Annotated in this window: 85 protein-coding genes, 4 tRNA genes and 1 riboswitch; of the genes, 11 read left to right on the forward strand and 78 right to left on the reverse strand. The window is 32.2% G+C overall.

Translation table 11 applies throughout. The features are described from left to right. Window positions 1–6: 6 nt before the first annotated feature. The 18 genes from HMPREF2663_RS00005 to HMPREF2663_RS00090 all read right to left on the reverse strand — a co-directional run bounded on the left by HMPREF2663_RS00005 (window position 7) and on the right by HMPREF2663_RS00090 (window position 16,059). A tRNA-Gly gene (locus HMPREF2663_RS00005) sits at window positions 7–80 on the reverse strand. Window positions 81–101: 21 nt separating this feature from the next. Further along, window positions 102–188: transfer RNA gene (locus tag HMPREF2663_RS00010), tRNA-Leu, on the reverse strand. Window positions 189–944: 756 nt separating this feature from the next. Then, window positions 945–1,400 carry a SprT family protein gene (locus HMPREF2663_RS00015; protein ID WP_070845522.1) on the reverse strand — a complete coding sequence of 152 codons (456 nt, stop codon included), beginning with the start codon at window positions 1,398–1,400 and terminating at the stop codon, window positions 945–947. Beyond that, complete coding sequence (locus HMPREF2663_RS00020; RefSeq protein WP_070845524.1) at window positions 1,393–3,543, reverse strand: Tex family protein; 2,151 nt, start codon at window positions 3,541–3,543, stop codon at window positions 1,393–1,395. Before HMPREF2663_RS00020 ends, HMPREF2663_RS00015 begins: the two co-directional genes overlap by 8 nt. 291 nt (window positions 3,544–3,834) lie before the next feature. Continuing rightward, complete coding sequence (sigB, locus tag HMPREF2663_RS00025) at window positions 3,835–4,605, reverse strand: RNA polymerase sigma factor SigB (protein WP_002447754.1); 771 nt, start codon at window positions 4,603–4,605, stop codon at window positions 3,835–3,837. Next, the gene (gene rsbW, locus HMPREF2663_RS00030; protein ID WP_002447755.1) at window positions 4,580–5,059 is read right to left on the reverse strand and encodes an anti-sigma B factor RsbW; all 480 of its coding nucleotides are present in this window, start codon (window positions 5,057–5,059) and stop codon (window positions 4,580–4,582) included. The genes sigB and rsbW overlap by 26 nt, the downstream gene beginning before the upstream one ends. Window position 5,060: 1 nt before the next feature. Continuing rightward, complete coding sequence (locus HMPREF2663_RS00035; protein ID WP_001829952.1) at window positions 5,061–5,387, reverse strand: anti-sigma factor antagonist; 327 nt, start codon at window positions 5,385–5,387, stop codon at window positions 5,061–5,063. A 99-nt stretch (window positions 5,388–5,486) separates the two neighbouring features. Next, the gene (locus tag HMPREF2663_RS00040) at window positions 5,487–6,488 is read right to left on the reverse strand and encodes a PP2C family protein-serine/threonine phosphatase (RefSeq protein WP_002447756.1); all 1,002 of its coding nucleotides are present in this window, start codon (window positions 6,486–6,488) and stop codon (window positions 5,487–5,489) included. Window positions 6,489–6,832: 344 nt separating this feature from the next. Then, window positions 6,833–7,195 carry a type II toxin-antitoxin system PemK/MazF family toxin gene (locus HMPREF2663_RS00045; protein ID WP_002447757.1) on the reverse strand — a complete coding sequence of 121 codons (363 nt, stop codon included), beginning with the start codon at window positions 7,193–7,195 and terminating at the stop codon, window positions 6,833–6,835. Continuing rightward, window positions 7,192–7,362 (reverse strand): type II toxin-antitoxin system antitoxin MazE, encoded by a 171-nt coding sequence (gene mazE / locus HMPREF2663_RS00050; RefSeq protein ID WP_001829931.1) that lies wholly within the window; start codon window positions 7,360–7,362, stop codon window positions 7,192–7,194. The genes HMPREF2663_RS00045 and mazE overlap by 4 nt, the downstream gene beginning before the upstream one ends. A gap of 86 nt (window positions 7,363–7,448) precedes the next feature. After that, window positions 7,449–8,597 carry an alanine racemase gene (gene alr / locus HMPREF2663_RS00055; protein ID WP_002475027.1) on the reverse strand — a complete coding sequence of 383 codons (1,149 nt, stop codon included), beginning with the start codon at window positions 8,595–8,597 and terminating at the stop codon, window positions 7,449–7,451. Between the two features lie 66 nt (window positions 8,598–8,663). After that, window positions 8,664–9,017 (reverse strand): holo-ACP synthase, encoded by a 354-nt coding sequence (gene acpS, locus HMPREF2663_RS00060; protein WP_070845526.1) that lies wholly within the window; start codon window positions 9,015–9,017, stop codon window positions 8,664–8,666. 38 nt (window positions 9,018–9,055) lie between these two features. Continuing rightward, entirely contained in the window at window positions 9,056–9,574 is a 519-nt protein-coding gene (locus tag HMPREF2663_RS00065; protein ID WP_002447760.1) for a PH domain-containing protein, read from the reverse strand. After that, complete coding sequence (locus HMPREF2663_RS00070) at window positions 9,561–11,066, reverse strand: PH domain-containing protein (protein ID WP_070845527.1); 1,506 nt, start codon at window positions 11,064–11,066, stop codon at window positions 9,561–9,563. The genes HMPREF2663_RS00065 and HMPREF2663_RS00070 overlap by 14 nt, the downstream gene beginning before the upstream one ends. Next, complete coding sequence (locus HMPREF2663_RS00075) at window positions 11,059–11,538, reverse strand: PH domain-containing protein (protein ID WP_002447762.1); 480 nt, start codon at window positions 11,536–11,538, stop codon at window positions 11,059–11,061. The genes HMPREF2663_RS00070 and HMPREF2663_RS00075 overlap by 8 nt, the downstream gene beginning before the upstream one ends. A 253-nt stretch (window positions 11,539–11,791) precedes the next feature. Next, complete coding sequence (locus tag HMPREF2663_RS00080; protein WP_020363515.1) at window positions 11,792–13,321, reverse strand: degradosome RNA helicase CshA; 1,530 nt, start codon at window positions 13,319–13,321, stop codon at window positions 11,792–11,794. Between the two features lie 297 nt (window positions 13,322–13,618). Further along, a complete protein-coding gene (murF, locus tag HMPREF2663_RS00085) occupies window positions 13,619–14,974 on the reverse strand; it encodes a UDP-N-acetylmuramoyl-tripeptide--D-alanyl-D-alanine ligase (protein ID WP_070845529.1) in 1,356 nt (451 codons plus the stop codon). Window positions 14,975–14,985: 11 nt separating this feature from the next. After that, window positions 14,986–16,059: a D-alanine--D-alanine ligase gene (locus tag HMPREF2663_RS00090; RefSeq protein ID WP_002458698.1), complete on the reverse strand. Its 1,074-nt coding sequence runs from the start codon at window positions 16,057–16,059 to the stop codon at window positions 14,986–14,988. A gap of 389 nt (window positions 16,060–16,448) precedes the next feature. Here HMPREF2663_RS00090 and HMPREF2663_RS00095 point away from each other — a divergent pair, with 389 nt between their 5' ends. Further along, window positions 16,449–17,660: an FtsW/RodA/SpoVE family cell cycle protein gene (locus tag HMPREF2663_RS00095; RefSeq protein ID WP_002447766.1), complete on the forward strand. Its 1,212-nt coding sequence runs from the start codon at window positions 16,449–16,451 to the stop codon at window positions 17,658–17,660. A gap of 98 nt (window positions 17,661–17,758) precedes the next feature. Here the strand turns inward: HMPREF2663_RS00095 and HMPREF2663_RS00100 are convergent, their stop codons facing one another. The 3 genes from HMPREF2663_RS00100 to csoR all read right to left on the reverse strand — a co-directional run bounded on the left by HMPREF2663_RS00100 (window position 17,759) and on the right by csoR (window position 18,549). Next, entirely contained in the window at window positions 17,759–17,896 is a 138-nt protein-coding gene (locus tag HMPREF2663_RS00100) for an Lmo0850 family protein (RefSeq protein WP_001829949.1), read from the reverse strand. A gap of 143 nt (window positions 17,897–18,039) precedes the next feature. Then, complete coding sequence (locus HMPREF2663_RS00105) at window positions 18,040–18,249, reverse strand: putative copper chaperone CsoZ (protein WP_002447767.1); 210 nt, start codon at window positions 18,247–18,249, stop codon at window positions 18,040–18,042. A 6-nt stretch (window positions 18,250–18,255) separates the two neighbouring features. Beyond that, entirely contained in the window at window positions 18,256–18,549 is a 294-nt protein-coding gene (gene csoR, locus HMPREF2663_RS00110) for a copper-sensing transcriptional repressor CsoR (protein WP_002458700.1), read from the reverse strand. Between the two features lie 173 nt (window positions 18,550–18,722). On the opposite strand from csoR, the gene cls reads away from it, so the two are divergent. Both cls and HMPREF2663_RS00120 read left to right on the forward strand, forming a co-directional pair. Continuing rightward, window positions 18,723–20,207 (forward strand): cardiolipin synthase, encoded by a 1,485-nt coding sequence (gene cls / locus HMPREF2663_RS00115; RefSeq protein ID WP_002447769.1) that lies wholly within the window; start codon window positions 18,723–18,725, stop codon window positions 20,205–20,207. A gap of 181 nt (window positions 20,208–20,388) precedes the next feature. After that, window positions 20,389–21,042 (forward strand): HD domain-containing protein, encoded by a 654-nt coding sequence (locus HMPREF2663_RS00120; RefSeq protein ID WP_002491196.1) that lies wholly within the window; start codon window positions 20,389–20,391, stop codon window positions 21,040–21,042. Window positions 21,043–21,148: 106 nt separating this feature from the next. Here the strand turns inward: HMPREF2663_RS00120 and yidC are convergent, their stop codons facing one another. From yidC to HMPREF2663_RS00155, 7 genes are all read right to left on the reverse strand, one after another. Continuing rightward, complete coding sequence (gene yidC, locus HMPREF2663_RS00125; RefSeq protein WP_002458703.1) at window positions 21,149–22,021, reverse strand: membrane protein insertase YidC; 873 nt, start codon at window positions 22,019–22,021, stop codon at window positions 21,149–21,151. 88 nt (window positions 22,022–22,109) lie between these two features. Continuing rightward, window positions 22,110–22,748: a thiamine phosphate synthase gene (gene thiE, locus HMPREF2663_RS00130; RefSeq protein ID WP_070845557.1), complete on the reverse strand. Its 639-nt coding sequence runs from the start codon at window positions 22,746–22,748 to the stop codon at window positions 22,110–22,112. A gap of 5 nt (window positions 22,749–22,753) precedes the next feature. Beyond that, window positions 22,754–23,542, reverse strand: a complete 789-nt coding sequence (thiM, locus tag HMPREF2663_RS00135; RefSeq protein ID WP_002486939.1) for a hydroxyethylthiazole kinase — start codon at window positions 23,540–23,542, stop codon at window positions 22,754–22,756. Then, entirely contained in the window at window positions 23,535–24,356 is an 822-nt protein-coding gene (thiD, locus tag HMPREF2663_RS00140) for a bifunctional hydroxymethylpyrimidine kinase/phosphomethylpyrimidine kinase (protein WP_070845531.1), read from the reverse strand. The genes thiM and thiD overlap by 8 nt, the downstream gene beginning before the upstream one ends. Beyond that, window positions 24,349–25,038: a thiaminase II gene (gene tenA, locus HMPREF2663_RS00145; RefSeq protein ID WP_002447775.1), complete on the reverse strand. Its 690-nt coding sequence runs from the start codon at window positions 25,036–25,038 to the stop codon at window positions 24,349–24,351. Before tenA ends, thiD begins: the two co-directional genes overlap by 8 nt. A 71-nt stretch (window positions 25,039–25,109) precedes the next feature. Beyond that, a riboswitch (TPP riboswitch) is annotated at window positions 25,110–25,208 on the reverse strand. 113 nt (window positions 25,209–25,321) lie between these two features. Next, on the reverse strand, window positions 25,322–25,981 hold the full coding sequence (locus HMPREF2663_RS00150) for a transglycosylase family protein (protein WP_002447776.1): 660 nt from the start codon (window positions 25,979–25,981) through the stop codon (window positions 25,322–25,324). 387 nt (window positions 25,982–26,368) lie between these two features. Next, complete coding sequence (locus tag HMPREF2663_RS00155) at window positions 26,369–26,764, reverse strand: single-stranded DNA-binding protein (protein WP_070845533.1); 396 nt, start codon at window positions 26,762–26,764, stop codon at window positions 26,369–26,371. Window positions 26,765–26,954: 190 nt separating this feature from the next. Between HMPREF2663_RS00155 and HMPREF2663_RS00160 the strand changes: the two genes are divergently transcribed. After that, a complete protein-coding gene (locus tag HMPREF2663_RS00160) occupies window positions 26,955–27,395 on the forward strand; it encodes a YwpF-like family protein (RefSeq protein ID WP_002458706.1) in 441 nt (146 codons plus the stop codon). Between the two features lie 317 nt (window positions 27,396–27,712). Here HMPREF2663_RS00160 and fabZ read toward each other — a convergent pair whose 3' ends face one another. The 26 genes from fabZ to fdaB form a co-directional block, all read right to left on the reverse strand. Next, window positions 27,713–28,150: a 3-hydroxyacyl-ACP dehydratase FabZ gene (gene fabZ / locus HMPREF2663_RS00165; protein ID WP_002447779.1), complete on the reverse strand. Its 438-nt coding sequence runs from the start codon at window positions 28,148–28,150 to the stop codon at window positions 27,713–27,715. 33 nt (window positions 28,151–28,183) lie between these two features. After that, on the reverse strand, window positions 28,184–29,449 hold the full coding sequence (gene murA / locus HMPREF2663_RS00170) for a UDP-N-acetylglucosamine 1-carboxyvinyltransferase (RefSeq protein ID WP_002490700.1): 1,266 nt from the start codon (window positions 29,447–29,449) through the stop codon (window positions 28,184–28,186). 109 nt (window positions 29,450–29,558) lie between these two features. Next, on the reverse strand, window positions 29,559–29,792 hold the full coding sequence (locus HMPREF2663_RS00175; RefSeq protein WP_002495678.1) for a DUF1146 family protein: 234 nt from the start codon (window positions 29,790–29,792) through the stop codon (window positions 29,559–29,561). Between the two features lie 148 nt (window positions 29,793–29,940). Continuing rightward, the gene (locus HMPREF2663_RS00180) at window positions 29,941–30,345 is read right to left on the reverse strand and encodes a F0F1 ATP synthase subunit epsilon (protein ID WP_070845535.1); all 405 of its coding nucleotides are present in this window, start codon (window positions 30,343–30,345) and stop codon (window positions 29,941–29,943) included. Window positions 30,346–30,364: 19 nt separating this feature from the next. Then, the gene (gene atpD, locus HMPREF2663_RS00185; protein ID WP_002447783.1) at window positions 30,365–31,777 is read right to left on the reverse strand and encodes a F0F1 ATP synthase subunit beta; all 1,413 of its coding nucleotides are present in this window, start codon (window positions 31,775–31,777) and stop codon (window positions 30,365–30,367) included. Between the two features lie 21 nt (window positions 31,778–31,798). Continuing rightward, the gene (atpG, locus tag HMPREF2663_RS00190; protein WP_002458709.1) at window positions 31,799–32,665 is read right to left on the reverse strand and encodes an ATP synthase F1 subunit gamma; all 867 of its coding nucleotides are present in this window, start codon (window positions 32,663–32,665) and stop codon (window positions 31,799–31,801) included. A gap of 86 nt (window positions 32,666–32,751) precedes the next feature. Next, window positions 32,752–34,263, reverse strand: a complete 1,512-nt coding sequence (gene atpA, locus HMPREF2663_RS00195; RefSeq protein ID WP_002475463.1) for a F0F1 ATP synthase subunit alpha — start codon at window positions 34,261–34,263, stop codon at window positions 32,752–32,754. A 22-nt stretch (window positions 34,264–34,285) separates the two neighbouring features. Then, window positions 34,286–34,825 (reverse strand): F0F1 ATP synthase subunit delta, encoded by a 540-nt coding sequence (locus HMPREF2663_RS00200; protein ID WP_070845537.1) that lies wholly within the window; start codon window positions 34,823–34,825, stop codon window positions 34,286–34,288. Next, window positions 34,825–35,340: a F0F1 ATP synthase subunit B gene (locus HMPREF2663_RS00205; RefSeq protein WP_002447787.1), complete on the reverse strand. Its 516-nt coding sequence runs from the start codon at window positions 35,338–35,340 to the stop codon at window positions 34,825–34,827. Before HMPREF2663_RS00205 ends, HMPREF2663_RS00200 begins: the two co-directional genes overlap by 1 nt. 97 nt (window positions 35,341–35,437) lie before the next feature. After that, on the reverse strand, window positions 35,438–35,650 hold the full coding sequence (gene atpE / locus HMPREF2663_RS00210; RefSeq protein WP_001048816.1) for a F0F1 ATP synthase subunit C: 213 nt from the start codon (window positions 35,648–35,650) through the stop codon (window positions 35,438–35,440). A gap of 42 nt (window positions 35,651–35,692) precedes the next feature. Further along, window positions 35,693–36,421, reverse strand: a complete 729-nt coding sequence (atpB, locus tag HMPREF2663_RS00215; RefSeq protein ID WP_001829936.1) for a F0F1 ATP synthase subunit A — start codon at window positions 36,419–36,421, stop codon at window positions 35,693–35,695. Window positions 36,422–36,446: 25 nt separating this feature from the next. Next, entirely contained in the window at window positions 36,447–36,797 is a 351-nt protein-coding gene (locus HMPREF2663_RS00220; protein WP_002491197.1) for an ATP synthase subunit I, read from the reverse strand. 152 nt (window positions 36,798–36,949) lie between these two features. Further along, a complete protein-coding gene (wecB, locus tag HMPREF2663_RS00225) occupies window positions 36,950–38,083 on the reverse strand; it encodes a non-hydrolyzing UDP-N-acetylglucosamine 2-epimerase (protein WP_032602800.1) in 1,134 nt (377 codons plus the stop codon). Window positions 38,084–38,119: 36 nt separating this feature from the next. After that, window positions 38,120–38,749 (reverse strand): uracil phosphoribosyltransferase, encoded by a 630-nt coding sequence (gene upp / locus HMPREF2663_RS00230; RefSeq protein WP_002458713.1) that lies wholly within the window; start codon window positions 38,747–38,749, stop codon window positions 38,120–38,122. Between the two features lie 28 nt (window positions 38,750–38,777). Then, the gene (gene glyA / locus HMPREF2663_RS00235) at window positions 38,778–40,016 is read right to left on the reverse strand and encodes a serine hydroxymethyltransferase (RefSeq protein WP_002447791.1); all 1,239 of its coding nucleotides are present in this window, start codon (window positions 40,014–40,016) and stop codon (window positions 38,778–38,780) included. 24 nt (window positions 40,017–40,040) lie between these two features. Next, on the reverse strand, window positions 40,041–40,565 hold the full coding sequence (locus HMPREF2663_RS00240) for a TIGR01440 family protein (RefSeq protein WP_002458715.1): 525 nt from the start codon (window positions 40,563–40,565) through the stop codon (window positions 40,041–40,043). A gap of 108 nt (window positions 40,566–40,673) precedes the next feature. Next, window positions 40,674–41,093, reverse strand: a complete 420-nt coding sequence (locus tag HMPREF2663_RS00245; RefSeq protein ID WP_070845539.1) for a low molecular weight protein arginine phosphatase — start codon at window positions 41,091–41,093, stop codon at window positions 40,674–40,676. Then, complete coding sequence (locus tag HMPREF2663_RS00250; RefSeq protein ID WP_070845541.1) at window positions 41,090–42,133, reverse strand: L-threonylcarbamoyladenylate synthase; 1,044 nt, start codon at window positions 42,131–42,133, stop codon at window positions 41,090–41,092. Before HMPREF2663_RS00250 ends, HMPREF2663_RS00245 begins: the two co-directional genes overlap by 4 nt. Window positions 42,134–42,297: 164 nt before the next feature. Then, on the reverse strand, window positions 42,298–43,134 hold the full coding sequence (gene prmC, locus HMPREF2663_RS00255) for a peptide chain release factor N(5)-glutamine methyltransferase (protein ID WP_070845542.1): 837 nt from the start codon (window positions 43,132–43,134) through the stop codon (window positions 42,298–42,300). Next, window positions 43,121–44,197 (reverse strand): peptide chain release factor 1, encoded by a 1,077-nt coding sequence (gene prfA, locus HMPREF2663_RS00260; RefSeq protein ID WP_070845544.1) that lies wholly within the window; start codon window positions 44,195–44,197, stop codon window positions 43,121–43,123. Before prfA ends, prmC begins: the two co-directional genes overlap by 14 nt. Further along, window positions 44,197–44,796, reverse strand: coding sequence for a thymidine kinase (locus HMPREF2663_RS00265; protein WP_070845546.1), 600 nt, complete (start codon window positions 44,794–44,796; stop codon window positions 44,197–44,199). The genes prfA and HMPREF2663_RS00265 overlap by 1 nt, the downstream gene beginning before the upstream one ends. Before the next feature lie 287 nt (window positions 44,797–45,083). Continuing rightward, entirely contained in the window at window positions 45,084–45,341 is a 258-nt protein-coding gene (locus HMPREF2663_RS00270; RefSeq protein WP_001829959.1) for a type B 50S ribosomal protein L31, read from the reverse strand. 116 nt (window positions 45,342–45,457) lie between these two features. Beyond that, window positions 45,458–46,774: a transcription termination factor Rho gene (gene rho, locus HMPREF2663_RS00275; protein ID WP_001829985.1), complete on the reverse strand. Its 1,317-nt coding sequence runs from the start codon at window positions 46,772–46,774 to the stop codon at window positions 45,458–45,460. A 303-nt stretch (window positions 46,775–47,077) separates the two neighbouring features. Then, complete coding sequence (locus tag HMPREF2663_RS00280; RefSeq protein WP_002475465.1) at window positions 47,078–48,505, reverse strand: aldehyde dehydrogenase family protein; 1,428 nt, start codon at window positions 48,503–48,505, stop codon at window positions 47,078–47,080. Window positions 48,506–48,932: 427 nt separating this feature from the next. Next, window positions 48,933–50,192 (reverse strand): UDP-N-acetylglucosamine 1-carboxyvinyltransferase, encoded by a 1,260-nt coding sequence (locus tag HMPREF2663_RS00285; RefSeq protein WP_002490695.1) that lies wholly within the window; start codon window positions 50,190–50,192, stop codon window positions 48,933–48,935. Between the two features lie 356 nt (window positions 50,193–50,548). Then, window positions 50,549–51,409: a class IIb fructose-bisphosphate aldolase FdaB gene (fdaB, locus tag HMPREF2663_RS00290; protein ID WP_001829938.1), complete on the reverse strand. Its 861-nt coding sequence runs from the start codon at window positions 51,407–51,409 to the stop codon at window positions 50,549–50,551. Between the two features lie 219 nt (window positions 51,410–51,628). Between fdaB and HMPREF2663_RS00295 the strand changes: the two genes are divergently transcribed. Continuing rightward, complete coding sequence (locus HMPREF2663_RS00295; RefSeq protein ID WP_001829945.1) at window positions 51,629–52,150, forward strand: DUF2529 domain-containing protein; 522 nt, start codon at window positions 51,629–51,631, stop codon at window positions 52,148–52,150. Between the two features lie 225 nt (window positions 52,151–52,375). Here HMPREF2663_RS00295 and HMPREF2663_RS00300 read toward each other — a convergent pair whose 3' ends face one another. From HMPREF2663_RS00300 to HMPREF2663_RS00310, 3 genes are all read right to left on the reverse strand, one after another. Continuing rightward, window positions 52,376–53,983 (reverse strand): CTP synthase, encoded by a 1,608-nt coding sequence (locus tag HMPREF2663_RS00300; RefSeq protein WP_070845548.1) that lies wholly within the window; start codon window positions 53,981–53,983, stop codon window positions 52,376–52,378. A 336-nt stretch (window positions 53,984–54,319) separates the two neighbouring features. Continuing rightward, window positions 54,320–54,856, reverse strand: a complete 537-nt coding sequence (gene rpoE / locus HMPREF2663_RS00305; protein ID WP_002447803.1) for a DNA-directed RNA polymerase subunit delta — start codon at window positions 54,854–54,856, stop codon at window positions 54,320–54,322. A 110-nt stretch (window positions 54,857–54,966) separates the two neighbouring features. Then, on the reverse strand, window positions 54,967–55,827 hold the full coding sequence (locus HMPREF2663_RS00310) for a GNAT family N-acetyltransferase (RefSeq protein ID WP_002447804.1): 861 nt from the start codon (window positions 55,825–55,827) through the stop codon (window positions 54,967–54,969). Between the two features lie 302 nt (window positions 55,828–56,129). Between HMPREF2663_RS00310 and coaW the strand changes: the two genes are divergently transcribed. Further along, window positions 56,130–56,927: a type II pantothenate kinase gene (coaW, locus tag HMPREF2663_RS00315; protein WP_002447805.1), complete on the forward strand. Its 798-nt coding sequence runs from the start codon at window positions 56,130–56,132 to the stop codon at window positions 56,925–56,927. 221 nt (window positions 56,928–57,148) lie between these two features. On the opposite strand, the gene HMPREF2663_RS00320 is transcribed toward coaW, so the two are convergent. The 3 genes from HMPREF2663_RS00320 to HMPREF2663_RS00330 form a co-directional block, all read right to left on the reverse strand. Further along, window positions 57,149–57,814 (reverse strand): DUF2750 domain-containing protein, encoded by a 666-nt coding sequence (locus HMPREF2663_RS00320; RefSeq protein ID WP_002447806.1) that lies wholly within the window; start codon window positions 57,812–57,814, stop codon window positions 57,149–57,151. Between the two features lie 173 nt (window positions 57,815–57,987). Then, window positions 57,988–59,178, reverse strand: coding sequence for an L-aspartate--L-methionine ligase LdmS (locus HMPREF2663_RS00325; protein ID WP_002447807.1), 1,191 nt, complete (start codon window positions 59,176–59,178; stop codon window positions 57,988–57,990). Next, window positions 59,178–60,362 (reverse strand): M20 family metallopeptidase, encoded by a 1,185-nt coding sequence (locus HMPREF2663_RS00330; RefSeq protein ID WP_070845549.1) that lies wholly within the window; start codon window positions 60,360–60,362, stop codon window positions 59,178–59,180. Before HMPREF2663_RS00330 ends, HMPREF2663_RS00325 begins: the two co-directional genes overlap by 1 nt. Before the next feature lie 226 nt (window positions 60,363–60,588). Between HMPREF2663_RS00330 and HMPREF2663_RS00335 the strand changes: the two genes are divergently transcribed. Continuing rightward, window positions 60,589–61,059, forward strand: coding sequence for an S-ribosylhomocysteine lyase (locus HMPREF2663_RS00335; RefSeq protein ID WP_001829929.1), 471 nt, complete (start codon window positions 60,589–60,591; stop codon window positions 61,057–61,059). A gap of 161 nt (window positions 61,060–61,220) precedes the next feature. Here the strand turns inward: HMPREF2663_RS00335 and HMPREF2663_RS00340 are convergent, their stop codons facing one another. The 4 genes from HMPREF2663_RS00340 to deoC are packed head-to-tail and all read right to left on the reverse strand — an operon-like array spanning window position 61,221 to window position 64,768. Continuing rightward, complete coding sequence (locus HMPREF2663_RS00340) at window positions 61,221–61,571, reverse strand: DoxX family protein (protein ID WP_001829969.1); 351 nt, start codon at window positions 61,569–61,571, stop codon at window positions 61,221–61,223. Continuing rightward, the gene (deoB, locus tag HMPREF2663_RS00345) at window positions 61,568–62,758 is read right to left on the reverse strand and encodes a phosphopentomutase (RefSeq protein ID WP_002458724.1); all 1,191 of its coding nucleotides are present in this window, start codon (window positions 62,756–62,758) and stop codon (window positions 61,568–61,570) included. The genes HMPREF2663_RS00340 and deoB overlap by 4 nt, the downstream gene beginning before the upstream one ends. A 12-nt stretch (window positions 62,759–62,770) precedes the next feature. Next, window positions 62,771–64,072 carry a pyrimidine-nucleoside phosphorylase gene (locus HMPREF2663_RS00350; protein ID WP_070845552.1) on the reverse strand — a complete coding sequence of 434 codons (1,302 nt, stop codon included), beginning with the start codon at window positions 64,070–64,072 and terminating at the stop codon, window positions 62,771–62,773. A gap of 33 nt (window positions 64,073–64,105) precedes the next feature. Continuing rightward, window positions 64,106–64,768 (reverse strand): deoxyribose-phosphate aldolase, encoded by a 663-nt coding sequence (gene deoC, locus HMPREF2663_RS00355; RefSeq protein ID WP_002458726.1) that lies wholly within the window; start codon window positions 64,766–64,768, stop codon window positions 64,106–64,108. A gap of 206 nt (window positions 64,769–64,974) precedes the next feature. Between deoC and deoD the strand changes: the two genes are divergently transcribed. Beyond that, a complete protein-coding gene (gene deoD, locus HMPREF2663_RS00360; protein ID WP_002490705.1) occupies window positions 64,975–65,685 on the forward strand; it encodes a purine-nucleoside phosphorylase in 711 nt (236 codons plus the stop codon). Between the two features lie 123 nt (window positions 65,686–65,808). Here the strand turns inward: deoD and HMPREF2663_RS00365 are convergent, their stop codons facing one another. From HMPREF2663_RS00365 to HMPREF2663_RS00390, 6 genes are all read right to left on the reverse strand, one after another. Continuing rightward, window positions 65,809–66,255 (reverse strand): Dps family protein, encoded by a 447-nt coding sequence (locus HMPREF2663_RS00365; RefSeq protein ID WP_001829900.1) that lies wholly within the window; start codon window positions 66,253–66,255, stop codon window positions 65,809–65,811. Between the two features lie 187 nt (window positions 66,256–66,442). Next, the gene (locus HMPREF2663_RS00370) at window positions 66,443–66,853 is read right to left on the reverse strand and encodes a thiol-disulfide oxidoreductase DCC family protein (protein WP_002487070.1); all 411 of its coding nucleotides are present in this window, start codon (window positions 66,851–66,853) and stop codon (window positions 66,443–66,445) included. A gap of 180 nt (window positions 66,854–67,033) precedes the next feature. Then, entirely contained in the window at window positions 67,034–68,410 is a 1,377-nt protein-coding gene (locus HMPREF2663_RS00375; RefSeq protein WP_002491193.1) for an EVE domain-containing protein, read from the reverse strand. Between the two features lie 232 nt (window positions 68,411–68,642). Further along, window positions 68,643–68,870 carry a hypothetical protein gene (locus tag HMPREF2663_RS00380; RefSeq protein ID WP_002458728.1) on the reverse strand — a complete coding sequence of 76 codons (228 nt, stop codon included), beginning with the start codon at window positions 68,868–68,870 and terminating at the stop codon, window positions 68,643–68,645. A 55-nt stretch (window positions 68,871–68,925) separates the two neighbouring features. Next, entirely contained in the window at window positions 68,926–69,864 is a 939-nt protein-coding gene (locus tag HMPREF2663_RS00385) for a type I phosphomannose isomerase catalytic subunit (RefSeq protein ID WP_002447815.1), read from the reverse strand. A 644-nt stretch (window positions 69,865–70,508) separates the two neighbouring features. Then, window positions 70,509–71,165, reverse strand: a complete 657-nt coding sequence (locus HMPREF2663_RS00390; RefSeq protein WP_002447817.1) for an SDR family oxidoreductase — start codon at window positions 71,163–71,165, stop codon at window positions 70,509–70,511. 144 nt (window positions 71,166–71,309) lie between these two features. Between HMPREF2663_RS00390 and czrA the strand changes: the two genes are divergently transcribed. Then, window positions 71,310–71,651 carry a Zn(II)-responsive metalloregulatory transcriptional repressor CzrA gene (gene czrA, locus HMPREF2663_RS00395; protein WP_002475625.1) on the forward strand — a complete coding sequence of 114 codons (342 nt, stop codon included), beginning with the start codon at window positions 71,310–71,312 and terminating at the stop codon, window positions 71,649–71,651. Beyond that, window positions 71,638–72,591, forward strand: coding sequence for a CDF family zinc efflux transporter CzrB (czrB, locus tag HMPREF2663_RS00400; protein ID WP_002496995.1), 954 nt, complete (start codon window positions 71,638–71,640; stop codon window positions 72,589–72,591). Before czrA ends, czrB begins: the two co-directional genes overlap by 14 nt. Window positions 72,592–72,854: 263 nt before the next feature. Here czrB and HMPREF2663_RS00405 read toward each other — a convergent pair whose 3' ends face one another. Beyond that, on the reverse strand, window positions 72,855–73,586 hold the full coding sequence (locus HMPREF2663_RS00405; protein WP_002490707.1) for a metallophosphoesterase family protein: 732 nt from the start codon (window positions 73,584–73,586) through the stop codon (window positions 72,855–72,857). Window positions 73,587–73,718: 132 nt separating this feature from the next. Here HMPREF2663_RS00405 and HMPREF2663_RS00410 point away from each other — a divergent pair, with 132 nt between their 5' ends. Next, window positions 73,719–74,870, forward strand: coding sequence for a flagellar type III secretion system protein FlhB (locus tag HMPREF2663_RS00410; RefSeq protein ID WP_070845554.1), 1,152 nt, complete (start codon window positions 73,719–73,721; stop codon window positions 74,868–74,870). A 316-nt stretch (window positions 74,871–75,186) separates the two neighbouring features. Here the strand turns inward: HMPREF2663_RS00410 and HMPREF2663_RS00415 are convergent, their stop codons facing one another. The 7 genes from HMPREF2663_RS00415 to HMPREF2663_RS00445 form a co-directional block, all read right to left on the reverse strand. Further along, window positions 75,187–76,044, reverse strand: a complete 858-nt coding sequence (locus HMPREF2663_RS00415; protein WP_002487056.1) for an HAD family hydrolase — start codon at window positions 76,042–76,044, stop codon at window positions 75,187–75,189. Window positions 76,045–76,544: 500 nt separating this feature from the next. After that, the gene (gene glmS, locus HMPREF2663_RS00420) at window positions 76,545–78,350 is read right to left on the reverse strand and encodes a glutamine--fructose-6-phosphate transaminase (isomerizing) (RefSeq protein WP_070845555.1); all 1,806 of its coding nucleotides are present in this window, start codon (window positions 78,348–78,350) and stop codon (window positions 76,545–76,547) included. Between the two features lie 629 nt (window positions 78,351–78,979). Beyond that, a complete protein-coding gene (gene glmM, locus HMPREF2663_RS00425; RefSeq protein ID WP_002490694.1) occupies window positions 78,980–80,335 on the reverse strand; it encodes a phosphoglucosamine mutase in 1,356 nt (451 codons plus the stop codon). Window positions 80,336–80,359: 24 nt separating this feature from the next. Next, window positions 80,360–81,295 (reverse strand): CdaR family protein, encoded by a 936-nt coding sequence (locus tag HMPREF2663_RS00430; protein WP_002447826.1) that lies wholly within the window; start codon window positions 81,293–81,295, stop codon window positions 80,360–80,362. Continuing rightward, complete coding sequence (gene cdaA / locus HMPREF2663_RS00435; RefSeq protein ID WP_002475624.1) at window positions 81,296–82,105, reverse strand: diadenylate cyclase CdaA; 810 nt, start codon at window positions 82,103–82,105, stop codon at window positions 81,296–81,298. It abuts the gene before it with no gap. Between the two features lie 165 nt (window positions 82,106–82,270). Beyond that, a tRNA-Lys gene (locus tag HMPREF2663_RS00440) sits at window positions 82,271–82,343 on the reverse strand. A 3-nt stretch (window positions 82,344–82,346) separates the two neighbouring features. Continuing rightward, window positions 82,347–82,421 (reverse strand) — tRNA-Gln (locus HMPREF2663_RS00445).

Here is an 82,421-nt window from a genome sequence, read left to right on the forward strand (position 1 = left end):
ATAAAATGGAGCGGGTGATGGGAATCGAACCCACAACATCAGCTTGGAAGGCTGAGGTTTTGCCATTAAACTACACCCGCATGTAGATATAAAATTCAATTTGGTGCGGCCGAGAGGACTTGAACCTCCACGGGATTAACTCCCACTAGGCCCTCAACCTAGCGCGTCTGCCATTCCGCCACGACCGCTGGCAAAACGCATAATTAGAACTTAATTATCGAGAACATTAACTATTGTAAATGCTTTGTTACGTTTTGTCAATAATAATTTAACTTTATATTAATAAAATTAATTAGCGCTTGATAATCGAACCTCTTATTAAGACAACGATAACTATGATATATCACAACAATTACATTGTCAATGCTTTTATACCCTATAATTTATTTTTTTGTAACACTATACACAAGACGAATTATATAGCATTACATCGTAAATCGTTCTACAATATTATCTTAAACTTCAATTAACAAATACAAGTATGTTCTTTTTAATTATTTTACTACCATAACGTAAGTCAAAGTTAACTAAAAGTACTTTTATATTGAGAATAAAAAATATAAAAAAAGTCACATCATCATATTCAAATCATCGGTTATTACTTTACAATTAATTAAGACACCTAATAATAAATTTGTTAGACAACAATTATCAAACGTATAATTTATGATTGTTAATATTTCAATTTTCAGTATTAAATCAAAAACTGTGAGATAATTTAATGGTTTCTCATTGATTCAAAATAAAATTACATATCTGTTACATCTTATTTTAATAATTGTTCGCCCTTACTCGGCTACTTTTAAATATATCTTCAAGACATATCATAGAAAAACCTGAGACATTATAAATGGCTCAGGTTAAATTTATATAAGATTAGTACAAGTACTCTTTTATCAATTTTAGCAACCTATTTTCAAAACAAAATGGTAATATAAATTCTATCACTTTCTAGTTTGAAGAAGTTTTAAAATACCTCCACATCGTCCACAACGCATTTTTTCCAGATTCACACGCTTTATACGAATAAATTCTTGTTCACAATAGATGCATCTATATTTATAATTAGCTCTATCTTGATAAGATTCTGTTGGAGTACAAAATCTAGGTGCTCCTACTTTAGCGCTCAAAATTTTGAATGCTTTATCACGATGTTGATATCCTTCACCAGATAAATGAAGAAAATAATGACACAGTTCATGTTTTATGATATCAATGACAGTTTTTTCTCCAAACATTTCATACTGTTTTGGATTTATTTCTATATTATGACTACTTAATATATATCTACCACCAGTGGTACGTAAACGCTTATTATAATATACCTCGTGCTTAAAAGCTTTGCCAAAATATTTTATCGCTATACTTTCAGTCAGGCTTTGTAATGCTAAATTATTCATTTGGGTTAACCATTGTCAATGAAACTTTGCCTTTATTTTCATCTATATCTAAAATCCAAACTTCTACAATATCTCCTACACTTATCATATCCATTGTATTTTTAACGAATTTCTTAGATAATTTTGATATGTGTACTAGCCCGTCTTGTTTAACACCGATATCTACAAATGCACCAAAGTCAACAACATTTCTTACTGTGCCATTCAATTTCATGCCTTTAGATAAATCTTCAATCGATAATACATCTGACTTCAAAATAGGTGTTTCAAATTCATCTCTTGGATCTCTATTAGGTGCAATCAATGATTGTATTATATCTTTTAATGTAGGTTCACCAATATTTAATTGAGACACAAGAGTTGAAATATTAACATTTGATAACGTGTTTTTGAGTTTAACGGAACCTATATCTTGTGCAGTTAAATCTAATTGATGAAGCATGCGATATGCAACATCGTAACTTTCAGGGTGTATTGCAGTATTATCTAAAGGTTCTTTACCATCAACAATTCTTAAAAAACCAATACTTTGCTCAAAGGTTTTTGCGCCTAAACGTTTAATCCTACTAATTTCTTTATGATGTTTTATAGGTCCGTTTTCTTCTCTATAATCAATAATATTTTGAGCAATAGTTGATGTGAGACCTGATACATATTGTAATAAGGATTTAGAAGCAGTATTCACATCCACACCAACTTGATTGACGGCAGTCTCCACTACAAACGTTAAAGCCCTACTTAAATCTTTTTGATTGACATCATGTTGGTACTGTCCTACTCCTATAGATTTAGGATCTATTTTAACAAGTTCACTTAAAGGATCCTGAACTCTTCTACCAATTGAAACTGCACTTCGTTCTTCTACTTGAAAATCTGGAAATTCTTGTCTAGCAATTTCTGATGCTGAATAAACTGATGCGCCAGCTTCATTGACTATGATAAATTGTGCTTGAAGTTGATATTTTTTTATTACTTGAGCTACAAATTGTTCAGTTTCTCTACTAGCAGTACCGTTACCAATCGCTAAAAGTTCAATATCATAGTCACTTATCATCTTGACTAGTTCTTTTTCTGCTGACTCAATTTTTGATATTGGTGGATGAGGATAAATAACACCTTTAGCAATAAAGGTACCAAATGGATTGACGACAGCAAGTTTGCACCCTGTTCTAAATGCTGGATCTACTCCAAGAATTTGTTTACCCTTCATTGGTGGTTGTAGTAATAAATTTCTAAGATTTTCACTAAATACATCTATTGCATGAGATTCTGCATTTTGTGTTAAATCTCCTCTAATTTCTCTTTCTATTGAAGGAAGAATTAATCGCTTGAGACTATCCTGAATAGCCTCTTTAATAAACGGAGTTGCCTCATTTTGAGTTTTTATCTCAACATTTTCTATTTCTCTTTGAATACGTGTCGTATCAAAATCAATTTTTATTGATAATACTTTTTCTTTTTCTCCTCGATTCATCGCCAAAACACGATGATTTGCAATACGTTTAATTGGTTCATTGTAATCATAGTACATAGAAAATGTTTGTTTCTCATCTTCGGCTTTTTTCTTTTTCGAGGAAACAATTAGTCCCTGATTATAAACATCTTTAAGTATTTTAGAGCGATATTGAGGATTATCCGAAATACGTTCAGCTATAATATCTTTAGCCCCTTCTATTGCATCTTCAATTGTAGTCACTTCATCATTTAAGAATAATCGGGCTTTATCTTCAATTTTTGAATCCAATTTTGATTGTGAAAACCAGTCTGCTAAATCTTCTAACCCTTTTCTTTTAGCTTCAGTTGCACGTGTTTTCTTTTTTTGTTTATATGGACGATACAAATCCTCAACTCTTTGTAACTTCGTCTGTGTTAATATGTCTTTCTTTAATTCTGACGTTAATAGACCCTGTTGTTCAATATTATGTATTACCTCTTCTTTACGTTTTTGAAGATTTAACATATAGTTATATTCATCATTGATTTGTTTAATTTCTACTTCATCAAGTCCACCTGTAGCTTCTTTACGATATCTCGCTATAAATGGAACCGTATTGTTTTCTTTCAACAATTTTAAAACTGCTTTAATTTGTTTTTCCGAAAATTGATATTTACTTACAATTGTTTCAATTAAACTGTTATCCATTTGTTTTTTCTACCACGCTTTTCTTTAAAATTACTTATTTATCTTAACATAATAATTAAATTTGATTTTCTAGCGCTTTATTTTAATCAGAGTGCCTAGTAAAAATAGAGGTATAATTCAAATTGATAAAATTCATTCGAATAGTATCAAACGTTTCATATAACTAATACTAATTTTCAATTTTATCAAACCTTACAAATACAAATATAAGAAAACCTGAAATGAACTATTTTTTAAATTCATTCCAGGCTATTATAACGGATTTAATTACCAACACTGTTAACAACTCGTTTATTGTCTTGCAGCTTCTTGTAATTTTTTTACTGCAGTACGTTGCAAACGTGAAACATGCATTTGACTAAGACCAATTCTTTCACCAGTCTCTTTTTGGCTAAGACCTTCAATAAAAGTACATTGTATGATTTGTCTTTCTCTCTCCGACAAAATAGGTAAAATACGCTCTAATATCATACGCTTTTCCGTTAAATCATAATTATCATCTTGTTGTCCCATAATATCTAATAATGTAACTGTCGAACCATCTTTATCTGCTTCTATAGAGTGATCCACACTCAGGGCATTGTAACTCTGACCCATCTCCATCGCTTCCAAAACTTCTTCATCTGAAACTTCTAAGCGTTGTGCGATTTCACTAATAGATGGTGAACGTTCAAGTTCATTTGTTAATTCATCACTAACTTTTTTTATTCTTGGACCGATTTCTTTAATACGTCTAGGTACATGAACACTCCATGTTTTATCTCGTAAATATCTTTTAATCTCACCAATAACTGTTGGTACTAAGAAGGCTTCAAACTTACGATCAAATGATAAGTCAAATCTATTAATAGCACCTATTAGACCAACCATACCCACTTGAACTAAATCTTCATGATGTGATTGTCCCTTAGAATATTTATAAGCTAAAGATTCAATTAGCTTACGATAATGTTTTACTAATTTATCTTGAGCTAGGCTATCTTCGTTTTCTTGATGTTGTTTAATCCATTGGTTAATTTGTTCAGGTGATACTTCACTAGCTGATTTCGACTCTTTCGCCATTATTTCGCACCTGCTCTTTTTTTATATACTTAATCATACTGATTGTTACACCAGATTCTTTATAAACAGTAACTTCATCCATTAAAGACTCAATTAAAAATAATCCCAGACCACCCTCACGTAGAAAATCAATATTTTCGTTATCATTATATGGACCTAAATGTGATTTTGTAGCTTCATAATCAAAACTTTCTCCTTGATCTGAAATAACGATTTTAATTCTATCATCAAATATTTCAAAACAAAGATTAATCATACCTGTTTCAGAATTTTTTTTATATGCATGTTTAACCGCATTGGTCACCGCTTCACTCACTGCTATTTTAGAATCCTCTATATCATCGTAAGATGCGCCAGCTCTTGAAAATACCCCTGAAAGCGTCAAACGTATTAAACTTACGTATTCTGCAGAAGCTGGCAACCGCATTTCAATATAATCTTGTGTAGATTGCATGTTATTCTACCTCCGTTCCTTCATTAACATGCATTAAATCTTTTAATCCTGTAATATCAAACAATCTACCTATCCGCTCTGAGACACCTAAGATATAGAGATTTTTATCATTTTGATTTAATGCTTTTAATGTGCCTACGAATAAACCGAGGCCTGTTGAATCCATATAGCTCACATTAGCTAAGTTAACGTGAACATCATGTGTTCCTTCTTGTCTCATTGGTACTAGTACCTCTTCTAATTCAGGTACAGTATATACGTCCAATTCTCCACCAACTTTAACCTCATAAAAATCATCATGAGTTATTGTTTCAATATTTAGATTCATTTAATACACTCCTAGTCTTTATCAGATGTTTTTATCCTACATATGTACTCAAAATTACCTATACCCTACATGAATTAAATTTAATCTACATTTTATAATTTAGTTTACTCTTTTTATAATTAAAATAGTCATATCATCTTTTCTCGCAGGATTTTGTAATTTTAAAATAGCTTCGTAAATAATTTGCACAATATCCTGTGGATGCATATGCTTATATTTTTGAATTAAGTCTAACAACTTATCTTTATCAATAAAATTCCCCTCTACATCACGTGCCTCTGTGACACCATCAGTAAAAATAATGATTAAATCATCAAGGTAAATAGGAATCTCTTGTTGGCTGTAACGTGTTTTGGGGCTCACACCTAGAACTCTTCCTCGCACACCAATTTCCTCAAACGCTTCAGTTTCTGCGCGATATATATAGCCAGGTTCATGCCCAGCTGAGCTACAGTATAGAAGATGATTCATCTCTTCATACAGCCCATAAAACATTGTGACAAACATATTTTGGTTAACGTTCTTTTCAACAACACGGTTCAAACGCTTCAAACCATCACTAGGAAGTTGTGAATGTCCATAAGCATCCATGCCAAATTTTATCATACTCATAGCTAAAGCTGCTGGAATGCCTGAACCTATAACATCTGCCACAGCAAAACTCATTGTGCCATCTTTATGATCAATAAGATTAAAATAATCCCCACTTACTTTTTGTGCAGCAACAGATATCACTCCTATTTGAATGCTATCAAATTGTGGAATATCAGCTTTCAGCATAGTCTGTTGAAGTCTTGAGGCTAAATCCATTTCTTTATCGTGGACTTGAAGCTTATTAACAAGTCTTTGGTAATCTCGGTAACTATATCCAAATCCTTTAACGACTTCTTGTAACACATCGAGCGTTTCTAAAATATCTTCTTCTGCCAAATCTAATGTATTAATATAATCTTTATGTATCTCAACTATATCTTCAGGTAAAACATCTTTCTTTATAACTTCATTTGTGAATGCTTCACATTTCTTAATTAATAATGTTTTATTGTTAGTTATTAAACTTTCTTTAACAAGGGCTTTATAACTTTTTGTGAATTCTTCCACTAAATGTGCCTCCTTACTTCCACTTCAATATCCCATCAGTTTTATAACAATACGAAACCTTTATTTACTTTCTGCGAATAGCATAATTTTTGGTGTTAAAACTTTGTTGATAGCTAAAAAAGACTTTAGGAATGGATAACCTAAAGCCTTAAAAACTCAAGACATCCTTTTATAATAAATACATTTTCATAATAACTATAGTGATACGTCTTAAATCAAAGATAAATAGACATACCGACACCTATACGAGTGTTTAAATATCCTAATATTACTTAAACACTTAATTATTATAAAGTTATTGCCTTTTATTTCAATATTTTTTTATGTTTACTACATATATTTATTTAAGATTTATGATGATCAAAGTTATTTAATCCCAAACTAATATCTAAGGCATTATCAACCTCTATCATTTTACTATCTGATAAAAATGTTAATTTTTCTTTTAAACGCTTTTTATCTAGTGTTCTAATTTGTTCAAGAAGAATAACTGAATCTTTATCTAATTTATACTTTTTCTTTTCAATTTCTACGTGGGTTGGTATTTTCGCTTTATTAATCCTACCAGTAATCGCAGCTACAATTACAGTTGGACTATATTTATTACCAGTATCATTTTGAATGATAACTACAGGTCTTACTCCCCCTTGTTCAGACCCTTGAACTGGTGATAAATCCGCTAAATAAACATCTCCTCTTCTAATCATTCATTCTTGGAATTAGATATTAAATGTGATTCGTTGCAATCACAAGCTTCACACTCTATCGGGAAAGCTTCTGTTGCTAGGGAGAGGTTTAAATCGGCCATTTGTGCATAACCTTCTTTTAAAGATTGTTCAAGACTGTGGTTTCTATTTTGATTAAAAGATAACATGAAAAGAACCTCCATCTGATTCCAAAAGTTGTTATATTAGCATCAATTTAGTTTTATAATAACAAATTTCCTAATCAGTGACTATACTATTTTAACAATTCGTTTGTAACCTCTTCATTATTATCATAATAATATATTCTTGGAAGACGTCTTGATAAATTACATAATACTTCGTAGTTAATTGTACCTTGTTTATTCGCTACTGCTTCAGCTGATTGTGGTGAATCAACATGATTATCCATAAGTATTACTTTTTCACCCGTTTTTACATGAGAAGGAACCTTAACTATCATTTGGTCCATACAAATACGTCCAATGACTTCACATTGATTCCCGTTAACATTGACGAACGCACCTTGCATCGATCTTAAATATCCGTCGGCATACCCAATAGGTAAAATTGCAATTGTCATTTCTTCAGCAGCAGTATATGTACGTCCATAACTAACAGTTTCACCAGCTTTTAGCGTTTTGACTTGAACCGTTTCTGATACTAACTGCGCACTCGGTCTTAAATGAACTTTTACATTATCTTTAACATATTCTGAAGGATAGTATCCATAAAGAGAGATTCCTAATCTTATTGCATTACAAAATTGACCATCCATGAGTAGTGATCCAGCAGAATTTTGACAATGAATATAGATTGGTTTCTCAACTTGATTAACCATCTCTTTGAACAAAGTATATTGTTCATTCATAGAACTTCCAGGTTCATCTGCACTCGCAAAATGTGTGTAAACGCCTTCAAAAACTAAATGATTTCTTTTATTAATTAGGTCAACCACTTCTTTATATTCATATATATCTTTCATTCCAATTCGGCCCATACCAGTATCTAATTTTACATGTAGCCATAAATTTTTTTGGTTATCATCAGGAATTTGCTTGATAGTTTCCTTCAACCATGCTTTAGAAGGTACTGTTAAAGCAACACGATGCTGTATAGCCTTCTCAATGTCTTCTGTTGGAACAACACCTAAAACTAATAATTTAGCATCAACTCCATGCATTCTTAATTCTATTGCTTCATCAAGTGTAGCCACCGCAAAAAATGTTGCACCATGACGCATTAAATGTTGTGCTATTTTCACACTTCCTAATCCATATCCATTAGCTTTAATAACTGAAATGACAGTTTTATTAGCGTGTAATTGATTGAAATTTTGATAATTTGCTAAAATTGCATCTAAATTCACATTTAAATATGTTGCTCTATAAAACTTCTCTGACATATACATGTCCTCCTTGAAACTACTTACTTTATCTTATTTCTGATGATTAAAAATTCTATCTAATTTTCATTCGTTTTTTTCAAGAATAACTTGACTCATAGCATAATTCTCAGTATGTGTAATACTCACATGTGTATCCAAACCAGGATAATCAATACATGGTTTACCTAGTGCATCGTTGTAACAGTTAATATCCTGAAACGATACTGATTTCCCCAACCCAGTACCTAAGGCCTTACTAAATGCCTCTTTCACAGTAAAGCGACCAGCTAAAAATTCTAACCTACGTTGCTCATGTGTATACTGATTTAATTTGTCCCTTTCCTCTATAGTAAGTATTCTTTCAATAAATTTTGTTTGATTCTGAAGATTTTTAATTCGTTTAATTTCTATTAGATCTATACCTATTCCATAAATCACTTGTATCGCCTCTTTAGTATATCATCAATAATCTTTTATCAAGTCTTTAATATATCATCGTTTATTTTTTCTGATGAAGCTACATTTGTCGTTATTGATTTTTGTTGTTTAATTTGTTTTTTTAATCTTTGCGCTTCTCGAATATCTATCAAAGCTATTTCAGAATTCCCCCCAGCAGTTGATAAAGACAGCGAAGCGAGTTGGAACTTTCTCATGATAAATCCCTCAACAATATCTATATTTTGTATTCTAAAGTATGGGATGACGTGCACATCTATAAAAATGATACCTTCTCTAATATGTATTTCTTTATCATCTAAAAAATATCTAAGATGTTTAAACTTAAACCAAGGCACTAGAATCATGAATAAAATACAAACTATTGTAGTTAAAATTATTGCTCCAATTATTAAATTTTTAGTATTAATAAAATGGAATTTTAATTCATTAAGCAATATTAAAATAGACAATGCTATCACTAGTAAAAGTGTCCAAAAAGCACCACTAATTCTCATTACTTTAATACCATTTTGGTGCATATATTTATAAGACTTCATGAGTATCACCTTTCATGTACCAATTTTTGAGTTTAAGAACATTATCTACTTCACTAAACTTCAAGCCAATATTTTGCCTACTACTACCTTTAGCAATAACAAATTGAAAATTTGCGAGTTGGCTTCTTTCAAGAAAGGGATGTTGACTAATAGCCATTCCTAAGACTTTTTCTTTTTTAACATAAAACCTCTTAATATTTAATATAGACGCTTTTTGTACAACTAGCTCTGATTCGCTAAAAGAAAAACCACTAAAATGTGTATAAAGTATAGCGTAAACAAAAAATAATGAGATTGGTAATAAAGCTATAATTAAAGACCATAAAGACCACATATACCATCCAACAATGCCCATACCAATAAGACATAAGGAAGGAATTAAAAAGTGACGATGAAATCCTTTTAAAGGCATGCCAATTTTAGCATGATTAAATGTCATCTCAGGAACTAAAGGCCTAATCACTTTATATGCCTCTTTTCTTGGAATAAACGGTAAAATCATAATTCTTCCGTCATTATCAGTAGGTTCCCCTTCAGTGGCATCTATATCGCTTGTAATATAGAAATGTATAGATGTATAACCAAATAATTTTCGTATAAAAGATTGATGTTCAAGTACACCTTGCAGTCGGTCAGTTGGTACAGTGATATTTTTCTTCGTAAATAATCCATATTGAATTTTAAGTTGATGATTTTCTTGAATAACTCGATATCCATAAAACTTAATTAAGTACATGACAGTTCCGATTATATAACTTAATAATAACACTAGTATGACAATAAAAATGACAATGAAATATATCGTTTTAAATACTGAAGATATTTCTTCACCAAATTTATCCCATGGAATAACACTTGAGAGACTGCCAATAATAGGGGATAGCGTCACAAAAGCAAGCGCTATAGCTCCACTTGTCATAGACATAAATAATAGTTGCTTAAAAGGCATTTTAAATATGGCATATTGAGGCTTGGCATGTTGCTGATATGTCTGAGTATGGTTCTCTTCATTTAACTCTTTAGCTTCTTGATTTACCTGGTTATTCATGCGTTCTTGAATAGATTGCAATTCTTGTTCAATAACTTCACTTTGCTTTTTTGAAATTGTCCCTAACTCTATGCCATCACTAGGTGTTTTAATGATGAGTTCAACACCGCCAACAATCTGATTAATCAAACCTTGAGACGTATCTGCAGATTGTATGCGACTAATATTAAGTTCTTTTCGTTCCTTATTAAAAACACCAGTAGTTAATATAAAATGATCCTCTTCAATCCAATATCGTGTATTATAAACCTTAATAATATTATGAATGAAGCCGATAGAAAATATCAAAGTCATTATACCTGGAATAATATAAGACGAAAAATCATCATATTTAAAATCTTTTATATTAAATAAAAAGATGATAATTACAATGAAATTTGATTTAATCACACTAATCAAGCCATCAATATAAGAAATTGGATGTAGCTTTTGCGGACTATACATCGTCATTGGCACCTCTCAATCTCAATAGTATTTGTTGTTGAATATTTTGTGCTTCTTTCTCAGATATTATTGGAAATGAGATTGTATGACCTGCAGTAAATAAAGTTACAGAATTAAGATTTAATTTTTTTGATAACGGATTAGTTCCAATATCAATAAATTGTATTCTCTCTATTTTGCTTAATTCTTCTTTCTTAAAAATAAATAATCTTTTTAAAATGACAAAATCTTCGTGAATTTTATAATAACGATATCTATATTTAATTAGTGGAGATATACAAGTGTTTAAAATCGATAACAAACCTAGCCCAAGAAAGATGTATGATGTAAAAGGCCACCAATGATTTAAAAAACTAAAATACAAAAGTAAACTGAATATTATAAGCAAAATAAATAAACCTATACAACTAGTGATGTAATAGTACTTTAGCGCTTGGATTGGACTTCTATGAAACGTACTATCATTTTTCATAAATGTACTCCTTTTCAAGATTTACCCACATTATAGCATAGTGATAATAAAGTCTAAAAAATAACAGCGACCAATATTTTCAATGTATTATTTATTAAAAAATAATTTATTTCCATACAAAAATGAAAAAATTCATATCGACACGTCACACCTAATATATAATAAGATTTATGCTCAATACATATGTACTTTTTAATCCGTATAAATAAAAATGCCTGAGACAAAAAATATTATCTCAGGCTAGTTAATTAATTTATTTTTGGTGATCTGCAAATGTGCGACCTTTTAGTGATTGATTACCACTTTTTTGCTGCTTATCTCTACGGTCAAATTTCTTTGAATTTTTCTTTTTACTTGATTGACCTTTAGAACCTTTTGATCGTCTATTTTTATTATCAAACTTACCATTACCACGTTTATGATTACTTCTTCTAAAACCGCCTTTACTACTGCGATTTTTACGTGCTAACGGTTTTTCAAATGTTAATTGTACTTCCACTTCATCGTTAGCTTCTACAAGTTCTTGAAGTAAAGAGGCTACTAATTCTGTACTATCATATTCTTTAAGTAATTCACTTGATATTCTTTGTAAACGCGGCTCGTTCTCTCTTGACATCCAGTTTTGAACTCTTTCTTTAATATCATCTTCACGCGCTTTAAGCACCTCTTTACGATGTGGAGGTCTTAATGCTTTCATTCGACGATTATTGACATCTTCAATTTGTCGAATATAATCCATCTCAATTGGATTTACAAAAGTAACTGCAATACCTTCTTTTCCTGCTCGACCGGTACGTCCAATACGGTGAGTATAACTTTCTGTATCTTGAGGGATATCAAAATTATAAACATGACTCACACCAGAAATATCAAGACCACGTGCAGCAACATCTGTAGCAACTAAAATATCTATTTGATCGTTCTTAAATTTCTTCAATACTTCTAGACGTTTCGCTTGGGTAATATCGCCATGTAAACCTTCTGCTTTGTATCCTTTAGATAATAGCGCGCTTGTTAATTCGTCTACGCGGCGTTTAGTACGACCAAAGACAATCGCCAATTCAGGTTGATGAACATCTAAAAAGTTTGTAAATGTATCAAATTTCTCTAATTCTTTAACGATTGTATAATATTCATCAATTTGAGGATCTGACATTTCATTATTCATTGTCTTAATTATTTTAGGAGCTTTCATAAACTGCTGTACCAATTCTTGGATTGCTTTTGGCATCGTAGCTGAAAATAACATAGTTTGACGTTGCTCAGCTGGAATTTTATCCATAATAAATCTCATATCATCGATGAATCCCATATTCATCATTTCATCTGCTTCATCTAAAATAAGCGTGTGAATTCCCTGAGTTTTAAGTGTACGACGATTAAGATGATCAATAACTCTTCCTGGCGTACCTACTACAATTTGAGGGCCTCTTTTTAATGCTTTAATCTGTCTTTCAATAGGCATACCGCCAAAGACTGTAACAACTTGTACTTTTTGACCTTTACTGAACTCTCTTAATTGCTCAGCTACTTGCATAGCAAGCTCTCTCGTTGGCGCAAGAATTAATGATTGAACACCCTGTTGGCCTACAACTTTCTCAATTAAAGGTATACCAAACGCCCCTGTTTTCCCAGTACCAGTTTGGGCTTGTCCAAGGATGTCATCTCCTTCTAACGCGTAAGGGATGCTATCTTTTTGGATAGGTGTCGGTTCTTTAAACCCCATTGCTTCCAATGTTTGAACCGTTTTATCCGAAATCCCTAGTTCTTTAAAATTTTGCAAAATAATTCTCCTTTTACGTGTATATTTCTTAATATGCTTTTTTACATATATGGTCACTTATGTTTTATCAACTTCTATATAGTACCACCTTAAAAATATTATAGCAATAAAGCAATTTCACACATTTACTGTTTTCAATGTAATTCATCAAACAATTTAACTTTCAAAAAGGTCGTGCAATATGTAATGTAAGCGTTTTGCATGATTTACTAAAAAAATAAAAGCATGCGTTGAAAGTAACATCCAAATTAATTTACAGATGCTCATTCATTGCATGCTTTAAAATTAGATTTTATATTACAACAATGCGTCAACAACTTCCTCAAGCTTCATACCCCGTGAACCTTTAACTAAGACTTTGTCCTCTGGTTTAACTTGAGATATTAACGTCTGAATTAACTGTTCTTTTTGATCAAAGTGTTTTGCTTCTTTAACAAAAATTTTACCACTATCATGGATATAACTGGCTTCTTTACCAAATGTATATAAAACATCTATATTTTTATCTTTCAAATATTCACCAACTTGTTTGTGCATCACTTGACTATTAAGTCCTAATTCAAGTACATCTGCTAATATTAAAATTTTTCGACCTTTCATGACACTTAATGTATCAATGGCAGCTTTCATACTTGTTGGACTTGCATTATATGCGTCATTAATTACTGTTACATTATTTGATGATTCATGTCTTTCCATTCTCATAGCAGTTAATTGCACATTGTGAATATTATTTTGAATTATTGTTTCATTTAAGCCTAATTCATGTCCAATAGCAATTGCAATAGCAGCGTTTTTCATATTATGCGTGCCCAAAATTGGTAAATGATAATGTTCTTTTTGGTTGATAGTAAAATGAATACCTTCGTTTTTCACATCGTTCATATGACAAGTATATGTATTGTCTGAATTTAATCCAATGCTGATTAATTTGGCATCTTTAACTTGAGTAACATGAGGTTTTAATAAAGGTTCATCTCCGTCATAAATAAATATACCATTTGTTTTGAGACCAGTTGTTATTTCAAATTTAGCTTTTGCAATGCCTTCTCGCGATCCTAAATCTTGCATATGTGACTCACCAATGTTTGTGATGACAGCTATATCAGGTTGTGCGATGTTAGATAACAACTCTATTTGATGAAAACCTGACATTCCCATTTCTAGAATAGAAATTTCTGTGTCTTCATCAAGTTCTAGTAAAGTCAACGGCATTCCAATTTCATTATTATAATTTCCTTGTGTTTTCTTAACTTTAAATTCAGTTGATAATACACTTTCAATCATGTCTTTTGTGGTTGTTTTTCCATTAGAACCAGTGACCGCTATCACCTTAGGATTTACATGATTTAGATATGCTTTTGCCAATTGCTGTAAGGCTATTAAAGTATCTTCTACCCAAATAATAGGACCTTGGATCTCTTCAGAATACCTATTCTCTTTTTCACTAAAAACAGCTCCAGCACCATCGTTCAATGCTTGTGTAATAAAACGATGGCCATCAACATTCTCGCCTTTAAACGGTATAAATAACGACCCTTCATTGATTTCCCGTGAATCAATTGAAACCCCATTTATTGTTTCTTTTAGATGTTTTTCATCAATTTCACAATCTATCCAGTTTTTAATTTGCTCTAATGTGACGTTTATCATAACTAAAACCTCTAATAATCAATTTTATATTTATTTTTCTTTTTATCTTCATAACGTTCTTTAGCCAAATCAATCAATTTAGCAATTAAATCAGGGTAAGATAAGCCCATATTTTTCCATAAGTTTGGATACATACTATATGCAGTAAATCCTGGCATGGCATTTGTTTCATTGATATAAATTTGATTATCATCAGTAACAAAGAAATCTGCACGAACTAATCCCGAACAATCAGTAGCTTTAAAGGCCTCTAATGCCATGTTTCTTAATGTCATTTGAACATCTTGATCTAAATCTGCTGGAATATCTAATTTAATCTTACCGTCTTTATACTTTGATTTATAATCATAAAATGCTACATCCTTAACAACCTCACCAGGCCATGTTGTTTCAGGATAATCGTTACCTAAGACAGCTACTTCAATCTCTCTAGCATTAATCCCTTGTTCAATGACAAGTTTACGATCAAATTGGAATGCTTCAGCTATCCCAGATTTTAATTCTTCTTCATTGTTACATTTACTTATACCAACACTTGAACCGAGATTAGCAGGTTTTACAAATACCGGATATGTTAACTTATCATTAACTAATTTAATGATATTATTTTCATATTTTTCATACTCACTTCTTAAAAAGCTAATATAAGGTAATTGAGGTAAACCTCTATGCTCAAATAATTGTTTCATCACGAGTTTGTCCATTGAGCTTGAAGCAGCTAACACACCATTACCTACATATGGTATATCAAGTACCTCAAAAAGACCTTGGATAGTTCCATCTTCTCCATTTGGACCATGTAATAACGGGAACACTGCATCATATGATCTTCCTAAACTACCTTTACTGAGTAATTGTGAGATTTCTCCAGTTTCTACATCGTTAATGACGAGTTCGTCAGTATTTTTTATTTCTTGTGTAATATTATCTTTTTTCTTCCATTCACCATCGTTTGTTATATAAATGATATCAACTTGATATCGTTCTTTATCAATTGCGTTTAAAACATTTTGTGCAGTTAAAATTGAAACATCGTGTTCTGCACTTTTACCTCCAAAAACGATACAAATATTTTCTTTTGTCATTTCGTTTTCCTCCATTACAATTACAGTTCTTTTAGCTTTTTTCTTTGACGTAATTGTTTAATTGTTCTTTTTATTTGCTACTTTAAGTTCATAACGACTTCTGAAACTTAATATTATCATATTTTGAAATTCAATTGCATTTGATAATCTAAATATAGAACTAAATTTTAGTGACAATTTGGGCTAATATACATATTTTATTATGACTATTGCATATTAAAAGTTAAAAAGGTGCTATCATTCTTTGATATTCTAGCAAATTTAAAAGAAGTCATGTAAAATTAATATATATTTGATTAGAAAATTTGAATGAATACCGATAATTAAAATATTGTAAAAGTATCTACAGCAATTTTGAAAAGTGATCCATATACATAAAGGAGTAAGCAATGAATTATTCTTCTCGTCAACAACCTAAACGAAACTGGTTACGTAAAGTCGACTGGATACTCGTACTAGTTATATCGCTATTAGCACTAACAAGTGTTATTTTAATCAGTTCCGCTATGGGTGGCGGACAATATAGTGCAAATTTCAGTATTAGACAAATCATTTATTATATTTTCGGAGCTATTATTGCACTTTTAATTATGATAATTTCACCGAAGAAAATTAAAAGTAATACTTATATTTTATATAGTATATTTTGCATTCTATTAATAGGATTACTTATTTTACCTGAAACTTCAATCACCCCAATTATTAATGGTGCTAAAAGTTGGTACAGTTTCGGTCCTATAAGCATCCAACCTTCCGAATTCATGAAAATTATACTTATACTTGCTTTAGCTAAAACGATATCTAAACATAACCAATTTACATTTAATAAGTCTTTTCAGTCTGATTTAATGTTATTTTTTAAAATTATAGGTGTATCCATTATACCTATGGCATTAATTCTATTGCAAAATGACTTAGGTACTACTTTGGTGTTATGTGCAATTATAGCTGGTGTCATGTTAGTAAGTGGAATAACATGGAGAATATTAGCACCTCTTTTTATTGTTGCATTTGTAAGTGGCTCTAGTATTATATTAGCTATCATTTATAAACCATCCTTAATAGAGAGCCTATTAGGAATAAAAATGTATCAAATGGGACGTATCAATTCTTGGTTAGATCCCTATTCATACAGTAGTGGGGATGGATATCACTTAACAGAATCTTTAAAAGCTATTGGTTCTGGTCAATTATTAGGTAAAGGTTATAACCATGGCGAAGTTTATATTCCTGAGAATCATACCGACTTTATTTTTTCAGTGATTGGCGAAGAAATGGGCTTTATAGGTTCAGTATTATTGATATTACTTTTCTTATTCTTAATATTCCACCTTATACGATTAGCTAGTAAAATTGATAATCAGTTTAACAAAGTATTTATCATAGGATATGTATCGTTGATTGTCTTTCACGTGTTACAAAATATCGGCATGACGGTTCAATTACTACCTATTACAGGTATACCACTTCCGTTTATTAGTTACGGCGGAAGTTCTTTATGGAGTTTAATGACTGGTATAGGAGTAGTTCTTTCAATTTATTATCATGAACCTCAACGATATCAAATACCCGCATTATCTAAAAAATCTAATACAATTTAACCTATATAAAAAAGAGACACTATTCACATTGAACAGTGTCTCTCTTTTTTATATTAATTTAGATAATCAATACATAAAATATTATATTATCATGCAAATCATTTTAATTCATGACTTACTTGATTAGATGTAGGCAAAGTATTAATAATATCTAAACGAGATTTAGTTTTCTTAATATTCACACCCAATGATGATAATAATTTGACTACATTTTGAATCTTATCCTGATTCTTCACAATTATCACCTCGTTAGAAATAGCTTCATATCCATCATACCCTAATTACTTCTACTTTACTACATCATCCAAGAAATATTTTTAAATATTTCTAAAAGTTATAATAATTCAAAGAAAAAAACGAATTAAACACAATCCTTTAATTATAAAATACGAAATCCGCAATCGTAAATTTCTTTTTCAATGTTATTTAAATTTGCGGGAGTGTCAAATTCCACGCGAATCTCATTCATTTGGTAATCGATATCCACACTATTGATGCCTATCATCTTAGATAAATGATCTTTGAGCTGTTTCTCTTGTTCAGTTGTTTTAATACCTGAAACATGTATCAATCCTTTTTTCAATTTCATACCCTCTTAATCTTTTATTAATTTTTGGAATGTCACGAGCAATTCATCCATTGCTTCTTCTTGCGCACCGTCGTTTATTTTTTCCATAATACAACCCTTCATGTGATGATCTAGTAATTTAATAGCTACACTATTCAATGCTGAACGTGTTGCTCTAATTTGAGTTAGTACATCATCACAGTAAACATCGTCATCAATCATACGATTGATTGCTCTTACTTGACCTTCTATTCTATTTAATCTTGATTTTAAATTTGTTTTTATTTGCTCTGAGTGATGTGCACTCTCCATGTCTGCCATAAAGTCACCTCTGTTCATATTATATCGTATTATTCATAAATTCACTCGTCAATGATTCAGTTAATTAAATATCATCTCACCATGATATTCGTATTTCTTCATGCTATAATTATATTTAAAAATCACTGAAATGAAAACTGAGTGAGAATAAACAATCATAAAGGAGGTAACCTATGATAGAAGTCTTTACTATGGCACTTCATCAATCTAATATTATAATTAATATTTTATTAGTTAGTGCCTTTTTATTAAATTTAGTTTTTGCATTCATTATTATCTTCATGGAGAGGCGTACAGCAAATTCTATATGGGCGTGGTTATTGGTTTTAGTTTTTTTACCTTTAGTAGGATTCATATTGTATTTATTATTAGGTCGCCAAATACAGAGAGAACATATATTTAAACTCGCCAAAGAGGATAAAGTTGGTCTTGAAATGATTGTTGACGAGCAATTAGAGGCTTTGAAAAAGCAAGACTTTTCTAAGGGTAATCATCAAATTGTTAAATTTAAAGAAATGGTACAAATGTTACTTTATAATAATGCTGCTTTTTTAACAACTGATAACGATTTAACAATTTATACAGATGGTCATCAGAAATTCGATGATTTAATTAATGATATTAGACACGCACAATCATATATTCACATCCAATACTACATTATTCATAGTGATAATCTCGGAAAGCAGTTGTTACATGAACTAGAAAAAAAAGCTGAAGAAGGTATAGAAGTTAAAATGCTTTACGATGATATGGGCTCAAGAGATTTACGAAAGAAGGACTTAAAAAAATTTCGTCAAAGAGGCGGCCATGCTGAATCTTTCTTCCCATCAAAATTACCACTTATTAATTTAAGAATGAATAATAGAAATCACAGAAAAATAGTAGTCATTGACGGTACGATTGGATATGTTGGTGGTTTTAATGTAGGAGATGAATATTTAGGTAAATCTAAGAAATTTGGTTATTGGAGGGACACACACTTACGTATTAAAGGTGACGCGGTAAATGCCCTTCAACTCAGATTCATCTTAGATTGGAACTCACAATCAACTCGTGACAATTTAACTTATGAATCTCGATATTTTCCTGATGTTGACTCTGGTGGTACGATAGGCATACAAATTGCTTCAAGTGGGCCTGATGAAGATTGGGAACAAATTAAATATGGTTATTTAAAAATGATTTCTTCAGCTAAGGAATCTATATACATTCAATCACCATACTTCATTCCCGATCAAGCTTTTTTAGATTCGATTAAGATTGCAGCGCTTGGTGGTGTGGATGTTAACATCATGGTTCCTAACAAACGTGACCATCCCTTTGTTTATTGGGCTACGCTTAAAAACGTAGCGTCTTTACTTGAAGCTGGCGTAAATGTCTATCATTATGATAATGGTTTTCTACATTCAAAAACACTTGTCATTGATGATGAGGTAGCAAGTGTAGGAACTGCCAATATGGATAATCGAAGCTTTACATTAAATTTTGAGGTCAATGCTTTTATTTATGATGAAGGTGTAGCGCGATCATTAAAACAAGCTTTCATTAATGATATGAAATTATCTAACAAGCTCACTTCTGAAGCATATGCTAAACGAAATATACTAGTTAAATTCAAAGAAGGGATTTCACAACTACTTTCTCCAATTTTATAGAAATTTGCAAGAAGTGAACGCTTAACGACAGGTTCACTTCTTCATTTATATCTTCTTTAATGTAACAAAATATGTAGTATCATTAATTAAACCATTATAATGATGTCAAAGATATTATTAAATACTAAATGTTAAAAAATGAAATACTTTGATACTTTTAAATTAAGTAAGGAGTCTATCTATGAACTCAAGAATGAAGATTAAAAACGCTTATGAATATATGAAAAGTTTCCATCAACATGATACTACTGGACATGATATTGCACATGTGGAACGTGTCTATAACAACGCTTGTTATATCGCTAAACAAGAAAATATAACAGATACATTCGTTATAGAACTATCATCTTTATTGCATGATACTGTTGATAGTAAATTAACTGATGAAATTTTAGCATATGATCAGCTTAAACAGTTCTTATCTACTCTAGATTTAAGCAATGAAATATCACAACAAGTCCTCTACATTATTAAACATATGAGCTATCGAGCTGGTAAAAATAATCACGTTAAACTTTCGATAGATGGTGAAATCGTTAGAGATGCTGATCGCCTAGATGCCATAGGAGCAATCGGCATTGCTAGAACATTCCAATTTTCAGGACACTTTGGTGAACCTATGTGGACTGAAACGAAGTTTTCAAATGAAGCGTTACATACGTCTCACATTGAAGAGTTAGACAATTCAGCAATAAAACATTTTTATGAAAAATTATTTAAATTAAAAGATTTAATGCACACACCTACTGCAAAAAAACTTGCAGATGAAAGACATCAATTTATGATTCAATTTCTCAAACAATTTATGTCAGAGTGGAATTTTAATAAAGAGTAAATTCAAATAAGAGATAAATTGTTAATTCATGTTTTAACCAAAATCATTAGTATCTACCACATAAAAAATACCTGAGACAACGATTGGTGTCTCAGGTGATTGTTTATTATTTTTTATTCTTTTTTGATACTACTTGAGTATTTTTCCCTTTTTTCTTTGAAGAAGGATTATGTTCTCTTTCATACTTTTCAATAAAAGGTTGAACTTCTTTTTTAGCAAGTTTAGAGTAATAAATATTAGCAAAATGCGTTTGAATTACTAAGAATAATGCACTGACAGACCAGTATAAACCTAAAGCTGATGATGCTTGTAAAGAAATCCAAATAATCATTATTGGAGAAATAACCATCATCATATAACCCATCTGACGTTGCTCTTGAGGCATCGTTTTGCTTGAAACTACAGCTTGAATAAAGTATAGCACACCGGCAATAACTGTAATCCAAATGTCAGGTTTAGTTAAATTAAACCATAAGAAATGCGGATGTTCAGATAAACCATTTACAAGTTTATCTTTTAATACAAAGTATAATCCCATAATAATTGGCATTTGAATAAGTATAGGTAAACATCCTAACATGCTCTTCATAGGGTTCATATCATATTTTTTATAAACTTCCATAAGTTCTTGGTTTGCAGCCATTTTTTCTTCTTGTGTACGCGCACGTTTAACCTTTTCTTGAATGCCATCTACTTCAGGTTTAGCCACTTTCATTTTCTCACGCATCATGTGGCTATTTTTATAGTTAGATAACATAAATGGTAACAAGATTAAACGAATGAAAAGAACTAATACAATAATTGCTAGTCCAAAATTATTATGAAAAACATCATTTCCTAACCACTGTAAGAGATGTTTCATAGGTTGAACAAAAGTATTAAAGAAGAATCCATCTTGCTTCTCAGGTGTAGAGTAATCACAACCTGCTAGAAAAATCATTATTCCCAAAAACAAAGGTAGTAACGCTTTTTTCTTCATTTTTCCACCTCTAATGTTATATTCACATAGAGTATATTTTATCATACTAATACAATAGTAGAAAACAAAAAGTAGAAAAAATAGAGATTTAGGTGAAATATCTTAAGAAGTATTTAACCGTTTTGTCTATATTGGTACTACGTGTAATTGCTGAGATGACAGAAATACCATCTGCACCTTCGTCAACAATAGGCTGCACGTTAGTTTCATTAATACCTCCAATGGCAACTATAGGAACATCATGAATATATAATCTTAATTGAGATATCATAGATGGCCCAACAGGTTTACTAGCGTCATCTTTTGATGATGTTGTATACATTGGACCTACTCCAATATAATCAACTTTAGACAAATCAGATTGTTGATACTCTTTCAAATTCCCTACACTTAAACCTATAATCTTATTTTTAAATTGGCTTGCAAATTGTTGAATTTCTATATCATCTTGACCTACATGAATGCCATCAGCATTAATCTCTTGGGCTAATTGAACATCATCATTAACTATCATAGGTACGTGATATGAATGACATAATTGTTTAAGTTTTAAGGCTAGCTGTTTTTTCTTTTCTCCTTTTAGTGCATTAGGGCCTTTTTCACGAAATTGATACAATGTGATTCCAGCTTCTAATGCCTCTTTGAGAACTTGCTCAATTGATTTATTTTTAGGTATATCTTGTGTTCCGCAAATAAAATAGACTGATAATTGTTTTGAATCAAACATCATATTTATATCTCTACCTTTTTTACTTGATTTTTATAAGCAATATCATTCATTTGATAAAGTTGATCTAGTAGTTCAGATAGAAAAGTACCAGGTCCATTTACATGAGGTGCTTGTTCAGCAAATTCTGCTGCGATGTTGTAGACACTTACCGCTTCAACTAATAAATCAATTGAAGGTTGAGTATTTCTAAACAAGAAACTTGCTAATACACCACCTAACAAGCATCCAGCCCCTGTAATTTTAGTAAGAAGCGGAGAACCATTAGATAATTTAATTATTTTCTCATTTTTTGCAATAATATCATCTTCCCCAGTAATGACAATAGCAGTGTTTAAAGTATTTGCCGCTTTTTTTGCAATATTTACTGAATCTAATTCGCTATCACTGTCAGTACCTTTCATAGTTGTATTAAAATCAATTAATGTCAATATTTCTGATGCATTGCCTTTTATAACTGTGACATTAACTTCATCAAGAAAACGTTGACAAAAATTTTTACGATATGTAGATGCACCAACTGCCACTGGATCAAAAACTATTGGTGTACCTTGCTGATTAGCAATTTTACCTATTTTGATAATATCTTCCTCATTTTCACGTGTGAGTGTACCGATATTAATTAAAAGCGCACTAGCCATTCGAGTAAAATCTTCAGCTTCTTCTGGTGCCTCACTCATTGCGGGACTAGCACCTAAACTTAGTAAACCATTCGCAGTAAAGTTTTTCACAACATCATTGGTATAGCAAATTACGAGTGGATTTTCTGAACGTAATCGTTCTAAATTATTCATCATCTAAACCTACTTTCTTCATATAAGCAAAATGATTTACAGGTCCTCTTCCCCTGCCAATTTCTGGGGTATGTTCAATACTTAATGAAATAAACTCTTTTGCTTTTTTTACTGCATCATTTATGGAACGACCTTTAGCTAATTCTGCTGTAATGACTGCTGAAAAAGTACAACCAGTTCCATGCGTATGTTTAGTATCAAAGCGTCTGTTCTCAAATGTATACGTTTCATTCTTAGTGAAAAGAAAATCTTTAGCATTATTTAAATCGGCTGAATGTCCACCCTTAATTACAACGCCCTTACTACCAATTTCATTAATAAAGATTTGACCTGCTTTACGTATACTTTCTTCATCGTTAATTTTAATACCAGTAATTTCTTCAGCTTCAGGTATATTCGGAGTGACAACATCAGCCAAAGGTAATAATGTTGATTGCAAATGATTTTTAGTATTGTCATCCATCAATGAATCACCACTTTTGGCAAGCATAACTGGATCAATCACATAAGGAATATTGGAATGTTCCTTTAAGTATCTTTGAATCAACTCCATCGTTTCTTTTGTTGCAATCATACCCGTTTTGATAGCTTGTGGTAATTCATCATCAAACACACTATCAAGTTGTTCCTTTACCCATGAAGTTTCTAAATTATGAATATGTTGAACTCCTAGAGTATTTTGAGCAACGATACTTGTTATAGTGGCCATACCATAAACGCCACACGCGTGAAATGATTTTAAATCCGCCATAACACCTGCCCCACCGGTGGGGTCTGTGCCTGCTATTGTTAGTGCAATTTTAGGTTTATGCATTATTATCTCCCCTATATTCCCATTTTTCATTAATATATGCCATATTGAAGAAATGTCTCTCATGAATAGTACTTTGCAAGAAATTTTCTTTAATTTCATTTTTTTCAGTCTCACTACAATGTTTAGTTAAACGGTCCATCAATTGATCGAACACATCAACAAGTTCGTCCATTTCAGTACTATAAAATTGGAACCATTTAGAAGTCACTGATTCTTTATTTAATTTTGGATCTTCCATCGCACGTTTACCAATGACAGCGTAAACGTATGGACATGGTGCCATCGCTGCAATCGTGAAGGCTGCATTTTCACGTGCAAATGCATTGAAGTACATGTGTTTAATATAATGATCACCACTTGGTGGCCATACTTTTTCTTTTACTATTTCTTCATATGGTTCATTAATGAAATCAGCTAGAACCTCATGCGCTTCAACTTCTCCTTCTAACATAAATTCAATTTGTTCTACTAGAAATTTAACATCATCCATGGAACTCATTTTGGGTATGAGCATTGCATAAATATTTGTAAACTCTTTTAAATAAGAAGCGTCTGCTCTTAAGTATTGTCTTACAGCTTGATTAGATAACTTACCTGCTAGTAAATCTTGAATAAAACCATCATTGTAAATGTCATCAATAATAGGTTTTGATGCTTCCCTCAACTCTTTTGAAAATGTCATAATTAGCCTCCTCAAAAAATAAAACTACTTCCCAACGAGGAAAGTAGTTAGACCAAGACATCTTAATGACGAATAGTTAATAACTACTTTCCTACGTTGGTATTAACCAAATCAGGTTATAAGGGTCTGAATACATTCATCTCAGCCTTTTGGCTCCCCTAGTAGTAAATAATATATGATTCATTATCAACCATAGCAAACGATTACATGTAAATCAAATAAGTCGTATAATAAAAAACCATCTTCTCAAATTCGAGAAGATGGTACATACTTCATATTTTAATTAAGCAGTTACCCAATGACCTGGGCCACCAGTATTATATAATTTTACTGCTGCTTTGTCTTGTACGCTTTCTGGAGCTTTTGCAGGTGATACACCTTTATATTGACTTGGAGCAACAGAATCCCAAGTTGATTGTAAGAATTGATATTTACCTGCTGCACCTGAAGATGGGTTTATTGCATGAATATCGCCACCTGATTCACGTTGAGCAATTTGTTGTAAATGTGAATTTACATTTACTGATGAACCACTTGAAGCTTTACTTGAAGAAGTTTGACTTGCAGATGTTGATTTTGTTTGTGGTTGCGCTGTTTGCTCATTTTGTGGTGCTGATACTTGTACAGGTTGTTGTTGTGTTGCTACTTGAGATTGGCTTGGTTGAACAGGTTGCGTAGCATTGTTTGTTGATTCATAACTCCAACTCCAAGTAGAACCATCAGATTCAAAATGATAAGAATTGCCATTGTAATCAAAATTAATGTTATAAGCACCTTCTTGAACAGGGCTTTCATTTAGTGATTGATCATTAGTTAACGCTTTTTGAGCTAATTCTGCTTTATCAACATTTGTAGTCTCACTTGCATGTGCGTCATGTCCTGCGTTGCCTGCTACAACGCCTAGTCCTATAGCTAATGATGATGCAACTAATGTTTTTTTCATTATTAAAAATCCTCCTAAAAGTGATTTGTTTTCTTAATTTGTTTACGTAACCTACTGTAACATCTATAAAAATCGTGCAGGTTACACTGAAATAAAAAAAAACGCCAGTTTTTTACACTGCAATTACATTAAATAGTATACTAATTCTAATGAATAACCGTAATGATTCCTATCATGATAGTTTTTTCGAGTCACATTATCACAATATCGTTGTAATATAAATGAAATTTATCAGATAATTATCAAAATTATAGGCCTTTGATATGTATTTAAAGCGACCTTTAATTAATGTTTTATGATTAACAAAGGCCGCTCGAGTATAATTGAAAGAAAGGATAAATTAATTTATTAAATATAGGATGGAGTTTTAAAGGAAAAGTTAGTTGTTTAAATATGAATTATTTCTAAATCATTAGGTTGATAAGTGTTGTTTTCAAATTGATTATCAGAGGGAGTTTCATTGTTTTTATTTTTTGGGGACATGAATTTAATTGTTTCAACGTATAATTCTGTAACAAAATGTGTTTGGCCTTCTTTTTCATATTTTCTTGAACGCATTTGCCCAGTTATACCTACTAAAGTACCTTGACTAGTGTACTTTTCAATATTAGTGGCAGTTTTACCGAAAGCTTTACAAAGCAAATAATCTGAAGAAATTTCGTTATTATCATCTTTGTAGTTTCTTTCTGTAGCAACGCAAAATGTTGCTATTTTGTTATCCTCCTTTTCATATATTTGAGCATCTTTCGTCATTCTACCAACAATGACTATTTTATTTAACATGTGTCACCTCCTTCTTATGCTCTAATCATAACTGAGCTTAGTTCACTGGTCAAAACCACAATTTTATTGAAATTGTTAGTAAATGATGATGAGATTTTGATATATTTAAAGAAAATATTGAAGTATTATATCTAAATCTGACATAAATTTATATTTTTGTATGAATAAAAAAATTTGGAGAAGTGATATTATGAAAACTTTTAAGGCAGTAAGATTTCAAATTGTGAATGAACATGGTGCTATATCCGAATACGCCATTGAAGATGGTGTGATTATAAATAAAGAGGGAAGTGGCACTGGATGGTTACTAGAAATAGTTATTTCAAATGAACACTATGAAACATTTAATCAATATAAGGAAAACAAACAACTTTTAGATATTAGAGTAGTTATTACAAGACCTGCTAACGATCCAGCGTTATTTAATGCAACAGTTAAAAGCGTTAAAAATTTTAAATATTCAATGTCAGTCGTTTTAGAATGTCACATCTACACTTTGAGACAAGAATACGCTGAGAGTTTATTAGAAGAATTAGTTGATGAAGGACTTACTGGTGAAAAGTTAAAAAAAACATTTAATCGTATGATGCAATCAAAACCTAAGTTGAAAGATGAGAAAATCGAAAGATAAACACATAGGGTAATTATAAAACATTTAATTTTCATATATTTAAATCATATACAAATTTAAATGTTGAACATAAATAAAGCCTAGAACATGAATTAACCATTGTTCCAGGCTCTATACGAACACTAATTACTATATTAAAAAGCACTACTATTGATACTTATATTTTCAGACGAGACCTGACTTAGAGCATTTCAACCAGAAATTCAATAGACATGAAAAGTTAGGTCAATAATCTGTGCAACTTTCTTTAAATATGTTTTTACTATTTTATTATCACAATACGAATTATTTTACCTTAAGAGTTTAATTATCTAAGGTTAAGCATCTTGAATAGCAAAAGTAAGTTCACAGCTACAAGCAAGTTGGCCATCAACAGTCGCTTTAGCCGAACCTTTACCTATAGGGCCTTTTATTTTAGTTATTTCAACTTCCAACATTAATGTATCTCCAGGTACGACTTGTTTTTTGAAGCGACACTTATCAATGCCTGCAAATAATGCTATTTTTCCTTTATTTTCTTCGCTATTTAACATAGCTACTGCACCAGTTTGCGCTAAAGCCTCCGTTATGAGAACACCAGGCATCACAGCGTAATTAGGGAAATGTCCCTGGAAAAATGGTTCATTACCCGATACTTGCTTTAGTCCTACACATCTTTTACCTTCATCATATTCTACAATTTTATCTATTAGTAAAAAAGGTTGTCTGTGTGGGATAATTTGTTTAATTTGATTATAATCAAAAATCGTTTCCATTTTTAAAACCTCCGTGCTTAAGCTGTAATAATATTATTGATTAACTCGTTCTATGTTTGCACCTAGACTTTTTAGTTTTCCATGCAAATTGACGTATCCTCTATCAAGATGCTTTAACTCAGTCACTTGCGTAGTTCCCTCGGCAACTAAACCAGCTAAGATTAAGGCTGCAGCAGCTCTTAAATCCGTGGCTTTAACTTGAGCACCTTGTAAATGGCTTTTTCCTTCAATTTTAGCACTTCTTCCTTCAACACTTATATTCGCATTCATTCTTCTAAATTCTGCAACATGCATAAATCTATTTTCAAAAACTGTCTCAGTAATCACTTTGTGTCCATTTGCTGTTAATAATAAAGCCATCATTTGAGATTGCATATCAGTTGGGAAACCTGGGTGAGGTAAAGTTTTTACATCTACTGGATTTAAATCTCCATTTGCTGTAACTCTTATACCTTCTTCATTATATTCAAGATCTATCCCCATCTCTTCAAGCTTATATATTAAACTAGCCAAATGTTCTTTAATTGCACCACGTACAAATATGTCACCACGAGTTATTGCACCTGCGATAAGTAGCGTTCCAGCTTCAATTCTATCTGGTATAATTGCATGTTCAACACCGTAAAGTTTTTCAACACCATGTATCGTAATGGTATCAGTACCAGCACCTGTGATTTTACCGCCCATTTCATTAATATAATTAGCTAAATCAACAATTTCAGGTTCTTTAGCGACATTCTCAATGATAGATTTTCCTGATGCCAAGGACGCTGCCATAATAATATTTTGAGTTGCACCTACACTCGGAAAATCTAAATGGATATGTGCTCCCTTTAATCCATCTTTAGCATTTGCATAAATATTTCCATTTTCTAAATGAATGTCTGCACCTAAAGCTTCAAATCCTTTAATGTGCTGCTCAATAGGACGTGTTCCAATCGCACATCCTCCTGGCAAAGCAACAATAGCATGCCCTAATCGAGCGAGTAATGGTCCCATAACCAAGATGCTTGCTCGCATTTTACTCACATATTCATAAGGGGCTTCTTCATTTAAAGTTTTAGTTGCATCAACTTTAACTGCATTTTTATCTTTATCATACTCTACATTTGCATTGAGTGTAGATAATACATTATTGATTGTTTCAACATCACTTAACTCTGGGACATTAACTAGTTTACTTTGTCCTTCTGAAGCAAGTAATGACGCTGTAAGTACAGGTAATACAGCATTTTTAGCTCCTTCAACATTTACTTCACCTGTTAAACGATTTCCACCATTTATTACTATTTTATCCATCTTTAATCCTCCACTTAAAACTCTAATCAGTTATTCATTTCCCAACATTATAATTAAATATTCGTCATATGATCACATTTAACCTATAAATTAAATAACAATTACAAAGTTATTTTATCAAGTATTTCACTTGAGTTGAATATTGCAATAAATCAACTATAAAGTTACTGACTGCCGTACCCAGTAAAATAGAAATAAAAATCATACAAACTTGAACTTGTAATGGGTAGCCCTTTTTAAAAAGTTGATCTAATTTTATGGAATTTAAAGCCCAATAAGCTACGCAAATACAAACAACATGTAAGATTAAATGTACAATTGCGAACTGACCAAGATAATCCATATTAAGCTCCTTCGTAAGATTACTGTATAACATTGTACACGAAAAGAGGCAATAAAGATACTTATAAAAATGGATATTAGTTTTTAATATTTTAGAATTTAAAAAAAGGTTCGATAGTCATTAAAATATACTATCGAACCTTTTTTAATTATTGTAATTCTGCAACACGTAAACGATTATTTGCTCGTTCAAGTGCTCTTTTAGCTCTATTTATGTCTGTATTATCATCATCATCTTCTAAATGTGATTCTGCTCTCGACTTAGCTAACTTAGCTCTTTCAACATCGATTTCACTAGCAGGTTCGGCCGTTTGGACGATAATTGATAATTGATGTTGTCTTACTTCAATAAAGCCATCACTTACAGCAATAAATTCATTTCCATTGTGAAAATTAACTTTCACATGACCTGTTTTTAATGCAGCAACAGTTGGAATGTGACCATACATAATCCCCATTTCTCCAGCTGTTGTTTGTAAGACAGCCATCTCAACGTCTTCACGTTCATAGACAGAACCATTAGGAGTGACAATATTTAGTCTAAGTGTATTCATTATCCATACCTCCTAATTATTAGACTTCAACACCCATATCTTTTGCTTTCTCAATTACGTCTTCCATGCTACCTACTAAACGGAATGCGTCTTCAGGAATATGGTCATACTTACCATCTAAAATATCTCTGAAGTCTGCAACTGTTGTTTTAACAGGTACATATGAACCTTTTTGTCCAGTAAATTGTTCTGCAACGTGGAAGTTTTGTGATAAGAAGAATTGAATTCTACGTGCTCGTTCCACAGTTTGTTTATCTTCATCAGATAATTCATCCATACCAAGAATCGCAATTATATCTTGTAACTCTCTATATTTTTGTAGAGTAGATTGAACTTCACGTGCCACATCATAATGCTCTTGACCTACTACTGAAGGTTCCAAAGCTCTAGATGTAGAAGCAAGTGGGTCTACAGCAGGATAAATACCCATTTCTGTTAATTTACGCTCTAAGTTTGTTGTTGAATCTAAGTGAGCGAACGTTGTTGCTGGCGCAGGGTCAGTATAGTCGTCGGCTGGTACGAAAACAGCTTGAATTGATGTAACTGAACCTTTATTTGTTGAACTTATACGTTCTTGTAATTGACCCATTTCTGTAGCAAGTGTAGGTTGATAACCAACAGCTGATGGCATACGACCTAATAACGCAGAAACTTCTGAACCAGCTTGAGTGAATCTGAAGATGTTATCAATGAATAATAACACATCTTGGCCTTCTTCATCTCGGAAATATTCAGCCATTGTTAATCCGGATAATGCTACACGCATACGTGCACCAGGTGGCTCGTTCATTTGACCAAAGACCATTGCAGTTTTCTTGATAACACCACTGTCGCTCATTTCATAGTAAAGATCATTACCTTCACGTGTACGTTCACCAACACCAGCGAATACTGAAATACCACCGTGTTCTTGAGCGATGTTATTAATAAGTTCTTGGATCAGTACGGTTTTACCTACACCGGCACCACCAAATAATCCAATTTTACCACCTTTTATGTAAGGTGCTAATAAGTCTACTACTTTAATACCAGTTTCTAAGATTTCTACTTTTGTTGATAATTCGTCGAATCCTGGAGCTTGTCTATGGATAGGGTCACGTCGTACTGAATCATCAATTTTTTCATCTAAGTCAATAGTTTCTCCTAGTACGTTAAACACTCTTCCTAGAGTTACGTCACCGACAGGTACACTAATGTCTCTACCTGTATCTTTAACTTCCATTCCTCTTTGAACGCCGTCAGTTGAGTCCATTGCAATTGTACGAACTACATCGTCACCTAGTTGAAGTGCAACTTCTAACGTTAATTGAAGCGTTCCATCTTCTTTAGGAACTTCGATGTGTAATGCATTATTTATCTCAGGTACTTCGTTATGTTCAAAACGAACATCTATTACTGGACCCATAACTTGAGTTACACGGCCAATTCCCATGTTGATTTCCTCCTTTTATTATTACTCAAGAGCTGATGATCCACCAACAATTTCAGTAATTTGTTGAGTAATCGCAGCTTGTCTCGCTCTATTGTATTCTAATGATAAATCATCGATTAGTTCTGTCGCATTATCTGAAGCATTTCTCATTGCTGTCATACGTGAAGCATGTTCACTAGCTTTTGCATCTAAAATTGTACCGTAGATTAAGCTTTCAACGTATTGTGGCAAAATAACGCTTAATATAGATTCTTTATCTGGTTCAAATTCGTATGAAGACATTTGACCATGTCCTTGACCTGAATCTTCTTGAGATAATGGTAAAACTTGTTTAGTTGCAGGTTTATTTTCTAAGACACTAACATAATGACTGTAATAAATAGTCAATTCATCTATGTTTTCCTCGCTAAATAAATCAATAGCATGTTTAGCTATAGATTGAATAGACTTAAATGACGGTTGATCTGGAACTTCAACTAAAGAACTTTCAATTTCATATCCTCTATGATTGAAGAAATCTACACCTTGCTGACCTAAAACGATTAGGCTATATTCACTACTGTCGTTGTGTTTAGATTTGATATCGTTTACTAATGTTTTTAAAACATTTGTACTATAGGCACCGGCTAAGCCTTTATCACTAGTAATTACTAAGTAACCACTTCTTTTAATATCTCTAGATTTAAGCATTGGATGATTAGAAGTACTATTTGAACCAGCTACAGCTGTAATAGCATCTTGCATCTTTTCCATATAAGGTCTAAATGATTTAGTATTTTTCTCAGCTCTACGTAATTTTGAACTAGAAACCATGTTCATCGCCTTAGTGATTTGCTTCATCTTACTTGTCGATTTAATACGACTGTCTATCTCTTTAAGAGAGGCCATTATCTCACCACCTTTGGAGTATTAATCTTAATTTAACGATTTATAAGATTTAGAATGTACTCTCTATATTACGATTAAATTAGATTTTATTCTTCTGATTTATTAAAGCCTTTTTTAAATTCTGTGATAGCAGAATCAAATTTATCAGCATCTGGTAAAGCACCAGTTTCTCTAATTTCATTTAATAACTCAGTTGCATTTGAATCAGCCCAGTGGTTAAATTCCTCTTCAAAACGAGTGATATCTTGTACAGGAATATCATCTAAGTAACCTTTAGTTAATGCAAAAATGATAAGTACTTGATGTTCTACAGGCAGTGGGTTGTTTTGACCTTGTTTTAAGACTTCAACAGTACGTTCACCACGCGCCAACTTTTTAGCTGTGAATTCATCTAAATCAGAACCAAATTGCGCAAATGATTCTAACTCACGATATGAAGCCAAGTCTAAACGTAATGTTCCTGCAACTTTTTTCATCGCTTTAATTTGAGCTGAACCACCAACACGAGATACTGATTGTCCAGCATTAATCGCTGGTCTAACACCTGAGAAGAATAAATCAGATTGCAAGAATATTTGTCCGTCAGTAATTGAGATAACATTTGTTGGAACGTAAGCTGAGATATCGCCAGCTTGAGTTTCAATGATTGGTAAAGCAGTAATTGAACCGCCTCCAAGATCATCGTTAAGTTTTGCAGCTCTTTCTAATAATCTACTGTGTAGGTAGAAGACGTCCCCAGGATATGCTTCACGACCTGGTGGTCTACGTAGTAATAATGATAACTCACGGTATGCTGCCGCTTGCTTAGTTAAATCATCGTAAACGATAAGAACATGTTTTCCATTAAACATGAACTCTTCACCCATAGTTACACCAGAATATGGCGCAATATAAAGTAATGGTGCTGGATCAGCTGCGGATGCAGATACAACGATTGTGTAGTCTAAAGCACCTGCTTGTCTTAATTTTTCAACATTTGCACGAACAGTTGAATCTTTTTGACCTATTGCAACATAAATACAAATTGTATCTTGATCTTTTTGGTTTAAGATAGAATCAATTGCAACTGTTGTTTTACCAGTTTGACGGTCACCAATGATTAATTCACGTTGACCTCGACCAATAGGTACTAAAGCATCAATTGCTTTGATACCTGTTTGTAATGGTTCATCTACAGATTTACGATCCATTACGCCAGTTGCTTTTTTCTCCACAGGACGGGTTTTAGTCGCATTGATTGGACCTTGCCCGTCAATAGGTTGTCCAAGAGGATTAACAACTCTTCCTATCATTTCCTCTCCGACTGGTACTTCCATAATTCGGCCAGTACGTTTAACTTCGTCACCTTCACTAATTTCTTCATATGGTCCTAAAATAACCACACCCACATTAGATTCTTCAAGGTTTTGTGCTAAACCAAGAACACCGTTATGGAATTCTACTAGCTCACCAGCCATAACGTCGTTAAGTCCGTGAATTAATGCGATACCGTCACCAATTTGGAGTACTGTACCAACATCTGTAACGGACATTTCTGACTCATAATTTTCAATTTGTGAGCGAAGCAATGCACTGATTTCTTCAGCTTTTATGGCCATCTATGTCACTCCTCTTTAAATATTAGTTAGCTCTTTCAAATTTTCTTTGTAATTGAACAAGGTCATTTCTAACACTACCATCCATAACTGTAGTTCCAACCTTAACTCTAAATCCACCAATTAGATCTTGATTGATTTTAGTGTTAACAATTACATTTGACAATTCAGTTTGCTTTTTTATAAGTTCTACAATTCTTGATAATTCATCTTCGCTTAACTCGTAAGTCGATTCAATAATAGCAAAATCTTGTTTGTAGTGTTTGTTATATAAATTTTGGAATGATTTAAAAACATTCTCTACAATTGAAATATGTCGGTTATCTGCTAATACTTTTAAAGTATTTACCACATATGGATTTGCTTCGTTGTAAACTCTTTCTACAAATTCTTTACGTTGATTTGCAGTTAAACTTGGATTACTATCAATTGCTTTAAGTTCTTTTATGAAATCAAACGATGAATGGCTAATTGTTTCTAAATCTTCATAGACAACATCTAGTTGATTTGTATCTAGAGCGACATCAAATAATGCTTTGGCATATTTTTTTGCTACCTTTGCCATTATTTATCCCCTGCCTCTTTTAAATACTTTTCAACTAATTCTTTTTGATCTTGCTCTGAAATTTCTTTTCTAAGAACTTTAGATGCAATAAGTACTGATAGTTCAGAAACTTGATTATTAATATCAGAAATTGCACGTTCTTTTTGACTATTAATTTCACTTTGAGCAGTTTCAATCATACCATTAGCTTTTTCGTTAGCTTCATGAATAATTTCTTCATGCTGCTTACGTGCTTGAATCTTAGCATCATCTAAGATTTTTTGAACTTCATCTTGAGTTTCTTTAAGTGTCTTTCTATTTTCTTCTTCAAGTTTTTGAGCATTTATCTTAGCTTGTTCTGCGTCGTCAATATCTTTATTGATATCACGTTCACGTTTATCCATTACTTCTTTTAATGGACCCCAAGCAAATTTCTTCAAAAGTATGATGAGGATTACAAATGTTGCGAGTGTTACAATTGTTGTCCCCCATTCAACTCCTGCACCGAGAATAAATGTATTAGCTGTTGCAGTCACGGGCTCATGACACTCCTTTCGTCAAAATAATCACTAAGCTATAAAAAACAAAACGAACGGCGATAGTCTCTCGTTAGACTTCGCCTTATAAAATGTCTTATCCAGCAAATGTCATGAATGCAATTACAACACCGATGATTGGTAATGCCTCAACTAAACCAACACCAATGAACATGATACCCATTAATTGACCACGTGCTTCTGGTTGACGTGCTACACCTTCAACTGTTCTAGATACGATAAGACCGTTACCAATACCTGCACCTAATGCTGATAAACCAATTGCGATTGCCGCTGCGATTAAATTCATAATAAAATTTCCTCCTAATATTTATATAGTTACTAAATTATATTAATGTCCGTCTGCCACTTTATGTGACATGTAAACCATTGAAAGCATTACAAAGATATATGCTTGAATCGTTCCCACGAATATAGAGAACGCTTGCCAAACTATTAATCCAGGAATACTAATTATCCAACCCCATGCAGGTTGTTCAAAGAACAATGATGCAAGTAAACCGAGTAATAATTCACCTGCAAAAATATTACCGTACAAACGTAGACCTAAAGTTAATGTAGAAGTGAATTCTTCGAATACATTAATAATAGCCAATGGCCAGAAAGGTTTAAAATATCCAGCTGCATAAGCTTTTGTTCCACGCATTTTAATACCGTAATAGTGCGTTAACAAAATCATAGTTGTAGATAACGTTAGAGTTACCGTAGCGTCTGCTGTTGGTGATTTCCACCATAGCGTATGGTCATGAGTGACAATTGCGAACGGTAAACCAAGCATGTTGGCTACAAAAATGAAAAGAATTAATGTCACTGCTAAGAAGTGGAAATTCCCACCTTTTTTCCAGGCCATATTACTTTCAATAATACCTCTAACAAAATCAAATACCCATTCAATGAAGTTTTGTTTTCCAGTTGGTCGTTTCTTTAAGTTTCGAGTGCAAACTATAGCTAAAATAAAAACTAAAATTGCTGTAATCACTACCATTAAAACACTGGCCAGATTAAAAACAATATCGAAACCAAAGACGTTCCAACTAACGAGTGGGGATTTGTGATCCATAAACTCACCTCTTTCTATTAAATTTTTACTCCCTTTGTAGTAGAGGGCGCAATATGATTACAATATAAGAAATCATTAACCCAATTAAAACTCCGATAATATTAATGTGTTCTTTAAAGAATAACCATAATACACATGCAATAATTGCCACTAAATACCTCCAAGTACTACCAGTAGACATTTGTGTCGATTCTTTATGCATGGATTTAGCTAAATAAATCTCAAAGATGTATGTATTTACTAAAGAACCACATGTACCTATCATAAGACCCAAAAAAAATGGGCGGGGTGAAATTGAGTACAATATTCCAACTATTACCAATAAATAAAGATAATATTGCAAATATTGTTTGAAAATGATGTTGAAACGACGCATTTTATAGCCTCCGAGTGTCCTATACCAATCATGTAAACCGTTCCACTCATACAATCTAAATGATAATATAGCCGGTTGTATGGTGTCAATTCTATTCAAATTCTTGTTAAATTTTCACTGGTTTTTGTCACAAAAAATTCACATTTGTCATTTTATAAATCTTTTGTATATTCAAAATGATTGGGTCTGTCATTTGTCAAATTAAAATAATATTTTATATGTTGCACAATTCTCTCACTAGCTTGTCCATCGCCATATGGATTAACAGCTTGACTCATTTTTTGATAAAGGTCTGGTTTTTCTAATAATTTTTTAGTTTCATTATAGACATCTTCTTCATTCGTACCAATGACTCTCAAAGTTCCAGCATCTACACCCTCCGGTCTTTCAGTACTATCTCTCAATACTAAAACAGGTTTATGTAATGATGGTGCCTCCTCTTGTATTCCACCAGAGTCAGTCATAATGAGATATGCTTGTTTAGCAAAATTATGAAAATCAACCACATCAAGTGGTTCTATCAATTCAATCCTAGGATGATTTCCTAAATATTTTTGCGCTATATCTCTTACTTTGGGATTCATATGCATAGGATAGACCAACGCTAAATCATGATATTCATCAATCAACTTTCTAATCGCTTTAAACACGTTTATCATAGGTTTACCTATGTTTTCACGTCTATGTGCTGTGAGTAAAATAAAGTTTTTATTTTTATGTTTTTGTATAATAGATGATGAATATTGGTAATCGATTGTATATTTCATTGCGTCAATAGCTGTATTACCAGTGATAGCTATATGTTTGGCTAATTTACCCTCTTTTACTAAATTCTGTGCAGCATTATAGGTTGGGGCAAAGTGCAAATCTGCCATTACCCCAACCATTTGTCTATTTATTTCTTCTGGATAAGGTGAATATTTATTATAACTCCTTAATCCAGCTTCAACATGTCCTATAGGTGTTTGACTATAAAATGCAGCTAATGCTCCAGAAAAGGTTGTCACTGTATCACCATGAACAAGTACCATATCAGGCACTTCCTTTTGTATGATATCTTCTAACTTTTTCATTGCTTCAGATGTTACTTCAGACAGTGTTTGACCAGCTTTCATAATATTCAAATCATAATCTGCACTTATATTAAAAGTATTCAACACTGAATCAAGCATCTCCCTATGTTGGGCGGTGACTACAACAACGGGTTCAAGGTTAGAATCTTTTTCTAACGTTTTAATCAACGGAGCCATTTTTATAGCTTCAGGCCTAGTTCCAAATATGGTCATAACTTTTTTCTTCAAAAATATCTATCTCCGAATCTATTATTTAGTACCGAATAATCTATCCCCTGCATCACCTAAACCAGGTGTAATATACGCTTTGTCATTTAATTTTTCATCTAATGCTGCAATGTATATATCTACATCTGGGTGTGCTTCTTGCATTTTTTCAACGCCTTCAGGCGCAGCTATTAAACACATAAAACGTATACTTTTAGCTCCTCGTTTTTTTAATGAAGAAATTGCTTCAATAGCTGAAGCACCAGTAGCAAGCATAGGATCAACCACAATAATTTGACGTTCATCGATATCTTGAGGCATTTTCGCAAAGTACTCTACCGCTTCAAGAGTCTCTGGATCTCTATAAAGTCCTATATGTCCTACCCTAGCAGCAGGAACAAGACTTAACACACCATCTGTCATGCCTAAACCAGCTCTTAAAATAGGTACAATTGCTAACTTTTTACCTGCCAAACGTTTAGCTGTCATTTTAGTCACAGGCGTTTGTATTTCAACATCTTGTAGTTCTAAGTCTCTAGTTACTTCATAGGCCATTAACATACCGACTTCATCTACAAGTTCTCTAAACTCTTTTGTTCCAGTGTGAGCGTCTCTAATATAACTTAGTTTGTGTTGTATTAATGGGTGATCAAAAACATGTACTTTACTCATAATCATTTTCCTCCAATGTGTATATCTATTAATTATATAATGGATATTTAGATGTGAGTGCGTGAACCCTCTCTTTAGCTTCATTTAGTTTAGTATCATTATCATAGTTATTTAATGCTAAACTAATAATTTTTGCTACTTCCACAAATGCAGATTCATCAAAACCACGAGTTGTAGCTGCAGGTGTTCCTAGTCTAACACCACTTGTTACAAACGGTTTTTCTTTATCAAATGGAATAGTATTCTTATTACATGTAATTCCTACTTTATCAAGTGTCTCTTCAGCTAATTTACCAGTCATATTGATAGAACCTTTAACATCAACTGCAACTAAATGATTGTCTGTTCCGCCAGATACAACTCTGAACCCTTCTTCAATTAATGTTTGAGCTAAAGCTTGTGCATTTTTAATGACTTGATTTTGATAATCTTTAAAATCGTCGTTCAAAGCTTCTCCAAATGCAACAGCTTTTGCAGCGATGACATGTTCTAGTGGACCACCTTGAATACCTGGGAAGATTGTTTTATCTATATCTTTTTTATATTCTTCTTTACATAAAATCATACCACCACGTGGACCACGTAAAGTTTTATGAGTTGTAGTAGTCACAAAATCAGCATATTCTACAGGATTAGGATGTAAACCAGCAGCTACTAAACCAGCAATATGTGCCATATCTACCATCAATTTAGCTCCTACTTCGTCTGCAATTTCTTTAAATTTTTTAAAGTCAATAGTTCTTGAATATGCTGAAGCACCAGCTACAATTAATTTAGGTTGATGCTCAATTGCTAAACGTCTCACTTCATCATAGTTAATTAATTCATTTTCTTGGTCCACACCATATTCAACAAAATGATAAAATTTACCACTAAAATTGACAGGTGCCCCATGAGTTAAATGCCCACCATGACTCAAATTCATACCTAACACAGTATCGCCCATTTCTAAAGCAACCAAATACACAGCCATATTAGCTTGAGAACCTGAATGGGGTTGGACATTAACATGTTCTGCTCCAAATAAAGATTTTGCTCTATCAATGGCAATGGCCTCAGTTACATCTACGTGCTCACACCCGCCATAATAACGACGTCCAGGATAACCCTCAGCATATTTATTCGTTAATACTGAACCTTGAGCTTCCATAACTGCTTGTGATACGAAATTTTCTGATGCAATAAGTTCAATATTACTATTTTGTCGTTGAAACTCCTTTTGAATAGCATCGTAAACAACTTTATCCTTCTTCTCGATATAAGACATTTGAATCCCCTTCTTCCACAATATTTATTGATATTTAGCTCGTTCGCCACCAATTTTCTTAGGTCTAGATGTCGCTATGGTAACGATAGCTTCTCCAATTTGTTTAACACTTGTTCTTACAGGAACACACACATGTTTAATATGCATTCCAATTAAGGTCTGACCTATATCTATACCTTTTGAAACAGTAATATGCTCAACAACAATAGGATCTTCCATTTGTTGATAAGCGTAAGTGGATAAACTACCACCTGCATGAACGTCTGGAATGACAGTAACTTCTTCCATAGTCAATGGGTTGAAATTTGCTCTTTCTATTGTTACTGCCCGGTTAATATGTTCACATCCTTGAAAAGCAAATGTCACGCCTGTATCAATCTCTAGTTGTTTCAAATTTTCATAAATTTCTTTAGCTACGTCCATCGATCCAACAGAACCAATACGTTTACCTATAACTTCAGAAGTTGAACAACCAATGATACACATTTCGCCTGGGTTAAAGAATGACATATCTTTCAATTCATCAAGCAGTTGTTGTAAATCACGCATTTGAACCCACCCCTTTGTAAAAAATAAAAAGGAACATAGCAAACTTGCTATACTCCTTAATTATAACTTATTTAAAGCTTAACATATACTAATTATATATATTTTACTTTACTCGTGTTTAAATTTTATTTTGTCGACTAAATCATAAATTTTGATATAAGTTTGTTCATAAACATCGAATGAGCCACCAAATGGGTCATCAATTTCCTGTGTGTCACCTACATACTCATTTAATGTAAAGACATTAGATTGTCGTCCATACATAGAAAATATCAAGTCTTTATGAGCTTGCGTCATGGTAAGTATAATATCAGCATCAAGATCATCTATACGAAAAGTTTGTGCTAGCGATGGTTCAGGTAAACCGTACTTATGAATTAATTCTAACGATTTCTTAGATATGGCCTGTCCCTCAACTGCGAATAGTCCTCTTGAAGCTATGCTATCGTTTGGTAAAAGGGACTTGGCTATACTTTCAGCCAGTGGGCTTCGACAAGTGTTGCCACTACATACAAAAATTATTTTCATAGCTTTTCACCTTTAACTAGTTTATAACTTGCTGCTTTTAACATTCGATTCATGATAGCTTCAGTATGATGATTATCTTCAAATCCATAAATATATGCCTCTTCTATTTCTTCATTCTGGTCAAGTTCATGTAAAATTTCATATAAATTATGGCCTGCTGATTTAAAATCTTCCTTATTTTCACATAATGATATAAAAATGCTATTTTCGGGAATCAAACTTCTTTGACTCTGTGGAAATACAAATGCTACTTTTGACCATTTATCATCATTAGCTATTTTTTTATTTAAATCTTTAACAATTGTTAAAGGGGTTTCTGGGGAATAATGTTTATATTTCATCCCAGGTGCGATAGGCTTTTCATTTCCCTCATATATTTGACGATTTATCGAATGTGGTAGTCTACTTTCTATCATATCTTGTGTAATTGAACCTGGTCGCGCAATACGAAACGGAAACTGTGTGCAATCAATCACAGTACTTTCAAGCCCCTCTTCACATTGATCACCATTAACTATACCGTTGACTTTGCCATTTAAATCTCTATTCACATGTTCAAAGGTTGTTGGTGACGGACGACCACTAATATTAGCACTAGGAGCTGCTATGGGTTCATCTACAATTTGAAGTAATGCTCTCCCTATTTTATGACTAGGCATTCTAACAGCGATAGATTCTAATCCACCAGTCACTTTACTGCAAAGATAACCCTGTTTAAGTGGTAATATAAAAGAAATAGGTCCCGGCCAAAATTCATCCATTAATACTTTAACCTTATCATCGATATGCTCTACAAAATCATCGAGTTGTTCAATACTGTGAATATGGACGATTAACGGATTATCTGACGGACGTCCTTTTGCAACATAGATATTTTCGACTGCTTCTTCGTTTCTAGCATTCGCCCCAAGACCATATACTGTTTCAGTAGGTATCGCTACTAAACCTCCATCTAGGAAAGTTTGTTTTATCTCATCAATATGTGGATATTGACTAACATTATTTTTATACATTCTTAAATCCCATATTTGTGTGTGCATGTTTTCACCTCTTCTGTGATTGTATGCTGTAAAGAAATAAGGGCAGAATTTAATTCATTTTCAAAAAGTTGAATTAAAATTCCACCCGTGCTATGTTGCTGATCGAAAGTCATGTTTTTCATAAAGAAAACAACTATAAAAACAATATCGTATAAATTGTTTAACTACCAAATAATAGATATAATTCGCTGATTTCCATTGATATCTTTGAAAATCTCTACTTCTTTTTCAGGATATAAATCTTGAACCATTCTTTTTAAGATATCTCCTTGTTGATAACCAATTTCAAAAACAACATGTCCACCTTGTTTCATTACAAATGGTAAATCTTCTAATATTGACTCATAAATAGCAAATCCGTTTTTCTCAGCGAATAGAGCATGATGCGGCTCATAATTTAGTACTGTTGACTCCATATCTATTATTTCGCTATGACCTATGTATGGTGGATTAGATATTAACCCATCCAATTTTATATCTTTTTCAATTAGCGGTTTTAAAGCATTTCCACGCAAAAACTGAATATTTTGGTGATAGTGACTTGCATTTTGCTTAGCTACACTTAAAGCATCTTCATACAAATCTGTTGCAATAACATTTAATTCAGGTTGCAGTAACTTAAGCGTAATTGCTATAGCACCACTTCCAGTTCCAATATCTGCTATGGTATCAGTCTTTTTACACAATTCTAAAAAATGCAGCATAACTTCCTCAGTTTCAGGCCTTGGTATAAGACAGTGTTGATTCACTTTAAATTGATAACCATAAAATGACTGAAATCCAACAATGTATTGGATAGGTTCTCCAGTGACCATCCTATCCAACGCTTTATCCAATTTGTTAATCGATGTCAAAGACATTTGTTCATCTTTATGAATTAAATAATCTGTTTTTGACCAACCAAAAACATCTAAAAACAACCATTCGGCACGAGTTGATTCAAACCCTTCATTTATAGCAATTGTCTTAGCTTCTGCAAACTTTTCTTTATAATTCACCATTGTTTAATTCTTTCAATTTCTCAGTTTGTTCTGAAAGTGTAAGTGCCTCCACAATCTCGTCTAAATGTCCTTCCATAATTTGATTTAACTTTTGAAGCGTTAAACCAATCCGATGATCTGTCACACGACTTTGAGGATAATTATAAGTTCTTATTCTTTCAGAGCGATCGCCTGTACCAACAGCTGATTTTCTTTGAGAAGCATATTTTTGTTGTTCTTCTTGCAATTTCATATCATACAATCGCGCTTTTAAAACTTTCATTGCTTTTTCTCGGTTTTGAATTTGAGACTTTTCAGAAGAAGTTGCTATAACACCCGTCGGTAAGTGTGTAATACGTACTGCAGAGTCAGTCGTATTAACGTGCTGACCACCAGCACCACTAGAACGATAAGTATCAATTTTTAAATCTTCATTACGTATCTCAATTTCGACATCTTCAGCTTCAGGTAATACAGCAACAGTTGCAGTGGAAGTGTGAATTCGCCCTCCTGATTCTGTTTCAGGCACACGTTGGACTCTATGTGCACCATTTTCAAATTTTAATTTACTGTAAGCACCTGTACCAGATACTGAGAAACTCACTTCTTTATATCCACCATGATCACTTTCTGAAGCTTCTACTATTTCTGTTTTAAATCCGTTTGCCTCGGCGTATTTTGAATACATTCTCATTAAGTCCCCAGCAAATATTGCAGCTTCATCTCCCCCTGCAGCTGCACGAATTTCGACAATAACATCTTTATCATCATTAGGATCTTTAGGTATAAGTAAGATTTTTAATTCTTCTTCCATATCAGGTAATTCTGATTTTAAAGCGCTACTTTCTTCTTTTAGCATTTCAACTTCTTCTTTATCAGATGTTTCACTTAACATATCCTCAATATCTTGTAATTCTTCTTTTTTGGTCTTATAACTTCTATACACATCAACAGTCTTTTGTAAGTCAGCTTGTTCTTTTGAATATTTTCTTAATTTATCAGCGTCATTCACTACATCAGGATCACTCAGTAATTCATTTAATTGTTCATATCGTTCTTCTACTATATCTAATTGATCAAACACTACATTTCCTCCTTCTCATTTTCACTAGGCGCAACTATATGATGTGCTCTACAACGTGGCTCGTAACTTTCATTTGCACCAACCAATATGATGGGATCATCTTCTTTTGCCGGTTCACCATTTATTAACCGCTGTGTACGACTCGAGGGTGAACCACATACAGAACATACTGCTTGCAACTTTGTAATATGTTCACTAACTGCGAGCAACTTGGGCATAGGTTTAAACGGTTCTCCTCTAAAGTCCATATCTAAACCTGCTACAATAACACGATGCCCGTTTTCGGCTAATTTTTCAACTATGTTGACAATATCATCTTCAAAAAATTGCACTTCATCAATTCCGATGACGTTTACTTCTTCTAGCTTATGATTTAAAATTTCTTGAGCTGTAGATATATTAATCGCTTCTATCTCATTACCATTATGTGAGACGACCTTTTCTTTATGGTAACGATCATCAATTGCTGGTTTGAAAACAATCACCTTTTGTTTAGCGTAGATTCCACGTCTTAAGCGACGTATAAGTTCTTCAGATTTCCCACTAAACATACTTCCTGTTATGGTTTCAATCCAACCTGAATGGTACGTTTCATACATTGATAGTTCCACCTTTTTCAAAACATAATCGCTTAATTATATCATATTTTTTATGTATATAAATGTATTTTCAAAGTAAGAATCATAATTTACAGGTGTATTATGAAGTTTAATATTTGAACGAATAATCTATAAAAGATTTTACACATCTCTATAAATGTTTATACTTATCGATAGATTTTATAGATATAAAGAGCTTTGATATAGAGTTGATGATTCAACGAAACTCTATAATAAAAAACTGTCTACAATACCCAAACGGGAAAGTAGACAGTTGAAATCCAAAATTAGTTGTTGTTTGATTTGAGTCCAAACTTTTTGTTGAAACGTTCCACACGACCATCCGCTGCTGCGAATTTTTGACGTCCAGTATAGAATGGATGAGAATCTGATGATACATCTAAACGAATAACTGGGTATTCATTTCCATCTTCCCATTCCATAGTTTCTGAAGATGTTTTTGTAGAACCACTTAAAAATTTAAAGTTTGTTGTTGTATCTAAAAAGATAACTTTGTGGTATTCAGGATGAATTCCTTGTTTCATTTTTTTCAGCTCCTTTGCCCTGAACCATCTGGAACAGAGTTATTTGTGAGTTTTTTACCCAATACTATGTAATTATAATAGTAATATATGGAAAACGCAACCCTTAATCTACGAGTTTAAATAATTGGTCTTCCTGTTTTAGTACTCTCTTCAGCTGCTTTTTGCAATTGCTTAAAGAATTCTTCATTATTTTTCGAACGCTTAAGTTTTCTAATAAAACGTTCTGTAAAGTCTGTTGAATCGGTAAATAAATTTCGTAATTGCCATAATGAATCTAATTCCGCTTTAGTGATTAATAGCTCTTCTTTTCGTGTTGAACTACGACCTATGTCTATCGCTGGGAATATTCTACGTTCTGATAACTTGCGATCAAGATGTAATTCCATATTACCTGTACCCTTGAACTCTTCATAAATCATATCATCCATACGTGATCCTGTCTCAACTAAAGCAGTAGCTAAAATTGTCAAACTTCCCCCAGCTTCAATGTTACGTGCTGCACCAAAAAACGCTTTAGGTTTGTGTAATGAAGCGGGATCAAGCCCACCTGACAATGTACGTCCACTAGGTGGTATGACTAAATTATATGCTCGAGCCAAACGTGTTATGGAGTCCATAAGTATAATTACATCTTCTCCAATTTCAACTAATCGCTTTGCACGCTCTAATAATAATTCAGCAACTTTAACATGATGTTCTGGTGGTTCATCGAAAGTCGAATGAACGACTTCTGCAGATTCAACCGATCTTTCAATATCCGTCACTTCTTCTGGACGCTCACCTACTAGTAAGATAAATAAATTCGCTTCAGGTTTATTACTCGCTATTGCATTAGCGATTTCTTTTAATAAACTTGTCTTACCAGCTTTAGGTGGTGCAACTATAAGACCACGTTGACCAAGACCTATTGGTGTGACTAAATCCATTATACGAGTGGAATAATTTGTAGATTGCGTTTCTAATAGGATTCTTTCTTCAGGATAAAGAGGTGTTAAAGCTTGGAAGTGAGGACGTTTTTTGACTTCTTCTGCATTATGATCGTTCACAAAATCAACTTGAAGTAGACCATAATATTTTTCATTATCTTTTGGTTTACGAACTTTACCCGTTACTTTATCACCACGTTTTATTTCAAAACGTCGAATTTGGCTTGCAGAAATATAAATATCCTTCTCACCTTTAGAATAGTTAACGGTTCTTAAGAAACCATATCCATCTTGTTGAATATCATCTAATATTCCTTCCATATAGTAATTACCATCTTTTTCCATTTGTGCTTCCATAATGGCAAGTACCAATTCTTTTTTATTTAATTTACTGTAATTAGTTAATTTTAAAGATTTGGCTTTTTGAGTGAGCTCTTTAGTAGTATTGTTTTTATATAATTCGTGGAAAGATTCATACTGCGGAGATGTTCGTTCTCTACCAGGCATAGACTTGCACCCATTTCATTAATTATTTATTTTACGAAGTTCAAAAATAATAAACGTATAGTTAGCTTAACCAAATAATAGATGTTTATCTTGATACTTATGTGACTGTCAATAATAAAAAGTCACATTATAGCTATATTTATACGTTTATATATTTCTCAACCTTCTAATTACTAGACTAACTATAGCAAATTTTCATTTTAATTACAAAATGATTTTAGGAATTTTAACATAAAAAACAAAACACAGAACAAAATTAGTTCCGTGTTTTGTTTAATTGCAACTTTTAATTTAATTTACTAATTATTTAAAATATCCAGCTATTGATTTTACTTCTAAGAATTCTTCGATACCATAATCGCCCCATTCACGACCTAAGCCAGATTCTTTATAACCACCGAATGGTAAGTCTGGTTTTCTACCAGCTTCATTAATTTCAATTGTACCAGCTTCGATTGAACGAGCGACATGTCTCAATGTATCTTTATCTTTACCAATAACATAGCCAGCAAGACCATATTTCGTATCATTAGCAATTTCAATAGCTTCGTCAAGATTATTATAAGTGATTACAGACATAACAGGTCCGAAAATTTCTTCTTGTGCAATCGTCATGTGATTATCTACATTAATAAATATAGTTGGACGCGCAAAATAACCTTTATCTAATCCTTCTGGTTTACCAGGACCGCCGTAGAATAACTCTGCTCCTTCATTGATACCTTTATCAATGTAATCCTGAACTTGATCGAATTGTTTTTTACTAATAATAGGACCTACTTGAGTTCCTTCTTCTCTTGGTTGACCTACTTTAACTTTACTAAATGCTTCTTTAACTGCTGTTAAGTAGTCTTCTTTAATACTTTCAGGAATAAGTACACGTGTTCCTGCAGTACAAACTTGCCCTGTATTGTTAACAACTTTTTTCGTTGTTGCATTAGCAGCTTCTTCAACATCAACGTCATCTAATACGATATAAGGTGATTTCCCACCCAATTCAAGAGACACTTTTTTGAAGTCTTTTGCAGCTTTTTCCATAATTTTTGAACCTGTAGGACCAGAACCTGTAAATGACATCATTCTTACTTTAGGATGTTCACTTAAAGGATTTCCTACTCCAGATCCATCACCATTAACTAAGTTAAACACACCTTTAGGTACGCCTGCTTTATCAAAAATTTCTGCTAAAATAATTGCAGCAAATGGTGTTTCTTCAGATGGTTTTAAAACAACAGGACTTCCAGCAGCAAACGCAGCAGCTAATTTAAGTGAAGTTTGGTTTGTAGGGAAATTCCAAGGTGTAACAAGTCCAGCAACTCCAATGGCTTCTTTAACAACCAAATCATCGCCACGTTGTTCTTCAAATTGGAAGCTATCTAAAGCATCTCTTGCAGCTGTAAAGTGATTCAATCCCATTTGATAATGAACGTTCTCGGAAACTGATAAAGGCGCTCCTAGTTCATCGGTAATTGCTTCAATTAAATCATTTTTTCTATTTTGATATTCTTTTACAATCTTATCTAAAAGTTCTCTTCTTTCATCAACAGAACTATGTCTAAATTCTAAATATACTTTATCTGCAGCATCTACAGCTTTATTAACATCTTCTTCGTTACCGTTAGCAATTTTACCCATTACTTCTTCAGTTGCAGGATTAATAACATCAATAGTTTCGCCGCTTGCACTATCAACCCATTCACCGTTTATATATTGTTTAGTGAAATTTCTCATCTTATTATATTCACTCCTTAGAAAACTTATATACATATACTATCCTATTTTTACAGATAATAAACATAACTTGCTCACAGGTTGATTTAAATAAATACTAGTTACTAAAATGCGCTTACTATAATTGAAATATGAAATTACATTTCTCAAATTTGATTTCGAATCAAAAAGAGCCTGAGACAATAATGTCCCAGACTTTCTTAACTTATAAGTAAGTCAATCACTAAATTTAAATTGCGCTTAAATCAATCTTTATTGTACTCTATTTAAACATCCTAAATTAGATTAATTCATCAGATCATTTTACAAACATTATAAGTTTGGGATTTGTTGCAGAGAAACAACGTATTTAACTTGAATTCTGATACACTCACTATTTCATATCACTCAAATATAAATGTTGTTAATTTAAAAATTGTGTTAAGAATTAAACCGTTTCCGTCCAAATATCAGCACCAAGTGCTTTAAGATGTTCAACGATGTTAGTATATCCTCTATAAATATGTTTTACATTAAATATTGTTGTCACACCTTCAGCTATTAAACCTGCAGTAATTAAGCAAGCGCCTGCGCGTAAATCACTTGCATATACTTCAGCGCCATTAAGTGTCGAAGGTTTAATTACAGCTGTTCCCTCATCCGATTTAATATTAGCACCCATACGCTGTAATTCTTCTACATGTTTAAAACGCGCTGGATAAATAGTATCAGTCACAAATGAAGGTCCTTCTGTCATGAATAATAATGGTGTAATAGGTTGTTGTAAATCAGTTGCAAAACCTGGATAAACAAGCGTTTTTATATCTACATTTTTATACGGTGCTTGTTTACGAATGATTATTTTTTCATCTTCTATTTCAATATCTACACCTAACTCTTTTAACTTAACAGTTAAAGCTTCAACATGTTTAGGGACTATATTATGTAAAATGACCTCTTCACCCATTGCTGCGGCCATACACATATAAGAACCAGCTTCAATTCTATCTGGAATAATTTGATACTCAGAACCTTTTAGTTCCTCAACACCATTAATTTTTATTGATGTTGTACCAGCTCCTCTAATATCAGCACCCATACTCATTAAAAAGTTCGCAACATCTACAACTTCAGGTTCTTTGGCTGCATTATCAATAACAGTTTGACCTTTAGCATGAACTGCCGCAAGCATAATATTAATCGTCGCTCCAACACTTACCATATCTAAAAATATATGAGCGCCTCTAAGTTCTTTTGCTACTAATTTCATGGATGTATTGCTAGATTCGTCAATTTCTGCACCTAATGCTTTGAACCCCTTAATATGTTGGTCAATAGGTCTTGGTCCGAGTGGACATCCACCCGGCAATCCAATTACACATTTTTTAAAACGACCAAGCATTGCACCCATCATATAATAAGAAGCACGTAAAGACTCAACTTTATTATTAGGTAGAGGTGCATTCTCTATTTGTGTAGTATCCACTTCTAATTGTTTACCATTTAATCTTGCTTTAATATTTAAATCTTCTAACAAACTTACTAGAGTTTCGACATCAGAGATTTGAGGAAGGCCATCCAACTTTACTTGTCCTTGAGCTAATAAAGTTGCGGGGATAATAGCAACTGCACTATTTTTTGCTCCACTAATTTCTACTTCTCCTTTTAGTGTTTGTCCACCTCTAATTTTTATTACCTCTTGAGCCATATCACTTTTCTCCTTTGTTTCCTTCTTTTTAAAATATCACATTATTAGCATTATAAGATAATTTTACTTTATTTGTAAAATACTTATTTTTACAATAAATACAATTTATTTATAGCATCATTTTGCTTTTTATAAAGATTGCTAATTACGACTAAGAATACGTCAATGAACTAATACCACTTATCTTTTCAGTTAATCATTTATTTTGTTAATTATTCGTTTGTAAGCTATTTTATTATATGAAATCTTCCCAATATTGAATATTGTAACCATAAAATGTAAATTTCTGTCATTATTATAGCATAAAAAGAGGTCACTGAACTTATGTTCAATGACCAATAACAAAGATATTTAAATTATTTAGCGCGATTGGAAGTACCGAATTCTCTAATTTTACCTTTAACTGTCTCTTTAATAGCTTCACGTGCTGGTCCTAAATATTTACGTGGATCATACACATCTTTGTCGTTGTTTAATACTTCACGAACTGCTTTAGCAGACGCAATTTGATTTTCAGTATTCACGTTAATTTTAGCAGTACCATAAGGAATAGCTTTTTGAATATCTTTAGTCGGAATACCTGTACCACCGTGTAGTACTAAAGGTAATCCAGTTGAAGCACCAATTTCTTCCATCTCTTTAAATCCTAATTTAGGTTCGCCTTTATATGGTCCATGTACAGAACCTAATGCTGGTGCTAAAGTATCAATTCCAGTTTTTTCTACTAGTTCTTGACATTCTTTAGGGTCTGCATAGATAACGCCATCAGCAACTACGTCGTCTTCTTGTCCACCAACTGTACCTAATTCAGCTTCTACAGAAACGCCTCTATCGTGAGCATACTCAACTACTTTAGAAGTGATTTCAACATTTTCTTCAAAAGGACTATGAGATGCATCAATCATTACAGATGTGAATCCAGCATCAATTGCTTCTTTACATTTTTCAAAGCTTGAACCGTGGTCTAAATGAATTGCTACTGGGATTGTGATATTTAAGTCATGCATTAAACCTTCTACCATTTTCACAACTGTATAAAAGCCACTCATATAACGAGCTGCCCCTTCAGAAACACCTAGAATAACTGGCGCATTCTCTTCTTGAGACGCTTCTAAAATAGCTTGTGTAAATTCGAGGTTATTAAGATTGTATTGACCAACCGCATAACCGTTTTCTTTCGCATCGATTAACATTTCTTTCATTGAAACTAAAGGCATGAAAGTTCCTCCTTGAGTGCATCAGTGCACGTTTTTTTCAACGTCATTATATCAAAAATATATACTGATTGCATTCGAATATTTTATTTAATATTGATATTTTTCGAATTTAATTGTTTTTACGTTTTTGGAAGCGAATACATTTCGAAAAATGTTCACATATTGCATATCTACCTAGGATTATTTACAATATTTCAGTAAAGAGATTGGAGGTTTACAATGTCAAAAATCTTAAACACACAATTAACTGGTATTTTTAATCGGCTTGAAAAACAAGAGTTAGATATTCAAATGGCAGCTCAATGCCTCATTCAAGCAATTGGTGGAGAAGGACATGTCTATATCAAAGGGTACGATGATTTAAAATTCTATGAATCATTCATATTACAAAGCCATGAAAAATTAGCGTCTAGTTTACCACTTGAAGATTTACAAAATTTTAACGATATAGATACTACAGATAGGGTACTGTTATTTTCACCATACTACACTTCGGAAGTTGAAAGTGATGTACTCCAACTTATTGATTTAGATGTCGATTTAGTGCTTATTTGTAATAACCCTAAACGAGATGATTTTCCAAATCATTTAATTCATTATGTTAATTTATCAACACCTAGGCCCATTGTTTACACAGAAGATTATGATAAAATCATTCAACCACATCCGATGGCCTTAAATTATATTTATTATGATATTTATACTCAAATGATTGAAATGACTAGAGATCTGGATTTGTAGAATATGTGTGTAGTCGTTCAATTATTTTCTATAAAATAATTTCATCTGTGTAATTAACTGATGAAGCAAGAACGTATAATAATTATAACCAAAACATTTAATGTATAATGATAAATAAAGTACACTGATAAAGTTTAATGGACAATTAAAAAATGGTCATTTCCTTTTGCTTTTAAGGAAATGACCATTTTTATTTAGCTTTATATTGTTTGTGCATCAAAACAATTATTTTTGTTGGTAATTTAACGCCGATTCTACAAATGATTTAAATATAGGCTGTGGACGATTAGGTCTTGATAAGAATTCAGGATGGAATTGACATGCAATAAAGAAATCATTTTTAGGTATTTCTATAATTTCTACTAAACGACCATCTGGACTTGTCCCTGAAAAGACCATACCGTTACTTTCTAATTGTTCCCTAAATTCGTTATTGAATTCATATCTATGACGATGACGTTCTTCAATATCATTTTCATTATAAATTTTCTCTGCCAATGTACCTTCTTTAATGTGGCAAGGATAAAGACCAAGTCTTAGGGTTCCACCTAAATCTTCAATATCCTTTTGTTCTGGTAATAAATCTATAATTGGATAAGGTGTACTTGGATCTAATTCTGCTGAATGCGCACCTTCATAGCCTAAAACATGACGCGCAAATTCAACAGTTGCCAATTGCATACCTAAACAAATGCCAAAGAACGGTATGTTATTCTCACGGGCATAACGAATAGCTGCAATTTTACCTTCACTTGCTCTGAATCCAAATCCACCAGGAACTAAAATACCATCAACGTCGGATAAATAAGCCTCAACATTATGATCATTAACTTCACTTGAATCAATCCATTTTACCACAACATCTTTTTTAAATGGATAACCAGCATGCTTAAGTGATTCAACAACTGATAGATAAGCATCTTGTAAGCTCACATATTTACCAACTAAACCAATTGTAATTTTACCATCTAAATGATTAACGGTATCTAATAGATGTTTCCACTCATCCAGTTGCGTTTCATACTTGGCATTTAATTGTAAACGTTGAATAACAATGTCATCCATATTTTGCTTACTAAGTTGTAACGGAATTTCATAAAGAGAATCTGCATCTCTACATTCTATAACACTTTCCTTTTTGATATCACAGAATAGCGCGATTTTGTCTTTCAAATCTTGTGTCATTTCGTATTCTGTTCGTACGACTATTAAATCAGGTTGGATACCTAGGCCTCGTAATTCTTTAACACTATGCTGTGTAGGTTTTGTTTTCATTTCCCCAGCAGCTTTAATATATGGAAGCAAAGTACAATGTACATACATTACATTTTCACGACCTAAGTCGCTTCTAATTTGACGAATGGCTTCCAAGAAAGGTAAAGACTCTATATCACCTGTTGTTCCACCAATTTCAGTAATTACAACATCCGCATTAGTACTCTCACCAGCTAATAGCAATCTTTCTTTAATTTCGTTTGTAATATGAGGAATAACTTGTACAGTACCACCCAAGTAATCACCACGACGCTCTTTTTTCAACACATGTGAATATACTTTTCCGGCAGTAACATTTGAATATTTATTTAAATTAATATCTATAAAACGTTCATAATGTCCTAAGTCTAAATCAGTCTCAGCACCATCATCTGTAACGAACACTTCCCCATGTTGATAAGGACTCATTGTACCTGGGTCTACATTTAAATATGGATCGAATTTTTGTATTGTAACTTTAAGTCCTCTATCTTTAAGTAATCTTCCTAGAGAAGCGGCTGTTATCCCTTTTCCTAATGATGACACAACCCCGCCTGTTACAAAAATAAACTTTGTCATTGTCTGACCTCCTGTATAATTTAGTAAACTATTTAATGATTGATAAAATCTATTAAAAACTGTGAGTAAACTATGTATTTAACAATAATAATGAAATAAATTTGGTATATTACTCAACAATTTGATTCACTTTTACATTTCATTATGAATATTAAAAATAAAAAAATCGCTCCCTCTCACAGCAATTGTAAGGGGAGCGTATCTATTTAATACACGTGTCCTAATTAAAGGAGCCCAAATAAAATACTACCACCTTTTAAATAAAAATAAAAGTCCCACCTTAATGTTTCTGTTATAAAGCGAGACATATTTTTAAATTAAAATATAGTTACTTGATTAATCATTAAAGTCTTCGGCGTCTTCAAAGGCTTCTTCTTCACCTTCAGCAATATCTTCGTCTTCGTCTTCATCAATAACGATATCTGTATCATTCATTTCAACATCATCTTCATCATTATCTGACTCGTCTAATGTTTCTTGATCATCTGTTTGAGCAGGAATATCGTCATCTTCATCAGCGTCGTCATCACCTAATAATTTAAGGTTTTGATCTTCTTCATCTTCGTCATCTAGAATATCGAATTTTTGAATTGTTGGTGCGATTTTTTCCTCAATATCATCTACAGAGTACCAGTCACGTAGACCCCAAAGATTTTCTCCTACATTTAAAAAACGACCATCTGTGTTTAAATCGGTATAGAATTGGACGATTCGATTTTCAATATCTTCATACTCATATCCACCTAAAGATTTAAATTCATCAATAATATCATATAAATTCATCGTTGTTTGTTTATCATTTAATAAAGTATAGGCCATGTCGATGAATGATTTCTCATCAACCATTTCTTTTGTGTAATCTTGAATTTTCATATAAAAATACTTCCTTTCAAAGGATTTTCTTTAAATTAACGTCAAATAATCATTTATTAATAGTAACAAAAATAAATTATAAATGACAAGTTGTGATTTAGCAATCACTGTTAATAATTAATATATTTTTCAAAACGTGTATAATCCTCAGTTTCCTCTATTGCTACAAAATTACTATTCAAGCACAATGGTTTTAACTCATTACGTTCGCCATATAAAGTAATTGATAAAACTTCAATGTTTTCAAAATGTTTACGTATATACGTTGCTAATTGACGTAAAGCACTTTCTGCAATTCCTTCATTTCTATTTTGCTTATTAACCTCGATTGCAGAAATATTCATTTTATTATCATTTTGTTCTAGTGCAATAAAGCCTACCTTTACATCATCTTTAAGCAAATTAATCACATGAATATCATCACTATATGCTGACTCCCCCTCTTTTAACCTTAAAGAAGACACATGTTTTGAATCTAAATCTAAATAATAGAGTCTTTCTTTCCCGATAGGTCCTTCTTCTTTTGTAGCTGTATGCATAAAACCTGCACGTTCATAAACGTTCCAAGCGCTTTGATTTTCAGCGTCTACTACTAAGTATAAATGTGTAAAATCAGGAAATAATGCTTGAACATACTCTGGTAAAAACATCATCATTTTTGTCCCATATCCATGGCCTTGAAACTTTTCATTAACTGACAATGAACGTACATAAACAACATTGTTTGGTGTATCATAACCTTCATGTTGATAATAACGGTGCAATACGAAGAACCCCACTACTTTTCCTTCTTTATTTAAAGCTACATTGGCAATTCGATTTTCATCTTTTAATGCATCATCTAAAACAGTTTGAGGTAATGAAGAATATATTTGTTGTCTTTCACTTAATTCAAATTGGTTAAGTGCATTTCTATATTTTTCTTCATATACTTGAACTGTAATATCATCAAAATCCCTTTTTATAAACATTGCTTTACCCCTATCTATTAATTACCATTTATATTATATATGAATTAAATAATTATGACTATCGGACTCGTTATGCATAACATTTTCTCTTGCTCAACATCATTTTACCCTAATTCAACTCATTACAACCTCATTTTATCAATATGTATGTCATCACTATAATCACTACCTTATATTTATTATTAACTGTATTATTAAAATAAGTGTATCTTAATAAGAGCTTTCTATAAATATTCACTTGTTTTTCAGTTAATTTACTATACTATAATGAGTGACAATAATTGTTATGGAGTGATAGACATATGAAGATTGGAATTGATGCTGGAGGCACTTTAATTAAAATTGTACAAGAGCATGACAATCGCAGATATTACAGAACTGAATTAACAACTAACATCCAAAAAGTCATAGATTGGCTTAACAATGAAGAAATTGAAACATTAAAGCTTACAGGTGGAAATGCTGGAGTAATAGCAGATCAAATTCATCAATCACCTGAAATATTTGTAGAGTTCGATGCATCATCAAAAGGTTTAGAAATTTTATTGGATGAACAAGGTCATCAAATTGAACATTACATTTTTGCTAATGTAGGAACAGGTACTTCTTTCCACTATTTTGACGGAAAAGAGCAACAACGTGTTGGAGGTGTAGGTACCGGAGGTGGGATGATACAAGGTTTAGGCTATTTATTGTCCAATATAACAGATTATAAAGAATTAACGAATTTAGCTCAAAATGGTGATCGTGATGCCATTGATTTAAAAGTAAAACATATTTATAAAGATACTGAACCACCAATTCCTGGAGATTTAACAGCAGCAAATTTTGGAAATGTATTACATCACTTAGATAATCAGTTTACTTCAGCTAACAAACTTGCCTCTGCAATTGGTGTCGTTGGTGAAGTTATAACAACTATGGCTATTACTTTAGCACGTGAATATAAGACTAAGCACGTTGTATATATCGGTTCATCATTTAATAACAATCAATTACTACGTGAAGTTGTTGAGAATTACACTGTTCTAAGAGGATTTAAACCATACTATATTGAGAATGGTGCTTTTTCAGGCGCTATAGGAGCACTTTACCTCTAATAGGAAGATGAGTGGAAGCAAATTGGTATTGATTGTTACTTACCTTACCATCTAACTTACTTTATACGTTGAATTTTCTCAGTGTTAGCTTCAAACATCATTTTACTATCAAATTTATAATATTCGTTTATAAAAAATCACCCCAAAAGTTAAACTAAAATCTAACTTTTGGGGTGTAAATACTATAAACACATGTTGCAGACTTTTTCTAATATAATCAATTAAAATGTTGCTTCATTTGACAATTTTTGCGCTGATACAACAGTACCTACAACACCTGATTTCAAATCAATCGCTACTGCTTTATTATCATCGCGTAACTTGTCTAACCATTCACTAAAGACTTTACCTTCAATTTCAATTAAATCACATTCTTCAAAATCTTGATCACGTACTTTACGCGCTCTACTCTTAATACTCCAAACAGGCATGATGTGAGGTTTATTATGGTCATCATCTGAAATCATAATAAAATTCTTTTCACCTTTGTTTGTCAATCCGTATACTTCGTCATATTTTGCGACATCTTTAACAAACTCTCTCATTCTTATATCATCTAATTCAGACATTAACTCATCAGTCATTTTAACTATATCTACAATGTTTCCTTCTTCACCATTATTCACATTAACTAAAACTTTGTCACCAGGATCAAAGATTTCATCCATTTCATATGTTACAAAACGGTCAATATCTGCTCTAATGATTTTGTCGTATTCAATTGAATGATGTAACAAATAAGACTCAGCAACATTTTCGTCTGTCCACATAGCAATAAATGGCAAATTCTCATGTTGTATTCTAATTAATTTTTTATTTTTTGAAGCAAAATAAATATATTCATTAATCAAAATATCTTTAAAAAATGCTTCATATTTGTATGACATACTTAACCCTCAATTCATAAGTTATTCATAGTGTTTCTTACTTTAAATCTTAAAATACTAACGATTGATAGTCAATAATGTTAAAATTCAAATCTTATTTGTAAACTGGGACATGATTGATTATTCTAACTTCTTTATCAAACACTACTTAATATCCTTAAAGAATCATACACTTATAATCCAGCTTCCAATATAAATTGTTGTTCATATCGATTAATTAATTCTTTATTTTCTCCATGCCAAATGCAGCCAAATCTAGAATTAACTTGATTCTTTCCATACCAATCTCCATCGTAATAGGAAAGTGGATAAAGTACACCTAATTCTACGTATTTTAAAATAGCATTATAGAATTTTGTATTATCTCCATTAGAAAAGTAACTGTAAAATTTATGATATCCATGAGTTAAATCTTTTGCTAAAAGTAGCATACTCGTTGATCCGTTTTGCCTAAAATTTAAATCAATCGCATAAACATCATTTTTATCATCTACTAGTAAGTCAAAACCTGCTACACCAAAAAAACCTTTGCTTACGCCTATTTCCATAATCTCTCTACCAGCGTCTATTACATTCTGAGGCACATCATTAACATTTTCATTTCCGTTGTAAAATCCATAGTCATTAGTTAACTGTTGCGCTGTTCCTAAGTATTTGATACCAATATCATCTGAATAAGCAAATTGTACACAATAGTTATTCACTGCATTAATTTTTTGTTCAATGATTAAATGTTCAGTCTCTGCTGATGCATTGTTGATGCGTGTGATAGCTTTATCTAAATCTGTATCATTATAACAAATCATAACACCATATCCTCCTGCTGTAGGTAAATCATCGCCTGGTTTTATGACAAATGGATACGACCATGTTTGAATACGAGATTCAAAATCTTTAATTGAGACAATTTCTCTTTGTGGTAGATATTTGTTATTAGTCCATTCCGGAATTCGTGCTTTATTATTAAGAGCAACAAAAACATCTTTATCAAGTGCATAATATTCTTTAGGTAGAATATCTTCATCATGAATATATTGAAAGTAGATTTTTTTACCGTGATGAAGAGCTAAATTCCTTATCAAGCTTTCATATGTTTCTTGATTATTAAATTTATAAGTATGTGGTGGAATTTCCCTACCCACTATATTAAAAAGTTGTTCTAATTTGTTTGTAACACTTGCCTCATGAACAATGACAGGAAAACGATTAGCTATAAGTAATTCTCTTCCAGTTAAGAAATTTGATTGATGTTCATCTGGTTTCAACCATGGATTCGACACATATGAAGGTCGAGATGTGTAAACAATGTCATCATTATACAAATCACTAAGTGTGAGAAACGGACCATTTACTTTATTATTCATTACTTAACATGCCCCTTTATATGCGTATGCTCTTCAATTATTTCGTCTAACAACGGTTTATTTTCGATTAATTCTAGTCCCATTAATGCTAAAATTTTTGCACCTCGAATTAGTGCCTGATCACCTTGTAAACTTGCAGCCGCTTCTCTAAAGCGGTGGGTATGTCCTACAAGATTTCGAGAACCAATTTTAATATGTGGATGGATTGTTGGTACAACATGACTTACATTACCTGTATCTGTAGATCCATAACCAAAATCATCATCAATCACTTCTTCTCCTAATTCAGTTGCATATTTTTCAAATAAATCATCAAGTTTAGGCGCTTTAATAAATTCGTTTACACCATTCTGGATAGGACCAAATTCAAAATCACACCCAGTTTGAATCGCAGCACCTCTTGCAATTTGGTTTACTTTTTCAGTTAAAACATCAAGTTCTCTCCGCGAAGTAGCTCGAGTATAAAATCTCGCATGTGTAAAATCAGGTATAATATTAGCCGCTTTACCACCGTCTAAAATAACCCCGTGAACTCGTTGTCCTTTTTTAATGTGTTGCCTTAACTGTGCTATACCATTAAAATATGAAATCATTGCATCTAAAGCGTTTAATGCTTCATCTGCATTTTCAGATGCATGCGCACTACGTCCATAGAATTTAATATCTAGAACATCCACAGCTAAAGTATTAATTGTACGATAGGTTTCATTTCCAGGATGAATCATCAATGCCACATCAATTTCATCAATGACACCTGCTTTAACATAAGAAGCTTTTGCGGAGCCATTTTCCCCACCTTCTTCAGCAGGACATCCCAAAACGACTACTTTACCACCAATTTCATCGACGACTTCTTTTAGTGCTACTGCAGCAAATACGCTAGCAGTACCAATAATATTATGCCCGCACGCGTGACCAAGACCAGGTAAAGCATCATATTCAGCTAGAAATCCTATAACCGGTCCAGTCATATCAGAATCATACGTTGCTATAAATCCTGTTGCATGTCCTGCAATATCCGTTTCGATTTCGAATCGATTTGCTCTTAATTGGTCAATTAACGTTCTCGATGCAAAAATTTCCTCATTGCCTAATTCAGGGCGTTCATGAATACGATGACTTATTTCAACATAATCATATTTATTATTCTCTATAAAATCTAATATCTTTTGTTTATTATGCATTGTATCTAACTCCCTTTGAAACTTTGCGTATCAATCATTCTTTTTTAATTATTACTTATTTTATCGGATTTAATATTGGTTGTCATTAATTTTTACACAATTTTCTTACAATTTAAAAGACAACAGTCTATTAGTTTAGAAAAATTGTAAATGTATATGAGTATTGTTACAATCTATTTATTGAATTAAACAAAAATTGCTATATAGCAATAAGGAGGATAAATGCATGACTAAAATGAATGTAGAAAGCTTTAATTTAGACCATACTAAGGTTGTTGCACCTTTTATTCGTCTAGCCGGTACTATGGAGGGTCTTAATGGTGATGTCATACACAAATATGACATTCGTTTCAAACAGCCTAATAAGGAACATATGGATATGCCTGGTCTACATTCCTTAGAGCATTTAATGGCAGAAAACATTAGAAATCATACTGATAAAGTAGTAGATTTAAGTCCTATGGGTTGTCAAACTGGATTCTATGTTTCATTTATTAATCATGACGACTACGATGACGTATTAAATATTATAGATCAAACATTGCATGATGTGTTAAATGCTAGCGAAGTTCCAGCTTGTAATGAGGTTCAATGTGGTTGGGCTGCAAGTCATTCTTTAGAAGGTGCTAAAACAATTGCTCAAGCATTCTTAGATAAAAGAGAGCAATGGAACGACATCTATGGAGAAGGTAAATAGTTAACCATTTAACCATACAACTAAGCATAAAACGCTTAATTAATATCATTATGGAGAAATGTCGAATGAATCTTCCCTTCGACATTTCTCTTTTTTTATAAAAAAGACCTTCTAAAATGCTAACTAGTTATCATTTTAGAAGGTCTTATTTTCTGAAAAAATTATAATTTTTTAATGGCTTTAATAAGCACAAATTGCAATGGTAATCTAGAATAAAGTGCCCATTTAGGTAGTTCTTTGTCACCTAATGGCAATCCTTTACGAGCCATATAAATATTTGCTGGGAACACTGCTAACAAGAATAAATTAATACCCTTTTTCAACCATGATGCTGGCCTTTTAATAAGCAACATGATACCAAAAAAGATTTCTATGACCCCTGTTACCAATACGGCAGTTTTTTGTAAAGGTAAATAATCTGGAACAATATTTCTAAATTGTCTCTCTCTAGTAAAATGTAAAACACCAGCTGTTCCAAATGCTAGTCCTAATAAGAATCTTAAAACCTTCATTGATGCTCAACCCCCATTTCTTTTAAATAACTTTTTCCATATTTAGGTAATTCTACGTTGAAGTTATCTGCTATTGTAACACCGATAGAGCTAAATGTCGTGTCTTGTGAAAGTTCATGATAATCTTTAATTTTTGGACTAAACATTAAAAGTGGAATGTATTCACGTGTATGATCTGTACCTTTAGCAATTGGATCATTACCATGATCAGCTGTAATAATAACTAAATCATCTTCTCTTAAATGATTCATTAATTCAGGTAAACGAAGATCAAAATCTTTAATTGCTTGAGCATAGCCTTCTTTATCACGACGATGGCCATACAATGCATCAAAATCAACTAAATTAAGGAAACTGATGCCTTCAAAATCTTTTTTTACAACTTCAATCAATTGATCCATACCGTCCATATTATTTTTAGTACGTATAGCTTCTGTCACGCCTTCACCATCATAAATATCGTTAATTTTACCAATCGCGATTACATCATAACCATTATCTTTAAGGCTATTCATCACTGTTCGTCCAAATGGTTTTAACGCGTAATCATGTCGATTAGAAGTTCTAGTGAAGTTACCAGGTTCTCCAACATATGGTCGAGCAATGATTCTTCCTATTAAATATTTAGGATCTTTTGTTAGTTCACGAACTTTTTCACAAATCTCGTAAAGTTCTTCAAGTGGAATCACGTCTTCATGTGCAGCAATCTGTAAAACTGGATCAGCACTAGTATAAACTATTAAATCTCCAGTTTTCATTTGATGTTCGCCCCACTCGTCAATAATCTGAGTTCCTGAAGCAGGTCTATTTGCTACAACCTTGCGTCCAGTCATTGATTCAATCTCTTTAACAAGCTCTGCTGGGAAACCATTTGGATAAACCTTAAATGGTTGCATTATATTTAACCCCATAATTTCCCAATGTCCTGTCATTGTATCCTTGCCTACTGAAGCTTCACTTAGTTTGGTATAAAATGCACCCGGATGCGTAACTTTTGAAACAACAGGAAGCGGTGCAATATTTCCTAATCCAAGTTGTTCTAGATGTGGTAACTTTTGCTTAAATCCTTCTAAAGTATGCTTTAAAGTGTGTGATCCTTCGTCATTGAATGCCGCTGCATCAGGACCTTCGCCTATACCTACTGAGTCCATAACTATTAGATGAATTCTTTTGAACGGTGTAGTCATCATTTACATCTCCTACTCGGTTATTATTTTATGAATTAAGGTTGGAGCTTCGCCCTTACTCTCAATAGTAATACTATTGTCTAGTTTGTTTAAAATATCATCGATCTTTTTGGTGTTTGTATGAATAGTTAAAATATTTTCACCCTTCTCAACATGTTCTCCTACTTTTTTATTTAACACGATACCTACACCTAAATCAATAACGTCTTCTTTTGTTTGACGACCAGCGCCTAACATCATTGAAGCAACGCCTATATCATTAGCTATTATTTCAGTTATAAAGCCATCTTTTTTAGCTTTAAATTCAACTTGATATTTCGCGCTAGGCAACTTTTCAGGAGAATCCACAATTGAGTCATCTCCTCCTTGATTCGATAGAAATGTTTTGAATTTGTTTAAAGCTTTTCCTGTTTTTATAGCATCGACTAACATCTGACGCGCTTCATCTAAAGATTCTGCTTGTTCAGCTAAGACAACCATTTGAGAACCAAGTGTTAACACAAGCTCTGTTAGATCTTTCGGTCCATTTCCTTTTAATGTTGCGATAGCTTCTTTTAATTCGAGCGCATTACCAACTGCATTTCCTAAAGGTTGACTCATATCTGAAATAATAGCCATCGTATTACGACCTACATTATTACCGATTCTAACCATCGCATGCGCAAGCGCTTCGGCATCATCTAGCGTCTTCATAAACGCACCACTGCCAGTTTTGACATCTAGAACAATTGCATCTGCACCAGCAGCAATTTTCTTACTCATTATGGACGAAGCGATGAGGGGAATAGAATTAACTGTTCCTGTTACATCCCTCAATGCATATAATTTTTTATCAGCTGGTGTGAGATTGCCTGATTGGCCTATTACTGCTACTTGATTATCATTTACAAGTTTTATAAAATCTTTTTCACTGATTTCAACATTAAATCCCTTAACTGATTCTAATTTATCTATCGTACCCCCCGTATGTCCTAGACCACGACCACTCATCTTTGCAACTGGAACACCTACTGCCGCTACTAATGGGGCAAGAACGAGTGTCGTTGTATCACCGACGCCCCCTGTAGAATGCTTGTCTACCTTTATACCATTGATATCGCTTAAGTCGATTCTCTCTCCTGAGTTAACCATTGACATTGTCAATGCGGCTCTTTCTTCATCATTCATATCTTGAAAGAATATCGCCATAGCTAAACTTGAAGCTTGATAATCTGGAACTTCCCCACGAGTGTATCCGTTTACAAAAAATTCTATTTCTTCTCTTGTTAATGACTTACCGTCTCGTTTCTTTTCTATGATGTCAATCATTCTCATTATTCATCATTCCCTTAGACAATAAATTTAGTATTAGTAATCAGTATTTGACTCAAGTCCTTGAATAATTTGCACGCCGGCACTAGCACCAATGCGTGTAGCACCCGCCTCAATCATATTGTTAAAATCTTCTAGATTTCTCACGCCACCTGACGCTTTCACTTCTAAACGATCACCAACAGTATCTTTCATTAATTTTACATCTTCAACTGTAGCACCCCCACCAGCAAAACCTGTGGATGTTTTAACAAAATGTGCACCTGCCGCTTCAGATAATTGACATGCTTTAATCTTTTCTTTCTCAGTTAATAAAACAGTCTCAATAATGACCTTAACTGTTTTACCATTGGCTGCTTGAACGACGGCTTCGATATCATTTTGCACTTCATCAAAACGACCATCCTTAAGTGCTCCAATGTTTATCACCATATCAATCTCTTGAGCGCCATTATTAATCGCATCTTTTGTTTCATAAGATTTAACTGCTGTAGTTGTTGCACCTAGTGGAAATCCAATAACAGTACACACTAAAACATCAGTTCCTTTAAGTTGTTCAGATGCATATTGTACATGTGTAGGGTTCACACATACAGACTTAAACTGATATGCTTTTGCTTCATTTATAATAGTATCAATTTGTTCCTTTGTTGAATCAGGTTTTAATAATGTATGGTCTATTAATTTTGCTTTATTCATCATTTTTCCTCCATGTTTTTAGTTTATTACTATCTCAGAATATTAAATCTTCACATAACTTTAATATATCTTTAAAAAACAAAACATATTTACCTTTAATTATATAGTACAAAAATTCGCAAAAAAGATAAACAAATGTTATCTTAAAATGGTAATATAACGGTTATAATGATATTGTGAACTGACTATTAAGGAGAAGATATATTATGACAGAAAGTACACCTCACATTAACCCAAATGGAGTTAAAATAGCTAAAACTGTATTAATGCCAGGCGATCCATTACGTGCTCAATATATTGCTGAAAATTTTTTAGAAAATGTTGAACAATTCAATACAGTACGTAATATGCTTGGTTACACTGGAACTTATAAAGGCAAAGAAGTTTCTGTAATGGGGTCTGGGATGGGGATTCCAAGTATTGGCATTTATTCTTATGAACTTTACCATTTCTTTGATGTGGATACAATCATTCGCGTAGGTTCGTGTGGCGCTCTTCAAGAAGATGTCAATTTATATGATGTAATTATTGCACAAGCCGCTTCTACAAACTCAAATTATGTTGATCAATTTAATATACCAGGTCACTTTGCACCTATTGCTGATTTTAATCTAGTAGCGAAAGCTAAGAAAGCTGCTGATGAAATTGGTGCCGTATCACACGTAGGTAACGTTTTGTCATCTGATACATTTTATAATGCTGATTCAACTTTTAATGATTCATGGAAAAAAATGGGTATCTTAGGTATCGAAATGGAGTCTGCAGGTTTATATTTAAATGCCATCCATGCAAATAAAAAGGCTTTAGGTATTTTTACAGTGAGTGATCATATTCTAAGAGATGAAGCCACTAGTGCAGAAGAGAGACAAACATCATTTACTCAAATGATGGAAATAGCACTCGAAATAGCTGAATAGAAAATATAAAAATAGAGTGGGATGACAAACATTCAATGCGTTTGTCGTCCCACTCTTTTCTAATAGCTACACTAAAAATATTTGAGATTGTCAATTTAAAATTAAAATGTAAGTTACTAAAAATTAATGACCTAAATAAGATTGTAGCATCCAATTATGCTTATCAACTGAAGTTTGCATGCCGATAAACATATCTTCTGAAACGTCATCACTAGCGCTTCCAGCCACTTCAATTGCTTGTTCTAATTGTTTAGAGATTTTAGAAAAATCTTTAGACAATTCTTCTACCATTTCTTCAGCTGAATAATGTTTTCCTGCTTCATTTACTATTGATTTATCTAAACACTCGGAAAGTGTTCCTATTGGATTACCACCTATTGCCAAAATTCTTTCTGCTAAATCATCAACATATTGACTAGCTTCATTGTATAATTCTTCGAATTTTGTGTGTAAAGAAAAGAAATTAGGGCCTTTAACGTACCAATGGAAATTATGCAACTTTGTATAAGCTACCGTCCAGTTTGCGACTTGTTGATTTAATTCTTTGACTACATCTTGTTGTTGACTCATATCAAACACTCCTTCAAACCTCATTTTTACAATAGTTATTATATTATAATAATTCTAATTTGTAAAGTAAAATAACACTAAGAGACAAAATAAATATTACTTTGATTTCTCAAAATATCTGTCTAAATGATTTTAATTTTGAGCTTGTTCATCTTCTTTTATTATCAATTAAATCATATTTTATCAATTAGGTTAGTTTGATTCTTTCATTATCATCAAGAAAAAATGATTTTTCATAATCAGTTGGCTTGTGCCAATGTGTTTTCCACATTTTATCTCGATTATTTGCAAATAATCGATATCCTAAATCTCTTAATGGTTTAGGAATTAATCTTAATCCTATTCCAAGAAATTTAGAGTGATTAGGTAGTGAAGATATCAATGTTGCAACAGCCTGTGATTCAAATTCTAAATGATTCCCTTTTTGAAGAATAACACTATTCTTATTTTGAGCATCAGGATAATTTTCAAAAAATTGTTTACCTATTTGACCTTTAATTGTTGCAAACTCATATTTATGTGAAAGTCCATTTTGAATTAACCAAATTGCATAGTTATAACAATAAACACAATTTCCATCATAATAAATTATTGGCATGTGTATACACTCCTTTTTCATTGCTTAATTATTTAGATTCCCATTTAGGTATAATAAATAAACCTTATTAAGTTAACATCATTCTAACTTAATAAGGTTTAAATCACTAGGAAATGTATAGTTATAATCTACTTTATAAAATGAATCAGTTATGTGTTCTTCATACGACTGATTACACGATTAGTCATGATTCACTTTGACGATACGCGTATATTTTAAAAACTGTGACGAATATTTTTGCTTAATTTTTTCTATAGAGTCATATGTAATACCAATAATATGCCAATTAGGATTAAAATGATAAAAAGAATCCTTATTTTTTGACCACTTAATCATGCTTCCATCTTTATTATATCTTGGTAATGTCACTTCATAGCCTTCAAGTACATTAATATATGTTTGGAAAATATCCACATCGATGCGATTGAAGTTATCAATGACTAAATAACTTTTATCTTTCTTAGGCATTAGGTGTGTAATGAATCCTTCACGATAATATAGCGCTCCTGACTCATTTGGTAAATATTTACCATAAAGCATATCTTCAGTAAAATCTGGATGTCCACTTGTAATCACAGGGTTTGCATTAGTTTTTTGGAGTAATTCTTCAGCAGCCTTTAAGCCTTCTCCTTTTTGCTCAACAACTAATAATACAAAAGGTTTTAAACTATCATCTTCAGCATTTTGAGTTGATAGTTCTGCTTTTTTTACTGTTTCAAAAGGATGTTTAATACCATTATTCATACTCATGTCCAAAATGGCATCGTATTGAGCTTGTGACATACTTGCTATTGACTGTTTCGCATTTTCTTGTAAGAAATACAAATTCTTCAATTTAGGATGTTTATTCAAATGACCTAATGAAATGGGCTTAATATCTTTCTCATAAAAAATTTCAATAGCTGTACTATTCGTTCGACCTGGTATAGGTGGTTTCTCATGTAAATGCTTTGATACTTCGCCAATACCGATAACCGATTGATTTTGATATTTATTATATATAATAATGTTATCACCTACCTCTAGTTGAGTGTAAAAATGATAACCATTCCTTTTGATTCCATTAAATGTATGAGTAAATATAGTATAGTTTTTACCAGGTTCAAACGCTTCTGTTTCTGCTAATAAAAAATATCGAGGAATTTTTGATTTTCCTTTACCTAAACTAACTATTAACTCAAATTCTGACTCTCTGATTTGGTTGAAAAGTGTTTCTCTCATGTTACTCATACGAAAATCGAGTACTTCACTTCTTTTAAGATAATCAGTTGTAAGTGGTTTTAGCGTTTCTTTAAATTTAAATTCTACTCTTATTTTATTTTGAGCACCGGATTGCACACTTATAATTTCACCTATACCTAAAAGACCAGAATCTGTTTGTACTTGATAAAAAATCACTTGATCTCCAGCTTTAGCTTTTTTAAATGCTCTATATCCTTGTGTAGGATTAAAATGTGCGCCAGATTCAAATAACGCTGTCTGTCCCACTAATGGTTCATTATGATTCCATCTATTGTAACCACAATTAAGCCAAAAATAGTTAATTTCCTCAGTCATTATAATGCTCCTTATCCTAAAATTAATTTATGTTCTATTTTCATATCATTCACTCTAAACAACCATGGGTCTCATCAGTAATCACTTAAATGTGATCATCATTATTATTAAATATTTTTATTTATTTTATCATAATATCATTCACTATTCTAAACAACACTTATCATTAAAAGTTGCTTTTAAAAATTAAAAATGCAAGTATCATCGTTAGACACTTGCATATCGTCATCTTTCATTTAGCAATAACACTCCCAAGTAACGGCATTATATTAATCATTATTCCACCAAGTTTAAGCATACCACTTATTTCCTTATCTCTTATTGTGATTGCAGCGCTAATTATTCCAAGAATCGCCACAAATCTTGGAATCATCATAGATGGATAATGCGGTAATTGTAAAAATATACCTGCTCCTGAAATAATGCCACAAACTAGAGAAATATATAAAAATTGCTTCACAAAGCCTCTCTCCTTATATCACCTATACTTAAATTGGTATATTTTTTAATACTTATTAAATGTAACTAATGATTAGTTTGAAATCTCCTTCGAAAACACTATCTAAATCTTCAGAAGTTAACACAAAGTTTGAACCTGTAGATATTTCATATATATCACCATCTACAATAAGTTTACCTTGTCCATCTAAAACAGAAACAAGGCAAAATTCTCTAGGCTTCATATAATTTAGAGTACCAGAAATATCCCACTTAACCATAGTAAAAAAATCACTCGATACAATATGTGTACAATTGTGATTTTCTATCACTTCATTTTGAGGAGTGATATTAGGTAGTTCATTTGAATAATTAATAACATCTAATGCCTTATCTATATTTAATTCACGTTCCTCACTATTGTCTGTTTTTCTATGATAATCATAAATTCTATATGAAATATCTGATGATTGCATGACTTCATACGCCATAATGCCTGCACCTATGGAATGTATCGTTCCAGCTGGTATAAAGTAAAAATCTCCTGGTTGCACTTGTATTGTTCTCAAATGTTTTTCAAATGTACCTTGCTTCAATTGCTCTTCAAATTCATCACGAGATTTCGCATACGTACCTATAGTAATCTTTGCACCTTCATCAGCTTCAATGATGTACCAACATTCAGATTTTCCATATTGACCTTCTTCGTGTTCATATGCATAAGAATCGTCTGGATGTACATGAATAGACAATGGCGCAGCAGCATCTACAATTTTAGCCATTAACGGAAAATCTTTACTTGGAAAATCTCCAAACATTTCTCTATGATTGTTCCATACTTGATCCAATGTTTGACCAGCAAATATACCATTTTCAATCACACTTTTGCCATGTGGATGTGCTGAAATTCCCCAACATTCACCTATATGATTATTAGGTAGTTGATACCCAAATTGGCGAAGATTATCACTGCCCCATACTTTATCGAGAAAAATGGGTTTTAAAAATAACGGCATGTTCACACCTCCATTATTAAAAGCCTAAACTTTAATCATTATCTATGCTTGAATATCACACAATGTTAAATAATAAAAATACTTTTGATACAACATAGCTCTTCTTTTAAGATATGTATTTGAAGCTAGCTCTCTTTCTCACTCGTTTTGAGTGTAGCATATATGATTATTTCACAAACTACTATATGAATATACTATCATTTTATACACTTTGTATCCTGTGTCCATTTGACGTAGGATTCTTACATATTATATCAACTGCATAATAAATTGAATAGCATCATTTTTACTATTCTAATAAAGCGCTTTATTCATTACTATACCATTATTTTCTGTAAATGACGCCTTAAAATAACAAAGCGTTAAATTGGCTTCAATAGAATCCAGCATTTCTCTTTTTTCAAGTTCATTTAAAAGCAGAACAATGAGTGTAATTATACTCATTGAAATATTTAACGTTTAATATAAAAAGGGAACAAGATAAGACTTTTTGATTTTCTTATCTTGCCCCCCTCAAATACTGATTAGAAATTGAAGTATTTAAAAGCAAACTACAACAATTCTATCGATAATAGAGAATGAATTTTGCATCAAATTGTTTTAAAAATGACAAATAATTTTTAATACGTACTTAATTTTAAATGTTAAGATTCATAGTTTTTCAATGCATCTTTAACATCATGATTGCCACTTAAAATTTGGAATTCTTGATTATTAAAACCATCAGAAGTTACTACTTCTTTTAAAACTGTAGCAACATCTTCACGTGGAATTGATCCTGGTTTGTCGAAATATAAATCAGCTTCTATTTTTCCAGTTCCAGCATCATCTGTAAGTGAACCTGGATGTACAATTGTATAATTAAGATTTGATGTTCTTAAGTAATCATCAGCATAATGCTTTGCAATTGTATACGGTTTTAAATCTCCACTCGCATCAAATGCTTCACGTCTAGAATCGTACGTTGATACCATAACGTAATGTTTGATACCCGCTTCTTTACTAGCTTTAATTGTTTTTACAGCACCATCTAAATCAACAATGATTGTTTTATCCGCTCCAGTGCTTCCTCCAGATCCAACCGAAAAAATGACTTTATCATAATCTGTAAAGATATTTTTTAAATCATCAATACTATTTTTTTCTACATCTATTAAAGTAGCTTTAATTCCTTTATTTTCTAATTCTTTAACTTGATCTTCCTTACGCACACCAGCTGTAAAATCAACGTGTTCTTCATTTAATTGACTTACTAGTTTAGAACCTACGCCACCATTTGCTCCAATAACTAAAATACTCATTTCAAACGTCCTCCTTCAAAAAATTGTATTTTGTATTTACCACTTCAAGAGAATACTAAACGTTAGTGTATCATTGACATACTTCAATATTCTCATTATATTAATATATGAACAAATATTCATATGTTGGAGTGTGAATTTACAATGAGTGGATATCATATTAACGATGAAAGCAATCAGGATATATTGATTAAAGTCACTCATATTTTCAAAGCTTTAAGTGATTTTAATCGTGTCAGAATTATGGAGTTTCTTGAAAACGGTGAAGCAAGTGTTGGACATATTTCACATTCTTTAAATATGACTCAGTCAAATGTATCACATCAATTGAAACTACTTAAAAGCACTCATCTTGTTAAATCTAAAAGACAAGGGCAATCAATGATTTATTCTATAGATGATAGACACGTTTCAACTTTACTTAAACAAGCTATTCACCACGCCAAACATCCTAGTGAAGGTGGAATTTCTAATGACAAATCATAATCATCAACATCATCATTCTCATGCACACGGACACGTTCATACAGATAATAAGAAAGTACTCATGTTTTCTTTTATTATTATTAGTCTCTTCATGCTTGTGGAAATTATAGGTGGGTTCTTGGCAAATAGTCTAGCATTATTGTCTGATGGTTTTCACATGCTAAGTGATGCCATATCCTTAGGAGTAGCTCTTATAGCTTTTATATATGCTGAAAAGCATGCTACAAAAAGTAAAACATATGGTTACAAACGTTTTGAGATTCTAGCAGCACTTTTCAACGGAGTTACCCTATTTATCATTAGTATTATTATAATAATCGAAGCGATACGAAGATTTTTAGAACCTCCTGAGGTTCAATCGAAGGAAATGTTCATCATTAGTGTGATTGGTCTTATGGTAAATATCATTGTAGCGATACTCATGTTTAAAGGAGGAGATACCTCTCACAACCTTAATATGCGAGGCGCATTTTTACATGTACTTGGAGACTTGTTCGGCTCTGTTGGTGCAATCGTTGCTTCTCTCTTAATTTTGGGTTTTAATTTTACATTAGCGGATCCTTTAGCCAGTATTTTAGTTTCGTTAATTATTTTAAAAAGTGCTTACGGCATTTCTAAATCATCCCTTAACATATTGATGGAAGGAACGCCTAACAATATAGATTTAAATGCTGTAATTAAAGCAATTAGTAAAGATGAAAGAATTCAAAATGTACATGATTGTCATGTATGGACCATTTCAAATGATATGAATGCATTAAGTTGTCATGCAGTTGTACCAGAATATTTATCAGTTCAAACGTGTGAAACAATGCTAAAGTCAATCGAAAGTGACCTATTGCAATTAAATATTCAGCATATGACAATACAACTTGAAACACCAGAACACAAACACGACGAATCAACATTATGCTCAGGTATACATGAGCACTCTCATTAGAGCGTTTATTTCTAACGATCCTTTTTGATTATAAATAAAGATGTAGATTGAAGGTTCTATTGCATTCAAAGACTCAACCTAAAAATCATATCTTAATTTAAAAGAGAGTTGATGTGAGTAGAACTCCATTTCAATCATCCTATATATATTTAGAGCGTGGGACATCAGTTTATGTTCCCACGCTCTAAAAATTTTCAATAGGTGTTATAAATTTCAGATGAATCTATCTCAATATTTACTTTTTCACATATAAACATCTTACTTTAAATGAAATTCTTAAATATAAATTCTCTAGCTGGTACTTGCTTTTCTTCAAAACCTGCTAAAAATTCTTCATTATTGTACGCTAATTTCACTCTTTCTACTGAAATTCCTTTTTCATTAACGGTAATAATACCATATACGGTGTTAGAACCGTTGTTCAAACCTACTGATCCAGGATTAAAATATACTGTAGATTTATCATCAAACATATGCAATCTATGGTTATGTCCAAATAAAATTAAATCGGCTTCTTTATCTTTAAATAATTTAGAAATAGCTTGTTCGTCATCTTTTGTAATAGGCGCAAAAGGTTGTTCATCAATGGGAGCTGACATTTTATCATTTTCAATTTCATAATGAATAAATAAAATCTTTTTCCCTTTTACGGTCATTTCAATATATCTTGGCAATTGATTAATTTCATCGTAATAGGACTCATCTAAATGTCCTTCAATCCATTGATGATGCTCATAAAACTTCCCTTTTAAATCTTCAGGATAAGGTGTTCCATTGACGAGTGACATAATAGCTTCATCATGATTACCTGCGATCATTTCCATATCATCTCGGTCAAATATAGTATCCAGTACTTTATTTGTCTCATGTCCAATCCCTATGTTATCACCTAGGTTATAAATTTTTTCAATATCATCTCTACTATCAATATCATCTAAAACAGTTTGAAGCGCATCAAAGTTTCCATGAATATCAGTGATAACAGCAAATTTCATGATATTATCTCCCTTCAATGTTATCTTATTAGCATATTCTAACATTTTGTGCTCTATTATGTTAGATATTAATTTAAAATTTATTAGAATTTTGATATTGTATTTATATGAAAAAAAAGGAGTGCTTAAAATTTGTTTAATTATTATAAATCCGGATTTCAAAAAGCAAAACCACATAATTTAAAGTTAATACTAATCTCATTACTAACTTTTGTCATTTGCTATATTACTTCTAATATTGCATTCTCATTAGTTATATTAAGAGCCCAAAGGTTACCCATGTTAGCTCAACTCGGTGAACCTACTACAAAACCTATTATATCTATTATTTTTATATTACTCATTTTAGCTTTATTATTTATTTTTGTAGGTTACCCATTGATAACTGGTACAGTATATGCAATTCAAAAAGCTATTAATAAAGAGAAAGTTCTCTTTAGTGATTTATTTTTTGCTTTTAAAAAAGGCAAATATGCTAAATCAGTAATCTTAGCTTTAATAACTTTAGTTCTGTTTATTATAATCGTACTTATTCTAATGCTATTAAATAAATTATATAATTTAGCTCTTAGCCCATTATTTATTGGCTTACAACAATCAATAAGTGGCTACGAAAATCCAATGGGAATTTTAATCACAATACAAATTGTGTTGTTACTCATAACAGGTTTCATTTCATCAATTTTCTATTGGTTTGTAATTATATTCATTATTAATTATACTACTGCTTATACAGAAGATTCATCTCGTAAAGTAATGAGTAATCTAAAAGAAGGATTTAAAGGTATTAAAAACGGTAAGAAAACTTGGTTTAAATTTTTCATTGGCGTATTACTTATTGGTTTACTTGCAAGTATTATTAACAGACCGCTATTATTCGGTGTACAATACTTAACAAGCAGTATGTCTCAAATGGTGGCTCAAACTATTGTTATAATAGCTAGAATCGTATCTATAGTATTACGTCTATGTCTTTATTACATTTTGATTTTTGGAATTATTAATTATTTCGTTAAACGTGGTGACCAACCAGTCAAAAGCAAAAGACGTCATAAAAATAAAGATGTTAACAAAGATACTGTAAACGACAAAGTAGATACTACATTGAATACTTCCGATTCAAAAGATACAGAAATAGATAAAATGAAAGATCAACAAACACATGTACAACAAGAAAAAACTGATATCCAAAAAAATAACATAGATGATTCCATCAAAGAAAAAGTAAATGAAAATAAAGAAAATAATACAGAACAAGCTAAAAATCTATTTGATAAGAAATAGTTGATTGTCTTTAGATTACCTTATTAATTTAAATATAAAGTATTTTGCCCAACATGAAATTTTAATAATCTTTCATGTTGGGCTTTTTATATTGTAAATATATTTTTGTGAAAATCCTCTTTAATATTTTATTAATGCTTATGCATATTTTAAATAATCATAATGAACCAGTTGATAGACATATAATTTAAATCAAAAATGGCCACTTTCATGATTAAATATGAAAGTGGCCATTTGCCTATTTTATAAATTCAAAATTTTTACTGATATAAACTATCGTAATCGACCGTTTAATAACAAGATACTGACTTGAAGACTAGTTATCTAATAAATGAGTTTTTAAGTAATGTGCTGCACCATCTTCTTCGTTCGTGTATTCGGTAATATCATCTGTAAGATTTTTAATTTCTTGTCTTGCATTTTTCATTGCAACAGTGTGGTGGCCAAAATTAAACATAGCTCTATCATTATCACTATCACCAATAACTAAAGTTTCTTCTTGCTGAATACCATAGTGATCAATCATTTCCTTGATACCTGTACCTTTATCAGTATGATATGGCATCGTTTCAGCATTATAACGCGAAGAATTAGATACGGTAATACCTAAATTTGTTTGATTTTCAACAAGATGATTGCGAAAATCAGTTATTTTATCTAATTTGGGACTGAATAAATATATTTTAGAAAAGTGTGCATCAGGTAAGGTATCTTGCCAATCTATTTTTCCTTTAATTGCTTCTCTTCTCGATGACCACTCACTTTGACTTACAGCGTCAGGTGGCTCTATAGTGGAAATCATTTCTTTCATCCAATCTTCATCTTCTTTAAGAGATATGCGATCACTTTCAAAAGGAAAAACTTCATAATAAATATGTTGTTTTTTAGCCAATTCCACAATTTTCTGTACTTGTTTTAAAGTTAAACTATGTCTAAACAAATTATCTCCATGAATTTCACCTGAAGTTCCATTCGAACTGATAATACCATCTACAGTGAATCCATTTGGAACAAGTTGACTGATTTCTGAATAAGATCTCCCAGTAGCAAGGAAAACTTTATAATTTTGTTCTCTCAATTGATTAATCACTTGTTTAGTATATTCCGAGGCTTTATTATTTTCATGTAATATCGTTCCATCCATATCTAAAAAAATTGCTTTTATATTTTTCATATTATCCTCCATTCAAGACTCTAACTTATACACTTAAATTGTGTCACTTATCATACTAAAGTGCAACGGCTTTGATTACACTTTGAACATACTATATTGTCGTCTTCTTTTATTTACAATGACATCTCTCCCAAAAAATTTGTTATCCGATAAGGGTCTCATAATATCTTTAATATTACCCTTGTTAAATATGTAAATGTCTTTAAGTAAAACTTTTTCACAAATAACGGCATTTCTTCTATTATATGTATATGCGTTACATGTATGACAGAAAGTTGTGAATCATTTAAAATATGCTTACCTAATGTTTTAAATAGTTGCCTCTTTATATAAAATCCAATCCAGTTGTAGGTTCATCCAATATTAATAATTTAGGGTACCTCATTAAAGTCCTTAACCAACGGCATTAAACGCTTAGTTAAAATTAATTGAAGCATAATTCTAAAATTAATTCAAAAAATAAAGAGTAGCCACTTAGGCTACTCTAAATTATAAACATTTTACTCTACTGTAACCGATTTGGCTAGGTTACGAGGTTTATCCACATCCAAATCTCGTTGTAATGCAGCATAATATGAGATTAATTGCATTGTCACTACAGATACTAATGGAGTTAATAATTCATGTACTTGTGGAATCACGTATGTGTCTCCTTCTTTATTCAAACCTTCCATTGAAATCATACAAGGATATGCACCACGTGCTACTACTTCTTTCATATTTCCACGAATTGATAGATTAACGTTTTCTTGGGTAGCTAAACCTATGACAGGTGTGCCATCTTCAATCAAAGCGATTGTTCCGTGCTTTAATTCCCCACCTGCAAATCCTTCAGCTTGAATATAAGAAATTTCTTTTAATTTTAATGCACCTTCTAAACTAACATTATAATCAATTGTTCTTCCAATGAAGAATGCATTACGAGTAGTTTTTAAGAAATCCGTTGCAATTTGCTCCATCTTAGGTGCATCGTCAACAATTGTTTCTATAGCAGTAGTAACCTTAGCAAGTTCTCTTAATAAATCAACATCGGTTTCACGACCATGATATTTAGCAACAATTTGAGATAAGATAGATAAAACAGCAATTTGCGCTGTATATGCTTTTGTAGATGCGACTGCAATCTCAGGTCCAGCATGTAAAAGTAATGTATGATCCGCTTCACGTGATAATGTTGAGCCAGCAACATTAGTAATTGTTAATGATTTGTGACCTAATTTATTTGTTTCAACTAAAACAGCACGACTATCAGCTGTTTCACCAGATTGTGAAATATAAATAAATAGTGGTTTTTCAGAAAGAAGTGGCATATTATATACAAATTCAGAAGCTACATGAACCTCAGTAGGTACACTTGCCCATTTTTCAATAAATTCTTTACCAACCAATCCAGCATGATAACTAGTACCAGCTGCAACGATGTAAATACGATCAGCATCTGCTACATCATTAATAATATCTGCATCGATTTTTAAATTACCTTTTTCATCTTGATATTCTTGAATTATACGACGCATCACTGCAGGCTGTTCATGAATTTCTTTTAACATGTAATGATCATATACGCCTTTTTCTGCATCAGCAGCATCTATTTCTGCCGTATACGTATCACGTTGTTGAATATGCCCCTCAAGATCTTTAATTTCTACTGTGTCTCGCTTAACGATAACTATTTCATGGTCATGTATCTCTTTGTATTGATTTGTAGTTTGTAACATTGCTAGAGCATCAGAAGCAATAACATTGAAACCTTCACCTACACCTACTAAAAGCGGAGACTTGTTTTTAGCCACATAAATAGTATCTTTATCATTATCATCTAATAGTCCTAAAGCATATGACCCATTTAATAATTTAACTACTTTTGTAAATGCATCTTCTGTAGCTAATCCTTGCTTAGAAAAATAATCTACTAATTGTACGATAACTTCCGTATCAGTTTCTGATGAAAAAGTGACATCAGATAAATATTCAGCTTTTAATTCTTCGTAATTTTCAATTACACCATTATGAACTAATGTAAAACGTCCAGATGTTGACTGATGTGGGTGTGAATTTTCATAATTTGGAACACCATGTGTCGCCCAACGTGTATGACCAATTCCTAACGTACCATCCTCATCACTATTATCTGCAACTTTACGTAATTCAGCAATTCTTCCCTTTTCTTTAAAAAGTTTTGTACCATCATCATTAACTACAGCAATACCTGCTGAGTCATAACCACGATATTCTAATTTTTCTAACCCTTTTAATAGTAATTCTTTGGCATTATCGTAGCCAATATAACCTACAATTCCACACATATAATATCCTCCAACAAATGGGATAACACGGCTATTATGATTAATTATCACTGGTTAAATTTGATAATCCCCTATCATAATTATTATTAACGATTACATCATGAAATAAGCGTGCTATTATATGAATTTTATACACGCTATCCGTAGTTTCCCAAAATAATTTATTTAGTTTGGCGATCTTATTAACTTTGTCCACTAAGTCACCTTAATGATTTACTTAATAAGCTAACGAATGTGCCACATCCGGGATAGCATCCGCCGATCTGATTCGATCACTATCCTCCTCGTCTACAAAAGCCAAATAATTATCTATAAAAGCTCTACTATTTTACTTTTAATACTTAACAACTATTTAAGCATTTTGCACAGGCGCTTTAATTATTAATAACCTAGACTTTCCTCCTTTCCATTAATATTTATTGTACACTGATAACGAATTAATTTGCAAACGATTTAACAGTATTTTTTATAAATAGTAATAGTTCTGAATAGATACATCAGCGAATTATTCTCAAAATAAAAAAATATATTTTTCAAATCTTTTTAAAAGATAAAATTCTGTTTTAAAAAAACAGATTTATGATAGTAACATCATAAATCTGTTATATATGAATTTAAACATGAAAATATTATTTATCTAAACCCATTTTTCCTTCAACAACGTCAGCGATACTTTGAGCATATCTTTCAGCATCCGCGTCAGTTGCAGCCTCAACCATTACACGTACTAAAGGTTCAGTTCCAGAAGGTCGAACAAGAATTCTTCCTTCACCGTTCATCTCGGTTTCAACTTTCGTCATTATCTCTTGAACATGAATATTCTCTTCAACACGATATTTGTCAGTCACTCTCACATTAATTAGAGATTGTGGATACTTTTTCATTTGAGAAGCTAACTCGCTTAGAGTTTTACCACTCATTTTAATAACAGAGGCCAATTGAACACCCGTTAATAATCCATCACCAGTAGTATTGTAATCCATTAATACGATATGACCCGATTGTTCACCACCAAGATTATAATTTCCTCTTCTCATTTCCTCGACAACATAGCGATCTCCCACTTTAGTTTTGTTTGACTGAATACCTTCTTTTTCTAGAGCTTTGTAGAAACCAAGGTTACTCATAACTGTCGAAACTATCATATTTTCATTGAGTTCTTGGTTTTTATACATTTCTTGACCAATAATGAACATAATTTGATCTCCATCTACAATTTGCCCATTTTCATCTACCGCAATAATGCGATCTCCATCTCCATCAAAAGCTAAACCAAAGTCACTTCCAGTTTCTAACACCGTTTCAGCTAATTTTTCTGGATGAGTAGAGCCACATTGTTCATTAATATTATAACCATCTGGATTACATCCAATTGTCTCAGTATCCGCTTCTAAATCGCCAAACAAGAATGGGGCTAAAGAAGAAGTTGACCCGTTTGCACCATCTAATACTATTTTAAGACCCTCAAAATTTACATCGACTGTGGATTTAAGATAACTTAGATACTTTTGTGCACCTTCAAAATAATCTGAATAATGTACTATATCCTCTCCTACAGGACGTGGTAAATCAGGATTGGTTTGATCTAATAATTGCTCAATTTCATTTTCTTGATCATCTGACAATTTAAAGCCATCTGAACCAAAAAATTTAATTCCATTATCAGCAACCGGATTATGTGACGCAGAAATCATAACACCTAATGCTGCTTCCATTTCTTTAGTCAAATAAGCCACACCTGGTGTTGAGATAACACCTAAACGCATCACTTCTGCGCCAATTGAAATTAAACCAGCGATTAATGCAGATTCTAGCATTTCTCCTGATACTCTTGTATCTCTTCCTACTAAAACTCGAGGATGCTTTTCACCTTTGTTATGTGCGAGTACATATCCTCCGTATCTACCTAGTTTAAAAGCCAATTCAGGTGTGAGTTCTTGGTTAGCGACACCACGAACACCATCAGTACCAAAATATTTTCCCATTTTTAAACGCTCCTTTTGTATCTATCAATTTTTAACATTTATATACGCTTTTGTTTCCTTTGGATTCACTTTAGTCACATCTTTAGGTAAGTTAAATGATACTGTTTTTTCTGTAGATTCTGAAATGCCATCAATATCTACTTCAGCAGTAATTTCATTAATATTTTGTAATTCATCTCTATTACCAAAGATTTCTACTTCTTTATCTTCTAGTTTAACACTATCTAATTCTTTATTTTCATTAAGCTTACCCGTTGTTTTTGTACGTACCTTAACCATTTTACTGAATGGTTCAACTGTTACTTTTAAATTAACCTCATTTGGATTAATTGATACATTTAATTTATTTAATTGTTTATCAAATGCACTAACATCTGCAACATCATTGGTATCTTTGTTCACTTTACTAGAATTTTTAAAGGTTGCTTTTAAATAAGCTATATTTTTTAACTGTTGCTCTCCACCAGTCACTTTTACAGTTTCTGGTGAAATACTTTGTTTACTTATTTTATATTTTGGGTCTAAACTATTACTACTAATGTCTGGTTGAACATGCATAACTCGTGTTATTTTATTTTCAAGGTTAATGTGTGCTACTTCAGGTTTAATTTGATAGTTGATACCACTATCTATGCCTTTAACTTGATATTTTTTTTGATATTTCCCTGCTTTTTTTCCAGAAAGATCAACGACTACTTTCAAATCTTCAGGGTTTTCAATTTTGATTAATTTTGATTGTGGTCCTGTTAAATTAACATCGACGTTTTCAGGAATTTTAGTTACATGTAGGTCTTTATTATTATAAATAACATCAACGGGTACATCTTGAATGGTTTTGGATGATTTTTGTGATAAATCATCTGTATTAAATATATTTCCGAATACATTATTTACTGATAAAAAGAAAAATACTGCTAATATGAGAGCGACAAATCTTAATCCCCATTTACTTTCAAGCATTTATGAATTCACACCTTTCTTTTGAAAGTGTGCACCAAACCAATGTTCAGCAAGCAATTCTTCAAAAACATCTTTTGAAATATCTCTTCTTAATTTTCCATCAAAAGTCACTGATATATCACCAGTTTCTTCAGATACAACAACAGTAAAAGCATCAGAAACTTCTGAAATTCCAACTGCCGCTCTATGTCTAGTTCCTAAACTTTTTGATATTTTAACACTATCTGATAATGGTAAATAACTTGCAGCAACGGCAATCTTACTTCCTTGAATTATCATTGCACCATCGTGTAATGGTGTATTAGGGATAAATACATTAGTTAGTAACTCTTGAGATATATCAGAATTCATCGGTATTCCAGTTTCTATATAGTCCTGCAAACCTGTCTCTTTTTCAAAAACAATAAGCGCACCAATGCGACGCTTAGCCATATATTGAACAGCTTTAGATACAGATTGAATCAACTTTTCTTCATCGCGACTATAAGTATTCGTATATCGTTTTAAAAAATTTCCTCTACCTAATTGTTCCAAGGCTCTTCTTATTTCAGGTTGAAATATCACAATGAGAGCTAAAACACCCCATTGAATTACAATATCAAACAATTTAGATGTTGCTGTTAAGTTAAGAATTTTACTGATTTGCTGGCCGATAACAATGACAACTATCCCTTTTAATAATTGAATTGCTTTAGTACCTTTAAAAACTGTAATGAGAAGATACAACACATACCAAACAATCAGTAAATCCAGTAGACTAGTAATAATTTTTATAGTACTCAGATTTTGAAAAAAATTGGAAAAATCCATAACATCTCCTCCGGGTAATACTTTTCCATATTGATTATTATACCAATCATTATTAACACTGTCATACGACAAAATAACATTTTATAAAAATTCTTAAATAAGAAATAAAAGTAAAAAATTCTAACAAATAAAAAAAGACACCTTCAATTGAAGATGTCTAGAAAGTGAGCCATAGAGGATTCGAACCTCTGACCCTCTGATTAAAAGTCAGATGCTCTACCAACTGAGCTAATGGCTCTAATGGCTGGGCTAGCTGGATTCGAACCAGCGCGTGACGGAGTCAAAGTCCGTTGCCTTACCGCTTGGCTATAGCCCA

The sequence above is a fragment of the Staphylococcus sp. HMSC077D08 genome, from assembly GCF_001837945.1.
In the GTDB taxonomy this organism is placed as follows: domain Bacteria; phylum Bacillota; class Bacilli; order Staphylococcales; family Staphylococcaceae; genus Staphylococcus; species Staphylococcus epidermidis.

Coding starts and splice junctions, on each gene's coding strand:
- HMPREF2663_RS00065 (WP_002447760.1), bottom strand. CDS start 9,574: ATGAAGTCTTATAAATATATGCACCAAAATGGTATTAAAGTAATGAGA.
- rho (WP_001829985.1), bottom strand. CDS start 46,774: ATGCCTGGTAGAGAACGAACATCTCCGCAGTATGAATCTTTCCACGAA.
- HMPREF2663_RS00090 (WP_002458698.1), bottom strand. CDS start 16,059: ATGACAAAAGAAAATATTTGTATCGTTTTTGGAGGTAAAAGTGCAGAA.
- HMPREF2663_RS00020 (WP_070845524.1), bottom strand. CDS start 3,543: ATGGATAACAGTTTAATTGAAACAATTGTAAGTAAATATCAATTTTCG.
- rsbW (WP_002447755.1), bottom strand. CDS start 5,059: ATGCAATCTACACAAGATTATATTGAAATGCGGTTGCCAGCTTCTGCA.
- cdaA (WP_002475624.1), bottom strand. CDS start 82,105: ATGGATTTTTCCAATTTTTTTCAAAATCTGAGTACTATAAAAATTATT.
- HMPREF2663_RS00270 (WP_001829959.1), bottom strand. CDS start 45,341: ATGAAACAAGGAATTCATCCTGAATACCACAAAGTTATCTTTTTAGAT.
- prmC (WP_070845542.1), bottom strand. CDS start 43,134: ATGGTGAATTATAAAGAAAAGTTTGCAGAAGCTAAGACAATTGCTATA.
- upp (WP_002458713.1), bottom strand. CDS start 38,749: ATGAGTAAAGTACATGTTTTTGATCACCCATTAATACAACACAAACTA.
- HMPREF2663_RS00325 (WP_002447807.1), bottom strand. CDS start 59,178: ATGAATAATAAAGTAAATGGTCCGTTTCTCACACTTAGTGATTTGTAT.
- alr (WP_002475027.1), bottom strand. CDS start 8,597: ATGTCAGAGAAGTTTTATAGAGCAACATATTTAAATGTGAATTTAGAT.
- HMPREF2663_RS00240 (WP_002458715.1), bottom strand. CDS start 40,565: ATGCGTGATTTACAACAACTGCTTGATGAATTGAAAGATATGTCATTC.
- glyA (WP_002447791.1), bottom strand. CDS start 40,016: ATGTCTTATATCGAGAAGAAGGATAAAGTTGTTTACGATGCTATTCAA.
- deoD (WP_002490705.1), top strand. CDS start 64,975: ATGACAGAAAGTACACCTCACATTAACCCAAATGGAGTTAAAATAGCT.
- HMPREF2663_RS00300 (WP_070845548.1), bottom strand. CDS start 53,983: ATGACAAAGTTTATTTTTGTAACAGGCGGGGTTGTGTCATCATTAGGA.
- HMPREF2663_RS00310 (WP_002447804.1), bottom strand. CDS start 55,827: ATGTTTATAAAAAGGGATTTTGATGATATTACAGTTCAAGTATATGAA.
- murA (WP_002490700.1), bottom strand. CDS start 29,449: ATGGATAAAATAGTAATAAATGGTGGAAATCGTTTAACAGGTGAAGTA.
- HMPREF2663_RS00365 (WP_001829900.1), bottom strand. CDS start 66,255: ATGAGTCAACAACAAGATGTAGTCAAAGAATTAAATCAACAAGTCGCA.
- czrB (WP_002496995.1), top strand. CDS start 71,638: ATGACAAATCATAATCATCAACATCATCATTCTCATGCACACGGACAC.
- HMPREF2663_RS00280 (WP_002475465.1), bottom strand. CDS start 48,505: ATGAGAAATTTCACTAAACAATATATAAACGGTGAATGGGTTGATAGT.
- atpD (WP_002447783.1), bottom strand. CDS start 31,777: ATGGGAATTGGCCGTGTAACTCAAGTTATGGGTCCAGTAATAGATGTT.
- coaW (WP_002447805.1), top strand. CDS start 56,130: ATGAAGATTGGAATTGATGCTGGAGGCACTTTAATTAAAATTGTACAA.
- thiM (WP_002486939.1), bottom strand. CDS start 23,542: ATGAATAATTTAGAACGATTACGTTCAGAAAATCCACTCGTAATTTGC.
- rpoE (WP_002447803.1), bottom strand. CDS start 54,856: ATGAAAATTCAAGATTACACAAAAGAAATGGTTGATGAGAAATCATTC.
- HMPREF2663_RS00045 (WP_002447757.1), bottom strand. CDS start 7,195: ATGATTAGAAGAGGAGATGTTTATTTAGCGGATTTATCACCAGTTCAA.
- atpB (WP_001829936.1), bottom strand. CDS start 36,421: ATGGATCACAAATCCCCACTCGTTAGTTGGAACGTCTTTGGTTTCGAT.
- deoB (WP_002458724.1), bottom strand. CDS start 62,758: ATGACTACACCGTTCAAAAGAATTCATCTAATAGTTATGGACTCAGTA.
- thiD (WP_070845531.1), bottom strand. CDS start 24,356: ATGCATAAACCTAAAATTGCACTAACAATAGCAGGCACAGACCCCACC.
- HMPREF2663_RS00155 (WP_070845533.1), bottom strand. CDS start 26,764: ATGTTAAATAAAATAGTCATTGTTGGTAGAATGACGAAAGATGCTCAA.
- murF (WP_070845529.1), bottom strand. CDS start 14,974: ATGATAAACGTCACATTAGAGCAAATTAAAAACTGGATAGATTGTGAA.
- HMPREF2663_RS00075 (WP_002447762.1), bottom strand. CDS start 11,538: ATGAAAAATGATAGTACGTTTCATAGAAGTCCAATCCAAGCGCTAAAG.
- HMPREF2663_RS00390 (WP_002447817.1), bottom strand. CDS start 71,165: ATGAGTATTTTAGTTATTGGAGCAAATGGTGGCGTAGGTTCTAAACTA.
- HMPREF2663_RS00105 (WP_002447767.1), bottom strand. CDS start 18,249: ATGAAATTGAAAAAAGGATTGATACATGTTTCAGGTATTAAAACAACT.
- yidC (WP_002458703.1), bottom strand. CDS start 22,021: ATGAAGAAAAAAGCGTTACTACCTTTGTTTTTGGGAATAATGATTTTT.
- glmM (WP_002490694.1), bottom strand. CDS start 80,335: ATGGGAAAATATTTTGGTACTGATGGTGTTCGTGGTGTCGCTAACCAA.
- HMPREF2663_RS00330 (WP_070845549.1), bottom strand. CDS start 60,362: ATGCATAATAAACAAAAGATATTAGATTTTATAGAGAATAATAAATAT.
- deoC (WP_002458726.1), bottom strand. CDS start 64,768: ATGAATAAAGCAAAATTAATAGACCATACATTATTAAAACCTGATTCA.
- HMPREF2663_RS00430 (WP_002447826.1), bottom strand. CDS start 81,295: ATGCTTGAAAGTAAATGGGGATTAAGATTTGTCGCTCTCATATTAGCA.
- HMPREF2663_RS00035 (WP_001829952.1), bottom strand. CDS start 5,387: ATGAATCTAAATATTGAAACAATAACTCATGATGATTTTTATGAGGTT.
- HMPREF2663_RS00095 (WP_002447766.1), top strand. CDS start 16,449: ATGAATTATTCTTCTCGTCAACAACCTAAACGAAACTGGTTACGTAAA.
- HMPREF2663_RS00320 (WP_002447806.1), bottom strand. CDS start 57,814: ATGTCATACAAATATGAAGCATTTTTTAAAGATATTTTGATTAATGAA.
- HMPREF2663_RS00370 (WP_002487070.1), bottom strand. CDS start 66,853: ATGCCAATAATTTATTATGATGGAAATTGTGTTTATTGTTATAACTAT.
- fabZ (WP_002447779.1), bottom strand. CDS start 28,150: ATGGAAACGATTTTTGATTATAATCAAATTAAACAAATTATCCCACAC.
- HMPREF2663_RS00160 (WP_002458706.1), top strand. CDS start 26,955: ATGAAAACTTTTAAGGCAGTAAGATTTCAAATTGTGAATGAACATGGT.
- fdaB (WP_001829938.1), bottom strand. CDS start 51,409: ATGCCTTTAGTTTCAATGAAAGAAATGTTAATCGATGCGAAAGAAAAC.
- atpG (WP_002458709.1), bottom strand. CDS start 32,665: ATGGCCTCTCTTAAAGAGATAGACAGTCGTATTAAATCGACAAGTAAG.
- HMPREF2663_RS00415 (WP_002487056.1), bottom strand. CDS start 76,044: ATGAAAAATATAAAAGCAATTTTTTTAGATATGGATGGAACGATATTA.
- glmS (WP_070845555.1), bottom strand. CDS start 78,350: ATGTGTGGAATTGTAGGTTATATTGGCTACGATAATGCCAAAGAATTA.
- cls (WP_002447769.1), top strand. CDS start 18,723: ATGATAGAAGTCTTTACTATGGCACTTCATCAATCTAATATTATAATT.
- atpE (WP_001048816.1), bottom strand. CDS start 35,650: ATGAATTTAATCGCAGCGGCAATCGCAATTGGTTTATCAGCATTAGGT.
- HMPREF2663_RS00220 (WP_002491197.1), bottom strand. CDS start 36,797: ATGCGTCGTTTCAACATCATTTTCAAACAATATTTGCAATATTATCTT.
- HMPREF2663_RS00175 (WP_002495678.1), bottom strand. CDS start 29,792: ATGGATTATCTTGGTCAGTTCGCAATTGTACATTTAATCTTACATGTT.
- HMPREF2663_RS00295 (WP_001829945.1), top strand. CDS start 51,629: ATGTCAAAAATCTTAAACACACAATTAACTGGTATTTTTAATCGGCTT.
- HMPREF2663_RS00245 (WP_070845539.1), bottom strand. CDS start 41,093: ATGAAAATAATTTTTGTATGTAGTGGCAACACTTGTCGAAGCCCACTG.
- HMPREF2663_RS00405 (WP_002490707.1), bottom strand. CDS start 73,586: ATGAAATTTGCTGTTATCACTGATATTCATGGAAACTTTGATGCGCTT.
- HMPREF2663_RS00150 (WP_002447776.1), bottom strand. CDS start 25,981: ATGAAAAAAACATTAGTTGCATCATCATTAGCTATAGGACTAGGCGTT.
- HMPREF2663_RS00385 (WP_002447815.1), bottom strand. CDS start 69,864: ATGCCGTTATTTTTAAAACCCATTTTTCTCGATAAAGTATGGGGCAGT.
- mazE (WP_001829931.1), bottom strand. CDS start 7,362: ATGTTATCTTTTAATCAAAATAGAAACCACAGTCTTGAACAATCTTTA.
- tenA (WP_002447775.1), bottom strand. CDS start 25,038: ATGACATTTTCAAAAGAGTTGAGGGAAGCATCAAAACCTATTATTGAT.
- HMPREF2663_RS00340 (WP_001829969.1), bottom strand. CDS start 61,571: ATGAAGGTTTTAAGATTCTTATTAGGACTAGCATTTGGAACAGCTGGT.
- HMPREF2663_RS00265 (WP_070845546.1), bottom strand. CDS start 44,796: ATGTATGAAACGTACCATTCAGGTTGGATTGAAACCATAACAGGAAGT.
- HMPREF2663_RS00180 (WP_070845535.1), bottom strand. CDS start 30,345: ATGAATACACTTAGACTAAATATTGTCACTCCTAATGGTTCTGTCTAT.
- csoR (WP_002458700.1), bottom strand. CDS start 18,549: ATGGCAGACATGGAGAGTGCACATCACTCAGAGCAAATAAAAACAAAT.
- HMPREF2663_RS00375 (WP_002491193.1), bottom strand. CDS start 68,410: ATGACTGAGGAAATTAACTATTTTTGGCTTAATTGTGGTTACAATAGA.
- HMPREF2663_RS00335 (WP_001829929.1), top strand. CDS start 60,589: ATGACTAAAATGAATGTAGAAAGCTTTAATTTAGACCATACTAAGGTT.
- HMPREF2663_RS00120 (WP_002491196.1), top strand. CDS start 20,389: ATGAACTCAAGAATGAAGATTAAAAACGCTTATGAATATATGAAAAGT.
- thiE (WP_070845557.1), bottom strand. CDS start 22,748: ATGTTTGATTCAAAACAATTATCAGTCTATTTTATTTGCGGAACACAA.
- HMPREF2663_RS00285 (WP_002490695.1), bottom strand. CDS start 50,192: ATGGCTCAAGAGGTAATAAAAATTAGAGGTGGACAAACACTAAAAGGA.
- atpA (WP_002475463.1), bottom strand. CDS start 34,263: ATGGCCATAAAAGCTGAAGAAATCAGTGCATTGCTTCGCTCACAAATT.
- HMPREF2663_RS00350 (WP_070845552.1), bottom strand. CDS start 64,072: ATGAGAATGATTGACATCATAGAAAAGAAACGAGACGGTAAGTCATTA.
- sigB (WP_002447754.1), bottom strand. CDS start 4,605: ATGGCGAAAGAGTCGAAATCAGCTAGTGAAGTATCACCTGAACAAATT.
- czrA (WP_002475625.1), top strand. CDS start 71,310: ATGAGTGGATATCATATTAACGATGAAAGCAATCAGGATATATTGATT.
- HMPREF2663_RS00200 (WP_070845537.1), bottom strand. CDS start 34,825: ATGGCAAAGGTAGCAAAAAAATATGCCAAAGCATTATTTGATGTCGCT.
- HMPREF2663_RS00250 (WP_070845541.1), bottom strand. CDS start 42,133: ATGCACACACAAATATGGGATTTAAGAATGTATAAAAATAATGTTAGT.
- wecB (WP_032602800.1), bottom strand. CDS start 38,083: ATGACCATATTTGGAACTAGGCCTGAAGCTATAAAAATGGCTCCGTTG.
- HMPREF2663_RS00015 (WP_070845522.1), bottom strand. CDS start 1,400: ATGAATAATTTAGCATTACAAAGCCTGACTGAAAGTATAGCGATAAAA.
- HMPREF2663_RS00070 (WP_070845527.1), bottom strand. CDS start 11,066: ATGTATAGTCCGCAAAAGCTACATCCAATTTCTTATATTGATGGCTTG.